The following is a 95,308-nucleotide window of genomic DNA, read 5'->3' as shown; positions in this document are numbered from 1 at the left end:
TACCGGCAACCCCGCGGCGACTACCGTCGCCGCGTCAGTTCCGAGCCTCCACTGAACCCGGGGCGGGACACCTGGAGAATGAGCGACTGTGTGCAAGGGCATCGCAGTGACTGCGGGGAGCACTTCAGCTCGACACGGCCTCGCCGGCGGTACTGGAGAACCACTCCCAGCGCCAGGCTGTCGACCAGTGTCGCAGCCCATGTCCGAGGGGGGTGAGACAGCCGACCACTGGACCCGTCCGACACCGACACTGCAGTCGACGCCGCCGCGCCTTTTGATGGGGGTAAAGCGGGAGGTCCTGCAGCATCCCGCAGATCTACAGTCCGATGACCTGGGCTTTTGCTCCCCCGATTGGACTCGAACCAATAACCCTGCGATTAACAGTCGCATGCTCTGCCAATTGAGCTACGGGGGATCGGCGGGCCTGGTGTCCCGCGCGCTCGTCGAGACTACCTCACCGCCGCGGGGGACCCGGGAGGGGGCCCTTCGACGGGTCCCGGCGCGTCACCGCCGGTAGCGTTCTCCCGTCCGCCCGATCATGGAGGTGCCCTCGTGGCCAAGCTGTCCTTCCTCGCCGGCTTCAGCGCCGGTTACGTCCTGGGTGCCCGGGCCGGGCGGGAGCGGTACGAACAGATTCGCCGCATGTACCACCACGCCAAGGAGGACCCGCGGTTGCAGAGCGCGGCGGGGATCGCCCAGGCCCGCGCCGACGCGGCGGTCGGCACGGTCAAGGCGAAGCTGACGCATCAGCAGCCCACCGCCGGCGGCTCGCAGTCCACCGTGGGCGGCTCGCAGCCCACGGACCGTGGCCAGGGGCCCACCGCCCACTGAGGACGGTTCAGCGGCTCGGGTCGTCCGCGGCGACCGCGGCTGCCAGTCGCTCCCGCGCCACCCCGCGCGCCACCGGGTCGTTCCGGTCGGCCGCGTCGTCGAAGACGACGCTCCACTCCCGCACCGACTGACCCGGCACCCGCCGGGCGACCAGCAGCACCGACCCACCACCGGGCAGCGGGTGCCGCTGGCTGGTGACCACGGTCCGGTCGACCCGGTTGCGCAGCACCGCGGGCAGCTCCCCCGCGTCCCGGAGCACGTGCCGGACCGCGCGCTCCCGCGCCTGCACGCCCGGCTCCACCTCGGTCAGCGCGGCGATCGAGAACGTGCCGCCGCCCGCGGCGTCGGCGGCCCAGCGGGCGGTGGCGACCTGGTGCCACGGCAGCAGGGGGTCGGCGTCGGCGGCACCGGGGACGACGGTGCACAGGCCCCGCGAGGTGGCCACCAGCCACCCGCCGTCGGCCCGCTCCCCCCAGGCCAGCACCCGCTCGTCCGGGTCCCCCGTGCCGGCCACCGCGGTGCGGACCGGCTCCGGCGGTCCCGCGAAGCGCCGCCGGACCAGCCGGACGGCGGTGCCCAGCACGCTCACGGGGTGAGCCCGCCCGCGGCCCGCTTCCGCAGTGAGATGGCCAGCTGCTCGAGGTCCATCAGCTGCTTGAACAGCTTCATGTACTCGTCGCCCTGCTCGACCGGGTTCATCCGCTGCAGCCGGCCCTTGATCCCGGCGACCCGCCGCACGGTGACCAGCTCCTGCAGCCGGGCCATCAGCGCGTTGACGTAGGTGGCGTCGTTCTCCCCCACCGACCGCAGCGGCTCGACCGCCAGCGCGGTGAGCATCGCCCGCGCCGTCTCCCGGTCGCAGTGTTCACCGACCTGCTCGATCCACGCGGCGCCGGAGACGGTGGCGCCCGCCGCTCCGCCGGCGGCGGCGATGGCCGCGGCCACGGCGCCGTAGTCCGGGTGCGTGTAGTCGGTCGCGGCGACGTCGTCGAACGCCGGCCCGGCCATCTCGGGCACCTGAAGGGCCGCCTTCACCGCCTCCCGCTCCACCTCGATCGCGACGTCGTCGGGGCTCTTCCGCGGCGTTCGGAACCGTGGCCGCTCCGCGGTCTGCCCGCCGTCGGTCAGCCGGCGCACCCGCTGCACGACCTCGGTCTCGTCGGGCAGGCCGAGCAGGCCGGCCAACCGCCGGGCGTAGGCGGGTCGCAGGGCGTGGTCCTTGATCTGCGCGATCAGCGGCGCGGTCTTCTCCAGGGCGGCGACCCGGCCCTCCACGGTGTCGAGGTCGTACTCCCGCAGGATCGTCTGCAGCACGAACTCGATCAGCGGGGTGCGCCGGGCGATGAGGTCGCGGACGGCGGCGTCGCCGTGCGCCTGGCGCAGCTCGCACGGGTCGCGGCCCTCGGGCTCGACGGCGACGAAGGTCTGCGCGACGAAGCGCTGGTCCTCCTTGAACGACTTCATGGCCGCGGCCTGGCCCGCCGCGTCGCCGTCGAAGGTGTAGACGACCTCGCCGCGGAACTCGTCCTGGTCCATCAGCAGCCGGCGCAGCACGTTGATGTGCTCCGCCCCGAACGCCGTTCCGCACGAGGCCACCGCCGTGGTGACGCCGGCGACGTGGCAGGCCATGACGTCGGTGTAGCCCTCGACGACGACCGCCTGGTGGTTGCGGGCGATGTCCCGCTTGGCGCGCTCGACGCCGTAGAGCACCGAACTCTTCTTGTACAGCGGGGTCTCGGGGGTGTTGAGGTACTTCGGGCCGGGGTCGTCGTCCATCAGCTTGCGCGCGCCGAACCCGATGACGTCGTTGGTGAGGTCGCGGATCGGCCAGACCAGCCGGCGGTGGAACCGGTCGATGAGCGTGCCGCGGGAGGACTCCTTGGCCAGCCCGCCGGTGACCAGCTCGGCCTGCGTGTACCCCAGCCCCCGCAGGTGCCGGGTGAGCGCGTCCCAACCGCTCGGGGCGTAGCCGCAGCCGAAGTCCAGGGCGACCTGCCGGTCGAAGCCCCGCTCGGCCAGGAACTGCCGGGCCGGCGCGGCCTCCGGCGTCATCAGCTGGTCGGCGTAGAACTGCGCCGCCGCGGCGTTGGCCGCGACCAGGCGCGCCCGCTGGCCGGCGCCGGCCCGGTCGGGGCCGCCGGTGGGGCGGCCGCCGTCGTCCTCGTACTGCAGCTGCACGCCGGCCCGCCCGGCGAGCAGCTCGACCGCCTCGGAGAACGACAGGTGGTCGATCTCCTGGATGAAGCGGATGACGTCCCCGCCGACCCCGCAACCGAAGCAGTTCCCGGTGAGGATGTTGTCCTCGAGCGTGAATGCATGGGTCCCCGGGACCTCGGCGCAGAAGACCTCCTCGACCCGGTCGCTCCACTCGACAGACTGCACGACCCAGTTCTTGCGCTCGAACTTCTTGTCGTTGGCGAGGTACCGCGCACGGTGCTGCTGCAGGAGGAAGAAGGACTCCGGCAGTCCCTTGGTCATGAAGCGGACGTTGTAGATGTCGCTGGGCACGCCGTCGATGCCCACGCGGGTCTGCTTCGCGATACCGAAGGTGCCGATGCCGAGCCGGGTGCACAAGGTGCGGACGTACTCGAGATCCGTCGGATCGGCCGAGTTCAGGACTGCATCACCGTCGTCCGCCACGCACCCGTCGGCGGCGAAGTACCCAGCGAGCCATCCGAGGAGGTAGGAGACATCCTCGTCGAGCGCCGGACGCTCCTCCTTGGAGTACGCGGGCAGCCCGTAGAAGCGCGTTCCCCGTTCGTCGGACCAAGAACGGCACCCCTCGAAGAACCGGGCGAGCTCGGCGTCCTTCTCGCCGTACAGCACGGCGATGGAGCCGGCCCCGGCCCGCGTGCCGTCGCCGTAGACAAGGCCTCGCGCGATGCCGAACGGCGAAGGACGGGTGGCCGGGTTCAGCACCCGGCTCACGGGGAACGAGTGCGACAGCCGGTCGCCGGGGCGGAGGTCCTTGGTCAGCTTTTCGCGCCGCTGCTGACGCAGTGCGCCCGAGGGGACGAACCAGCGGTGCTCGTCGGTCGCGTGCAGCACCTTCGTGCGCCCGTTGCGGCTCACCGTCACGCGCATCAGCCGCTGCACGCCGTAGCTCTTGAACGGGGCCTCGACCCAGCCGCCGTCGCCGTTGAGCACGCGCACCGTCCTGCCGGCGAGCTCGCGGATGGGGACGGTGCCGTCCTCGGTGAGGACGCCGGTCTCCCCCGCCAGGCAGTGGTAGAGCCCGCGCGAGGGCGTCACCTGGAACGACGGCGACTTCTCGTCGTGGAAGGGGCACAGGCCCTTGAGGCTGCCGCCGCCTGCCCGCTTGAGCTGCAGGTGCTCGCCGATGATGTCGTCGATCTTCGACCGCTCGCGGACCAGTGCGATGTCCGCGGCGCGAATGCGTCCTCGCCCGGCCATCAGGCCGCCGCCGCTGCAGCCGACCGCCGGCCGAGCACCCGCTCGATCCACAGCAGGAACACCGCGTGGTCCAGCGGCAGCTGGGGAGCGGGGGTGAGCGCGGGTCGCATCGCCCGGCCGCCGGTCGTGCTGCTCTCGGCGACCAGTTGCCCGGCGGCCGAGTACCGGCGGGTGCCCTTCCACCAGGAGGCGGTCACCACCTCCACCAGGATTCCCTCCAGGTCGACGGTCCAGCTCCCCTTCCAGAAGGACTCCTGACAGGCGCGCAGTCGCACGCTGTCCTCCGGGTCGGCCTCCCAGCGGGCGGTCAGCTCCCGGGACTGCTTCCCGAACACCCAGGTGCGGTCCCCGACGACCGCCGTGGCGGACTCCTTCCAGTTGGAGGCGCGCAGCGTCGCCACCACGGCACCCCCGGACAGCACGGGGATGACGCCCTTCTCGACGCCGGAGCTCCCGGCCTTGCCCAGCTCGAGCACGGTTCCGTCCATCAGCCGATCCCCGGGGCGCCGGCGATGCTCTCGCCGGTCCCGCGGTAGAGCAGGTACGCGGCGGTCTCGCGGAGGATGTACCGGAACTGGGTGGCGCGGGTCTGCACCGCGGGGCCCTGCCGGGTGGGCGAGCTGGTGGCAGCCAGCCCGGCGTCCTCGGCCATCCGCTCGGCCCGCATCGCGTGCCACGGGTCGGTGACCAGCACGGCGGACGACCAGCCGCGGTCGGTGAGCTCCGTCGCGACCGCGCGCATGCTCTCCAGCGTGTCGACTCCCTCAGGGACGGCGAGCAGCCCGTCGGCCGGGACGCCGGCCTGCGCCAGGTAGTCCCGGCCGGCCTCCGCCTCGGTGAACGCGTCGCCGGCGGCCTTGCCACCAACCGTGACCACCACCGGTGCCACACCGTCCTCGTAGAGCCGCAGGGCGTGCTCGAGCCGCGCCTCGAAGATCGAGGACGGCACGCCGTTGTACTGCGCCGACCCGAGCACCACGATCGCGTCGGACTCCGGGCGGGCGTCCTGCCGGGCGGTCCACCAGATGGCCAGCCCGGTGGAGGCGACCAGCAGGACGGCGGCGGTCAGCACCGCCCCCACCACTCGTCCGACCCAGGCCACGCGTCATGGGTACCACGCCGGGCTGACGGCAGTGCGCCCCTGGGGAGGGCGTGCCGCGCCGGCCGGTCAGCCCGCCGAGGTGACCGCCGCCCGGCCGGCCTCCAGCCGGGCCACCGGCACCCGGAAGGGCGAGCAGGAGACCTCGTCCAGGCCGATCCGGGCGAAGAAGTGCACGGACTCCGGATCGCCGCCGTGTTCACCGCAGACGCACAGGTGCAGGTCCGGCCGGGCAGCCCGGCCCTCGGTGACGGCGAGCTCCACCAGCCGCCCGACGCCCGCCCGGTCCAGCGTCTGGAACGGCGACACGTCGAACACGCCGGCCTCCAGGTAGGCGGGGAAGAACGCGGCCTCCACGTCGTCCCGGCTGAAGCCCCAGGTCATCTGGGTGAGGTCGTTCGTGCCGAAGGAGAAGAAGTCGGCGCACGCGGCGATCTCCCCGGCGGTCAGCGCGGCCCGCGGCACCTCGATCATCGTGCCGATCGGCACCGGCAGCTCCAGCCCGTGCTCCTCGCACACGTCGGCGATCACGGCCTCGGCCTCCGCGCGGACCAGGTGCAGCTCCTGCAGGGCCCCGACCAGCGGCACCATCAGCTCCGGGCGCGGGTCCCCGCCGGCCTTCAGCCGCGCGCACGCCGCCTCCATCACCGCCCGCACCTGCATCGCGTAGAGCCCGGGCACGACCACGCCCAGGCGCACGCCGCGCAGCCCGAGCATCGGGTTCTGCTCGTGCATCCGGCGGACGGCGGTCAGCAGCCGCAGGTCGGCCTCGTCCGGCTCGCCCTGGTCCTCCGCCCGGACCACCCGCACCGACAGCTCGGTGAGGTCGGGCAGGAACTCGTGCAGCGGCGGGTCCAGCAGCCGGATCGTCACCGGCAGCCCGTCCATCGCCTCCAGCACCTCCAGGAAGTCCTGGCGTTGCAGCGGCAGCAGCGCGTCGAGCGCCGCCGTCCGCTGCGCGTCGTCGACGGCGAGCACCAGCTGCTCGACCAGCTCCCGCCGCTCCCCCAGGAACATGTGCTCGGTGCGGCACAGCCCGATGCCGACCGCGCCGAACCGCCGTGCGCGGGCGGCGTCCGCCGGGGTGTCTGCGTTGGCGCGCACGCCCAGCCGGCGGCGGGTGTCGGCGTGCCCGAGCAGCCGGTGCACGGCGCGGACGACGTCGTCGGCGTCGTCCGACGCGGGGTCGAGCTCGCCCTCGACGTACCGGACCACGGTCGACGCCTCCACCGGCACCTCCCCGAGCCACACCCGCCCGGTAGAGCCGTCGACGGAGATCGTGTCGCCCTCGCGCACCACCGTGCCGCCGGGGGCGGTGAACCGTCGGGCCCGCGGGGCCACGTCGAGCTCCTCGGCACCGCAGACGCAGGTGCGGCCCATGCCGCGGGCCACGACGGCGGCGTGGCTGGTGCGCCCGCCACGGCTGGTGAGCACGCCACGCGCGGCGATCATCCCGGCCAGGTCGTCGGGGGTCGTCTCCCGCCGCACCAGGACGACGTCCTCCCCGCGCTCGGCCCACTCGACCGCCGTCTCCGAGGAGAACACCGCCCTGCCGACCGCCGCGCCGGGGCTGGCGTTCATCCCGGTCGTCAGCAGGACGGCGTCCGCCCGCTCGACGAACCGCGGGAACATCAGCTGGGCCAGCTGCTCGCCGCTCACCCGGCGCAGCGCCTCGTCGAGGTCGATGAGGCCCTCGTCGACCAGCTGGGCGGCGATGACGAACGCCGCCGCCGCGGTGCGCTTGCCCACCCGGGTCTGCAGCATCCACAGCTTGCCGCGCTCGATGGTGAACTCGATGTCGCACAGGTCCCGGTAGTGCTGCTCCAGCCGGCGCATCACCTCCCGCAGCTCGGCGAACGAGCGCGGGTCCAGCTCAGCCAGCTGGGCCAGCGGCACGGTGTTGCGGATGCCGGCGACGACGTCCTCGCCCTGCGCGTCGGCCAGGTAGTCGCCGTAGATCCCGGGTGCGCCGGTGGCCGGGTCCCGGGTGAACGCGACTCCGGTGCCGGAGTCCTCCCCCAGGTTGCCGAACACCATCGCGACGACGCTGACCGCCGTTCCGCCGTCCCCGGGGATCCGCTCCTGGCGGCGGTAGAGGACAGCCCGGTCGGCGTTCCACGAGTCGAAGACGGCGGTGATCGCCAGCTCCAGCTGCTCGCGCGGGTCGGCCGGGAAGTCGCGGCCGGTCTCCTCGCGGACGATCGACCGGTAGGCGCCGACCAGGTCCCGCAGGTGGGCGGCGTCCAGGTCGACGTCCCGGGACACCCCCTGGGCGGCCTTCGCCTTCTCCAGCGCGTCGTCGAAGTGCTCGTCGTCGATCCCCAGCACGGTGTGCCCGAACATCTGCACCAGCCGCCGGTAGGAGTCCCAGGCGAACCGCTCGCTCCCCGACTGGCGGGCCAGCCCCTGCACCGACGCATCGGTCAGCCCGACGTTGAGGACGGTCTCCATCATCCCGGGCATCGAGTGCGCCGCACCGGACCGCACGGAGACCAGCAGCGGATCGTCCGGGTCCCCGAGCCGCCGGCCGAGGGTCCGTTCCAGCGCGGCGAGGTGCTCCTCGACCTGGGCGGCCAGCGCCGGGGGCGGGGCACCGTGGGTGAGGTACCAGCGGCAGGCTTCGGTGGTGATCGTGAAGCCCGGCGGCACCGGCAGGCCCAGCCGGGTCATCTCGGCGAGGTTCGCGCCCTTGCCGCCGAGGAGGTCCTTCTGGTCCATCGAGCCCTGGCTGAAGTCCTGCACCCAGGTCCTGCCGTTGCCGACGTTCGACATCGCCCCTCCCGGGGCCACCGCGGACCGGCGCGGACGGCGACCGTCCGCGACGGCGGGCACCACGGTGGGCCCCGGTGGCGTGCCTCCAGGGTGGCCCGCCGCGCCCCGGCACACCAGGGGCGGCGGGCTCAGTTGACGAGCTGGGTCCCGCAGACCTTCGTGCCGCCCTCCGGGACGACGGTGAGCTCGGTCTCCACGACGCTGCCGCCGTCGTCCCACCGGACCGTGACGTACTGCACCGGCGAGCCGTCGAGCTGGTCACCCCGCGACCCGGTGACCTCTGGGGTGCCCGGCTGCAGGAACTCCTCGGCCAGCGAGGCGGGGGGCACGGACGCGCGCACGTCGTCGCAGACGAGGGTGTAGGCGGTCTCGACGTCGCCCTGGGACAGCGCGGCGGTGAACACCGTCGCGACCTCCTTGGCCTGGTCCTGCGCGGAGCCCTTGAACACGCCCATCAGGCCGACCATGACGACGGCGACGGCCACGGTGCCGGCCAGCATGGCGATGAGCAGCCCCGTGCGCCGGCGCCCCTCGCCGGTGTGCAGCGGCTCGGGCCGGTCGTCGTACAGGAACGGGCCGGTCATCCGCCGCTCACAGGCAGCTCGGCGCCCGCCGGAGGGCGCGGGTCGTCACGGTCGTCGAGCCAGCCCTGGGGCAGCGCGACCGGCCGGGGCGGGCTGGTGCGGCCGCGCGGAGCGCCGAGCACCGCCTCGGGATAGGGCTGGTCGGGGATGCGGTCCAGCAGCCCGGCGAGCTCGTCCAGGCCGGAGACCATGGCCAGCGCGCGCCGGACGTCGGAGCCCACGGAGAAGCCCTTGAGGTACCAGGCGACGTGCTTGCGGAAGTCGGTGCAGCCGTGCAGCTCCCCCTGCTCCGCCGACAGCAGCGTGGCGTGCCGGTGCATGATCACGGCCACCTCGCGCAGCGTCGGCAGCACCCGGCGGGTGTCGCCGGCGAACGCCGCGGCCAGGTCCCCGAACAGCCAGGGCCGGCCCAGGCACCCGCGGCCGACGACCACACCGGCGCAACCCGTCTCGGCGACCATGCGCAGCGCGTCGTCGGCCTCCCACAAGTCGCCGTTGCCCAGCACCGGGATGTCGACGTGCTCGACCAGCCGGGCGATGTGCGACCAGTCGGCGGTCCCGCTGTAGAGCTGGTCGGCGGTGCGCCCGTGCAGGGTGATCCCGGCGGCGCCCTCGTCCTGCGCGATCGCGCCGGCCTCCAGGTACGTGACGTGCTCGGCGTCGATGCCGATCCGGGTCTTCACGGTCACCGGGACGTCGCGGGCGGCGGCGACGGCCGCGCGGACGATGTCCCGGAACAGCACCCGCCGCCACGGCAGCGCCGAGCCGCCGCCCTTGCGGGTCACCTTGGGCACCGGGCAGCCGAAGTTCAGGTCGATGTGCGCCGGGCGGGTGCCGGCGACCTGCTCGTCGACCAGCATCTCCACGGCCCGGCCCACGGTCGCCGGGGCGACGCCGTAGAGCTGCACCGAGAAGGCGTCCGCCTCGCCAGGCGTGGCCCGCACCATCTGCAGCGTCTTCTCGTTGCGCTCCACCAGCGCCCGGGTGGTGATCATCTCGCAGACGTACAGGCCCGCCCCGAACTCCCGGCACAGCGTGCGGAAGGCCGGGTTGGTGATGCCCGCCATCGGCGCCAGCACCACCGCGGGGTCGACGGTCAGCGAGCCGAGCTGCAACGCCGGCAGCGCCGTCGCGCGCTCGAGGGTCCCGCTGGTCACGTCGTCCAGAGTAGGTGCCGACGTTGAGTGCCCGTGATCACGTACGCCCGTCCTGTCGGCGGGGACCCCTATCGTCCGCCCATGGAGACGACCCTCACCGCCCCCATCGACTGGACGGGCCAGCTCGCCGAGCAGCTCGAGTGGCACTGGCGCGAGCAGCTGCGGCCGCGGCTGGACGGGCTCACCGACGAGGAGTACCGCTGGGAGCCGGTGGCCGGCTGCTGGAACGTGCGACCGCGCGGCACCAGCAGCGCGCCGATGGCCGTCGGCGCCGGCGACTTCACGATCGACTTCGCCTTCCCGGAGCCCGAGCCCGCGCCGGTGAGGACGATCGCGTGGCTGATCGGGCACCTCGTCGTCGGCGTGCTGGGCGCCCGCGCGGCCAGCCACTTCGGCGGGCCGCCGTTCGACTACGCCACCCACGAGTACCCGGGGGACGCCGCCACGGCGCTGGACCAGCTCGACGCCACCTACGCCGCCTGGACGACGGGCGTGCGCGGGCTGAACCCGGACGACCTGCGCCGGGCGGTCGGTCCGGCCGAGGGCCCGTGGGCCGACCACCCGATGGCCGAGCTGGTGCTGCACATCAACCGCGAGGTGCTGCACCACGGCGCGGAGATCGCGCTGCTGCGCGACCTGTACCGCTGGCGAGACGCCGCGGAATGAGCGGCGGCGTCCCGTTCCTCAGCAGCCGGGGAGGCGGGCACCCAGGTAGGAGACGACCTGGTCGAGGCCCACCCGCTCCTGGGTCATCGTGTCGCGCTCCCGCACGGTCACCGCGTCATCCTCGAGCGTGTCGAAGTCGACGGTGAGGCAGAACGGGGTGCCGATCTCGTCCTGCCGCCGGTAGCGACGGCCGATGGCGCCGGCGTCGTCGAAGTCGACGTTCCAGCTCTTCCGCAGCTCCGCGGCGAGGTCTCGGGCCTTGGGCGACAGGTCGGCGTTGCGCGACAGCGGCAGGACGGCGGCCTTGACCGGCGACAGCCGCGGGTCGAGCCGGAGCACCGTGCGGGTGTCGACGCCGCCCTTGGCGTTGGGGGCCTCGTCCTCGGAGTAGGCCTCGACCAGGAACGCCATCAGCGACCGGGTCAGGCCGGCCGCGGGCTCGATGACGTAGGGCGTCCACCGCTCACCGCTGGCCTGGTCGAAGTACGACAGGTCGGCGCCGGAGTGGTCGCTGTGCGTCTTGAGGTCGAAGTCGGTGCGGTTGGCGACGCCCTCGAGCTCGCCCCACTCCGAGCCGGGGAAGCCGAACCGGTACTCGATGTCGACGGTGCGCGTCGAGTAGTGGGACAGCTTCTCCTTGGGGTGCTCGTAGTGCCGCAGGTTGTCCCGGGAGATGCCCAGGTCGACGTACCAGCGGGTGCGCTCGTCGATCCAGTACTGGTGCCACTCCTCGTCCGTGCCGGGCTGGACGAAGTACTCCATCTCCATCTGCTCGAACTCACGGGTCCGGAAGATGAAGTTCCCGGGGGTGATCTCGTTGCGGAAGGACTTGCCGATCTGGCCGATGCCGAACGGCGGCTTCTTCCGGGCCGCGCCCATCACGTTGGCGAAGCTGACGAAGATGCCCTGCGCCGTCTCCGGGCGCAGGTAGTGCAGGCCGGACTCGTCCTCGACCGGGCCGAGATAGGTCTTCAGCATCATGTTGAAGTCGCGCGGCTCGGTCCACTGGCCCTTGACGCCGCAGTTCGGGCAGGAGATGTCGGCCAGGCCGTTCTCCGGCGCCCGGCCCTTCTTCTCCTCGAACTCCTCCTCGAGGTGGTCGGCGCGGAACCGCTTGTGGCAGTTCGTGCACTCGGTCAGCGGGTCCGTGAAGACACCGACGTGACCGGAGGCGACCCACACCTGGCGGGGCAGGATCACCGAGGAGTCCAGGCCGACGACGTCGTCCCGGCCCTGGACGACGGTGCGCCACCACTGCTTCTTGATGTTGTCCTTCAGCTCCACGCCCAGCGGCCCGTAGTCCCAGGCCGAGCGCGTGCCGCCGTAGATCTCACCGGACGGGAAGACGAACCCCCGGCGCTTGCAGAGGTTCACCACCTTGTCCAGCCGGGCGGGGTCGGCGGTGCGGGGGGCGGTCGGGGTGTCGCTGGGCACGAGGGCTCCATCCGGCTGGCGGTCGGCGGCGGCTCCCCTGCGGGGAGGTCCTTCCAGACGTTAGTCGCCGCCCGTCGCGGCCCCGCCGCCGCACCGGCGGCTCAGCCGCCGGCGAGCGCGGTCACCACGGTGGCCAGCCCGGTCACCATGACCAGGCACAGGGTCATCACCCGGAACGGGCCCCGGGGCACCCGGCCGGCCCAGGTGTTCCCGAGGGCGTTGCCCAGCACGGCGCCGGGCAGCCAGCACAGCAGGAGCAGCCCGACCCGGCCCAGGTCCAGCTCGCCGGCCAGCCCGATCAGGGCCAGGGCCAGGGCGTTGCAGACGATGAAGTACACCGCCAGGTCGGCCACGAACTGCCGCGGCGCGACGTTCTGCCGGGAGAGCAGGACGACCGGTGGCGGGCCGTTGAGCGACGTGGTGATGCCCAGGAAGCCGCCCAGCATCCCCGCGCCACCCGTGGCCAGCGGCGGGACCCGGCTGCCGTCGCCCGCCGACCGGGCTCCGGCCGGGCCGAGCAGGAGGAAGGCGGCCACCACGACCGCCACGCCCCCGGCCGTCACCTTCAGCGCATCCCCGCTGACCACGTCCCGGACGAGATGGCCGAGCAACAGTCCGGGCAGGGAACCGGCGACCAGGTACGCGGCCCGGCGACGGTGCACCGACCGGTGCAGCCGGGCGACCGTCGCCAGCCGGGTGAGCAGGCCGATCGTGAGGTTGACGACGACGACGTCGGTCAGCCCCATCCCCAGGAGCAACAGCAACGGCGCGCAGACGAGGGAGAACCCGAACCCGGTGACGCCGCCGAGCAGGCTGGCGCCGACGACCACCGCCGCGCCGGAGAGGACCAGCGTCAGGTCCACGCCTCGTCCGTCAGGTAGGCGCCCGGCTCGTCGACGGCATGGACCCACACCGGGGCGCCGGCGATCTTGGCCTCGGGGGCGGACAGCGCACGGCGGTAGGCACCCACGCCGTCCCACGTCGTCCAGAGGGCGCACAGCGAGTCGTCGTCGGCGGCGCGGCCGACGGCGCCGTCCCGGAACCCGGGGCGGGTGCGGAGCACGGCCAGCAGCTCGCCCGCTGCGGCCAGCAGGGCCGGGACGTCGTCGGCCGGGACGCGCAACCGGGTGACGGCGAACACCGGACCCCCTTCAGTTGACAACGATTCTCACGTGCGCCGACGATGATGTCATGTCCGCGGCCCTCACCACCCCGAGCCGGACGATCCCCGCCGACGTGCTGGCGGCCAGTGAGCTGCTGACCGCGCTGGCCTTCCCGCTCCGGCTGTCGATCGTGGCCCTGCTCGCCGAGCACGGCTCCCGCTGCGTGCACCAGCTCGTCGACGCGCTCGGCGTGCCGCAGCCGCTGGTCTCCCAGCACCTGCGGGTGCTGCGGTCGGCGGGGCTGGTCGCCGGCGTGCGACAGCACCGGCAGGTGGAGTACCGGCTGGTCGACGCGCACGTCGCGCACATCGTGCGGGACGCCATCGAGCACGCCGGTCACGGACGCGCGGACGACGCCTCCCGCGGCACGGCGATCGTCTGATGGCTCGGACCACCCGCCAGCGCGCCGCCGTCGCCGCCGTCTTCGACCAGCTCGAGGGCTTCCACAGCGCCCAGGAGGTGCACGCCCGGCTGCGCAGCGCCGGCGACGGCGTGGGGCTGTCCACCGTCTACCGCGCCGTCCAGGCGCTCGCCGACGACGGCGAGCTGGACTCGATCCGCACCGACTCCGGCGAGGCGCTGTACCGGCGCTGCAGTACCCAGCACCACCACCACCTCGTGTGCCGCTCGTGCGGGCGCACGGTGGAGGTCGCCGGGCCCGCCGTGGAGCAGTGGGCCGACCGGGTGGCCGGTGAGCACGGGTTCGCCGACGTCAGCCACACGATGGAGATCGTCGGCACCTGCGCCGGCTGCCGCGCGCGGGACTGAGCGGTAGAAGGACCCCCTGCCCCCCACCGCTCGCAAGCTCGCGGCGGGGCCCTGCAGGGGGCCTAAGCGCTGCCGAAGCGGCGCTGGCGGCTCGCGTACTCCTCGCAGGCCTGCCACAGGTGGCGGCGGTCGAAGTCGGGCCACAGCGTGTCGAGGAAGACGAACTCCGCGTAGGCCGACTGCCAGAGCAGGAAGTTGCTGGTCCGGTTCTCCCCGGAGCTGCGCACGAACAGGTCGACGTCGGGCATGTCCGGCTCGTCGAGGAACCGGGCGACGGTCGCCTCGTCGACCTTGTCCGGCTTGAGCCGCCCGGCGGCGACCTCCCGGGCGATCGCGGCCGCGGCGTCGGCGATCTCGGCCCGCCCGCCGTAGTTGACGCACATCGTGAGGGTGAGGACGTCGTTGTCCTTGGTGAGCTCCTCGGCGATCTCGAGCTCCTTGATGACGCTGCTCCACAGCCGCGGACGGCGACCGGCCCAGCGCACCCGCACCCCGAGCTCGTGCATCTCGTCCCGGCGACGGCGGATCACGTCCCGGTTGAAGCCCATCAGGAAGCGGACCTCCTCCGGGCTGCGCCGCCAGTTCTCGGTGGAGAAGGCGTACGCGCTGATCGCCGTGACGCCGAGCTCGATCGCGCCCTCGACGCAGTCGAACAGCGAGGACTCCCCCGCCTCGTGTCCGGCGGTGCGCGGCAGGCCGCGCTGCTTGGCCCAGCGGCCGTTGCCGTCCATGACGATCGCCACGTGCCCGGGCACCCGGTCCGCCGGCAGCTGCGGCGGACGGGCCCCGGACGGATGCGGGTTGGGCGCCTTCACCTCCCGCTGCACGACATCACCCGTTCGCTCCCGCGGCGCGCTCCGGTCCCCGCTCGTTCCTCGCTGCGATGCTCACGCGCCCGTCCGCTCATGAGCGGTCCACCAGCGGCAGCGAGCGCAGCCCACGCTCCAGGTGCCACTGCAGCATCGCCGCGACCAGGCCGCTGCCCTCCCGCCGGCTCATCGCCTGGCTGGCCTCGGCCCGGACCCAGTCGCCGCTCAACAACGCCTCCAGCAGGTCGATCGTCACCAGGTTCGGCATCGCCGAGCCGGCGGGACGGCAGGCCGGGCACACGGTGCCCCCGGCCGGGACGGAGAAGTGCCGGTGCGGGCCCTCCTCGCCGCAGCGGGCGCAGTCACCGAGCGCGGGCTCCCACCCGGCCACCGACATCGCCCGCAGCAGGAACGCGTCGAGCACCAGCCCCGGCGGGCGACTGGCGTCGGCCAGCGTGCGCAGCGCACCGATGACCAGGAGGAACATCCGCAGCTGCGGTTCCCTCTCCTCCGCCGTCAGCCGGTCGGCGGTCTCCAGCACGGCGGTGCCGGCGGTGTAGGCGCGGTAGTCGCGGACCACCGCGGGACCGTAGGCGTGGATCGACTCGGCCTGGCTGACGATGTCCAGGTTCCGGCCGGTGTACAGCTGCAGGTCGACGTGGCTGAACGGCTCCAGCCGCGCGCCGAACTTGCTCTTGGTGCGGCGCACCCCCTTGGCCACGGCGCGCACCTTGCCGGTGCGCCGGGTCAGCACCGTGACGATGCGGTCGGCCTCGCCCAGCTTCTGGGTGCGGAGGACGACGCCCTCGTCGCGGTACAGCGCCTGCGGTGTGGTGCTCACTGGCCCGTCGCCTCAGTAGCCGAGCCGGTTGAGCTTCTTCGGGTCGTCCTGCCACTCGCCGAGCACGGTGACGTGCAGGTCCAGGTGCACCCGGCCGCCGAGCAGCACCTCCAGCCCGACCCGGGCCTCGCTGCCGATGGCCTTGATCGTCGCGCCGCCCTTGCCCAGCAGCATCGGCTTCTGGCTGGGGCGCTCGACGTGCAGCAGCGCGTGGATCTCGGTGAAGACGGCGTCGCGGTCCCGTGGGTCGGGCTTGCGGTTGATCTCCTCCACCGTGACGGCGAGCGAGTGCGGCACCTCCTGGCGGACCTTCTCCAGCGCCGCCTCGCGCACCAGCTCGGCGATCTGCCGCTCGACGTCCTCGTCGGTGGTCTGCTCCTCCGGGTACATCGGCGGCCCCTCGGGCAGCAACCCGATCAGCAGGTCCTCCAGCAGCTCCACCTGCTCGCCGGCGACGGCACTGACCGGCACGATCTCGCGGGCCTCGACCAGCTTGCTGGCCGCCACGAGCTGCTCGGTGATCGCCTTCTTGCCGGCCACGTCGGTCTTGGTGACGACCACGACGATCGGCGTGGTCACCTCCTTGAGCTGCCGGGCGATGAACGCGTCACCGGACCCGACCGGCTGGTCAGCCGGGATGCAGAAGACGATCACGTCGACCTCGGACAGCGTGTCCCGGACCACGTCGTTCAGCCGCTGGCCCAGCAGGCTCTTCGGCTTATGCAGCCCCGGCGTGTCGACGAGCACCAGCTGGCCCTCCGGGCGGTGCACCACCCCGCGGATCGCGTGCCGCGTGGTCTGCGGCCGGTTGCTGACGATGCCGACCTTCTCCCCCACCAGGGCGTTCGTCAGCGTGGTCTTGCCGGCGTTGGGCCGGCCGACCAGGCAGGCGAAGCCGCTGCGGTAGGGCGGCTGATCGGTCTCGGTCACGCCGTCCAGTCTCCCACTGACCGCCGACACCCCGGCGGCGGCTGGGATCATGGTCGTCATGCCTCCCCGGTCCCGACGTGAGCACGGTGATCCCCTGGTGGTCCGGGCCGCCCGCGACCGGGAGCGGCACGTCAGCCAGGTGACCAGCTACGGCTACCTGGCCGGCCGCGGCCCGAAGCGGCACGTCACGGTCACCCCCGCCCCGCTGCGCTACTGGCAGTACCAGCTGGCGTCCCTGCGGGTGATCGCGCTGACCGTGCTCGCCGTCGTGGCGTGGCTGTCCTTCCTGGGCTGGCGGGAGGGGCGGGCGGCGGTGGTCGACGAGCTGCCGCTGGCCCTCGGCCTCGGGCTGCTGGTGCTCGCCGGCTCCACCGGCCGGCTCACCGTCTCCGACACCGGCCTGTCCACCGACATCGCGGGCCTGCGGCAGGTCTCGACGTTCGGCATCGTGCCGCTGGTGCTGGTGCGGCAGGTCGTCGCCGGCCCCGGGCCGGAAGGCTGGCCGAAGGCCAGGCGGCGGGGCGGCTGGTGGCCGGGCCGGCAGCGGGTCGGCGTGCGCCACCTGGGCATGGACGGCGAGACCGAGCAGGCGCTCACCGTCTGGGTGCGCGACCCCGATGCCTTCGCCGACGCCCTCGGCTGCCCCCTCCGTACTTGAGCCCGAAAAAGCCCCCGGGCTTGAGCCCGATAAAGCCCCCGGGGGTCAGGCGGTCGCGCGGACGGTGCCGTCGGGGCCGGCGAGCAGCACCGGCGCGGACGGCGTGAGGTCCCGGACGGCGGTGAGCCCGGCCTCCTCGACCGTCTCCGCGGCGCTGACCACCGCCGCCGCTTCAAGCCCCTCGACCCCGCTGGACACCGCCGCCGCCACCGCGGCCTGCAGCGCCGACAGCCGCAGCGACGGCAGGGCCACCGTCGCGGCGAGGTAGGTCCGGCCGTCGGTGTCCCGCACCGCGGCCCCCTCGGCGGCTCCCGTGCGCCCCCGCGCGGAGCGGGCCAGGGTGATCAGCTTGGCGTCCTCGGGGTCCAGCTCAGCGGCGCTCACGAGGCGTCAGGATTCCACGACGGCCGGCTCGGGCTCCCGGGTGGGCTGGTCGGCCGGCTCGTCGGCGGCGCGGTCCTCGTCGCCCCCACCGGGCTCGGGCACCCGGCTGACCAGGATGGTGTCGATCTGGTTGCGCCGCCCGCCGGTGCTCTCGGCGACCAGCCGCAGGCCGCCGACCTCCGCCGCCGAGCCCTCGATCGGCACCATGCCGATCTCCCGCGCGAGCAGGCCGCCGACGGTCTCGACGCCGTCGTCGTCGGGCAGCTCGACCTTGAACAGGTCGGCGAGGTCCTCGACCGGCAGCCGCGCGGTGATCCGCACCGAGCCGTCGGACAGCTCCTCGATAGGCGGGCGCTGCACCGCGTCGTGCTCGTCGGCGATCTCCCCGACGATCTCCTCGAGGATGTCCTCGATCGTCACCAGGCCGGCGAAACCGCCGTACTCGTCGACGACGACGGCCATGTGTGTCCGCGAGGCCTGCATCTCCCGCAGCAGCTCGTCGACCGGCTTGGACTCCGGGACGAACACCGCCGGGCGCATCAGCTCCTCCACCTTCGGCCCCGGCGCGCCGCCGACCGAGGCGCCCTGGGACCGGCGGACGAGGTCCTTCATGAAGACGATGCCGATGATGTCGTCGACGTTGTCCCCGACGACCGGGATGCGGCTGAAGCCGCTGCGCAGGCACAGCGCCAGGGCCTGCCGCAGGGTCTTGCCGCGCTCGATCCAGACGACGTCCGGCCGCGGCACCATGACCTCGCGGGCGATGGTGTCGCCGAGCTCGAAGACGCCGTGGATCATGTTCCGCTCGCCGGACTCCACGACGCCGCGCTCCTCGGCCATGTCGACCAGCTCGCGGAGCTCGACCTCGCTGCTGAACGGGCCGTCGCGGTAACCCCGCCCGGGGGTGATCGCGTTGCCGATGAGGATCAGCAGCGTGGCGATGGGGCCGAGCAGCCGGCCGAGCAGCCGGATCAGGCCGGCGGCGCCCATCGCGATGCCGTAGGCGTGCTGGCGGCCGAGGGTGCGCGGGCCGACGCCGACCAGCACGTAGCTGACCACGGTCATCACCGCGATCGCGGCGACGACGCCGGCGGCCAACCCGTCCAGGACGACGTAGAAGACCAGTGTGACCAGCACCGTGGCGGCGGTCTCGCAGACGATGCGCAGCAGCAGGAGCAGCGCGATGTGCCGGGAGCGCTCGGCCATCACCTCGGCGAGCGCGTCGGCGCGCTTGACCCCGTCGCGGCGCAGCTCGTCGACGCGTGCCTTGGACAGCCGCTGCAGCGCCGCGTCGAGCGCGCCGAAGAGGCCGGCCAGCGGGACCAGGCAGACGGCGATCACCAGCAGGACGATCGCGGTCGGGCTCATCGTGCCCTCGGATCCGGCTTCTCGACGGTGACCGGCTCGCCGGTCACGAGCTCGCGCGGGGTGGAGCGCCAGCCCTCGAGCAGCTTCTGCTGCAGGGCGAACATCTCCTTCTCCTCGTCGGGCTCCATGTGGTCGTAGCCGAGCAGGTGCAGCACGCCGTGGGTGGCGAGCAGGAGCAGCTCGTCGGCCATCGCGTGGCCGGCCGCCCGGGCCTGCCGGACGGCGACCGCGGGACACAGCACGACGTCACCGAGCAGCGCCGGCCCCGGGTCGGGGTCGTCGGGCCGGGCGGTGTCCAGCTCGTCCATGGGGAAGGCCAGCACGTCGGTGGGGCCCTTCTCGCCCATCCACCGCTCGTGCAGGCTCGCCATGTAGTCGACGTCGACGCACAGCACCGACAGCTCGGCCAGCGGGCTGACCTCCAGCGCGTCGAGCACGTAGCGGCAGATGCCGGCCAGCGCCTGCTCGTCGACGGCGATCTCGGACTCGTTGGCGACCTCGACGGGCACGCCGCTCAACTCCCCTGCTGCCGGGCGGCCGGCCGGCTGGGACGGCCCGGCCGGGCGGGGGTCTGCGGACCGGACTGGCGGGCGGTGTCCCACCGCTCGTAGGCGTCGACGATGTCCCCGACCAGCCGGTGGCGGACGACGTCGGTGCTGGTGAGCAGGGCGAAGTGCACGTCGTCGATGCCCTGCAGGATGTCGCGCACGATCCGCAGGCCGCTCGGCGCGCCGCCGGGCAGGTCGACCTGGGTGATGTCGCCGGTGACGACCATCTTCGAGCCGAACCCGAGCCGGGTGAGGAACATCTTCATCTGCTCGGCGGTGGTGTTCTGCGCCTCGTCGAGGATCACGAACGCGTCGTTGAGCGTCCGGCCGCGCATGTAGGCCAGCGGCGCGACCTCGATCGTGCCTGACTGCATCAGCCGCGGGATCGACTCCGGGTCGACCATGTCGTGCAGCGCGTCGTACAGCGGCCGCAGGTACGGGTCGATTTTCTCCGACAGCGTGCCGGGCAGGTAGCCCAGCCGCTCGCCGGCCTCGACCGCGGGGCGGGTGAGGATGATCCGGTTGACCTGCTTGGTCTGCAGGGCCTGCACGGCCTTGGCCATGGCCAGGTAGGTCTTGCCGGTGCCGGCCGGGCCGATCCCGAACACCACGGTGTTCTCGTCGATCGCGTCGACGTAGTGCTTCTGGTTCAGCGTCTTGGGCCGGATCGTGCGGCCGCGGCGGCTGATGATGTCCAGGCTGAGCACCTCGGCGGGGCGCTCGCTGCCGCCGGCCCGGAGCATGGCCATGACGCGGCGCACGGAGTCCGGCCGGAGCTGCTGGCCGGTCGCCAGCAGCGCGATCAGCTCGTCGAAGACACGGACGGCGAAGGCGTTGTCGGCCGGCTGCCCGGTGATGGCGATCTCGTTGCCCCGGACGTGGACGTCGGCGGCGAGCTCGCTCTCGAGCAGGCGCAGCAACTCGTCCCCGGAGCCCAGCAGGGCGACCATCGAGACGGTGTCGGGAACGGTGATCGCGGTGCGGACGGCGGCCGGTGTGACCGGCGCCTCGGCGGCGTCGCTGTCGGCTGCCGCCGCGCGGGCGGAGAGCTCACGCGCGCTGACGGTGCCGGTGGGGACGGCGTCCGGTGAGGTGTCGGGCAAGAACGCTCGACCCTGCCTTCCTGCTACGGGGCTGTGACCCGACCGAGTCTACCCGCGCACGGCACCTCCGAATCGGGCTCGACCCGACGGGGTGACCGGACGTCCGGGCTGCTCAGCCGGGCGGCCAGGTCATCCCGCGGCCGCCCAGCACGTGCAGGTGCACGTGGTGCACGCTCTGCCCGGCCTGCGGCCCGCTGTTGGTGACCAGCCGCCAGCCCGGCTCCGGGGAGTCCGCCGTCCCCAGGCCTTCCTGCTCGGCGACCGCCTGCGCGGCGCTGAGGAGCTCCACGGCGAGCTGGGGATCGGCGGCCGCGACGGCGCCGACGGTGACGTGGTGCTCCTTGGGGATCACCAGCACGTGGGTGGGCGCCTGGGGGTTGACGTCCCGGAACGCGAGGGTGCGGTCGGTCTCCCGGACGACGTCGGGCGCGATCTCGCCGGAGACCATGCGGCAGAACAGGCAGTCGCTCACCCGGCCGACCCTAGGCCAGCGGGCGGCCGCGGCGCCGACCACGATGGGCCCGCCCTTCCCGACGTCCCAGAAGATCCCCGTGCCCGTCCCCCAGCATCCCGCGAGGACGTGGTGAGCACGGCGCACCGCGGCGGTCGACCTGGTCAGCGCGCGCCCGCGCGGCGCTGCGCTGACCGTCAGAGGTCGGCTACCAGCGGGTGCGGACGCTGAGCGCGGCCAGCGCGGCCGCGCCGGCGGTGGAGGTCCGGAGCACCTCACCGCCGAGCCGCACCGAGCGGGCGCCGGCGGCGCGGAAGGCCACGACCTCCCCGTCGGTGAGCCCGCCCTCGGGCCCGACGATCACCGCGATCGTGCCGGTCGTGGGCACCTCGACCCGGGTGAACGGGTCGCGGGCCTGCTCGTGCAGGACCAGGGCCAGGTCGACGTCGGCGAGCATCCCGCACACCTGGCGGGTGCTCATCGGTTCGGTCACCTCGGGCACCCGGGGCCGCCGGGCCTGCTTGCTCGCGGCCCGCGCGGCGGCGCGCCACTTGGCGAGGCCCTTGTCGACGCGGTCCTCGCGCCAGCGGGTGACGCAGCGGGCCGCCGTCCACGGCACGACCCGGTCGACGCCGAGCTCGGTGGCGAGGTCGACGGCGAGCGGGCCGCGGTCGCCCTTGGGCAGCGCCTGCACGAGCACGAACTCCGGGTCTGGTGCGGGCACCCGGTGCCGGGCGAGCACGTGCACCTGCAGCTCGCCCGCCGCGGCAGCCGCGACTGTGCCCTCGAGCAGCAGCCCGCGGCCGTCGCCGACCCGGACCCGCTCGCCGACCGTCAGCCGCAGCACGTCGGCCGCGTGCCGCCCCTCCGCGCCGCCGACGGTGACCACGTCCCCGTCGGGCAGCTCGTCGAGCAGGAACAGCGGGGCGCCGTCCAGCTCGGGGGCGGAGGCTCCGCGCTCGGTCACTTGAACGCGTCGCGGACCCGGGAGAAGAGCCCGCCCTGCGGCGCGCCGCTGCCGACCGGGAGCTCCTCCCCCCGCAGGCTCGCCAGCTCGCTGAGCAGCTCCCGCTGGCGCTCGTCGAGCCGGGTGGGGGTCTGGACGTCGATGTGCACCAGCAGGTTGCCGCGGCCGGTCGCGCGCAGCCGGGGAGCGCCGTGCGCGCGGAGGGTGAGCACGCTGCCGGACTGGGTGCCGGGCTTGATGTCGAGGTCCTCGTTGCCGTCGAGCGTCTCGAGCTTGAGCGTGGTGCCCAGCGCGGCCGCGGTCATCGGCAGCATCACCCGGCAGTGCAGGTCCTCGCCGTCCCGGGTGAACACCGGGTGCGGCCGCTCGTGCACCTCGACGTACAGGTCGCCGGCCGGGCCACCGCCCGGGCCGACCTCGCCGTGGCCGGCCAGCCGGATCCGCATGCCGTCCTCGACGCCGGCCGGGATCTTCACCGGGATGGTGCGCCGGGAGCGCACCCGGCCCTCGCCGGCGCACTTCGGGCACGGGTCGGGGATGACCTGGCCGGTGCCCGCGCAGGTCGGGCAGGGCCGGCTGGCGATCACCTGACCGAGGAACGAGCGCTGCACGCTCTGCACCTCGCCGCGCCCGTTGCAGGTGGTGCAGGTCTTCGGGTGGGTGCCCCTCGCCGTCCCGGCCCCGGCGCAGGAGTCGCAGAGGACGGCGGTGTCGACGGTGATGTCCGTCGTCGTCCCGAAGACCGTCTCGGCGAGGTCCAGCTCGACCCGGATGAGCGCGTCGCCGCCCTCCCGGACGCGGCTGCGCGGCCCGCGGGCCGTCGCACCGCCGAAGAAGGCGTCCATGATGTCGCCGAGACCGCCGAAGCCGGCCCCGGCGCCGAACGGGCTGCTGCCCGCGCGGGCGCCGGTGTCGTAGGGGTCGCCGCCGAGGTCGACGATGCGGCGCTTGTCCGGGTCGGTCAGCGCCTCGTAGGCGCGGCTGACCTGCTGGAACCGCTCCTTGGCCCCGGGGTCGGGGTTGACGTCCGGGTGCAGGTCACGCGCCAGCCGGCGGTAGGCCTTCTTGATCTCGGAGTCGGTGGCACCCGGGGCCAGGCCCAGCACGCCGTAGTAGTCGGTCGCCATGCGGTCTTCGTCCTCAGCTCTCGGCCAGCAGATGGCCGACGTAGCGGGCCACGGCTCGTACCGCGGCCATGTTGCCTGCGTAGTCCATGCGCGTGGGCCCCACGACGCCCAGGCCGCCCAGCGCCTGGTCGCCGGAGCCGTACCCGACGGTCACCACCGACGCACTGGAGAGCGCCTCGTGCTCGTTCTCCCCGCCGATGTGCACCGTCACGTGGCTCGGCCCCACCTCCGCCATCAACCGCAGGACGACCACCTGTTCTTCCAGGGCCTCCAGCAGCGGGCGGACCGTCCCGGGGAAGTCGAGGGCGCCGGAGCGGGTGAGGTTCGCCGTCCCTCCGATGACCAGCCGGTCCTCGGAGGGCTCGACCAGGGTCTCCAGCAGCGTCGCGCTCACCGCGGCGACCAGGTGCCGCAGGTGCGGCGGCGCCTGCTCGACCAGGTCACCGGCCTCGACGCTGGCCTCGGCGAGCTTCTTGCCGGTGAACGCGGCGTTGAGCAGGGTGCGCAGCTCGGCGACCGTCTCCACCTCCACCTCGCCGGAGGTCTCGACGACCCGCTGCTCGACCCGGCCGGTGTCGGTGATCAGCACGACCAGCAGCCGGCTGGGCGTCAGCGGCACCAGCTCCAGGTGCCGGACGGCGCTGCGCGACAGCGTCGGGTACTGGACGACGGCGACCTGCCGGGTCAGCTGCGCGAGCAGCCGGACCGTGCGGCCCAGGACGTCGTGCAGGTCGACGGCGCCGTCGAGGAACTTCTCGATCGCCTTGCGCTCGGCCGCCGACAGCGGCTTGACCGTGGACAGGCGGTCGACGAAGAAGCGGTAGCCCTTGTCGGTGGGCACCCGGCCGGCGCTGGTGTGCGGCTGGGTGATGTACCCCTCCTCCTCCAGCACCGCCATGTCGTTGCGGATGGTCGCCGGTGAGACCCCCAGGTCGTACCGGGCCGCCAGCGTCTTGCTCCCCACCGGGTCGTTGGTGGAGACGTAGTCCTGGACGATCGCCCTCAGCACCCGCAGGCGCCGGTCGTCGTGTGCCACGGCTTACACCTCCCGTACCGGTCGACGTGCCGCACGCGGTCGGCCAGGACACCGTCCTGGCACTCGCGCGGACAGAGTGCCAGCATACGACCGGCGGTACCCGCCGTCTTCGGGCTCGCCCCGTCGGCGGCGGCGGGGGACCCACTAGGGTGGGGAACGGTCGGCGGACCCCGACGGCGGGGGTCCCGGGGGAACGGAGGGCCAGCCCTGATCTTCAAGGCGGTGCGGGACGGCAAGCCGTATCCCGACCACGGGTTCTCCACCCGCGACTGGGCGGTGATCCCGCCCCGGCAGATCCGGCTCGACACGCTGGTCACGACCAAGCGCGAGCTGGCCCTCGACATGTTGCTCGCCGACGACTCCACCTTCTACGGGGACCTGTTCCCCCACGCGGTGCAGTGGCAGGGCGAGATGTACCTGGAGGACGGCCTGCACCGCGCCCTGCGCGCGGCCCTGCAGCAGCGCAACGTCATCCACGTGCGGGTGCTCGACCTCGACGCCCTCCTCTCGGCGTCCGGGCGGGACGGCGCGCCGGGGGCGACCCCGCCCCCCGACGAGCTGGCCGACGTCGCGGCCCCCTGGGGCACCGGGCCCTGGAACGCCGCCCGCGGGGCGGCGCTGAACCTGGACGACCCTCGCTAGTAGCTAGAGCCAGCCCTTCTCCTCCGCCACCCGGGCGGCCTCCACCCGGGTGCGGGCGCCGGTCTTGCCGATCGCCGAGGACAGGTAGTTCCGCACCGTCCCCTCCGACAGGAACAGCCGCCCGGCGATGTCGGCGACCGTCGCGCCGTCCGCGGCGGCCCGCAGCACGTCGGCCTCCCGCGCCGACAACGGCGTCGCGCCCTGCGCCAGCGCCGCCGCGGCCAGGTCCCGGTCGATCACCCGCTCCCCCGCCATGACCGCGCGGATCGCCCGGGCCAGCTCGGCCACCGGGGAGTCCTTGACCAGGAAGCCCGCGGCGCCGACCTCCATGGCCCGCCGCAGGAAACCCGGCCGGCCGAAGGTGGTCAGCACGACGGCGCGCACCGAGGGCACGGCCTCGGCCAGGTCGCGGGCCGCCTCGATGCCGTCCTGGCCGGGCATCTCTATGTCCAGCAGCGCGACGTCGGGCCGGTGCTCGCGGGCGGCCGCGACGACGAGGTCCCGCGGCCCACCTCCGCGACGACCTCGATGTCGTCCTCGAGGTCCAGCAGCGCCCGCAGCGCCCCGCGCACCAGGGTCTGGTCCTCGGCCAGCAGCACCCTGATCACCGGGCCACCGCCACCGCCGGCTGCAGCGGCACCCGCGCCTGCAGCCGGTAGCCACCACGGTCCTGCGGGCCGGCGTGCAGCTCACCGCCCAGCGCGGTCAGCCGCTCCCGCAGCCCCGCCAGGCCGGACCCGGAGCCCAGCACGGTCACCCGCTGCCCGGTCCCGGGGCCGTCGTCGGTCACGGTGAGGACCGCCTGCACGCCGTCCTCGGTCAGCTCGACGGTGACGGACCCGGCGCCGCTGTGCCGCAGCACGTTGGTCGTGGCCTCCCGCACCACCCAGCCCAGCGCCGCGTCGACGGTGCCCGGCAGCGACGGCACCCGGTCGGGCAGCCGCACGGTGACCCCCGCCCCACCGAGCGCGGACCGCGCCTCGGCCAGCGCCTGCGCGCAGCTCACCTGGCGGTAGCCGCTGACCGCGTCGCGCACCTCGGCCAGTGCCCGGCGGGCGGCGTCCTCCACGTCGGCCATCTCCGCGGCGGCGCGGGCCGGGTCCCGCTCGACCAGCCGGCGGGCCAGCTCGCTCTTCAGGGCGATCAGCGACAGCGAGTGCCCGAGCAGGTCGTGCAGGTCGCGGGCGAACCGCAGCCGCTCCTCGGCGACAGCGTTGCTCGCCAGCTCCTCGCGCGCCTCCTGCAGCTCCCGGTTCACGGTGATCAGGTAGCGGGTGCCGCGCAGGGCGAAGGCGGTGAGCGGGCAGAGCACCGGGAGCACGAACATGCCCCACTCCCCGGCCGCCGCCAGCACCCCGGCGGCGACGGCGGTGGCGGCCAGCACGGTGGGCCACACCCAGCGGCCGGGCAGCACGCTGGCGGCGGCACCGGAGAGGTAGATCATCAGGCCGGTCCAGCTCGGGCCGAAGCCGACCGTCAGGGCCATCCCCAGGACGACGAGGCCGACGACGTCCCAGGGCGGCGTCGTGCGGACCGTGAAGTCGGACATCACCCGCAGGTAGACGGCGGTGAAGACCACCAGCCCGGCCGCGCCCAGCAGCCGCAGCCACACCGGCCGGTCGACCTCCACCAGGTCGAGCACCGGGAAGGCCTGGAACAGCAGCCACGGCAGGGCCGCGAGCATGCTCTGCCGCAGGTGCCCCGAGGTGTCCACGTCCGCGACGCTATCGCTCGGTGACATCGATCCGGATCAGCCGGCCACCGCGTGCAGCGGGCGCCGCCGGCCGACCGCGAGCGCCAGGACGGCGAAGGCGAGCCCGTACCCGGCCACGGCGACCAGCGAGGTCGCCGCGGGTGCGCCGCCGGCGACGAGGTCCCGGCCCAGCTGCGCGTACTGGTAGCTGGGCATGGCCCGGGCGACGGCCGCGAGCCCGTCGGGGAAGACCGCGACGGGCACCCACAGGCCGCCGAGCGCGGCCAGCACCGTGCTGAGGATGCCGATGGCCCCGCCGGCGGCCTGCTCGTCGAGCGCCAGCCCCAGCGCCAGGCCGAGCGCCACGAACGCCGCCGCCCCGATCCACAGCACACCGACCAGCGCGATCCAGGTGCCCAACCCCAGCTGCACGTCGTTGACGAACCGGCCGACCAGGGCGACGACCACCAGGCTGGGCAGCACGAGCAGCGCGCCCACCAGCACGTCGACGGCGAGCACCGCCCCGGGCGGGAAGGGGGTGACCCGCAGCTGCCGCAGCCAGCCGGACCGCCGGTCGAAGGCCAACCGGATCGTCGCGCCGAGCGCGGCACCCAGCGCCCCGTACGCCATCATCGAGACCAGGTAGCCGCGGGCCCACTCCTGGTACTGGGCCGAGCTCCCGGCCTGCGCGCCGAAGACCCTCGTGAAGAAGATCGTGAACAGCGCTGGCAGCAGCACGGTGAAGAACAGGTACTGCTTGTTGCGCCCCACGCGGCGCAGCTGGAAGAGCAGCAGGTCGGTCACCGCAGGGCTCCGGCCCCGGGGCGGGTGTCCAGCAGCTGCAGGAAGGCCTGCTCGAGGGTGGCGCCGCGGACCTCGAGGTCCGGCAGCAGGTCGCGGGTGGCGAGCAAGGCGCGGAGGGTGGCCTCGGCGTCGGCGGTGGCCAGCTCGACCAGGTCGCCGAGGGCGGTCACCCCGGTGACGCCGGGCAGCGCGGCCAGCCCGGCGCGGAGGCCGGGGCAGGTGAACCGGATGGTGCGCCCGCCGATGCGCCGTTTGATCTCCGCCGCGGAGCCGTCCGCGACGATCCGCCCGCCGGCGACGACGACCACCCGGTCGGCGACGGCGTCGGCCTCGTCGAGGTGGTGGGTGGCGAAGACGACGGTGTGCCCGCGGTCGGCCAGGCCGCGCATCGTCGCCCAGAAGGCGTGCCGCCCCTCGACGTCCATCGCGGAGGTCGGCTCGTCGAGCAGGAGCAGCGGCGGCGCCCCGGCGAGGGCCACGGCGAGCAGCACCGCTGGCGCTGGCCGCCGGAGAGCGCGTCGACCCGCCGGTCGAGCAGCCCGTCGATGCCGGTGGTGGACGCGAGGTCCGCCAGCGGCCATTGCACCGCGTACCGGCGGCCGACCAGCCGCAACACCTCCCCCACCCGCGTCTCGCTGGGCAGCCCGCCGTGCTGCAGCATCGCGCCGACCCCGCCGTACCGGATGGCCGCGGCGGGTTCCCGGCCGAGGACCTCGACCCGGCCGGCGGCCGGGCGGAACAGGCCGAGCGCGGCGTTGACCGTCGAGGACTTTCCGGCGCCGTTGGGGCCGAGCAGGGCGACGGTCTGGCCACGGGGGATGTGCAGGTCGATCCCGTCGACGGCCACGGCGGAGCCGTACCGGACGGTCAGGCCCTCGATGTCGAGGGCGGGGGCGTCGGGCATGTGATCACCCTGGCCGCCGGGTGATCATCGGCGGCAGTGCGGCACGTCGTCAGCCTGGCCTGACGGATGTCATCTCCGTCAGTCGGTCAGGTCGCGGACGACCGCGTCGGCGAGCAGCCGGCCCCGATCGGTGAGGACGGCGAGCCCGGCGGCGTGCGGCCCCGGCTCCAGCAGCCCGCGGACGACGGACTCCGCGGCCCGCAGGCGGCCGGCCTCGCTCAGCGCCTCCAGCCGGAGCCCGTCCCGCAGCCGGAGGCCCAGCATGACCCGCTCGAGCGCCTGGTCGGCGACGGTCAGCTGCTCGGTGTCGGACGCCGGGTGCAGCCCCGCGGCCAGCCGGTCGGCGTAGGCGGCGGGGTGCTTGACGTTCCACCAGCGCACGCCGCCGACGTGCGAGTGCGCGCCCGGGCCGATCCCCCACCAGTTGGCGTTGGCCCAGTACAGCTCGTTGTGGCGGCACCGGGCGGCGCGGTCGCGGGCCCAGTTGGAGACTTCGTACCAGCCCAGCCCGGCGGCGCGCAGCGCCCGGTCGGCCTGCTCGTAGCGGTCGGCCAGGACGTCGTCGTCGGGCATCGGCAGCTCGCCGCGGGCGACCCGGCGAGCCATCCGGGTGCCGTGCTCCACGATGAGTGCGTAGGCGCTGACGTGGTCCACGGGCGCGGCGAGGACGGCGTCGAGCGAGCGGGCCCAGTCGGCCTCGGTCTCCCCGGGCGCGCCGTAGATCAGGTCGAGGTTGAGGTGCTCGAACCCGGCGGCGCGGGCTTCGAGCGCGGCCTGCACCGCCCGGCCGGGGGTGTGCCGGCGGTCGAGGACGGCGAGCACGTGCTCCGCAGCGGACTGCATGCCCAGGCTGATCCGGGTGAAGCCGCCCGCCCGCAGCGTGTCCAGCGACTGCGGCGTGACCGACTCGGGGTTGGCCTCGGTGGTCACCTCGACGTCGTCGGCCACGGGGAACAGCTCGCGGACGGCGTCCATCACCGCGACGAGGTCGCTCGCCGGGAGCAGGGTCGGGGTGCCGCCGCCGACGAACACCGTCTGCACCGTCGGCAGGGCGGGCCCGAGCACCTCGGCGGCCAGCCGCAGCTCCGCCACCGCGGTGCCTGCGTACTCGCTGCGGTTGGCACCGGGACCCAGCTCGTCGGAGGTGTAGGTGTTGAAGTCGCAGTAGCCGCACCGGGTGGCGCAGAAGGGCACGTGCACGTACAGCCCGAACGGCGTCGTCGTCAGGCCGGCACGGGCGGTTGCGGGGAGCATCGACCGGTCGGCCGGGAGCAACGGGTCGCCGGCCCGGGCGCCGCCGATCAGGGGCAGGGTGGTGGTCATCTGCCCTCCAGTGTGCTCCCTGGGCGGCCGGCGGCAGGATGCCCAGGTGTGACGTCCACTGCGAACGAGGACCGCGTGCTGCGCGTCGAGGCCGCACGAGGCATCGCCCGGTTGACCCTCGACTCCCCCACCAACCGCAACGCGCTGTCCCGGGCCATGCGCAGCCAGTTGCGCGCGGCACTCACCGACGCGCTGGCCGACGACGCCGTCCGGGTCGTCGTGCTCGACCACACCGGGCGGGTCTTCTGCTCCGGGATGGACCTCGCCGAGGCCACCGGCGGGTCGGCCGCCGAGCAGGGGGTCAACGAGTTCCCGGAGCTGCTGCAGCTGGTGTGGTCCGCACCCAAGCCGGTGCTCGCGGTCGTCCGGGGGCCGGCCCGGGCGGGCGGCGTGGGGCTGGCCGCCGCCTGCGACGTGGTGGTGGCCGGCGACTCGGCCACCTTCGCGTTCACCGAGGTGCGGATCGGCGTCGTCCCCGCCGTCATCTCCGCGGTGTGCCGGCCGCGGATGCTGCCGCACGCGGCCCACCGGCTGATGCTCACCGGCGAGGTGTTCGACGCCGCGACGGCGGCGGCCGGCGGGCTGGTCGACCTGGCCGTGCCGGACGACGAGGTGGACGCCACCGTGCAGGCCCAGGTGCGGGCACTGGCCGCGGGCGCGCCGGCAGCGCTGGCCGAGACCAAGCGGCTGCTGCGCGCGGGCACCGACCTGGCCGGGCAGTTCCCGTCGCTGCTGGAGGTCTCGGCCCGGTTCTTCGCCTCGGCGGAGGGCCAGGAGGGGATCGCCGCCTTCCGCGAGAAACGCCCGGCCCGCTGGGTCCCCGCCGAGTGAGGACGTTCCGGCATTCCTGTGCTCTGCATGCCGTGCGCATGCAGAGCACAGGGATGCTCGCGGACGCTTGCCGACGCCCGGCGGCGGACCGATGATCACGCCATGACGACGCCACCGGACGACCCGCGGGCCCGGTTCCGCGAGCTGCCCGAGCCGGTCCGGCCGGACGAGCTGGTCGAGACCTCCGCCGCCGGCCGCCCGGTCGTCGTCGAGACGCAGCTGGAGACCGACTGGCGGCTGGCCCTGCTGGGCCCCGGTACCCCCTGACCGTCAGCGCAGCCGGCGGGTGTTGTCGGGCAGGCGCACGGTCACCCCGCGGGCGTCGAGCCACTCGGCCAGCGGAACGGCGACCCGCCGGCTGGTGTCCCAGGCCTGCCGCGCCTGGCTGACCGTGAACGGCTGCGGCAGCCCGGCCAGCCGCCGGCGCGCCTCCTCGGCCACCCCGGGCGCCAGGTAGACGCCGTCGGCGATCCGCACCAGCTGCTCCTCGCGCACCGCCGCCGCGAGCTCCCGCGGGCCGAGCCCGGCCGCCGCGAGGTCACCGGCCTCCGGAGCCGCGAACGGCGCGTCGGCCAGCCGTGATCGGATGCCGTCGACCGCCCGCTGCACCGCGGGCGGCAGCCCGGCCGCGCCGGCCACGACCCGGCCGTCGCGCAGCGCGAGCGGCGGCCGGACGACGACCGCGAGCAGCTCGGGATCGGGCAGGTCCAGCTCGCGCCGCACCACCTCCGACGGCGGCCCGGGCTCCAACGGGTGCGCCGCCCGGTGCGCGGCCACGACGCCGGGCACCCGACGCGCCGCCTCGGTCAGCACCCCCGGCGCGACCAGCCAGCGGCCGACGGCGGGCACGTCCGCCGGCACCGGCCAGCCCATCGCCACCCAGTCGGCGCGGCGGACGAACCGGCGGCGCACCAGCTCGGCCCGGGCACCGGCCTCCCCCGGCGGCTGCTCGACCAGTTCCGCGCCTCGGGTGCGGGCGGCGCCGCGGCGGCGCAGTTCGGGCGGGTCGACGTCCCGCACGTCCGCGCCGTACACCCGCCGCGCGCCCGGGTCACGCAGCAGCAGCCGGTCTCCCACCCGCAGCGGCAGCGGCGCGGCCAGCCGCAGGCGCAGCGCCGCCCCGTCCAGCGGGCGCACCCGGGCGGCGACCGTCGCCGAGCCGACGTGCACGACCAGCTCGGCGGGCAACCGGTCGTCGGTCTCCGCGGCGAGGATGACGTCGACGTCGGTGGCCTGCCGGAAGGCGTCCGGGGTGAGCAGCGCGTCGCCGCGGGAGATCTCCTCCACGGCCGTGCCACGCAGGTTCAGCGCCACCCGCGCCGTCGCGGAGGCGGCGTCCACGGGCGCGCCCAGTGACTGCAGCCCGCGCACGGTCACCTCGCGGCCGCCCAGGGCGAACCGGTCGCCGGGGCGCACCGTGCCGGCGGCGAGGGTCCCGGTGACGACGGTGCCGGCGCCGCGGATGGTGAAGGCCCGGTCCACCCAGAGCCGCACGGCAGCCGTCGGGTCGGGGGCGGGCAACCCGGCGAGCACCCCCTCCAGCGCGGCCGCCAGCTCGGCCATCCCCTCGCCCGTGCGGGCGCTCACCGCCACGGCGGGGAGCCGGCCCAGCGAGGTGCCGGCCAGCCGCTCGGTCGCGTCCGCGAGCACCGGCGCGGGATCGGCCAGGTCGGCCTTGGTCACCGCGAGCAGACCGTGTCGCACGCCGAGGGCGTCCAGGACGGCGACGTGCTCGGCGGTCTGCGCCGACCAACCGTCGTCGGCGGCCACCACGACCAGCGCCGCGGGCACCGAGCCGACCCCGGCGAGCATGTTGCCGACGAACCGCTCGTGCCCGGGCACGTCGACGACGGCCAGGCGGCGGCCCCAGGGCAGCGTCGTCCAGGCGAAGCCGAGGTCGATGGTCAGCCCGCGCCGGCGCTCCTCCTCCCAGCGGTCCGGCTCCATCCCGGTCAGTGCCTTGACCAGCGTGGACTTGCCGTGGTCGACGTGCCCGGCGGTGGCGATCACGTCCACCGGCGGGCCACCTCCAGCACCGCGTCGATCAGCCGCACGTCGTCCGCGGGCGGCAGGCTGCGCAGGTCCAGCAACGTCCGGTCGTCGGCCACGTACCCGACCACGGGCACGGGGCCCCGCCGGAGCGGATCGGCGAAGGCCGCGGGGAGCGCCACGGCCACGCTCGGCAGCTCGAGGTCCGGCGCTCCCCCGCCACCGACCCGCGCCGTGGCGTCGACGACCAGGGCGTCCAACCCGGCGGCGAGCAACGTCCTGGCGACCAGCTGGGCCCGGGTCCGCAGCTCGGCCAGGTCGGCCTCGAGCATCGCCCGCACCGGCGGCACCGGGCCGCGGAGCGTGGCCTCCAGCCCCGCCAGCGTGGTCTTGTCCACCCGCAGCGCGCGGTACAGCGGATGGCGGCGCAGCCGCTGGACGAGGTCGGCGCGGCCCAGCACGATCCCCGCCTGGGGGCCGCCCAGCAGCTTGTCGCCGCTGGCGAGCACAAGGTCCGCGCCAGCGGTCAGCGTGCTCTGCAGATCCGGCTCGTCGGCCAGCAGCGGGTGCGGCGCGAGGAGTCCGCTGCCCACGTCGGCGACCAGCGGCACCCCGGTCCCGGTCAGCGCGGCCGCGAGCTCTGCGACCTCGACCGCCCGTGCGAAGCCGCGGACGACGAAGTTCGACGGGTGCACCTTGAGCACGGCGCCGGTGCCCGGGCCGAGGGCGTCGGTGTAGTCCACGAGGGCGACCCGGTTCGTCGTCCCCACCTCGCGCAGCCGCGCCCCCGTGGCGACCAGCAGGTCGGGGATCCGGAAGCCGTCCCCGATCTCCACCAGCTCACCGCGGGCGAGGACCAGCTCCCGGCCCTGCCCGAGCGCGGTGGCCACCAGGGCCAGCGCGGCGGCGCAGTTGTTCACCACCAGGGCGGCCTCGGCCGCGGGCACGGCGGCCAGCAGCGCGGCCAGCGCCCCCTCGCCGCGGGTCCCGCGCCGCCCGGTGTCGAGGTCCAGCTCCACGTCGGTGGTGCCGCTGGCGGCGACGACGGCATCGACCGCGGCCGGCGACAGCGGCGCCCGCCCGAGGTTGGTGTGCACGAGGACGCCGGTCGCGTTGAGCACCGGCCGCAGGCTGCCGGCGGTGGCGGGCAGGCCGGCGAGCACCGCGGGGACGACGGCCTCCGGGGTGAGGTCGCCGTCCCGAACCTGCTGCTGCGCGGCCTGCACGAGGGCCTTCACCAGGTCCCGGCCCAGCCGCTCGACGGCGGCGGCCACCTGCGGCTCGGCCAGCACGGCGTCGGTCCGCGGGACCAGGCGGCGGGGGTCTCCGATCATGACCGGACCAGCCTAGGACGCCCGCGCGGAGCCGGCCGGGGGCCGGCTCCGCGGCGGCTGGCGGAGACGGACGGGAATCGAACCCGCCTGACCGAGCTGCTCGGCCACGTCGGCTTTAGAGGCCGCGGGGGCCACCAGGCACCCTGACGTCTCCGCCGCCGAGCCTACGCAGCCGTCGTCACAGGTTCGGCTCGACGTCCCGGGTGTAGATCGTCTCCAGGGTCGTCTTGAGCGCGTCGAGCTCGGCCTGCACGTCCGCCTGCGAGGTGAGGATGTTCGCGCAGGTCTTGGCCATCTCCTGGTCCGCGCCCGGCAGGAACACCCGGGCGTAGTCCTGCGTCCGTGTCACCTCGAGCTGGTCGAGCGCCACCTGCACCTGCGGCGCCGCGGCGACGATCGCCGCGGTGTCGGCCGACTTCCGCACCGGCATGTACCCGGTCGCCTGCGAGAAGGTGACCGTGTTCTCCGGCGAGGTCAGGAACTTGACGAACGTGGCGGCGGCCAGCTGGTTCTCCGGGGCGATGTCCTTGGGGATGCCGACCCCGGCGCCACCGGTCGGGCAGACCGGCGAGGTCTCCTCGGGGCCACCGGGCAGCGGGCCGGCGCCGACCTCGAACGTGGCGGCCTTGAGGATGCCGACCAGGCTGCCGGTCGAGGCGATGGTCGCGCTGGCCGCGCCCGCGGTGAGGTCGTTGACCGAGTCGCTGCTGGCCACACCCGCCCACGCGTCCTTGTAGACGGAGTCCTGCAGGAACTGGATGGCCGCCACCGACTCCGGCGAGTTGCAGGTGATGTCGAAGGACTCCTGCGCCGACCAGCCACCACCCCAGCCCCACAGCACGTTCTGGAAGCTCCAGCCCGCGTAGCCGGCCAGCGCCGGGTGCTGGAAGGCGCGCTGCGTGCCCAGCCCGGCCGCCTGCAGCCTGGGCGCCCACTCGGTGAACTCCGCCCACGTCTCCGGGGCGCGGTCGGGCAGGCCGGCGGCCGCCCAGTGAGCCTTGTTCCAGTAGAACAGCGGCGTGGAGCGCGCCCACGGGATCGCCCACTGGGCGTCGTCGTAGGTGTAGTCGGCCCACAGGCCCTCGCGGTAGTCGTCCTTCTCGATGCCGACCGCCTCGACCAGCCCGTCCAGCGGGATGATCGAGTCGAGCATCTTGTACCGGAACCACCAGACGTCGGAGAAGACGATGACGTCCGGCAGGTCACCGCCGGCCTGGGCGGCCTGGAACTTCTGCGCGATCTCCTCGTAGTTCGCCCCGGCGGTGACCAGGGTGACCTTGATGTCGGACTGCGCGGCGTGGAACGCGTCGATCAGCTGCTGGGTCACCGCCTGGGAGGAGCCGGGGTTGCTCGACCAGAAGGTGATCTCCTTGGCCGGGGTGATCGTCGACCAGTCGGTCTCGTCGGTCGGGGCCTCCGCGCCACCCCCGCCGGAGGTGCTGGGGCCGCCGCAGGCGGCCAGGGCGGCGGCGGTGCCCAGGGCACCGGCCAGGCCGAGGAACCGCCGCCGGTCGAGCGCGGCCAGGGTGAGTGCGTTCGGGATGCGATCGGGCATGACGGGCCTCCAGGGAGAGGGGGTGCACGGGGACCGGTGGAGCACGAGCTGAGGCGTCAGTCCTTGACCGCGCCTTGGGTCAGCCCGGAGACGATGTAGCGCTGGAAGGCCGTGAAGACGACGAGCACCGGGACGATGACCAGCACCGTGCCGGCCATCACCAGGCCGTAGCCGTCGGCGCCGCTCTCGCTGTTCTGCAGCAGGGTCAGGCCGACGGGGAGGGTCATCATGTTCGGGTCCGAGACGATGACCAGCGGCCACAGGTACTCGTTCCACTCGAAGACGATGTTGACCAGCGCGACGGTCGCGATCGCCGGTGTCGAGATGGGCACGACGATCCGGGTGAGCCGCTTCCAGTGGCTGGCCCCGTCGATCTCCGCGGCCTCCAGGATCGAGGCCGGCAGGGTGAGGAACTGCTGGCGCAGCAGGAAGGTCCCGAACCCGGTGGCCAGGCCCGGCAGGATGATCCCCCAGTAGGTGTCGGCCCCGCCCAGGCCCGTGATCAGCACGTAGTTGGGCAGCAGCGACACCTGCGGCGGCACCATCAGGGTGGCCAGCACCAGCGCGAAGATGACCTTCTTGCCGGGGAACCGCACGAAGACCAGCGCGTAGGCGGTGAGGACGGCGAGCGCCACCTTGATCCCGGCACCGATCGCGGTGACCAGGACCGAGTTGAGGAACAGCCGCCCGAAGGGCACCTTCTGCGCGGCCTCGGCGTAGTTGGACGGCGCGAAGGAGTCCGGCAGCACGCTCGGGGTCTGGGTGAGCAGCTCCCCCGGGCTCTTGAACGACGCCAGGACCATCCACAGCAGCGGCAGGACGACGACCAGCGTCGCGAGCACGATCGGCACGTACCCGGTGACGATCGTGCCGACCAGGTTCTGCCGGGACAGCGGTCCGTTGCGGCGCGGCTGCACCGGCGCCCGCTCGGCGACGGCGGTCACCGGTAGTGCACCCGCCGCTCGAGGACGACCAGCTGGAAGACCGTCAGCAGCACCAGCAGCCCGAAGAGCACGGTGGAGACGGTCGCCGAGTAGCCGGCCCGGTTGGAGCCACCGAAGGCCTGCAGGTACGCCTCGTAGATCAGCGTCGTCGTCCCGCGGCCCAGCGGGTTCATGATCCGCAGGATGTCGAAGGCCTGCAGCGAGTTCAGGATGCTGGTGACCAGCAGGAAGAACGTCGTCGGCGAGAGCAGCGGCAGCACGATCGAGAAGAAGGTGCGCCGCGCGTTCGCGCCGTCGATCGAGGCGGCCTCCAGCAGGTCCCGGTCGATCGACTGCAGCCCGGCCAGGTAGATCACCGCGGCGTAGCCGAGGTTCTTCCAGATGAAGACGATGATGACCATGACCAGGCTGAGCGTCGGGTCGTTGAACCACTGCGGGCTCGACGCGCCCACCAGCCGCAGCAGGTAACCCAGCACGCCGACCACCGGGTCGAAGATGAACAGCCAGACCAGGCCCACGCCGACGCCGGAGAGCACGAACGGCGAGAAGACCGACGCCCGGGCGAACCCGACCCCCTGCACCCGCTTGTTCAGCGCGAGCGCCACCAGCAGGCCGAGGACCATCGACCCGCCGACCGTGGCCACGGTGAACACCGCCGTGGTCACCAGCACGCCCTGGGTCCGGGGCGAGGTGAAGAACTCGACGTAGTTGCCCAGCCCGACCGGCGTGGCCACCGGTGCGCCGAGGGTCCAGTTCAGCGTCGAGTAGTAGATGTTCGAGAACAGCGGCCGGTACGTGAACAGGGCGATCAGCAGCAGGTTGGGCGCCGCGAAGGCCAGGAAGACCAGGTAGTCGCGCCGGTTGCGCCGGGAGGCCCAGCGGCGACGGCGGGTCGCGGTCACACGGGTGGGGGACGTCGGCGGGAGCGCCCGGGGGGCTTCCGTCGTCGTCACCGGCACCACCACCGCGGGACGGACACGTCCACCGAACTCCCTTCGAGGCGCCGCCCCGAACCGGTCGGCCGCCGTGCAGACTGCGGGCCCATTGCTTCCTGTGGGCCACGGCGAGGTGACGCGGAGCGTAACGTCCCGCAACCGTCTCCGTTCACCGGTCCGCAACACGGTTTCGCAACGACGACCAGGCAGGACGCCGCTGCGGCCGGTTGCGAGCGGTTCTAACCTCGGCCTCGTGACCACCGCTCCCGCGACCGTCCGGCTCACCCAGTACGCCCACGGCGGCGGCTGCGCCTGCAAGATCCCGCCCGGCGAGCTCGAGGCCGTCGTGGCCGGCCTGACCGGTGCCGGGCCGGCCGACCCAGTCACCCGGCTCGTGGTCGGACTGGACGACGGGGACGACGCCGCCGTCGTCGAGCTGCCCGGCGGCCAGGGGCTGGTGCTCACGACCGACTTCTTCACCCCGGTCGTCGACGACGCCTACGACTTCGGCCGGATCGCCGCCGCGAACGCGCTGTCCGACGTGTACGCGATGGGCGGCACCCCGGTGGTCGCGGTGAACCTGCTCGGCTGGCCGCGCGACGTGCTCCCCGCGGAGCTCGCCGCCGAGGTGCTGCGGGGCGGCCTCGAGGTCGCCCAGCAGGCCGGCTGCCACGTCGGCGGCGGGCACTCGATCGACGACCCCGAACCCAAGTACGGCATGGCGGTCACCGGGCTGGTCGACCTGGCCCGGCTCATCCGCAACGACGCCGCGGTGGCCGGCACCCCGCTGTCGTTGACCAAGCCGCTGGGCGTGGGGGTGCTCAACAACCGGATGAAGAGCACCGGCGAGGTGTCCGCGGAGGCGCTCGCGTCGATGACCGCGCTCAACGCGGAGGCGTCCCGGGCGGCGCTGGCCGCTGGGATCCGGGCCGGCACCGACGTCACCGGGTTCGGACTGCTCGGCCACCTGTACAAGATGGCCCGGGCCAGTGGCGTGACCGCGGTGGTGGACGCCGCCGCCGTCCCCTACCTGGCCGGGGCGCGGGAGGCGCTGGCCGCCGGGTTCGTCTCCGGTGGCACCCGGCGGAACCTCGACTGGGTGCGGCCGCACGCCGACCTGTCGGCCGTCGACGAGCACGAGGGACTGCTGCTGGCCGACGCGCAGACCTCCGGCGGGCTGCTGCTCGGCGGGGAGGTGCCCGGGGCGCCGGTGATCGGTGAGTTCGTGCCGCGGCAGGAGCACGTCGTCGTCGTCCGCTGACCGGGCAGAAGTGGCCATTTCTGCCCTCGCTGTTAGCTTGCCTGCATGCTCGCTGCTTTCGTCTCGACGCCCGCCCCGGACGACCCGCTGTCGGTGCTGGAGGTCGGTGACCGCCCCGGGCCCGAGGTGCCCGAGGGCTGGACGACGGTGCAGGTCCGGGCCGCCTCGCTGAACCAGCACGACGTCTTCAGCCTGCGCGGGGTCGGGCTGCCGGCCGAGCGGATGCCGATGGTGCTGGGGACCGACGCGGCCGGCGTGGACGAGGAGGGCAACGAGGTCGTCGTCCACGGGGTGGTGGCCAGCCCCGGCTGGACCGGCGACGAGACCCTGGACCCGAAGCGGACGCTGTTCTCCGAGCTGCACCAGGGCACCTTCGCCGAGCGGGTCGCGGTGCCGCGGCGCAACCTGCTGCCCAAGCCCGCCGAGCTGTCCTTCGCCGAGGCCGCCTGCCTGCCCACCGCGTGGCTGACCGCCTACCGGATGCTGTTCGTGAAGTCCGGTCTGCGCCCGGGTTCGACCATCCTGGTGCAGGGCGCCAGCGGCGGCGTCGCGACCGCGCTGATCCGGCTGGGCAGCACCGCCGGCTACCGGGTGTGGGTGACCGGCCGCAGCGAGGAGAAGCGGGCGGCGGCCCTGGCGCTCGGTGCCGACCAGGCGTTCGAGCCCGGTGCGCGGCTGCCCGAGCGGGTGGACGGCGTGATGGAGAGCGTCGGCAAGGTGACCTGGTCGCACAGCATCAAGTCGCTGCGCCCGGGCGGGGTCGTGGTGACCTGCGGCGCCACCACCGGCTACGACCCCGGCGCGGAGCTCAACCGGGTCTTCTTCACCCAGCTGTCGGTGATCGGCTCGACGATGGGCACCCGCGGGGAGCTCGAGGACCTGATCGAGATGTGCCGGGTGACCGGCGTGCGTCCCCAGATCGACGTGGAGCTGCCGCTGGCGCAGGCGCGGGAGGGCTTCGAGCGGATGCTCGAGGGCCGGACGGCCGGGAAGATCGTCTTCACGTTGTGAGCGGACAGGGGCGTGAGCATCGCAACGAGGAACGAGCGAGGAGCGGAGCGCCCCCGGGAGCGAACCGGACAGCGTTGTGAGCGGACAGGGTCGTGAGCATCGCAGCGAGGAACGAGCGAGGAGCGGAGCGCCCCGCGGGAGCGAACCGGACAGCGCTGTGAGCGGTGAACCGGTGAGTGCGGTCGGGCGGGTGGTCGCGGCGCTGCGCGCCGGGGGCGTCGACGCCGAGGTGCGCCGGTTCGACGAGCCGGTGCCCACGGCGGCCGCGGCCGCTCGGGTCCTGGGCTGCGAGGTCGGCGCGATCGCCAACAGCCTGGTGTTCGACGCCGACGGCGTTCCCCTGCTCGTGCTGGCCAGCGGCGCGCACCGCGTCGACACCGGCAAGGTGGCCGCGCTCGTCGGCGCCGCGCGCGTCCGGCGGGCGACACCGGAGTTCGTGCTCGCGGCCACCGGCCAGGAGGTCGGCGGGGTCGCGCCCGTCGGCCACCCGTCCCGGCTGCGCACCGTCGTCGACGTCGACCTGTCCGCACACCCGCTGCTGTGGGCCGGCGGCGGCGACCACCACACGATGATCTCGGTGACCTACACCGACCTGGTGCGGGTCACCGGCGGCCTGGAGGCCGCAGTCTCCTGAACGGAGGACCGCTGTGATCGGCCGGATCTGGCGCGGATGGGTCCGCACCGCGGACCGCGACGCCTACGTCGACTACATCGAGGCGACCGGGATGGCGGAGTACCGCCGGACGCCCGGCAACCAGGGTGCCTGGATGCTCACCCGCGACCTCGACGACGGGCGGACGGAGGTCGTCACCTTCAGCCTGTGGGAGTCGTTCGAGGCGATCCGGGCGTTCGCCGGCGACCACGTCGAGCAGGCCGTGTTCTACCCGGAGGACGAGCGGTACCTCGTCGACCGGGAGACCACGGTGAGCCACTACAAGGTGGCGTCCGGCGCGGCCGTCACACCCTGACGGCGGCGCCGGGGATGACCAGCCCGCGCGGCTCGAACTCCTGCTTCGCCGGCTGCGCGGCGGGTTGCCCGTCCGCCAGCTCGGCGAGCGCGGGAGCGACGACCTCGGCGTCGTACCGGTCGCAGTGCTCCTTCGACTCCCAGATCTCGAGGACCTGGAAGCCGTCGTCGGTGGCCCGGCCGAGGTGGAGCAGCAGGCCGTCGTCCCGGCCCTCGCTCCGGCGCCCGATCTCCGCGTGCAGGGCGTCGTAGAGCTCGATCGGCGCCGGCACGTCCATGACGAACCCGTAGGTCATGGCGGACTCCGCTCAGGCTGGATCCCCGGTCCGGCGGTCCCGCCGGACCGGGGGTTCACGCTAGTCGGTCTCCCGGGTCCAGCGGCCCAGCGTCAGGACGCCGTCCGGGTCGTAGGCCGCCACGATCTCGGCGAGACGCCGCCGGGTCGCCTCGCCGTAGGCCCGCCGGGCCGACCGCGCGTCGTGCACCGGGCCGAAGTTGGGCCACACGGTGCCGGTGTCCCAGTCGGCGAGGGCGCTGAAGACCGCCTCGGCGTGCCCCGGGGCCGCCGGGTCGGGTGCCATGCCGACGACGAGCACGCTGTAGCGGGCGGCGCGGTGGTCGAAGGCGTTGGGGTGCTCGGCCTCGCGGGCGTACGCCCCGCCCAGCTGGCGCACCTCGACCAGCACCTGCGGCGACCCCGAGCCGGGTCCGGCGACGGCGAGCAGCAGCTCGGCCGCCTCGGCCGGGAAGTCGCGCAGCAGGATCGCGGGGTCGATCACCGGCATCGGGTCGACCGGGTCGGCGTGCACCGAGTCGACGGCGGTGTACGGCTTCAGCGCGGCGTCGTCCAGGACCACCGGGGCGACCGCGCGCAGCTGGTCGAGCAGCCGCGCGCCCTCCGCCGGGTCGCCGGTCCACAGGAACCGGACGCCGAGGGTCATCCGCCCGGCCAGCGGCGGCGGCACGAACTCCAGCGGCGGCAGCTGGAAGATGACGAAGGACGTCGTCCCCTCCTCCGGCAGGGTCGCCGACCAGTGCCGCCACGCCTCGACCACCCGGGCGGTGTCCGCGCCGTCGAAGTAGATGGCGCCGCCGTAGAAGGTGGACATGCGCAGCAGGTCGAACTCGACGGCGGTGACGATGCCGGTCGTGCCCTTGCCGCCGCGCAGCGCCCAGAACAGGTCGGGGTGCTCGGTGGGGGTCACCCGGCGCAGCACGCCGTCGCCGGTGACGACGTCGAACGCGCGAACCCGGTCGGCGGCCAGGCCGTGCGTCCGCGTCATCGGGCCCACGCCGCCGCCGGTGGTGTAGCCGACGACACCGACGTCGCTGGAGGACCCGTTGAGCGGGGCGAGCCCGAGCGGGGCCGCGGCCTCGATGACCCGGAGCCACTTCACGCCGGCGCCCACCCGGGCCCAGCCCTCCGGGTGCACGGTGAGCTCGTCCAGGCCCTTGGTGGAGATCAGCAGGTCCCCGGTGATGCCGGGTACGGCGCCGTGGCCGGTGGCCTGGACGCCGACGCGCAACCCGAAGGCGCCAGCGAAGCGCACCGCCGTGGCGACGTCCTGCGCCGTCCGCGCGTCGACCACGGCGGCCGGCTGCACGGGCACGGCGAGGTTCCACGGCGAGACCAGCGGGCCGTAGCCGGGGTCGTCGGGCGTGTGCACCGAGCCGGTCAGGACGGCGTCGAGCACGTCGAACGGGGCGTCGACGGCGGTGGTCTCGTCGACGGCGGTGTCGAGGAGTGAGGTCACGGGATCCTCCAGGTCCGGGGCGACGTCCGGATGACGTCTGGAGGGACGGTGCCGCCGCGGTCTTGCCGGGCTCTTGAGCCGTCCTTGGCGGCGGGGCTCAAGCCAGGGCGTGCGGCGCGACGAACAGCCCGCGGGGGTCCACGCTGTGCCGGATCGCCGACAGCCGGGCGTGCACCCCGGGCGGGAAGACCTTCCGGGTGTCGACCGGCTCGTCGAGCATCGGCAGGTAGTGCCGGCCGGTCGCCCACGGCTCCAGCGCGGAGAGAAAGCGGGCCGCGGCGGCCCGCTGCTGCGGCCAGTCCTCCGGCCCGCCCTCGAGGCCCAGACCGAGGGCGAGGAAGGCCCCGTCGAGGAAGGACAGCGCGCCGCCGTCCGGGTCCGGCCGGGACAGCACGCCACCGAGCTGGCGCAGCTCGGCGGCGGCCAGCCGGGTGCCCGAGCCGGGGCCCACGGCGTCGATGACTGCGCCGATCGCGGCGTCGGGCAGGCCGGCGACGAGCGTGCTGCTGGCGTAGGCCGGCGTCGGCCCCTCGGGGTCCAGGTGCAGCCGGGCGAGCGACGCGGCGGCCACCCGGGCGACGGTGTCGAGCTCCGGGGCGAGCGCCCGCAGCGGGGCGAGGACGTCGGCGGCGGACCCGTCGTCCCCCAGGACGGCGCCGTCCACCATCGCCAGCCGCCGCCCGCGCAGGTGCGCGGGGAACTCCTCCGCCGACGGGACCTCCAGCAGCCGGAAGGCGGTGGTCGCCTCCTCCGGCGCGTCGGCGCACCACGCCACCCAGGCCGGCAGCACCCGGTCGACGGCGGTCCAGTCCCAGGCCAGGAAGCCCGCGACGACGGTGTCGAGCGGGAACAGGTCGAACTCCAGCGCGGTCACGACGCCCAGCGGGGCCGCCCCGCCGCGCAGCGCCCAGAACAGGTCGGCGTCGTCGTCGGCGGTGGCCCGGACGAAGGTGCCGTCGGCGAGCACCAGCTCGACCGCGGTGACCGCGTTGCACTGCAGCCCGAGCCGGCGCGCGTACCAGCCGATGCCGCCGCCGAGTGAGTACCCGACGACGCCGACGTCCGGGGACGACGGGTGCCGGGCGGCCAGCCCGACCCGTCCGGCGGCGTCGGTGAGGTCCCCCCACAGCACGCCCGCGCCGACCCGCGCGCTGCGCCGGCCGACGTCCACCACGAGCTCGCTCATCGCCGAGGTGCGCAGCAGCACGGCCTCGGTCAGGTGGCCGTGCAGGGGCGGCGCGCCGTGCCCGGTCCCCTGCGGCGCCACCGACAGCCCGGCCGCGCAGGCCGTGCGCAGGACGTCGGCCACCTCGTCCGGGAACGCCGGGTAGACCACCGCGGCCGGGTGGTCGGACAGCTGCAGGTTCCACGGCGAGCGGGCCATGTCGTAGGCCGGGTCACCGGGCAGGTGCACCGATCCCCCGCACAGCCCACGCAGGCCCTCCGCCCGGATGCGGGCGGGGATCGGCCTCTGCTGCTGCGTCACGGTCACCTCGTCTCAGCGCGGTGGACAGCGTCGGTCGGCGGACTTGAGAGGAACTTGAGGCGGTCGCCGTCCGCGGCCTGCAGCACCGAGTTGACCGTGCCCGGCGCGAGGTACAGCCGCTCGGCGACCTCGCGGACGTCGAGGCCGGCCGCGGTCAGGTCGAGGATGCGGCGCTCGGTCGTGGACAGGTGCTCGGCGGCGGGCCGGGGCTCGTCGGCCAGCCCACGCGCCTCGAGCGCCGCGCAGGCCTCCGCGAGGACCCCCGCCGCGCCCCGCTGGTGCGCGGTCTCGCTCGCGGCGCGCAGCAACGGCTCCGCCTCCTCGTCGGGCACGTCCGGACGGCGGCCCAGCGCGCAGCCCGCCCGGCCCAGCTCGACCGCGGCCGAGGTGGGCGTCAGCACCTCCACCGCCTCGCGCAGGTCGGCCAGCCCCGCCGGGCCGCGCAGCTCACCGAGCAGGCGCAGCGCGGCGCCGAGATGGCTGGGCGCACCCCACCGCCGCAGCAGCCGGACCTCCTCCTCCGCCAGCTCCACCGCCTCGTCGGTGCGGCCGAGGCCGGCCAGCGCCAGCGCGCCGGTGCCCCGCCAGGGGTGCCACACCGGGTTCGGGATCGGCACGGGCGCGGGGATGCGCACGACGGTGCCAAGGGCCTCCTCGTACCTGCCCTCCGCGACGAGCAGCCGGGCGACACCGTGCTGGAGCAGCCGGCCTCCTTCCCCGGGGTGCGGCCCGGCCAGCCCGGCGTCCGCGGCCCGGCGGGCGGCGGGGAGGTCCCCGCGGTCGAGGTGGCAGGCGATCTCGAAGGCCCGGGTGTACGAGTCGCCGAGCTCGGTGCCGCCCCACATCTGGGACTGGTCGAGGGCATCCCGCAGGCAGGTGAGCGCCTCGTCCAGCTCACCCCGCCGCCAGTGCCAGAACCCCTGCCAGAGGTTGGTCGAGTGCACGGCGAACAGCGACCCCTGCGCGTGGGCCGCCGCCCGGGCCCGGTGCCAGAAGTCCCCGAGGTCGTCGTCGGCGAGCACCCGGACGACGGCGGCCACGATCCAAAACAGCCCGCTGTCGACGGTCCACAGCCGGTCCCCGGCGAGGGCGGCGCGGGCCAGCTCGACGGCGCGGGCCCGGTCCTGCCCGGCCAGGGTGGTCTCGAACGCCAGCGAGGCGGCGAGCATCCGGGCCCCGTCGCCGTCCCCCTCCGGCTCCGGGGGCGTCGGCGTCCGCCACACGGCGGGGTCCAGGCCATGCATGTAGCCGCTGGTCCGTTCCAGCGCGACCAGCGCCTGCCGGTGGTCGGTCAGCTCGGCCGGCAGCACCGCACCGGCCTCCCGGGCGAAGGCGGTGGCGGTGCCCGGCGGGCTGGCGAAGACGTGGGTACGGGCGATCACGATCGCCAGGTCCGCACGGGTCCGCGCGTCGTCGACCAGCGCGTAGGCCCGCAGCAGGTGGCCGGTGCTGGAGGCGCCGTCGACCAGCGCCTCGACCGTCCCCAGCTCGATCAGCACGTCGGGCAGCGACCGCAGCGACGGCGGCTCGGTGAGCGCCCGCCGCAGGTAGGTCACGGCGCTGTCGGAGGCGCCCCGGTCGGCCGCGGTCCGCGCCGCCCGGCGTAGCACCTCGGTGGTGCCCTCGTCGGCGCGCGGCGGGGCGAGCAGCAGGTGGGCCGCGACCTGCTCGTCGCTGGCGCCGGCCGCGCGCAGCAGCCGGGCCGCCTCCTCGTGCCGCAGCCCGCGCTCGGCGGCCGGCAGGTCGCGGTACACGGCGTCGCGGACCAGCGGGTGGACGAAGGCCAGCGGCTGCTCGTCCTTGACGATCTCGACCCGGGCCAGGACGGCGAGGGCCGCCGCCGTCTGCTGCTCGGGCAGCCCGGCCAGCGCGGCGACGACCGGGAGCGGTGCGCCGTCCCCGAGCACGGCCGCCGCCCGGGCCACCGCGGGGACGTCGGGCGGGACCCGGCGGAGCCGGACCAGCACCATGCTGGACACCGCCCGGGAGCCGACGGCGACGACGGTGTCCGCATGCGCGGCGTCGGGCCGCACCCGGTCGGCCTCCAACCCGCGCAGCAGCTGCCGCAGCAGCAGCGGGTTGCCCGAGGTGGTCCGGTGGCAGGCGCGGGCGAACAGCGGCGACACCGGCTCCCCCAGCCGGCGGCCGACGATGCGGGTCGTCGCCTCCGGCGACAGCGGAGCGGGACGGACGACGACCGCCGTGGGCTCCAGCGCCAGCTCGGCGAGCAGCTCCTCGTCCTCGTGCTGTTCCCCGGTCCGGACCGTGCCCACGACCAGCACCGGGACGTCGTCCAGCCGGCGGACCAGGTAGGCCAGGCAGCGCAGCGACGCGCTGTCGCACCACTGCAGGTCGTCGACGGACAGCAGCAGCGGGCCGGCGACGGTGAGCTTGACCGCCAGCCAGTACAGCCCGTGCAGCGCGGCGAAGGAGCCCTCCTGGGCCTCGCCCGGGGTCAGGTCGAAGACCGCGCGGGCCGGGGCTGCGGCACCGCTGAGCAGCTCCTCGCGCCGGTCGGCCGCCGTGAGCTCGGGCTCGAACAGCTGCCGGACGGCGCCGAAGCCGAACGCCTTCTCCAGCGGGCTGCCGCGGGCGGTGAGCACCCGCACGGAGCGCTCGGCCGCCAGTCGGCGGGCCTCGGCCAGCAGCCGCGTCTTGCCGATGCCGGCCGGTCCCTCGACCAGCAGCAGCCCGGGGCGGCCCTCGGCGAGCCCGTCCAGGGCCTCTCCGACCGCGGCGAGCTCACGGTCGCGGTCGGCCAGGTCGTCGGGCACCGCCCGGGCGGCCGGCGGGCGCGGTGCCGGCCCGGGCGCGCGCCGCGGCGGCCCCCGCAGCGCGGGCGACTGGGCCAGGACGGCGTCCTCCAGCTCGCGCAGCGCCGGGCCGGGGTCGACGCCGAGCTCGTCGGCCAGCGTGGCGCGCGCCCGGCGGAGCGCGGCGAGGGCGTCGGCCTGCCGGTCGGACCGGTAGAGGGCGAGGGCGAGCAGTCGCCAGCGCTCCTCCCGCAGGGGTTCCTCGGCGACCATGGCCTCCAGGTCGGGGATGAGCAGCGCGGCCTCGCCGAGGTCCAGGCGGGCGGCGAGCAGCTTTTCCCGCGCGGCGGCGCGCAGCTCGGTGAGCCGTCCGATCTCGGCCTCGGCCCAGGGCGCGTCGGTGTAGTCGGCGAGGGCCGGCCCCCGCCACAGCCCGAGCGCCTCGGCCAGCAGCTCCACGGCCTGCGCGGGAGGCGCACTCGCCGCCTGGAGCACCAGGGTCTCGAACCGCCATGCGTCCACGGCGTCGCCGGGCAGCCGGACGGCGTAGCCGGGCCCCTGCCGCACGATCACGGCCGAGCGGGTGCGCGCGGCGGTGCCCGGTTCGAGCCGGCGGCGCAGGTGGGAGATGTAGGCCTGCAGCGCGCCGCTGGTGTCGGCCGGCGGGTGGTCGCCCCAGACGGACTCGGCGAGGCGGTCGGCGGGCACGATCTCGCCACGGGCGAGCAGCAGGACGGCCAGGACGGCGCGCTGCCGTGGACCGCCCAGGTCGAGAGGCGCCCCGGCGCACGTCGCCGTGAGCTCACCCAGCAGGTTGACCCGCAGTTCGGTCGTGCCGACCACCCACCCTTCGCTGCCCGCCCGAAAGGTAGACGAGGGAGCGCGTGCAGGGCAGGGGCCGCGGCACCGCCGCGGACGGCGGCGGGGAGTGCGGCCCGGCGCCGTCACGCGCGGGCGACCGGCGCGGCCCGGCGCCGTCAGGCGCGGGCGACCAGCGCGACCCGGCGCCGTCAGGCGCGGGCGGCCAGCAGCCGGTCGATCTTCGCGGCGACCTTCGGCTGGTCCTTGACCGGCAGGTGGGCCAGCGCGGGGGCGATCTCGGCGATCCGGTGCTTCTGGGTCGTGGTGGCGCGGAACAGCAGGCCGGTGGTGACGCCGTGGTCGGGGCGGGCCACCACCTCGACCCCGTCCCCGGCACCCACCTCGCCGGTCTGCAGCACCCGCAGGTAGGCGCCGCTGGCCCCCTGCGCGGTGAACCGCTTGACCAGCCGGGGCACGTCCCAGAACCGCTCGAAGTTGGCGCACGGGATGCGGCAGGCGGTCACCTCGAACAGCGCCGTGCCCACCGCCCAGCGCTCCCCCAGGACGGCGTTGGTCAGGTCGAAGCCGCTGGTGCGCAGGTTCTCACCGAACCGGCCCGGGGGGAGGTCGCGGCCGAGCTCAGCGGCCCACCAGTCGGCGTCCTCCTGGGCGTAGGCGTAGACCGCCTGCCCCTCGCCGCCGTGGTACTTCCGGTTGACCTGGACGTCGCCGTCCAGACCCAGCTCGCCGACGGCGACCCGGCCGTCGACCGGCCGCTTGTCGATGCCGCTGCGGCCGGGCCGGCGGCCGGGCAGCGGCAGCAGGTCCGTGCCGGAGACGCAGACGGCGAGGACCCGGCCGCTCACGCCACCGGCTCGCTGGCGCTCGCCGGAGGCGTGCCGCCCACTGCTCTGCTCATCGGTGAGCTGGCAAGCTCGCTCACTTCTTCGAGGCGGTCGACTCGTTGGTGGAGAGCGCGGCCACGAAGGCCTCCTGGGGGACCTCGACGCGGCCGACCATCTTCATCCGCTTCTTCCCCTCCTTCTGCTTCTCCAGCAGCTTGCGCTTGCGGGTGATGTCACCCCCGTAGCACTTGGCCAGCACGTCCTTGCGGATGGCGCGGACGGTCTCGCGGGCAATCACCCGCGACCCGACGGCGGCCTGGATCGGCACCTCGAACTGCTGCCGCGGGATCAGCTCGCGCAGCTTGCCGGCCATCATCACGCCGTAGCTGTACGCCTTGTCCTTGTGCACGATGGCGCTGAACGCGTCGACCGCCTCGCCCTGCAGCAGGATGTCCACCTTCACCAGCTGCGCCTCCTGCTCACCGGCCTCGGCGTAGTCGAGCGAGGCGTAGCCGCGGGTGCGCGACTTCAGCGCGTCGAAAAAGTCGAAGATGATCTCGCCGAGCGGCAGGACGTAGCGCAGCTCGACCCGGGACTCGCTGAGGTAGTCCATGCCCTTGAGCGCACCGCGGCGGCTCTGGCACAGCTCCATGATCGTGCCGGTGTAGTCGCTGGGGGCGATGATCGTGGCGTTGACGATCGGCTCGTAGACCGTGTCGATCTTGCCGGCCGGCCAGTCGCTGGGATTGGTGACCACGACCTCCGAGCGGTCCTCCATCACCACCCGGTAGACGACGTTGGGCGCGGTGGAGATCAGGCTCAGCCCGCTCTCCCGCTCCAGCCGCTCGCGGACGATCTCCAAGTGCAGCAGGCCGAGGAAACCCACCCGGAAGCCGAAGCCCAGGGCCGCCGACGTCTCCGGTTCGTAGAGCAGCGCCGCGTCGTTGAGCAGCAGCTTGTCCAGCGACTCGCGCAGCAGCTGGTACTCGCTGCCGTCGATCGGGTAGAGCCCGGAGTAGACCATCGGCTTCGGGTCGCTGTAACCGCCGATCGGCTCGCTGGCCGGCTTGTGCTGCAGGGTGACGGTGTCACCGACGCGGGACTGGCGGACGTCCTTCACGCCGGTGATGAAGTAGCCGACCTCGCCGACCCCGAGCCCGTCGACCGGCTTGGGCTCCGGGGAGATGACGCCGATCTCCAGCAGCTCGTGGACGGCGCCGGTGGACATCATCTTGATCCGCTCGCGGCTGCTGATCCGGCCGTCGACGACGCGGACGTAGGTGATGACGCCGCGGTAGATGTCGTAGACCGAGTCGAAGATCATCGCCCGGGCCGGAGCCGCGGCGTCCCCGACCGGAGCCGGGATCTTCTCCACGATGGCGTCGAGCAGGTCGGCGACGCCCTCGCCGGTCTTGCCGCTCACCCGCAGCACGTCGTCGGGGTCGCAGCCGATGATGTGCGCGATCTCGCCGGCGTACTTCTCCGGCTGCGCGGCCGGCAGGTCGATCTTGTTGAGCACCGGGATGATCGTCAGGTCGTTCTCGATGGCCAGGTACAGGTTCGCCAGCGTCTGGGCCTCGATCCCCTGCGCGGCGTCGACCAGCAGCACGGCGCCCTCGCAGGCGGCCAGCGAGCGGGACACCTCGTAGGTGAAGTCGACGTGCCCGGGGGTGTCGATCATGTCCAGCACGTACTCGGTGCTGCTGTCCGCGCCGGAGCGCGGGGTCCACGGCAGGCGCACGTTCTGCGCCTTGATGGTGATGCCGCGTTCCCGCTCGATGTCCATCCGGTCGAGGTACTGGGCGCGCATGTTGCGCCCCTCGACGATCCCGGTCACCTCGAGCATCCGGTCGGCCAGCGTCGACTTGCCGTGGTCGATGTGGGCGATGATGCAGAAGTTCCGGATCCGGGCAGGATCGGTGGAGGCAGGAGTCGTCACAGTGCTGCCCATCGTCCCACGCTCTCCCCCGCCGTCGAGCCGAAGCCCGGCAGGACGCGCTCGCGCCGCCGGCCCCCGGCCTCCGGGTTGGGGCTGTTCCGGTGTGCTGGTATCTTGTGAGGCCGGTCCGCAGGCGCTTCTCCGTGCCGTGGACGCACTGTCAGAAGTACCCCTTCCTGCGAGACATCCGAGGCTCACGCGTGGCGAACATCAAGTCCCAGATCAAGCGGATCAAGACGAACGAGCGGGCGCGTCAGCGCAACGTCGCGGTCAAGTCCGCCCTGAAGACGTCGGTCCGGCGTTTCCGCTCGGCCGCCGACGCCGGGGACCGGGAGGCCGCGGTCACCGCTCTGCGGACCGCCAGCAAGGCGCTGGACAAGGCCGCCAGCAAGGGCATCATCCACAAGAACCAGGCCGCCAACCGCAAGTCGGCGCTGGCCAAGCGGGCTGCCGCTCTCTGATCCACCGGGGCGGCCCCGCCGCCCCGTTCACGAGCCCCTCTCCCGGCGGAAGAGGGGCTCGTCGCGTTCCGGGCTGCTGGCGTGAGCCTCTTCCGGCGCGACCCTCAGCGGCCGCGGGGGCGGTTTCCCGAGGTGGCCCGGATCTCGACGATCCGCCGGACGGCGCGCTCGAGCGCGTAGTCGGCGCTGGCCGCCGCGCCCTTCACGTCCGCGTTCAGCTCCGCCGTGACACCGATCGCCTGCTGCAGCGCGTCGATGGTCCAGCCCCGCGCCTGGCTCTGCGCCTTCTTCACCTTCCACGGCGGGAGCTTGAGCTGCCGCGCCAGGTCGCCGATGTTGGAGGTGTTCAGCGAGGCCACCCGCGCGGCGGTGCGTACCCCGTCGGCGAGCGCGTCGGCGATGAGCACGTGGGCCACCCCGCGCTCGAGCGCCCAGCGGAGCATCTCCACCGACCCGGCGGTGTCCCCGACAAGCACCCGCTCGGCGACGGTGAACCCGGAGACCTCCGCCTGCCCGCGGTGGAACCGGGCGACGGCGTCGGCGTCGATGGTGCCGCCGAAGTCGGAGACGAGCTGGCTGGCCGCCGAGGACAGCTGCCGCAGGTCGTTGCCCACCGCGTCCAGCAACGCGACGGTCGCGTCCGGGGTGATCTTGCCGCCCGCGGCGCGGACCTCGTTGCGCAGGAACGCGATCCGGTCCCCCGGTGAGCTGATCTTGGGGCAGTCGTCGACCGCGGCACCCGCGGCCTTGAACGTCTTGAGCAGCGCCTCGTTCCGCTTTCCGCCGGCGTGCACCAGGACGAGCGTGAGATCGGGGTCCGGGTCCTTGGTGTAGCTGGTCAGCGCCTCGGCCAGGGCGGCCGCGGCCTCGTGGACGCCGGTCACCACCACCAGCCGGTGCCCACCGAACAGCGACGGGGCGAGCACGTCGGCCAGCTGACCCACCGGGAGCCCGGCCGCGGCGAGCTCGTGCTCCTCGCTGTCGGGGTGGCGCTCGCGCACCGCGGCCCGGACGGCGGTCACCGCCCGCGCGCGGAGCAGCTCCTCCTCGCCCACCACCAGCCGCAGCCGGGACGTCGGAGCGGGGGGTGCGGCTGCCACGCGGCCATGCTCCCACGCGGGACCGACCGGACCGCGCCGCGACCGGTGCCGGCAACGGTGACTCCGGACCCGTCGCGCCGGCCCGCAGCACGGCGTCGGGACCGCGCACGGCGACGCCCCACTCCCCCTCCCGGCCGACCACCGCCACGTCCCCGTCCCGGTCGGTCCGGTAGGTGCGCATCCCCTCGGCGGCCAGCCGGTCGAGCAGCCGGTCGGCGGGGTGCCCGTAGGAGTTGTCCGCGCCGACCGACACCAGGGCCACCCGGGCGCGACTGGCCGCCAGGAACCCCGCGTCGGCGTCGGCGCTGCCGTGGTGCGGCACCTTCAGCACGTCGGCGGTGAGGTCGGTCCCCGCGGCCACCAGGCGAGCCTCCGCCTCGGCCCCGAGATCGCCGGTGAGCAGCACCTGCAGTCCGCGGTGGCTGGCGCGCACCACCAGCGAGAGGTCGTTGGCCTCGGCGGCGGGAGTCGCAGCGGCGGGATCAGGCGCGAGCACCTCGAAGGTCGCGCCGCCCACGGTGCGCCGGTCGCCGGGGACCAGCACGACGTGCCGGGCACCGACCCGGTCCATCACCTCGGTGACCGCGGGCAGGCGGTCTTCGGTCGGCGTGAGCGCGCCGGTGGCCACCTCGCCGACCCGGCGGCCGGTGAGCGCGCCCGCCAGCCCGGCCACGTGGTCGGCGTCGAGGTGCGACAGGAGCACCAGGGGGAGCTCGTCGACGCCCAGCCGGGTCAGGCAGGCGTCGACCGCGGGCCCGTCGGGACCGGCGTCGACCAGCACCCCGGTCCCCGCGCCGGTCGGCAGCACGAGCGCGTCACCCTGCCCGACGTCGCACGCGACCACCACCGAGCCGGACACCGGCCACCCGCGGGTGGCCTGCCGCACCGGCCAGCCCAGGACCACGACGCCCACGAGCACCGCCAGCGCGAGCGCCCGGGACCGGGGCCAGCGCCACAGCGCCCAGCCCCCGACGGCCAGCAGCACCGCGAGCAGGACGGCTCCCGCCGCGCCGGCCGGCCAGCCGGCGGCCCCGTCGGGGACCGCGGCCGCGTGCTCGGCGACGCCGACCAGCCAGCGCACCGGCCAGCCGGCAAGCCACGTGGCCCCGTCGGCCAGCTCCGGCGCGACCGGGCAGAGCAGCGTCGCGACCAGTCCGAACACGGTCGCCGGGACGACCGCGGGCGCGGCGAGCAGGTTGGCCGGCAGGGAGACCAGGCTGACCACCCCGGAGAGGGCGGCCACGAGCGGGGCGGTCGCGAGACCGGCGGCGGCGCTGACCGCCAGCGCGTCGGCCAGCAGGCGGGGCGCACCGCGCCGTCGCAGGCCCCGCGACCACGGCCGCGCCAGCAGCACGATGGCCGCGGTGGCCACCACCGACAGGGCGAAACCACCGTCGCGGGCCAGCCCGGGCTCGGCGAGGAGCAGCACGACGACCGCCGCCGCGAGCGCGGGGACCGCCGTCCGGGAACGCCCGGAGGCGAGCGCGACGAGACCGACCCCGCCCATCGCCGCCGCGCGCAGCACGCTCGCCCCCGGCCGGGCCAGCACGACGAACAGCGCGATCCCGAGGACCCCGACCACCGCCTGGACCCGCCGGTCGGTGCCGCGCGCCCGCAGCGGCCACAGCACGAGCGCGACGACGATCGCCACGTTGGCCCCCGACACGGCGGTCAGGTGTGAGAGCCCGGCCCGCCGGAACTCGTCGGTCAGCACCTCGTCCATCGCCCGGGTGTCGCCGACCACCAGCCCGGGCAGCAGGCCGGCCGGGCGGGGCGGCAACGTGCGCGCCGACGACTCGGCGAGGCCGGCCCGCAGGGTCCCGGCGGCCTGCTGCAGGGCTCCCGGCCCACCGGTGGGCACCGGCGGCGCCCGGGCGGACAGGACGGCGACGACCTCGTCCCCCGGCGCCGCGGGTCGGACGGCCGCGCGCACCCGGACCACCTGCCCGGGGAGCAGCTCGGCCCAGGCGTCCGCCGGCCCGAACAGCAGCACCCGCGCCTCGCGGATCGGCGCGCCGTCGACCTCCTGCACCGTCGCGGCCACCAGCACCCGTGGCGCGCCGGCGCCCGACAGCGGCCGGGGGTCGTCGTCCACCCGCAGCACGACCGGCACCACCGCGTCACGCGCGGCCAGGGGACGTAACGGCGAGGACCCGTCGAGCTGGGCGCGGACGCCGCCCAGCACGGCGGACACGGTGAGGGCCGCCAGGCAGCCGGCCAGCAGCGCGACCCGACCGCCGCTGGTGCGCCGGCTCAGCAGGACGGCGGCCGCGACCGCCGCACCGCCGCCCACCGCTATGCTCAGCGCGGGCGCGAGGCGCGGCGTGAGCAGCGTGACCACCCAGACGGTCCCCGCCGCCGGCAGCAGGCGCAGGTCGACCCAGGCCCAGCGCGCGTCGGTGCGTACCCGCCGCACCTGCGGGGGGCGGCGGGATCCCGGCGGCCAGGTCACCGGACCGTCACCCGGTCCTGCAGGTCGGCGTAGATCGCCGGACCGATGCCGTCCACGTCGTCGAGCTGCTCGACGCTGGTGAACGGGCCCTGGGCGGTGCGGTGGTCGACGATCCGCTGCGCCAGCACCGGGCCGATCCCCGGCAGCGCGTCCAGGTCGGCGACCGTGGCCGTGTTCAGGTCGAGCGGTCCCCCCGCGGCCGGCCCGGCGCCCCCGGTCACCGGCACCGCCCCCGGCCGGGCGACCACGACCTGCTCGCCGTCGATGAGCACCGCGGCGGCGTTGACCGAGGCCGGGTCCGCGTCGGGCAGCAGCCCGCCGGCCGCGGCGAGTGCATCGGCGACCCGCGCTCCGGGCGGGAGGGTGACGAGTCCGGGTGCGGCGACCGCACCGACGACGGACACGACGACCGGGTTGGACGCCGACGGGGTCGGGGGCGCGGACGACGTCGCTGACGGCGCACCGGTCGCCACGGCGCCGGCACCGGTCACCCGCTCCACGGCGGGCCGGTCGGTCCAGGTCCATCCGGCGACCAGGAGCGCGGCCAGCACCGCAACGGCCCACAGCGACCAGGCGCCGCGCCGCCCCGGGTCCAGCCGGGCGGCCGGGCCCGGCAGCCGGTGGCGCCCGAGCCCCGCGGGGGTCGGCAGCTCCGGAGCCGCCTCGAGGGAAACGGGCACGGTCTCCGCCGGGTCGTCCGGCCAAGCTCCGGCCTCCGCGGGCTCGTCCTCGTCATCCGGGACCCATCCGGAGGGAGGGCGTCGGCCCTCGGCCAGCAACGCCCGCAGCCGGGCGCGGATGACGTCGTCGTCGTCGCGGCGGCGGGCGGAGGAACGCACCTGCCGGACGCTAGGGACGCCCGGCCGGCCAGCGCCACGGCCGGCGCGAGGTTGTGGACGACCGCCGTGGCTGTGGACGACGGGACGCACCGGCGCTCCAGGACCGGACAGCTGGTCGGCCTCCACGGGGGGAAAGGACGCGCCCGCGCCCGGCCGGTCAGCCCGTCGCCGCATCCGAGAAGGCGGCCGCGTGCTCGGCGACGCCGACCAGCCAGCTCACCGGCCAGCCGGCGAGTCACGTGGCTCGGTCGGCCAGCTCCGGCGCGACCGGGCAGAGCAGCGTCGTGACCAGCTCGAACACGGTCGCCGGGGCGACCGCGGGCGCGGCGAGCAGGTTGGCCAGCAGGGAGACCAGGCTGACCACCCGCGCTTGCGGTTCCAGGCGTACCCACGGTCGCGGACCTCGGCGGTCAGCCAGCGGGCGCCGTAGACCCGGCGGTGCTCGGCACATGCGTCGCGGGCGGCCTCGCTCGCAGAGGCCGCTTCCAGCTCGGTCGTGGTCGCGCCGCCGGCCCGCTTGGCCCAGTCGTAGAAGGTGTTCGGGCTGATGCCGAACACCCGGCAGAGACGGCGCACGCCGTAGCTGGTCTCCGCGGCGATGAACTCGCAGACCAGGCGGCGGCTCACCGCCCCGTCTCCCGGGCGAAGAAGATTGCGGCCCTTTTCAAGACCTCCCGCTCGAGCTCCAGCTCGGCGACCTTGCGCCGCAACCGAACCAGCTCCAGCCGCTCATCGGCGCTGAGCGCCGCAGGCCCGTCGGCTCGCTGGCGGCGCTCGACGGCCACCCAGTTTGCAGCGTCTCGTGATCGACCCCAAGCTCGCCGGCCACGTCACGGACGCTGCGGCGGCTGTCGAGCACCTGCTGCACAGCCCGCTGCCGGAACTCCTCGGGTTACTTGCTCCGTCGACCCAACCGGCCCTCCCTCCTTGGCTTGCGCCAAGTCTGGGTGTTCGGCCGACGGGGGTCACTTCACCCTGCAGCGATACACACAAGTGTCGATCCAGTACTAAGACGGGATTTGACGGCCTGCCCGACTGCGCGGCGATGCGAGCAGGATGGCCTGGCGGCGCAGCACGATGGGCGACTTCGCGCCAGACAACGTCGGCTGGATATAGAAGTCCAGCCGCCTCCAACCTTGCGGGCGACAGGCGAACGTCAGCGTGCTCCTCGGCAGAGACGGATTGGCCGCGTGGACGACGTGCGCGAAGGATCGCAGGGGCCGTCGCGCGGGGGCTCGTGTGATGCCTATGTCCCTCGCCGCGCCCCCGCAGCCGTGGGAGAAGCCAGGTCCTGGGGGTATCAGCCGGGCCACCGTTCTGGGCTGAGGTCCGGGCCGACGTATCCCCCACCGGGATGCCCGTGGGCCTCGTCGTGGAGGAAGTGGGCCGAGTACCAGAGCACCACGTCTCGGTCGGTAACCGGCTCGGCGGGGATCGCGAAGCTGTCGATGCGGGCCCGGGAGAGATTGGGGTCGGTGGTGAACGGCTGCCCGTCGTCGATCTCGTTTCCTCGATACTGCAGCACCCAGAGATCACCGACGCCGTACCCGGTGGCGTTGCCGTCGGCGGATCCGGGCACGATGAGGTACGACGCACCCGTCTGGGGGTTGCTGACCCGCCAATGACGCTGGCGTCCTGGATCACGAGCCCGCCGAATCTCGAACGACTTCACGTGCCAGTTGCCGGTGCCGACGATCGGTGGGTTATTGAACTCCTCCACACGATTGGGAGAGATGCCGTCGACATCTAGGTCCAGCCGCCAGTAAACGTGGTGGTGATGACCCAGACAGGTGCAGGTATTGGCCGCGGCGGCGAATCCAAAGCGCGGTCGAATGGTGCCGTCGGCCGCGAGGCGCCACTGGCTGATGTAGCGGTACCAGCCGGCGGCCAGCTCGCTGACGATGACCACCTCGGTGCCCTCAACGTAGATGGCCGCTCCCCGGAAATTTCCTACGTCTGATCCGGACTCGATGATGGTCCGTGCCGGTGTCGGACACACCCGGATGCCTGGTACCGGATCCGAGCCGTCGGGAGCGTCGAAGCACGTCTCCTGGTTCTGCCAATCCCGGTAGGTCGGACCACAGCCGGCCTGCTGGCCCTCCGCGAAGTACTCGACATTGAGGATCGGCACGTGCGCCCGGTAGAGCACCCGGTGGTCGCGGTAGTCGACGAAGCGCAGCTCCACCCCGGATCCATTGGTCCCCGACGACGCCGCAGGACGCACAAGCAGGAACCGCCAGATCCTGGTCGCACCGACAAAGACCGAAACCCACACCTGCCCCGTCGTCCCTGTGAACGGGCAGCCGAAGAACGGCGGGCTGGGCTCACACGCCCGGTCCTCGAGCCGCGGCACCCCCGGCAGATCCGCCACAATCAGCCGGTCGCGCAGGCGCACCCCGACAAACTGTCGCGTAATACCGCGTTGGTCGACCAGGCCGACGGGCAGGACCCGCTCGCTACGCCCATCCTGCAGGTCCGGCCCCGCCACGGGCGGCATCGGCGCGTAGGGCTGCAACCCCTCCGCTTCGATCAGCGGACGGAGCTGGTCGTCGTTGCGCACCGCCTCGAACGCGAGGTCCAACTCCTCCTGGGATGGAGCGGGCTGATATGCCCAGCCCTCGACCCGAAAGGACTCGAGGTCCCCTGCCTCCAGGGCGCGTACCGGCCCCTGGACACGGACGGCGTTCTCGGTCGTGTAGTCGTACGCCTCGGCGACCAGCATCCCGCTTGCCTGTCCGCGGCCGTCCTTGTCCTCCGGATCATCGACCCGCACGCGCAATAGGCGGACGTCGTCGCCGGCCGTCACCGCGTTCCGTCGCAGAACCTCGGTCACCGCCTCGGCCCACGCTGATCCATGGTCCTCGACCGGCTCGATCTCCAGCCGAAGGTCCTCACTCACCGCGACCTCCCAAGCGCTGGGCCGTCTAACCCCGATTCACCCGAGCTGCCCACGGCTGTCGGTGCGCACATGACCGGGGGCCGCCGGAGTCGTCCGTGCGCGCAGGCCGCCGTACTCGCGCGTGCTGACCGGGAGCCTGGGTTTCGGCGGCAACCGGGAGCGATGCACTCACGCCAGTACCTCCTGAGCGACAACCAGGCTTCGGTAGACCTGCCCGAGCAGCGTTCCTTGCCGACCGTCACGAATACGTCACTGCGCCGTCACGACGATGAGGGTTTTCACGGCGACCATGAGCACGCCGACAGCGTCCACGGCTCGCGAGGGCGACGGCGAGTGCGACCTCTACGCGGTCGCCGAGCAGGCCGCGGACACCTCCTCGTGGCGCTGCGGCAGGCGATCGACCGGCTGCCCCAGCCGCCGAATCTCGCCGAGCCAGCCGAGGCCCATCAGCCGGCCGACCTGGTCGCGGCCCTACGGGTGCCCGGCGCGGCGGACGGCGTGCCAGAGCTTGCGTATGCCGCCGAGGCCGCCGTGGTCCGGCGAGGTCCACCAGGGTGTTGGCGGCGTAGGCTTCGCCGAGCTCCGCGGCGCTGACCCGCCCGTAGGAGGTGCTGGGGCGATCTCGAGCCCGTGCTCGGTGAGCACGCGGAAGATCGGCTCGCCCTCGAAGCGGTCCTTGTCCGCGTCGATGTAGTCGACGACTACTTGAGTCGGCGGTCGAGCTCCGCCTGAGCGACATCGCCGAGGCGGTCGTGAGGATCTCATTCGCCCGGCGCAGCTGCGCCACCTCCCGGCGCAGCGCCTTGAACTGGTCGGATGTCTCGCTGCTCACGCCGGGAACGGACACCGGTGTCGACCTCTTCCCGCTCCACCCAGTTGCGCAGCGTGGCCGGGTTGATGTCCAGCACCGCTCCACCGCACGGCGTGCGGTCAGCTTCGACTCACCAGATCGCGAATGCGCTCCTCGTACATCTGCACGGCTCGGGCGGGCGTCTCCTCGCCGTACTTGCGTGGTGCTGGCACGGTCTCAGTCTCCCCTGCGGGATCAGAGCCTCAGATCTAGGACGGTTCATGATTTCCCGCCACGGAGCTTCCGCTGACGCGGGCTGCCCTCAACATGCCCACCACCGACCGGGCGCGGCAACAACTCGATGAGAAGCTAGAACGGCTGTTCACGACGACTTCTTGGAGGAGGTCCTCCAAGGGCCGCCGCCGAGACGAACCCCGCGTCCACGTAGGACGACGTATCGCGGTCCGGGCGGACATATGGAGCGCCTCGTTGCGCTTTGCAGCCGCCCGGACGGCTCGGGTATCCGCGACACTGCCCCGACTGAGGTGCCTCGACGCCGCCCCAGTCCCCACGGTCGATGTGACAGAGCAGTGACGCTCTTGTGACGCCCACCCAACTATCTTGGGCTCCATCAACGGGCCAAATCGAGCGTTTGATGCCCGAACTACAGGAGGAGCGTGTCATGGCTGATCCGATCATCAAACTGGGTTCGACGGGCGAAGCGGTGAAGAAGGCGCAGAGGCAACTCATATTCCGGTACTACCTCCCTCCCGGCACCGACGACGGAATCTTCGGTCCTGTGACCAGAAACAGAGTTATCAGGTACCAATTGGATCGGGGGGTCGGGGAGTTCTACGCGTTCTCGTTCCCTTTGACTGTCGACGGCATCGTAGGCCCGCAGACTTGGTTCAGACTAGCGCCTGAAACGGTGCGGAGTGGCTCGCATGGCAACGGGGTGAGGCTCCTGCAAGACATACTCAAGAGTTTCGGATACCCCCCGTACGATCCCGGTCCGGTGGACGGTGATTTCGGCCCGCTCACTGAAGCTGCGGTCAGAGCCTTCCAGGGAGACTTTGTCGACTTCGACGGCAATCCGTTAGTCGTTGACGGAATCGTCGGTCCCAAGACTTGGACTGCACTCTGGAGCTGACACCCGCCAGGTGGCCGGCTACCGCGAAACGTCACGGCGCCTCAGCGCGTAGAGCGACCGGGGTGGCGCGCGTGCTAGCCGAGCTGATTTGACTGGACCGGTCCCATCATCGTCCGGTGACCGGGGACTCCGACGCGGCAGAGCCCGTCAAGGTGCTCATGCGCACCCACCAGTCGGTCGGTGATCTGGTCCCGACAGCGGCAGACGCTGTTCGACCCTCTCGGGCTGGCCGCCGGGATGCGGCTGATCGTGCGGAGAAACGCCGCACCCGGCTCAAAGCTGCGGATCACCGACGTTGAAGACATGCGCATCACCGCCTTCGTCACCAACGCCACCCGCGGCCAGCTGGTCGACCTTGAGCTGCGGCACCGCCGCCGGGCCCGCGCCGAGGACCGCACCCGCGCCGCGAAGGACACCGGCCTGGCCACCCTGCCGCAGCACATCCTCCAGCCCGCAGGATCATCGCCCGCCGAGCTGGGGACGCCCGGCCGGCCGGCGCGAGGTTGTGGACGACCGCCGTAGCTGTGGACGACGGGACGCACCGGCGCTCCCGGACCGGCCACGGTGGACGGGTGACTCCGGCTCCGCGTTCAGGCCTGCTGCGTCTCCTCGCCGTGCTCCCGCCCGGTGGGGTCGACCACCAGGCCCACGGCGCCCGGCCCCACGTGCGCACCGACCGCGGCGCCCAGCTCGCTCACGTGCAGCTCGACCAGCTGAGGCAGTCGCGCACGGAGCTGCTCGGCGAGCCGGGCGGCCCGCTCGGGCGCGGCGAGGTGGTGCACCGCCACCGCCACGGGCCGGTCCCCGGCCACCTCGGCGGCCCGCTGGACCAGCCGGTGCAACGCCCGGCTCGACGTGCGGACCTTCTCCAGCGCGACGACCCGCCCGTCCGCGACGTGCAGCAGCGGCTTCACCGACAGCGCGCTGCCCAGCAGCGCGGCGGCCGAGCCGATCCGCCCGCCGCGGCGCAGGTGCTCGAGGGTGTCGACGACGAAAAATGTGCGGGTCGCCGCCGCGGTGGTCCGCGCGACCGCCGCCACCGCCTCGGCCGGCTGCCCGGCGGCCGCCGCGCGGGCCGCGGCGAGCACGGCGAAGCCGTTGCCCATCGCCGCCGAGCGGGAGTCCAGGACGGTCACCAGGTGCTCGCCGACCTGCGCCGCGGCCAGCCTCGCCGCGTCGTGGGTGCCGGACAGCTCGGCGGACAGGTGGATGGAGACGATTCGGTCGGCCCCGGAGCCGAGCAGCCGCCGGTACGCGGCGACGAAGTCACCGGGCGTCGGCCGGGAGGTGGAGACGTGGCCGCCGCGCGTGCTCAGCGCCCGGGCCACCTCGTCGGGGGTGACGTCGGTGCCCTCGCGGCCCGACCGGCCGGCGAGCCCCACGTACAGCGGCACCACCTCGATGCCCAGCCCCTCGACCAGGTCAGGGGGCAGATAGGCCGTGGAGTCGGTGACCACGGCGACGGACATGGCCGGAGGCTAACCCGCTGGCCGGGTGGCCCGGAGGGCGCCCCGCGCCGCTGGGTACGGGGGCGCGGCGGGGTCAGACGGCGTCGGCGTCCTGTGCGGGAGCCGGCGCTCCCTCCTCCGGGCTCGCCCCGGCGCGGGCGACGTCCGGGACGTCGGTGCCCGAGCGGCCGTGGTCCCGCAGTCCCTCGACCCGTCCCGGTGCCGGCACCGCGAGGTTGTGCCGCATCAGCCGCCAGCCCGACGAGTGGAACGCCAGCTCGCTCCAGTGGCAGTTGCCCAGCGGGCCGAAGACCCGCCGGTGCTCCGGGCCCAGACCGAGCAGCGCCTCGAGCAGCCGCCCGGCCGTGCCGCCGTGGGTCACCAGGACCGCCGTGGCCACCGGCGGCAGGTCCGCCACCGCGGCCAGGGCGCGCGCCGCGACGTCGGCCTGCGCCTCTCCCCCGCGACCGGGCACCGGCCGTCCGGCCTGCCAGTCGGCGAACTGGTCGGGGAGCCGCTCGGCCACCTCGTCCCGGGTCAGCCCCTCCCAGCAGCCCAGCCCGTGCTCCCGCAGGCGCTCGTCCACCCTCAGCTCGACGTCCAGCAGCGGAGCGAGCGTCGCCGCCGTGTCCACGGCGCGCTGCAGGTCGCTGGAGACCAGCACCGCCTCCGTGCCGTGCAGGGCTGCGGCGAGGTGCGGAGCGGTCCGTGCCGCCTGGGCGCGTCCCTCGGCGTCCAGCGGCGGGTCCAGCTGGCCCTGGAACCGTCCCGTCGCGTTCCACTCGGTGCGGCCGTGCCGCCAGACGAGCAGGCGACGCACCGGCGGGGCGGACAGCGGGTCGGTCACCGGTGGGTCTCGTCGGTCTCCGCGTCGGGCTGCTGGCCAGCTGCGGCCGGGGAGGTGTCCCCCGCCGGCGCGGGACCGTCGGCGGGACCGGCCGCCTCCGGCGCGCCGTCCCCACCGGCCGTGCCGGCCGCTCCGCCGGGCAGCGAGCGGTCGACGAACGGGATCACCGGGCAGTCCTTCCACAGCCGCTCGAGGGCGTAGTAGGCGCGCTCCTCCGCGTGCTGCACGTGGACGACGATGTCGACGAAGTCCAGCAGCACCCAGCGGGACTCGGCGACGCCCTCCCGGCGCACCGGCTTGGCGCCGTGCTCGCGCAGCCGCTCCTCGACCTCGTCGACGATGGACTGCACCTGGCGCTCGTTGGGTGCGGACGCGAGCACGAAGGCATCGGTGATCGCCAGTCGCTCGCTGACGTCCACGATCATGACGTCGGTGGCCAGCTTGTCCGCGGCGGCCTGCGCGGCGATCAGCGCGGTCTCTCGGGCCTCGGCCGAGGCGGTCATCGGGGCATCTCCTGCAGATCGGGGGACGTCGTGTCCCCGGGGGCTGGGTGGTCGGGCAGCGTCGGCTTGTCCGGCTGCCCGTCCGTGGGTGGTCCCGCCTCGGGGCGGGAGCCGTCGGGCCGGGGGGGGTGGTGACCCTCGCGGGTGCGTACCACCGTACGGTCGCCGCGGTAGAGGCCGCGCTTCTCGATGTACTGCACGACCCCGTCGGGGACGAGGTACCAGACCGGCATCCCGCGGTGCACGCGCTCACGGCAGTCCGTGGAGCTGATGGCCAGCGCCGGCACCTCGACCAGGCTCACGGCACCCTCGGGCAGGTCGGCGTCGGCCAGGTGGTAGCCCGGGCGGGTCACCCCCACGAAGTGGGCGAGCTGGAACAGCTGGTCGGTGTCCCGCCAGCTCATGATCTGGGCCAGCGCGTCGGCGCCGGTGATGAAGAACAGCTCCGCGTCCGGGTGCTCGCGGTGCAGGTCGCTGAGGGTGTCGATGGTGTACGTCGGGCCGCGCCGGTCGACGTCCACCCGGCTCACCGAGAACCGCGGGTTGGAGGCGGTCGCGATGACCGTCATCAGATAGCGGTCCTCGGCCGGGCTCACCCCGCGGTCGGACTTCTGCCACGGCTGGCCGGTCGGGACGAACACGACCTCGTCGAGGCCGAAGAGCCCGGCGACCTCGCTGGCGGCCACGAGGTGCCCGTGGTGGACGGGGTCGAACGTCCCGCCCATCACTCCCAGTCGACGTGCTGCCACCGATCGAGCCTAGCCCGGTGCCGGTGCCGGCCGCCGAGGCGACCGCCGGTCGCAGACCGGGACGGCGCTCCCGGCGGGGAGTCCGCCCGGCCGTCAGAGCGTGGTGACGAAGTCCGCCAGCTGCGCCGCGGTGCGGGCCTCGACCACCGGGACGACCTCCCGGTAGCGGTCCGCCGCCGAGTCACCGGTCCCCCACCCTGGGTGCGTCGGCGTGCGCGACATCAGCGGGTGTGCCCGGTCCCGGTGACGACGTACGTGGTGGAGGTGAGCTCGGGCAGCCCCAGCGGGCCGCGGGCGTGCAGCTTCTGGGTGGAGATGCCGATCTCCGCGCCGAACCCGAACTCGCCGCCGTCGGTGAACCGGGTGGAGGCGTTGACCAGGACGGCGGCCGCGTCCACCCCGGCGGTGAAGTCGGCGATCGCACGCGCGGAGTCGGCGACGATCGCCTCGGAGTGCCCACTCCCCCACCGCGCGATGTGGTCCAGTGCGGCCGGCAGGTCGGCGACCACCCGCACCGCCATGTCCAGCGACAGGTACTCGGTCGCCCAGTCCTCGTCGGTGGCGGGCACCACGGCGTCGTGCGCCGCGCGGGCCGCGTCGTCCCCGTGCAGGGTCACCCCGGCGTTGGTCAGCGCCGCCAGCAGCCGCGGCAGGAAGGGCACGTCGCGGTGCACGAGCAGCGTCTCCGCGGAGTTGCAGACGCTCACCCGGTGGGTCTTGGAGTTGAGCACGATCGCCTCGGCCATCGCCGGGTCGGCCGAGGCGTCGACGTACACATGGCAGTTGCCCACGCCGGTCTCGATCACCGGCACCGTCGACTCGCGGACCACGCGCTGGATCAGCGAGGCGCCCCCGCGCGGGATGACGACGTCCACCAGGCCGCGCGCGTTCAGCAACTCCCCCACCGACGCCCGGTCGGCGGGCAGCAGGGCGACCGACCCGGACGGCAGGCCGGCCTTCTCCGCGGCCTCGGTGAGGACGGCGACCAGCGCGGCGTTGGTGCGGTGCGCCGACGCGGACCCGCGCAGCAGCGCCGCGTTGCCGCTCTTCAGGCACAGCCCGGCGGCGTCGACGGTCACGTTCGGGCGGGCCTCGTAGACGATGCCCACCACGCCGAGCGGCACGCGCACCTGCCGCAGCTGCAGGCCGTTGGGCAGCCGGGACCCGCGGACGACGTCGCCCACCGGGTCCGGCAGAGCGATCAGCTGGCGCAGCGCGTCGGCCACCGAGGCCAGCCGGGTGCGGTCGAGGCGGAGCCGGTCCAGCAGCGAGGACGGCGTCCCGGCCGCGGCCGCGGCCTCGACGTCGGCGGTGTTGGCCGCGAGCACCTCGTCGGCCCGCTCCAGCAGCGCGTCGGCCATCGCGGCGAGCGCGGCGTCCTTGGTCGCGGTGGGCAGGGTGCGGAGCACGCGGGCGGCCTCACGGGCGCGGTGGGCGGCGGCCCCGATCAGCGGGAAGTCGGCCTCGGACACGCGTCGAGGTTACGCGGCGCCCCGGTCAGGAGACGGCGTGCCGGGCGAGGCGGTGGCGCAGGCCGTTGCGCACGGCGGGCCACTCGGTGTCGAGGACCGAGAAGACCACGGTGTCCCGCAGCGAGCCGTCCGGCTGACGCCGGTGGTTGCGCAGCACGCCGTCCTGCTTGGCGCCGAGCCGGGCGATCGCCGTCCGGGACTGCAGGTTGTGCCAGTGCGTGCGGAACTCCACCGCGATGCAGCCGAGCACCTCGAAGGCGTGGGTGAGCAGCAGCAGCTTGCTCTCCGCGTTGACCCCGCTGCGCTGCGCCGAGGCGGCGGTCCAGGTGTAGCCGATCTCCAGCCGCGGCACCTCGGGCTCGACGTTGCAGTAGGTGGTCACGCCGACCGCCGTCCCGTCGGCGGTGCGGCGGACGAGGAACGGCAGCATCGTCCCGGCGTCCCGGGCGGCGAGCTTGGCGGCGACGTCGGCCGCCATCCCCTCCGGCGTCGGCACGGAGGTGTACCAGAGCTCCCACAGCCGGCCGTCCGACGCCGCACCGACCAGCTCGTCGACCGAGTCGGCGGACAGCGGCTCGAGGACGACGAGCGAACCGGCCAGGGTCACCGGCTCGAGGCCCCGGTGCAGGGGCCCGCGGCGAGCGTGCGAGTCGTGGGGGGCACCGGGGTCCTTCATCAGCTGCGCAGCGCCCGGAGCACCCGCTTGCGGGCGTCCCCGGTCAGCCGGTCGACGAACAGCTTGCCGTCGAGGTGGTCGACCTCGTGCTGCAGGCAGCGGGCCAGCAGCCCGGCGCCCTCCAGGCGCAGCGGCGCCCCGTGCGCGTCGAAGCCCTCGGCCACGCAGTGCATCGCCCGGACGGTGGGCGCGTAGAGGCCGGGGATGGACAGGCACCCCTCGTCGTCGTCCTGCGTCTCCTCGGAGCGCTCGGTGATCACCGGGTTGACCAGGTGCCCGATCACGCCGTCGACGTTGTAGGAGAACACCCGCAGGCCCACGCCGATCTGGGGCGCGGCGAGCCCGGCCCGGCCGGGGTGGTCGACCGTCTCCTCCAGGTCGCGCACCAGCGCGGCCAGGTCCTTGTCGAAGGCGCGCACCGGGTCGGCGGGCGTGCGGAGGACGGGATCACCGATCTCGCGGATGGGGCGAACGCTCACCGGTGCAGTCTCTCAGCCCACCATGACACGGGTCGTCCTCCACCCCCGGTCCGCTCCCCGCTCGCTGGCGCTCGCTGCGATGCTCCCGGCGGTGTCAACCGACGACTCGGCGGCTCACCAGCACCATCTCGTCCCGGTGCACCACCTCGCGGCGGTGCTCCGGGGCCAGCTCGCCGGTCTTGCGGCCCAGCAGGTCCGGCATCTCCCGGGCGTCGTACGCGACCAGGCCGCGGGCGACGACGACGCCGTCCGGGCCGACCAGCTCCACCGGGTCGTCGGCCAGGAAGTCCCCGCTGACCCCGGTGATGCCCGCGGCCAGCAGCGAGGCGTGCCGCTCGCGCACGGCGCGGACCGCCCCCTCGTCGAGCAGCACCCGGCCCCGGGGCCGGCTGGCGTACCGGAGCCAGAACTGCCGCGCCGAGGGACGGCGGCCCGACGCCGCGAACAGCGTCCCGACCCGCTCCCCCGCGAGCGCGGCGGCGGCCTGCGGCGTCGAGGTGACGACGACTGGCACCCCGGCCGCGGAGGCGATGAACGCAGCCTCGACCTTGGTGGCCATCCCGCCGGTGCCCACGCCGTTGCGGCTGGCCGTGCCGAGGGCGACGCTCGCCAGGTCCGCGCGGCCGCGCACGGTCTCCACCAGCCGCGCGGGGCCCGAGCGCGGGTCCCCGTCGTAGACGCCGTCGACGTCGGAGAGCAGCACCAGCGCGTCGGCGACCGCCAGGTGCGCCACCAGCGCGGCGAGCCGGTCGTTGTCGCCGAAGCGGATCTCCTCGGTGGCGACCGTGTCGTTCTCGTTCACGATCGGCAGCACCCCGAGGGCCAGCAGCCGCTCGACGGTCTGCCGGGCGTTGCGGTAGTGGCCGCGCCGGGTCAGGTCGTCGGCGGTGAGCAGCACCTGGCCGACGGTGATGCCGTGTGTGGCGAACGCGTCGGCGTAGGTCTGCACCAGCCGCAACTGCCCGACGCTGGCCGCCGCCTGCGCGGTCGCCAGGTCCCGCGGCCGGGCCTCGATGCCCAGCGGCGCGAGGCCCGCCGCGATGGCCCCGGACGAGACCAGGACGACCTCGCGGCCGGCGATCCGCAGCGCCGCGAGGACGTCGACGAGGGAGCGCAGCCGCTCGCCGTCCAGCCCGCCGGGCAGCGTGGTCAGTGACGAGGAGCCGACCTTGACGACGACCCGCTGCGCCCCGGCGATCTCCGGCCGGGTGCTCACCGGTCCTCGTCGGGATCGCCGAGCAGGTCCTGGTCGATGGAGCCGTCGTCCTCGGCGAGCTCGTAGGGCACCCGCCGCGCCCGCTTGGCCGCGAGCCGCTCGTCGGCCCTGGCCCGGGTGTTGGTCTCCAGGCGCAGGTCGGTGCCGCGCCCGCCCAGCCCGGCCACCTCCTCGACGCTGAGCGTGCCGGCCGGCAGGGTCGGCTCCCAGTCGAAGGTGACCTCGCCGATGGTGACCGCGTCGCCGGGGACGGCGCCGGCCTTGGCCAGCTCCTCCTCCACGCCGAGCCGGTTGAGCCGGTCGGCGAGGAAGCCCACGGCCTCGTCGTTGGTGAAGTCGGTCTGCACGACCCACCGCTCGGGCTTGCGGCCACGCACCACCCAGCCGTCGGTGCGCGGGTCGGGCTCGACGGTGAACCCGCTGTCGTCCACCGCGCGCGGGGTGACGGTGACCCGCGCGGGCTCCGGCGGGGGCAGGGTGGCCCGGAAGGCCTCCACCTCGCGGGCGAGCGCGTAGCTGAGCGCCGGCAGGCCCTCGCCGGTGGCGACGCTGACCGGGAAGACCTGCAGGCCGCGCTCCTCCAGCGAGGTGCGGACCAGGTCGACGAGCTCACGGGCGTCCGGGACGTCGATCTTGTTGAGGACGGCGACGCGCAGCCGGCCCACCAGGTCGAGCTCCTCGCCGCCGTACTGGCGCAGTTCGTGCTCCAGCGCCTCGATGTCGCTCTCCGGGTCACGGCCGGGCTCGATGGTGGCCATGTCGACCATGTGCACCAGCACGGCGCAGCGCTCGACGTGCCGGAGGAACTGCAGGCCCAGGCCCTTGCCGGTCGCGGCCCCGGGGATCAGGCCGGGGACGTCGGCGATCGTGTAGGTGACGTCGCCGGCCCGAACCACACCCAGCTGCGGGACCAGCGTGGTGAACGGGTAGTCGGCGATCTTGGGCCGGGCCGCGGACATCGCGGCGACCAGGGAGGACTTCCCGGCCGACGGGTACCCGACCAGGCCGACGTCGGCGATGCTCTTGAGCTCGAGCACGGCGTCGAAGGACTCACCGGGCTCACCGAGCAGGGCGAAGCCGGGGGCCTTGCGACGGGCGTTCGCCAGCGCCGCGTTCCCCAGACCGCCCTTGCCGCCCCGGGCCAGCACGACCCGGGTGCCGACGCCGACGAGGTCCACGACGACCTCGCCGTCGACGCTCACGACGGTCCCGTCCGGGACGCGCAGCACCTTCTCCTCGCCCCGGGCACCGCTGCGGTTGCTGCCGGCCCCCGGCTTGCCGTTGCCGGCCCGCTGGTGCGGTGAGTGGTGGAAGTCGAGGAGGGTGTGCACCCCCGGGTCGACCTCGAGGACGATGTCCCCGCCGTCGCCGCCGTTGCCCCCGTCGGGACCGCCGAGCGGCTTGAACTTCTCGCGGTGGACGGAGCTGACCCCGTGCCCGCCGTTGCCCGCGGCCACGTGGACCGTCACACGGTCGACGAAAGCGGCCATGGTCGCCGCCTCTCTGCGTTACTGCCTGTGGATGTGGCGATCTCTGGACAAGTGCAAGGGGTGGCGGCGCCGGATCGGCGCCGCCACCCCCATGGTGCTCAGGTGGTGCTGGGTCTTCAGACCGAGGCGGTCTCGACGGCCTCGATGGAGACGACCCGACGGCCACGGCGCTGACCGAAGGTCACCGCACCCGGCGCGAGGGCGAACAGCGTGTCGTCCTTGCCCCGGCCGACGCCCAGACCCGGGTGGAAGTGGGTGCCGCGCTGGCGCACGATGATCTCGCCGGCCTTGACGACCTGCCCACCGAAGCGCTTGACGCCCAGGCGCTGCGCGTTGGAGTCGCGGCCGTTGCGGGAGGACGAGGCGCCCTTCTTGTGTGCCATGTCGTCGTCAGCCCTTCGTGATGTCGCGGACCACGACGCTGGTCAGGGGCTGACGGTGCCCCTGCCGCTTGTGGTAGCCGGTCTTGTTCTTGTACTTGTGGATCTTGATCTTCGGGCCCTTGCCGTGCTCGACGATCTCGCCGGTCACCGTGACACCGGCCAGCGCCTGCGCGTCGGTGGTGACGGTGTCGCCGTCGACCAGCAGGAGGGCCGGCAGGGTGATCGTGTCACCGGCCTCACCGGCGAGGCGGTTGACGGTGAGAGTGTCACCGACACCCACCTTGTGCTGCGTTCCACCGGCCTTGACGACTGCGTACACCACTGACTCCTCGATCGAATACCTGTGTCCTGCGCGCACGACCGGCACGGGGCCGAGTGCTGGACGGGCCGCCCGCGCCTCCCAGGCGGCACCGGTTGGTGCACTGCCCGTGGCGCAGCGACCCGACCAGCGTACCCGAGCCTGCGCATGCAGGTCGAACGCGGTCTTGCGGCCCCCTCCAGGGGCCCGCCCCGACCGTGCGAGGGGCGGGGAGGAGGGGTCCTTCTTGCTGGGTCACCGGTGTGAACCCGAAGCGGGGGCCCGCGTCCTGCTACGCCGGCGGACCCGCCGGGCGGGTCGCTGCCCGGCGCCGCCGCGGCCGGGCCACCGCGGGCCCGTCCCCGGTGACCGGCTCGGCCACCGGCTGGGGAGCGACGGTTACCGGCGGCTCCGCGGCCGGCTCGACCGCCACCGGAGCCGCGCTGGTCCCCGTCGCGGCCGCCTCGGCGAGCCGCGCGGCCAGCAGGCCGTCCGGAGTCGGTGCCTCGGTGACCGGCTCGGCCTCCGCGAGGACGGCCACCGGCTCGACGGCGGCCACGACCGGCTCGGCCGCGACCTCCTCGGGCGCGGCCTCCTCGGGCGCGGCCTCCTCGGGCACGGTGTCCTCGGGCACGGTGTCCTCGGGCACGGTCTCCTCGGGCACGGTCTCCTCGGGCACGGTGTCCTCCGCCGGGACGGCGTCGTCCACCGGTTCCGCGTCCGCCACGACCTCGGCGAGCGCGGCGGCGTCCTCGGCCGCGCGGGCCTCACCCGACTGACCACGGCCACGCCGGCCGCGGTTGCGCCGGCTGCGCCCCTCGCCCGTCGGCTCGCCGGGCTGCTCCGGGGACGCGACGGCCTCGGCGGCCGGCTCGACGACCACGACCGGCTCGACGGCCCGACCCGAGTCAGCGGGCCTGCCCGCGTCGCGCCCGTCACGGCCCTGGTCGCGGCTGCGGCCGTTGCCGCCGCCGTTCCCGCCTCCGGAGCTGCGGCGCTTCTCGTCGACCGGATCGGTGTGCACCAGCACCCCGCGACCGCGGCAGTGCTCGCAGGGCTCGGAGAAGACCTCCAGCAGGCCCTGGCCCACCCGCTTGCGGGTCATCTGCACCAGCCCGAGGGAGGTGACCTCGGCGACCTGGTGCTTGGTGCGGTCCCGGCCGAGGCACTCGGTCAGCCGCCGCAGCACGAGGTCCCGGTTGCTCTCCAGGACCATGTCGATGAAGTCGATGACGATGATCCCGCCGATGTCTCGGAGCCGGAGCTGCCGGACGATCTCCTCGGCGGCCTCGATGTTGTTCCGGGTGACGGTCTGCTCGAGGTTGCCGCCGGAGCCGGTGAACTTCCCGGTGTTGACGTCGACGACCGTCATCGCCTCGGTGCGGTCGATGACCAGCGAGCCGCCCGAGGGCAGCCACACCTTGCGGTCCAGCGCCTTGGCCAGCTGCTCGTCGATCCGCAGGTCGCGGAAGACGTCGCCGGTACCGGTGTAGCGCTGCAGCCGCTCGGACAGCTCCGGGGACACGTGGGCGACGTAGGCCTCGACGGTGTCCCAGGCGTCGTCACCCTGCACGACCAGCCGCTTGAAGTCCTCGTTGAAGACGTCGCGGATGACCCGGATCGCGAGGTCCGGCTCGCCGTAGAGCAGCGTCGGGGCGTTGCTGGTCGAGGCGGCCCTGGTCTGGATGACCTCCCACTGCGCCTGCAGCCGGGCCACGTCGCGGGTGAGCTCCTCCTCCGAGGCGCCCTCCGCGGCGGTCCGGATGATCACGCCGGCGTCGTCGGGGACGATCTTCTTGAGGACGTCCTTGAGCCGGGTGCGCTCCTTGTCCGGGAGCTTGCGGCTGATGCCGGTCATCGAGCCGCCGGGCACGTAGACGAGGAACCGGCCGGGCAGGTTGATCTGCTGGGTGAGCCGGGCGCCCTTGTGGCCGATCGGGTCCTTGGTGACCTGCACCAGGACCTTGTCGCCGCTCTTGAGCGCCTGCTCGATGGAGCGCTGCTTGCCGGTCAGGCCGGCGGCGTCCCAGTTGACCTCGCCGGCGTAGAGGACGGCGTTGCGGCCCTTGCCGATGTCGACGAACGCCGCCTCCATGCTGGGCAGCACGTTCTGCACCCGGCCCAGGTACACGTTGCCGGCGAACGAGGTGGCCTGCGCCTGGGTCACGTAGTGCTCGACCAGCACGTCATCCTCGAGGACGGCGATCTGGGTGCGCTCGCCCTGCTGGCGGATCACCATCGCCCGGTCGACGGCCTCCCGGCGGGCGAGGAACTCCGACTCGCTGAGGATCGGGGCGCGGCGACGGCCGCCGTCCCGGCCCTCCCGGCGGCGCTGCCGCTTGGCCTCCAGCCGGGTGGACCCGGCGACGCCGCGGACGTCGTCGTCGCTGCTGACGCGGCCGTTCCGGCCGGCCCGCTCGGGCCGGTCGTCGGCGTCCTCGACGGGCTCGTCGACCGCGCCCTCGACGCTGGTCCCCCGGCGCCGCCGGCGGCGGCGGCGGCGGGTGGTCGAGCCGGCGCCGGCCTCGGCGTCGTCGCCCTCCTCGGCGTCCTCGGTGTCCGCGGTGTCCGCGGGCTCCTCGTCCTCGGCGCCCTCGACCGGGACGGCGTCCGAAGCGTCCTCGTCGCCCTCGGCGCCGTCGTCGCCGGACCGGCCGCGGCCGCGACCCCGGCGGCCGCGGCGGCGACGGCGGCTGCCGGCACCCCCGCCGTCCTCGGTGTCGCGGTCCTCGAGGTCCTGCTCGTCGACGTCGGTGTCGACGTCCACGTCGTCGAGGTCGACGGCGGCCACCACGGCGCCGGTGTCCTCGGCCGTGGCCACGCCGTCCTCGGCCTCCACGGCCTCGACGGCCTCGCGGCGGCGGTTGCGCGAGCGGCGGGGCGGCGGGGCGGCGGTGTCCCGCTCCTCGGTCGCGGAGGCGGGCGCGTCGGCCTCGGTGGGCGACTCCGCCTGCGGGCGGCGGCTGCGCCGGCGCGGCGCGGCGACCTCCGGCTCGGGCGCGACGAAGGTGACGAACGCGGGCACCACCGGCGGCGGGACGGCGGCCGGCGGGGCGACGGACTCGGGGTCCGCGGACAGCGCCGGGCGGGTGGCCCGGCGGCGCGGCCGCGCGGTCACGGTGGTGGGCTCGGGCGAGCTGAACTGGGCGCCGAACCGCGGGCCCTCGGGCTCGGGGTCGGGCGTGGGTTCAGCGGCGGGCTCGGCAGCCGGCTCGGGCTCGGCGGCCGGCTCGGGCTCGGCGACGGCCTCGGCCGGCTCCTCTGCGTCCGCCTCGTCGGCGGCGGCCGGGTCGATGCCGGCGACGTCGTCGGGCGTCTCGTCCTCGGCCGGCGGCGGGGGCGTCTCGGCCGGCGGCTGGGGCGTCTCGGCCGGCGGCTCGGGCGTCTCCTCCGGCGGGGCGCTGAGGTCCGGCGCGCCCGGCTCCTTGGTTCCGTGGGGCGACGGGTCGGCTGCCGTCGGCTCGGTCGTGCTGTCGTTCTCGTCGATGCGGTCGGCCACGAAGGGCTCGCCTCCTGTGCGCTCCCGGGCGCCGATCGTCTCCGACTGGCGGCCGCGCAGGAACGCGGGTTGGGCGGGGCGGCGGCCGCAGCGGTTGCGGCGGCCCGGCCCCGCGAAGTCTGGTCGCGCCCCGGCCGGTGCGGCTGGAGCCCGGTGGTGCAGCGTGCTGGTGGTGCGGGGTGGTGCTGGTGGTGCGGAGATCAGGGGATGCGCCACGGCTGGCAGACGTGGTGCCGGCGACGACGCCCAGCCCCCGGCTCCGCCGGTCAGACCTGCGCGCGCCCCTCCTGGCAGCAGGAGCGCACCGCACGGTCGGGCCCGAGCGGATCGGCGACGTCACCGCTGTCGTCGAGCCGGCCCTGCGCCTCTCGCACGGCCCGTGGGGGCGTCGGCGGGCGCAGGTCGGCGACGGCAGCCAGAGCGGCCATCACGTCGTCCGGCCGCACGGTCGGCGTGAGCTGCCGTACGACCATGTGCAGTATGGCACAACCTGCCTCTCCGGAGACCCGGGCGCGGACGACGGCGGCGCGGGCGTCGACGTCCTTGGTGCCGTTCTTGGTGCGCTTGGCGACGAGCACCGCCTCCTGGGCGAGGAACGCCTCCACGGCCGCGACCAGCGCCTCCGGCTCGATGCCGGCCAGGTCGACGCGCCAGCGGGTGGCCTCCATGCGATCGGCGAGCGAGCCGCTGCCCTCGACCGCCTCCACGCACTCGACGACGTCGATCCCCGGCGGCAGCGACACGTCGAGCGCGGCGCGCACCGCCTCGGGGTCCCGGCGCTCCGCCAGGCCGATCTCGACGTACTCGGCCTCCGACGCCGCCCCGGTCGGCGCCGCCCCGATGTAGCTGATCTTGGGGTGCGGGCTGAAGCCCGCGGAGTAGGCCATCGGCACCTGCGCCCGGCGCAGCGCCCGTTCGAGCGCCCGGGCCAGGTCCCGGTGGGAGGCGAAGCGGAGCGGACCGCGCTTGGTGTAGCGCAGCCGGAGCCGCTGGACGGTGGGCGGCGGGGGCGGGCCGTCGGGCTGGCGGGCCACTAGCGCCCGACCACGGTCAGCGGCAGCAGGCTTCGGCCGGTGGGACCGATCTGGATCTCGGTGCCCATGGTCGGGCAGACCCCGCAGTCGTAGCAGCCGGTCCAGCGGCAGTCGCCGACCTCCTCCTCGGAGATCGCCTCCTGCCAGTCCTCCCAGAGCCACTCCTTGTCCAGCCCGGAGTCCAGGTGGTCCCAGGGCAGGACCTCGTCCTCGGTGCGCTCACGGGTGGTGAACCAGTCGAGGTCGACGCCGAAGGGAGCCAGCTCCTCGGCCGCGGCCGTCGTCCACCGGTCGAAGGAGAAGTGCTCGCTCCAGCCGTCGAAGTGGCCGCCGTCCCGCCAGACGCGCTCGATGACGCGACCCACGCGGCGGTCGCCGCGGGAGAGCAGGCCCTCGATCACGCCGGGCTTCCCGTCGTGGTAGCGCAGGCCGATGGAGCGGCCGATGCGCCGGTCGCTGTTGATCGCCTCCCGGAGGAGCTTGAGCCGGGAGTCGATGGTGTCGGCACTGGCCTGCCCGGCCCACTGGAACGGGGTGTGCGGCTTGGGCACGAAGCCACCGATGGAGACGGTGCATCGGATGTCCTTGCGACCGCTGGCCTCGCGGCCGGCCCGGATCACCTCGACCGCCAGGTCGGCGATCTCCAGCACGTCCTCGTCGGTCTCGGTGGGCAGACCGCACATGAAGTACAGCTTCACCTGGGTCCAGCCGTTGGCGTAGGCCGTGGTGACCGTGCGGACCAGGTCCTCCTTGGACACCGTCTTGTTGATCACCCGGCGGATCCGCTCGCTGCCGCCCTCGGGGGCGAAGGTCAGCCCGCTGCGCCGGCCGTTGCGGGAGAGCTCGTTGGCCAGGGTGACGTTGAAGGCGTCGACCCGGGTGCTGGGCAGGGAGAGCCCGGTGTTGGTGCCCTCGTACCGGTCGGCCAGCTCTTTGGCGATCTGGCCTATCTCCGAGTGGTCGGCGCTCGAGAGGGAGAGCAGGCCGACCTCCTCGTAGCCGGTGGCCTTGAGGCCCTGCTCGACCATCGAGCCGATCCCGGTGATCGTGCGCTCGCGCACGGGGCGGGTGATCATCCCGGCCTGGCAGAACCGGCAGCCCCGGGTGCAGCCGCGGAAGATCTCCACGCTCATCCGCTCGTGCACGCTCTCGGCCAGCGGCACCAGCGGCTGCTTCGGGTACGGCCACTCGTCGAGGTCCATGACCGTGCGCTTGCCGACCCGGGCGGGGACGTCGTCGCGGGTGCGCAGCACCTCGGCGATCGCACCGTCGCCGGTGTAGGTGACCGCGTAGAAACGCGGCACGTAGACCCCGTCGACGCGGGTCAGCCGGGCCAGCAGCTCGACCCGCCCACCGGGACGGCCCTGCTGCTTCCAGGCGGCGACGACGTCGGTGATGTCGCCGACCACCTGCTCGCCGTCCCCGAGGACGGCGCAGTCGACGAAGTCGGCGACCGGCTCGGGGTTGAAGGCGGCGTGGCCGCCGGCGACGACGACCGGGTGGCTCTCGTCGCGGTCGACCGAGTGCAGCGGGACCCCGGCGAGGTCGAGCGCCTCGAGCAGGTTCGTGTAGCCCAGCTCGGTGGCGAAGCTGACCCCGAGCAGGTCGAAGTCGCGCACGGCCCGGTGCGCGTCGACGGTGAACTGCCCGACGCCGTGCTCGCGCATGAGGGCGGCGAGGTCCGGCCACACCGCGTAGGTGCGCTCGGCGAGGGCGTCGGGGCGCTCGTTGAGCACCTCGTAGAGGATCATGAGGCCCTGGTTGGGCAGCCCCACCTCGTAGGCGTCGGGGTACATCAGCGCCCAGTGGACGGCGACGTCGTCCCAGGGCTTCACCTGGGCGTTGAGCTCACCGCCGACGTACTGGATCGGCTTCTGGACCTGGGCCAGCAACGGCTCGAGGCGGGGGTACAGGGACTCACCAGTCATGACCTGTCCAGGGTAGACGCACCCCTTCCCCGCACCCGAGGGGCAGAAGTGGCCACTTCTGCCCCTCGGGGGCTCAGGCGATCCCGGGGAAGAAGAGCGCGATCTCCCGGGCCGCGGACTCCGGGGAGTCCGAGCCGTGCACGATGTTGGACTGCACCTCGAGGGCGAAGTCGCCGCGGATGGTGCCGGGTTCGGCCTTCACCGGGTCGGTCGCGCCGGCGAGGGCGCGGAACGCCTCGATGGCGCGCGGTCCCTCGACGACCAGGGCCACCAGCGGTGCGCTGGTGATGAACTCCACGAGCGAGCCGAAGAACGGCCGCTCGCGGTGCTCGGCGTAGTGGGTCTCGGCGACCTCGGCGGTCAGGGTGCGCAGCTCGGCGGCGACCAGGCGCAGGCCCTTGGCCTCCAGCCGGGCGATCACCTGACCGACGAGGCCGCGGGCGACGCCGTCGGGCTTGACGAGGACGAGCGTGCGTTCAGCGTTGGGTGCGGACACGGTGCGGCAGCGTACGGGAAGTCCCATGTCAACTGCGGTTGACAAGAAGGGGAACGTCAACCAATGTTGACGTCATGGCCGGACCCACCACCGACGTGACCACCGCGGCCGCCGCCGACGACCCAGCGGTCGGGCTGCGCGCCATCCGTGCCCTCCGCGAGCTCGCCGACCGCCTGGAGGTCCTCCAGGTCGGCAACGCCCGGGGACGCGGCTGGTCGTGGCAGCAGATCGCCGAGGCACTCGGCGTCACCCGGCAGGCCGTCCACAAGAAGCACGCCCGCAGCAGGAAGGACGACTGAGGTGTTCGAACGCTTCACACAAGAGGCCCGGCGCGTGGTCGTCGGCGCCCAGGGCGAGGCCCGCGAGCTGCGCGCCGAGAAGATCGAGCCGGTGCACCTCCTCCTGGCACTCACCGAGGACGACGGTCGGGGCGGTGCCGCGCTGCGCGCGTGCGGCGTCGACCACGAGTCGGCCCGGTCCGCCGTCGCCCGGGCCGGGAGCCCGCTGGACGCCGACGCCCTGGCCGCGTTCGGGATCGACCTGGAGCAGGTTCGCGCCGCGGCCGAGGCGGCGTTCGGGCCGGGTGCGCTCGAGCAGAGCCGGCCCGAGCCCGGCGGGCACATCCCCTTCGCCGACGGGAGCAAGCGCGCCCTGGAGGAGTCGCTGCGCGCCGTCCTGCGCCGCGGCCGCCGCCGGGGCGGGGCGATCGACAGCGGGCACGTGCTGCTCGGCGTCCTCGCGGTGGCCGACCCGCTGGTGCAGCGGGTGCTGGCCGACCTCGGGGTGGCCCCCGGGTCGCTCGAGGGACAGCTCGGCGACTCGTCCGCCGCCTGATCCCGGCGCCTGAGGTCAGCCCGCCGCCGGCGGATCGGCCGGCGGCGGGCCGAACGGGCTGCCGACCAGCTCCTTGCGGATCTGCAGGAGGTACAGCCAGATCAGCACGAACACCCCGCCGACCAGCCACATCACCGGGCCGAGCAGGCCGGTCAGCAGCAGCGGTACCTGCAGCGCCGTGCCGACGACCAGGCCCTCCGGACGCCGCTGCACCCCGCTGGCCAGCACCAGCAGCGCTGCGAGCGTGATGAGGAGGACCAACCGGGTGGTCGTCAGCCCCTCGCCGGTCTGGGCGATGCCGCGCGGCACGAACAGGACGGCGATGCCCTCCAGCAGCAGGACCGCCGCGGCGCCCCCGCCGAGGGCGCGGGCGGCCCGGGGCTTGTCCGGCGAGGTCACGAGCGCCGGCCGGCCAGCAGCGTGCGGGCCTCCCCCGCGGTGATGACGCTGCCGGTGACCAGCACGCCGGATCCGCCCAGGGCGTCGTCCGGGCCGGCCTCGGCCAGCTCGATCGCCGACTCCAGGGCCTCGGGCAGCAGCGGGTGCACGCTGACCCGGTCCGCGCCGAACACGTCGACCGCCAGGGCGCCCAGCTCGTCGGCGGGCAGGGCGCGGGTGGAGCTGTTCTGCGTCACGACGAGCTCGGCGCACAGCGGCTCCAGTGCCTCGAGGATGCCGCTCACGTCCTTGCCGCGGACGCAGCCGACGACGCCGACCAGCCGGGTGAAGTCGAAGGACTCCCGGACCGCCTCGACGGTCGCGGCCATCCCCGCCGGGTTGTGCGCGGCGTCCACCAGCACGGCCGGGGAGCTGCGCACACGCTCCAGGCGGCCGGGCGAGCGGACGGCGGCCAACGCGTCCCGGACGACGTCCTGGGCGACCGGCCCGCTGGCCGCCCCGGCACCGAGGAACGCCTCCACCGCGGCGAGCGAGACCGCGGCGTTCTGCGCCTGGTGCGCCCCGAACAGCGGCAGGTAGACCTCGTCGTACTCGCCGCCGAGCCCCTGCAGGCGCACCTGCTGACCGCCGACGGCGACCCGCCGCTCCAGCACGCCGAACTCGGTGCCCTCCCGGGCGACGGTGGCCTCGACCTCGATCGCCCGGCGCACCAGGGCCTCTAGGGCGCCGGCCGGCTGGTGGGCGAGCACCGCGATCGACTCGGGCTTGATGATCCCGGCCTTCTCGCCGGCGATCGTGGCGACGTCGGGGCCGAGGTACTCGGCGTGGTCCAGCGCCACCGGGGTGACGACGGCGACCTTCGCGTCCACCACGTTCGTGGCGTCCCAGGTGCCGCCCATGCCCACCTCGACCACGGCGACGTCCACCGGGGTCTCGGCGAACGCGGCGTAGGCCAGCGCGACCATGACCTCGAAGAACGACATCGGGACATCGCTGCCGGCGTCGACCATCTGCACGTAGGGCGCGACGTCGTCGTGCACCTCGACGAAGCGCTCGGCGCTGATCGGCTCCCCGTCGATCACGATCCGCTCGCGGATCGACTCCAGGTGCGGGCTGGTGAACCGGCCGACCCGAAGCCCGAAGCCGCGCAGCAGCTCGTCGATCATCCGGGCCGTCGTCGTCTTCCCGTTCGTGCCGGTGACCTGGACGACGGGGAACGCGCGGTGCGGCGAGCCCAGCAGGTCGACCAGCGCGGTGATGCGGGCGAGCGAGGGCTGCAGCCGGCTCTCGGGCCAGCGCGCGAGGAGCGCCTGCTCGACCCTGGCCAGCTCGGGGCCCCCGGCTGCCTGCCCTGGGGAAGTGGAGGTGCTCATCGCTCCTAGGATGCCAGTCATGGTCACCGACACCCGCGCCCCGGACAGCACCGCCCCGGGACCGACGGGCGCCGTACCCGACAAGCCCTCCCTGGACGGCCTCGAGGACAAGTGGGTCGCCCGCTGGGCCACCGAGGACACCTACGGTTTCGACCGGGCGGCCGCGCTGGCGGCCCCCCGCGGGGACACCTTCGCCATCGACACCCCGCCGCCGACGGCCAGCGGGTCACTGCACGTCGGGCACGTGTTCAGCTACACGCACACCGACCTCGTGGCCCGCTACCAGCGGATGCGTGGGCGGCACGTCTTCTACCCGATGGGCTGGGACGACAACGGGCTGCCGACCGAGCGCCGGGTGCAGAACTACTACGGCGTCCGCTGCGACCCCTCGCTCCCCTACGACCCGGGGTTCCAGCCGCCGGCCAAGCCCGGCAAGGACCAGCAGCCGATCTCCCGGCGCAACTTCGTCGAGCTGTGCGAGCGCCTCACCGCCGTCGACGAGGCCGCCTTCGAGGAGCTGTGGCGTCGGGTCGCGCTGTCGGTGGACTGGAACAACGTCTACCGGACCATCTCCGGGACCTCCCGGGCCACCGCCCAGCGGATGTTCCTGCACAACCTGGCGCGCGGCGAGGCCTACGCCCAGGAGGCCCCGACCCTCTGGGACGTCACCTTCCGCACCGCGGTGGCCCAGGCCGAGCTCGAGGACCGGGAGCGCCCCGGCGCCTACCACCGGATCTCGTTCCACTCCGCGAACGGCCCGGTGTTCATCGAGACCACCCGCCCCGAGCTGCTGCCGGCGTGCGTCGCGCTGGTCGCCCACCCTGACGACGAGCGCTACCAGCCGTTGTTCGGGCAGACCGTGCGGACGCCGCTGTTCGAGGTCGAGGTGCCCGTGGTGGCGCACCGGCTGGCCGAGCCGGACAAGGGCTCGGGCATCGCGATGATCTGCACCTTCGGCGACCTCAACGACGTCACCTGGTGGCGGGAGCTGCAACTGCCCACCCGCCCGGTGGTGGGCTGGGACGGCCGGCTGGTTGCCGAGCCGCCGGCCGGGGTGCCCGACCAGCCGTACGCCGAGCTGGCCGGCAAGACCGTGTTCAGCGCGCAGCAGCGGATCGTGGAGCTGCTGCGCGAGTCCGGCGACCTGCAGGGTGACCCGACGCCAATCACCCACCCGGTGAAGTTCTTCGAGAAGGGCGAGCGCCCGCTGGAGATCGTCACTACGCGGCAGTGGTACATCCGCAACGGCGGCCGGGACGCCGACCTCCGGGAGGTGCTGGTCGCCCGCGGCCGGGAGATCCAGTGGATCCCCGATCACATGCGGCACCGGTACGAGAACTGGGTCGAGGGCCTCAACGGCGACTGGCTGATCAGCCGCCAGCGGTTCTTCGGCGTCCCCTTCCCGGTCTGGTACCGGCTCGACGCCGAGGGCGAGCCTTCGTACGACGACCCGATCCTGGCGCCCGAGTCGGCCCTGCCGGTCGACCCGTCCTCGGACGTGCCGGAGGGTTTCACCGAGGCCGACCGCGGCGTGCCCGGGGGCTTCATGGCCGACCCGGACGTCATGGACACCTGGGCCACCTCGTCGCTGTCCCCGCAGGTCGCCTCCGGCTGGGACACCGACCCGGAGCTGTTCGCGCACGTGTTCCCGATGGACCTGCGCCCGCAGGCGCACGACATCATCCGGACCTGGCTGTTCTCCACCGTCGTCCGGTCGCACTACGAGTTCGGCACCGTGCCGTGGTCGCACGCGGCGATCTCCGGGTTCGTGGTCGACCCCGACCGCAAGAAGATGTCCAAGTCCAAGGGCAACGCGACCACGCCGCTGGACGTGCTGGATCGCTACGGCTCCGACGCGGTGCGCTGGCGGGCCGCCGGTGCCCGGCCGGGGGCGGACTCGCCGTTCGACGAGGCGCAGATGAAGGTCGGCCGCCGGCTGGCCATCAAGATCCTCAACGTCGGGAAGTTCGTGCTCGGGCTCGGCGCCTCGGCAGGGCTGTCGGCCGAGCAGGTCACCGAGCCGATCGACCGGGGACTGCTGGCCACGCTGGCGTCGGTGGTCGAGGAGGCCACCGCGGCGATGGAGGCCTACAACTACACCCGGGCCCTGGAGGTCAGCGAGGCGTTCTTCTGGTCGTTCTGCGACGACTACGTGGAGCTGGTGAAGTCCCGCGCCTATTCGACCGGGGACGCCGCCCGCTCGGCCCAGGCGACGCTGGCGCTGGCGCTGTCGGTGCAGCTGCGGCTGTTCGCGCCGGTGCTGCCCTTCGTCACCGAGGAGGTCTGGTCGTGGTGGCAGAGCGGCTCGGTGCACCGCGCGCTGTGGCCCACGGCTGCTGAGCTGCCGGCCGGCGGGGACCCCGCGGTGCCCGCGGTGGCCGCCGAGGCGCTGGCCGCGGTGCGCAAGGCCAAGTCGGAGGCCAAGCAGTCGATGCGGGCCGACGTCGCCACGGCCACGGTGACCGCCCCGGAGGCGCAGGTGGCGCTGGTCGAGGCGGCCCGGGTCGACCTCACCTCCGCCGGGCGGATCGCCTCGCTGAGCGTGGTCGCCGGCGAGGGGCCGCTGACCGTCGACGTCGTCCTCGCGGAGCCCTCGGAGGCCTGACCCCCCGGTCTCACGGAGTGCGCTGAGGCCGGGTTCCCCGCCGACGAACCCGGCCTCAGCGCGCTCCGAACAGCTGCTGCCGGGCTCGGTGGGCGGCAACGACGTCACGGCGGCACGCCTCCGGCTCCCCGGTCAGGCGCGCGTAGCTGAACCGGAGCGTCTGCCAGCCCACGGTGGCGAGCAACGCATCCCGGCGGATGTCCTGCTCGCGTTGCCGACGGGACCCGTGCCAGGCGGCGCCGTCCAGCTCGACGGCCTGGAGGACCTCCTCGTACGCGGCGTCCAGGTCGAACCGCTCCCCCGCCACCACCACGCGGCACTGCTGCACGAACCGGGGCATCCCCGGGGTCCGCAGCACGTGCAGGCATCCCCAGACCTCCAGCTCGCTGCGACACCCGGCGGCGAGCAGATCCACCAGCCCGGCGAGCTCCGCACGGGCACGCAGTCGCGGTCGCCGGGCCAGCTCGGCCGCGAGGTCGGCCGGCCAGCAGAGCCGTCGACGGACGGCGTCGATCGCTGCGGCCCGCACCGCGGCGCGCGGCAACCCACCGGTCAGTGCCCAGGAGTCGACCACGGCGCGCTCGGCGCACGTCACCGGGATGCCGTCGACCCGCCGCATGACGTCCCGCACGTCGGGAGCCCGGTGCAGCACCACTCCGGCTGAGCCGCGCGCACTGCGCCCGGGCTCGACGGTCAGGTGGACCGGGTCGGTCGGCGGCGGCACGAGCTCCCACAGCGCCAGCGCCGTCCGGTGGCTGACCACGCCGTCCCGGGTGCGCGCGATCGCCGCCACCCTCGTCCGCCACCGACCGGCCGCGGCCGGCGTCGCGTAGAGCGCGGGCTGCAGCCGGACCAGCCGGCCGGTGGCCACCCAGGCGTCCACCGTCCCGCGGTCCACCCGGCGGACCAGCTCCGCACGGGTGGCCCAGCCAGCCGGCCCCACCACTGCATCGAGGTCCCGGGCCACCGGAAGATCTTGCGACCACACAGCAACGGAGGTCGGGGCCGCGTGGATCTGTGGACAGCGCCGCAGCGTGTGCGCTCAGGCCGGGTTCTGCGTGCAGAACCCCGGCCTCAGCGCACGCCGTAGCGGCAGCTGGCGGTCAGCCGGCGGCGCCGGGGGCGGGCTCGAACGTCACCGTGACGTCCTCCACCCCGAGCGAACCGGCCAGGGTGGTGAGCATCGTCCGGGTGTTGTCCTCCGCGCGGTCCTGCAGGTCACTTTCCGCGGCCGCAGCGGCCAGCCGCTGCTCGGCCTCGGCGTAGAGCGCGCTGTCGTCGACCGGGTCGTCCTCAATCGCGTCGCCCACCCGCTCCAGGAGCCCGCGGTCACGGTCGAGCACCCGGCTCTCGGTCGGATCCACCCGCGGCTCCGCCAGCCGCGGCGCCGGCAGCACGATCGTCGCCGACCCACCGTCCGCCGACAGCGTCACGCGGTCCGCGCCCAGGTCCTCCAGGTCGACGTAGGCGTCGACGGTCCCGGTGGCCAGCAGGGTCGTCCGCTCGCCGCTGATCACCGAGGGGACGTGGGGGGTGTCGCGCTCCTGGTCGATCACGACCTGGAAGGTGCCGGTCGCGGCGTGGTACTCGTGCAGGTCGTCGAGGGCCAGCAGCAACGGGGTCGTGCTGCGGTCGACGACCTCCTGCCCGAGCGGGTCCCATCCGGTGAACCGGTCGACCGCGAGCCCGGCGAGCGGAACAGCGAGAGCCACGCCGACCCCCGCCGCGAGGAGACGCCGACCGCGCGGCCGGCGCCGCCGGGTCGCGACCTCGCCCTGGACGTCTCGGTCCTGCAGCAGCATCGGCATCACGCGTTCTCCTGCTCGCTCGGGGGTCTCCCGTTACAGCAGAGTGTGCGCCACCTGTGTTCCCACGCCAGCGGCGTTTCGCACCGGACCCCAGGAACGCGAACGGCCCGCTCCCCTGGTGGGGACCGGGCCGTTCGACGGGGTCAGCGGGAGTTCAGGCCGACTTCTCCCGCGGGGCGCGGGCCGGCTTGCGGGGCACGATCGTCGGGTTGACGTGCTCCAGGACGACGTCCTTGGTGATGACGACGGTGGCGACGTCGTCCCGGCTGGGGACGTCGTACATCACCGACTGGAGCACCTCCTCCATGATCGCCCGCAGGCCTCGGGCGCCGGTGCCGCGGAGGATCGCCTGGTCCGCGATGGCCTCGAGCGCGTCGTCGGTGAACTCCAGCTCCACCCCGTCCAGCTCGAACAGCCGCCGGTACTGGCGCACCAGGGCATTCTTCGGCTCGGTGAGGATGTTGATCAGCGCCTCGCGGTCCAGCTTCTGCACGCTGGTGATCACCGGCAGCCGGCCGATGAACTCGGGGATCATCCCGAACTTCAGCAGGTCCTCGGGCATGACCTCGGCGAAGGCGTTGGCCTCCTCGATCTCGGCCTTGCCGCGGACCTCGGCGCCGAAGCCGATGCCCTGCTTGCCGGTCCGCTGCTCGATGACCTTGTCCAGGCCGGCGAACGCGCCACCGACGATGAACAGCACGTTGGTGGTGTCGATCTGGATGAACTCCTGGTGCGGGTGCTTGCGGCCGCCCTGCGGGGGCACGGACGCCGTCGTCCCCTCGAGGATTTTCAGCAGCGCCTGCTGCACGCCCTCCCCGGACACGTCGCGGGTGATCGACGGGTTCTCGCTCTTGCGGGCGATCTTGTCGACCTCGTCGATGTAGATGATCCCGGTCTCGGCGCGCTTCACGTCGTAGTCAGCGGCCTGAATGAGCTTGAGCAGGATGTTCTCGACGTCCTCACCGACGTAGCCGGCCTCGGTCAGCGCGGTGGCGTCGGCGATCGCGAAGGGCACGTTCAGCATCCGGGCCAGCGTCTGCGCGAGGTGGGTCTTGCCGCACCCGGTGGGGCCCATCAGCAGGATGTTGGACTTGGCCAGCTCGACGCCCTCGTCGCGGGTACGCTCGCCGCCGGCCTGGATCCGCTTGTAGTGGTTGTAGACGGCGACGGCGAGGGTGCGCTTGGCCTTGTCCTGGCCGATCACGTACTGCTCGAGGAAGGCGTGGATCTCCTTCGGCTTCGGCAGCTCGTCGAACTTGAGGTCCGACGACTCCGAGAGCTCCTCCTCGATGATCTCGTTGCAGAGGTCGATGCACTCGTCGCAGATGTAGACCCCGGGGCCAGCGATGAGCTTCTTGACCTGCTTCTGGCTCTTTCCGCAGAAAGAGCACTTGAGCAGGTCGCCGCTCTCACCGATACGTGCCACCTGGCTGACCTCCAGATCGGGTGGGGACGACGCCGTCGTCCCCTGTACGTGCTTGCGTGGTGCCCTGTCGACGCCCTGTTCCAGGCATCCCATCGTCCCTGCGGTGACAACCCTGCGGTAGTGACCGGGGAATCGGGCGTTCGCCGAACCTACCCGGCGGGACCGACCTTCTCGGGGATGAACTCACCCCGGTCGTCCGGCCCGTAACACCCGCCCCGGCTCTCCCGTGGCACTGCCGGCCGCAGCGCCGCGGTTGGGTGAACGGTACGGGCCGAGGACGCGACACGCGCGGCCTCGGCCCGTCCCGGTCGCTTCCTCAGGCCGGGAGCGCGTTGAGCTTCCGGCTCGCGATGACCTCGTCGACGATCCCGTAGTCCTTCGCCTGCTGGGCGGTGAGGATCTTGTCGCGGTCGATGTCCTTGCGGACCTGCTCCTGGCTCTGGCCGGTGTGCCGGGCCAGGATCTGCTCCATCTGGGTGCGCACCCGCTCGATCTCCGCGGCGTGGATCTCCAGGTCGGTGACCTGGCCGCCGGCCTCGCCCGAGGGCTGGTGGATGAGCACGCGCGAGTACGGCAGCGCCAGCCGCTTGCCCGGCGTCCCCGCCGCGAGCAGGACGGCGGCCGCGGAGGCGGCCTGGCCCATGCAGACGGTCTGGATGTCGGGGCGGACGAACATCATCGTGTCGTAGATCGCGGTGAGCGCCGTGAACGAGCCACCGGGCGAGTTGATGTAGATCGTGATGTCGCGGTCGGGGTCGTTGGACTCCAGCGTGATCAGCTGGGCCATCACGTCGTTGGCGGAGGCGTCGTCGATCTGCACCCCGAGGAAGATGATCCGCTCCTCGAAGAGCTTGTTGTACGGGTTGCTCTCCTTCATGCCGTAGCTCGTGCGCTCCACGAAGGAGGGCAGGATGTACCGGCTGGAAGGCATCTGGAAGTCGCTCATCGTCACTTCTCCGGTCCGTCGGTGACCGGGTTGTCGGTCTCGGTCATGGTCTCGGCGCGGGTCACCACGTGGTCGACGAACCCGTACTCGAGGGCCTCCTTCGCGGTGAACCAGCGGTCGCGGTCGGAGTCCTCGGCGATGCGCTCGACCGGCTGACCGGTGTGCAGCGCCTGCAGCTCGTTGAGCTCGAGCTTGGTGCGCCGGAACAGGTCGGCCTGGATGGCGATGTCGGCCGCGGTGCCGCCGACGCCGGCGGAGGGCTGGTGCATCATGATCCGCGCGTGCGGCAGGGCGTAGCGCTTGCCCTTGGTGCCCGCGGTGAGCAGGAACTGGCCCATCGAGGCGGCCAGGCCCATCCCGTAGGTGGCGACGTCGCAGTCGATGAACTGCATCGTGTCGTAGATGGCCATGCCGGCGCTGACCGAGCCGCCGGGCGAGTTGATGTACAGGTGGATGTCGCGCTTGGGGTCCTCGGCGGACAGCAGCAACATCTGGGCGCACAGTTGGTTGGCGATCGGGTCGTCGACCTGGCTACCCAGGAAGATGATCCGCTCGCGGAGCAGGCGCTCGTAGACCGAGTCGTTGAGGTTCATCCCCCCGGCGGACGCACGCAGCAGCGGCGTGCTCGCCAGGTACGGGTCAGTGGTGCTCACGGGTTCGGTGACCTCCGTAGGACTGCGCGGCAGTCTGTGTCGTGGAACGGGTGGGTCGGGGACTCGGGTGCGCTCGACGTCCTCGCCGACGAGGCGGGCGCCGGGGGCGTCCGGACTCGGGTGCGGTGATGGCGTCGGTGTCACGTCGACCCTAACGCGCACCCCCGACCCATCTTCCCGGTCGGGGCCGGTGTTCGCCGTGGGCGCATCCGGGTCGCGCGTCGTGCGGCCGGGAACGACGACGCCGCCCGCACCCGGGGAGGGTGCGGGCGGCGTCGAGGGGGTGGGTCAGGCCTTGTCGGCGACCGGGGCGGCGTCCTCGTCGGTGTCGGCGACGGCCGCGTCGGTGGCCTCGACCTCGGTGGCCTCGGCGGCCGTCGGGTCCTCGCCCTCGTCGTCCTCGGCCTCGTCTGCCTCGGCGTCGTCGCCTGCCGACACGGTCTTCGGGCGCAGTGCCTCCAGGTCGACGACGTTGCCCGAGGCGTCGGTGATCGTCGCCTCCTCGAGCAGCTGGGCCAGCGCCTTGGTGCGGCGGACGTCGGCGACGAAGTCGGCGATGTTGCCGCCCTGCTGCAGCTGCTGGGCGTACTGCTCCGGGCTCATCCGGTTGCGCTGGGCCTGAGCCATGATCTGCGCCGAGAGATCCTCGTTGTCGACGGTGACCTCGCGGGCGTCGGCGATCGCGTCGAGCAGGAACTGGGTCTTGACCGCGCGCTCGACGTTCTCCCGGGTCTCGGCGTCGTAGGCCTCACGGCTCTCGATGCCGGCGGCGGAGAAGTAGGCGTCCCAGTCCATGCCGGCCTGCTCGAGCTCGCGCTCCATGGCCTGGCTGCGCCACGAGAGCTCCTGCTCGACGAGCTTCTCCGGCACCGGGATCTCGGTGGCCTCGAGCAGCTGCTCGACCAGCTTGTCGCGGGCCTGGGCGCCCTGCTGCAGGACCTTGGTGCGGGCGAGCCGGGTGCGGACGTCGTCGCGCAGCTCGTCGAGGGTGTCGAACTCGCTGGCCATGGTGGCGAACTCGTCGTCCAGCTCGGGCAGCTCCTTGGCCTTCACCGACCGGACGGTCACGGTGACCTCGGCCTCCTCGCCGGCGTTCGGGCCGGAGAGCAGCGGGGTGGTGAAGGTGGCGGTGCCGTCGGCGGACAGCCCGCGGACGGCGTCGTCCAGGCCAGCCATCAGGTTGCCGGAGCCGACCTCGTAGGACATGCCGGTGGTGCTGCCGTCCTCGAGGACCTCGCCGTCGAGCGTGGCCTCGAGGTCGATGGAGACATAGTCGCCGTCCCCGGCCGCGCGCTCGACGCCGGAGAGGGTGGCGAAGCGCTCGCGCATGACGGAGACCTGCTGGTCGATCTCCTCGTCGGTGACCTCGACGTCCTCGACGGTCACGGCCAGGGAGTCGAGCACGGGCAGCTCGAGCTGCGGGGCGACGTCGACCTCGGCGGTGAAGGTCAGGGACTCGCCGTCCTCGAGGCGGGTGACCTCGACCTCGGGCTGGCTGATGACGCGGACCTGGTTCTCCCGCACGGCCTCGGAGTAGACCTCCGGAACGGCGTGCTGGACGACCTGCTCGAGGACGGCGGGACGGCCGACGCGCTGGTCGAGGACCCGGTTCGGGACCTTGCCGGGGCGGAAGCCCGGGACGCGCACCTGGTTGCGGAGCTCCTTGTAGACCTCACCGAAGGCGTGGTCGAGGTCGCTCCACGGCACCTCGATCGCGAGCCGGACCCGGGTCGGGCCCAGGTTCTCGATGGTGCTCTTCACAGCGCGGCGCTCCTCATGACGGGTACAGACGGTGGGAGGCGACACCCGACGGGTGCCGCAGCTCCTCACGAGTCTAGATACGTCTCTCGACGGTCGGGGTGGCGGGATTTGAACCCACGGCCCCCCGCTCCCAAAGCGGGTGCGCTACCAAGCTGCGCCACACCCCGTGGCGGGCTGAGTGTAGGCACCAGGTCGTGCCGGTACCCTGTCCAGGCACCCTCGGGTGCACGCGGGTGTAGCTCAATGGCAGAGCCCCAGCCTTCCAAGCTGGCCATGCCGGTTCGATCCCGGTCACCCGCTCCACGCGTTTTCGCAGGTCAAAGGCCTATTAGCCGAGCTGGAGAAGGTCTGAAGGACCCTCCGGACGGCCCGCTTGAACCCATTCAGGACCGCTGTTTTCCGCTGCGTGGGTCATGAATGGGTCACGCCGGGCGGCTGGACACGCCAGCTGAAAGCCTTGATCGTTCCTCCGGAGCGCCTCACCGTGATCACGACTGGTCACGCGGCGACCTGGAGGCCCTACCGAGCGGCGATTCGCCCAACGGTCTCCTCCACCGGCACCTTGAGGCGCTCGGCTGCGGCGCGGCTGTAGTTGACGACGGCAAGGACGTCATTCCGCAACGGGGTCTTCCACCGGCCGACGTCACTGGCAAGATCCGGCTGCAGGCCGCCATGTATGCAGACGGCGGCGTAGAGCGCGTACTGGCTGTTGCGCTGCTCGACCCCGCCGCGGAACGTCAGCTCCGGCAGCAACTCCCAGCGTCTGGCCGCGGCTGGCTACGTCCCCGGGTCCGGCGGCAGTCTCCGCGAGGCGACGCTTGCTCACGATCCCAGCTACGAGGAGTGCGGCCGGCTCACCCTCGACGGCCAGGAGTGCCGGGTCATCGGCAAGGGCATCGGCATGCGCAGGCACCGCGCTGACGACGAGCAGCACCAGCCGGACGTGAGCTGATCGAGACTTCACTTTCCCCGGCCCGCGGGGTCACCCATTCACTCGACAGCAGTGGCTCAATCGACGCCGCAAGTGCTGCTCGCCGTCGAGGAGGACGTCGACGGCCTGCGCGATGCGGGAGGCGCTGCCCAGCCACCCGGCGATGCAGAGCAAGCGCACCGATGACCAGCTGCAGTACATCGAGCGGGTGCACCAGTACGTCGACAAGGTCACTCTGCCACTGGTCCCCGGGATCGAGCAGAACGCCCTCTAGGTACACGCCTTGTTTGCTGCCAGCGCGCGCCCCGCTCGAGCCTCCCCCATTACGTGAGTGCTGGCCAGTTCCCTCGCCAGCTCCCTGACGGTCACCATCGCCGAGACCGCTCTGCGGCGGCGGGTCACCCCGCGCGTCGGCCGTCTGAACCTCGATTGCCGGCCGTCCGCGCGTGGCGACGGACAACGAGGGCAAACTACGGCGGTGACGCGGCGCAGGGCCGCGTGTGAAGGAGCTCGCGACGCACTCCCGCCGATAGGCTCAGCCTTCGGCTCGTCTATCGGCAAGCTGTTAACACTGGACGCTCTGGAGGTTGTGATCAACAGGGCGGCTGCAACGCGCGTGGGAGCCATCTTCCTCAGTGCGATCGCCTTCAACCTGCTGTCCGACCAGTTCGAGGTCTCCGCTCCCCTGGTGATGCTTCTCGCCTTCGTCGCTTTGCTGTTGCTCCTCGTTGTTGAGTCGCAGCCAAGATCGTCGAATGGCGCATCGGACCTGAGTCGCCACCTTCTATCGGAAACCAGCAAGAACTTGTTGGTCTTCAGCCTGTCATCGATGCTGCTCGGCGCGGTCGTGGGAGGCGTATGGGTGCTCCCTATTTGGAAGTCTCGGGAAATCAATCCGCCGCTGGTCGAGGGCTTCTTTCACAACTACGAACTGGGGGCCACTCTTTTTATAGCGGCCCTTGGCTGTCTGGCCGCCGTGCGGGGGCGCCCGCCAGCCGACTGGCTGGTCTTCTTGACGGCTGCTATAACGGGGATGACCCTCGCCATCGTTTCTTTGAAGCCAGTCAATGACTTCCTGTCAACGTTTCTCGGGTGGTGGACCGTAGCCGCTCTAGCAACTCTGACCGTGGCCTTCTTTCCGGAGATCTTTCGACTGTTCCGCGCCTTCTGGGGCGCCCGAAGCGAGCAAGGACGTTCTTTGTTTCTTTCCCCGGAGGAGTCAGAGTCGGTCCCTCCGGCAGTCGGCACGACCGTCGAACGGGAGACGGACGACCCCGCTAACATCTCACAGGGTGGAGGTAACCTCATAAAACGGTCGGAGCCTGGCCGTCCGTGAGTGGGGTCGAGCCGGACGGGTCCACAAATCCAAGCCCAGGACATCCGCGAGCGGCTCAAACCCCCGACAACGCCTTCAGCGCCCTGCTCGCCCTGGCCGTGCCCAAGCACGTCCACGAGGTGGAGCAGCGGACGGCCAAGGACACCCGGCGTCGACGCCCTCGGTAGCCGTACGCTGGCGTTCCGCTACCTACCGAACGAGGTGCTGTGCTCGACATACCGAAGGGCCAAGCCCTCCGAGACCCTGCCGAGCTGAAGAGGCTGGTCGAGGCGGTGGTGGCCGCCGGCGAGCACGACGAGAGCCGCAGCGTCGAGTGGAAGAGCAGCCTCGACCTCAACAGCAAGGAAGCGGCCTTCTCGATCGCTCGCACCATCCTGGGCATGGCCAACCGTCACGTCGCCCAAGCAGCGGCGGAGTTCGGTGGCGTCGGTTACATGGTCGTCGGCGCCGAGCCGGGCAACCTGGTAGGGATCGAGACCATCGACGGCGTCGACCTCGCCAACAAGCTGAGCCCCTACCTGGGTGTGCGCCACCCGCAGTGGTCGCCGCAGTACATCACCGTGGAAGGCAAGCAAGTCCTGGTCATCGCGATCGAGCCACCTCAGTGGGGCGACGACATCTGGCAGCTTCGTCAGGCATACCACGGCAAGAGGATCACTCCGGCCGGGACGATCTTCGTCCGTGGTCCCGCCAACACGGCTCCTCATACCGCCGCGGATCTCGACATGCTGCAGGAGCGCCTTGCCCGGCGACCTGCGGAGGTCGCTCAACTAAACCTCGCTGTGTCGCATAGGGGAAGTCCAGCGCTGCGCCTCCAGTTCGCTCCCGACGCCGAGGACAAGTGGATCCACCGGCGAGGCGAGATCATGAGCATGCAAGACAGGTCACGTGAGGCTCTGCGAGCTATCGCCGACCACCTCTCTGAGACGCGGAAGCGACTGCTCCAGGTGTACATGACGCGTGTGGCGAACCAAAGCACATCACTCGTCGTGGAGGTAAGGAACCCAGATGTTCGCAACCTCCCCCGCGTTCAGATGGTGCTGCGCACCACCGATCCGGCAGTAGCTTGGGCCATACACGGAGGCGAAGGTTTCCACACCACGCTCCCCCGAGAGCCAGATCGACCGGGCAGGATATTCCCTTTCGTGCCACCTCTTACAGATTTCGACATTGACCCCATCGACACGGGGTCCCGCTGGGTCCAGGTCGACATGTCGCAACCGGGGCCGCCGGTTATTCGCTTGCTCATCGATGACCTGCGCCCATTGGGGCACGAGAAGTCGTCCGCTTTCCACATCTTTGTGACTCCCGATGCTGGAGACACGATCTCCTTCGACTACGAAATAACATCGACGGGCGTCGATGCAGTGCAGACGGGGAAACTCACCATCCCCGTGGCACCCAAGGTCATGAGGCTCTTGGACGTCCTGCCTGTCGACGAGGGTTTGCAGCAGTGGGCGTAGAGTGATCTTGTGGGCTATCCGAGCACCTTCTTTCTTTTCGGAGAAGGGCACCCTGCGATGTGGCCTCGCCGCACGACGGTCAAGTATCGGCGTCAAATTTGGCGATCCTACGGACGCCAAGACGGTCGACGATGGCAACGAGGAACGCATCGGTACCGCCAGAGCGAAGGTCGGCGGACTGCTCAACCAGCTCCTCCATGCGGGCGCAGTCCTCGGTGGTTAGATCGGCCAGGAGCAATGCCCCCGACTCGCAGTCGTGCAGGACGGACGCCCTAGCGACTGGTCCTCCCCACTCCTCAGCCGGTAGCAGACCTCGGGCACAACGGTTGGCAGGACGTTCACAGGACCCGGCAGAGTCTCGAGCAGTCGACTGCCGCACGCTGGTTGGTAGCTGCGGCTCAGGCAGCGGCTACCGGGAGGTTGATACCAGGATCACTCTCGGTCGAAGCCCCGCTCCAGGTTCTCATCTGTCCGTTCGGATAAGTGTGATGGACCGCCGTCCACGCAGCCGATGAAGCCGAGGCGGCATGAGGGGCTCCTTCGACGCCGGCTCATGCACGTCCCGCGTCTACTCGTCAGGTGTCTGCACGATGTGGAACCGGCTCCGTGTGACGAAGGCTGGGAGCCTTGCCGCTGGGCGCTGCCACGTATCCGGCCACCGTCACTGACGGCGCGCAACCCACCTCGGAGGCCATCGCCCTCATTGACAACGGCGTCTGACAGCATCCATGTGGGACAGCTGACGGCGAGTCCCATACGGACAGTTGCTCGGGGGGACGATCAGTGCGTCTTGTTGATCACTTAGAAGCCGCTACAGCCGCCCTGGCCAGCCGCCTCGATGAGCTTGAGCTGCAGGGATACGACGACGAGGACGTCGGGTCGGTCGCCCGCGACGGTGCTGCTCTTTGGGAGAGAAGCCTCAAGGCGAGCGAACAAACGTGGGCCACCAGCAGGGCCTCCCTACACCGCATGGCTGAAGACCTGCGTAATCGCGAATGGCACCGCACTGACGCGGTTCATGTCCTGCGAGAAGCCGCCAATGCCGACAAGCATGAGAGCGCGCCTTCTCACAATCTGAGAGCCATCCGCGATGCCCTCAGAGAGCTATCGGCGGCGGCTCAGCCGTTAGCGGCAATCCTGCCGGATATCGCCATGCCAACGCCCGAGCGACTTCGACAGAGACGCATAGTCTGCGCGATTTACGAACACTTCCACACTGGCGAGACGGAGTACTCGTTTCTAGCCGCTGGACCTAGGGACACATGGATGACTGTTCGGCAGATCGACACATTTCAAGTGAAGAACAGGCACAGTTGGGTCATCGAGAAGGAGCTTGCACGATTCGCCGACTGGGAAGCTAACCCACCGGGACTCGCGGAACTTAGGGCCTCCTTGCTGGAATCCGACAATGAGCTCTTCCGCATCGCCGAGTTCACCGCATCCTATACCGAGGTCCATGAACTCATGGCACCCTATCAGCACGACATGCCGATTCTCGGAGGCTTGCATCGCGAGGATTACACTCACAATCTTGTGGCGAGCGCCGTCGCAGCCTTCATAGGAGGCGCCAATGAAGCCATCGTGGTCGGCCGGCACGACAAGCGCACCCAACAGCTCAGCGCTCGCGTTGCGACACTGTTGACGCAAGTTTCTACTAGTGCAGGTCGCCTGCGTCTCGATCGCTGCGATCAAACGGTCTTCCAGGCAGCCTTGCCCAGCGCTCTTGTCGCGGATGCAGAACTCGGGTTATTGGTACAGCGCAATGCAGTCGTGCTGGTTCTAGCCTGAGACACATGACCCATACTCAAGGTGGGCTGCGAGTGAAATTTCTTCGTCAGCGAAGGTGGGTTTGCAAGGATGTTTGACGGCGGAGACTACGGACTGAGATGGCCCGTTGACCTGTTCCAAAGGGAGCTAGCCGAGCTAGTCAATGCCAAAGGAAAGCTCCGCGCCGACGACTGGAGTGACCGCTGCGTACTCTTGCTTGAGGATGCCTTCCTCGGCGGTGCGCCAAGCAACGACTTCACCAGTCGCGCTCGGTCCGGTTTCGGCCAAAATCCGCGTGGGGTTGACGAGCAGCGTGCTTTTCTCGTGAACCTCCTCCGACGAGCACCCCAGCTTCCCGAGGCGAGCACGCGCCCCCCTTACTGGTCGGAGCGACGCAAAGGTCGTGTCGCTGGCCGCCTGCCGATGGCGTCAGTTGTTAGAGAGTACGCGCGGTTGGTGAACGAGTTGGACAAGCGCGGATACTTCGAGATGGCCTTCGGCAAGGACTGTGTCGACGACCCCGCTGGAGATCCGTCGTATATCCTAGAGTCGGAGTTGGGAGTCACAAAGCTTTGGCCCTTACGGATTGAGCGACTTGTCGAAGACACCGACACCTTTTTCGACGTCATCGAAGTGCTGCATGACCAAGTCTCGCGACCGCGAATGCGGCAGTTGCACAGCTACGGCGGGTGCGGTTGGCACCACAGCGACTTCTCAATCGACTCTGGACGGCGTCTTTATGTTTGGCAAGTCAATCAACTCTTGGATCGCGGCGACTTAAGTCTAAGACTGGCGGAGGATGGCGAGGACAGCGGCCGCCTCATTGCAGCAACGGACGACGCTCGCGCCGAACTGAGCCACGTCATGGCCGCGCGCACTGATGAGTCGACCGGCGACCGCGTTAGGCACGCGATGGCCCTCTTCCGCGCCCGCGGCGCCACCGAACACGACAAGCGCTCCGCAGTTCTCGTCCTGGCGGGAGTACTAGAAGAGCGCAAGGCGGTCCTCAAAGCCGAACTACTGAGCAAGGACGAGGACGCGCTGTTTATGATCGCCAATCGATTTGCTATTCGTCACAACAGGGCCGATCAGCAGTCGAATTACGATCCGGTTTTCCTCGACTGGCTCTTCTGGTGGTACCTCGCAACGGTGGAGCTAACTGATCGCCTGCTTGCGCGCACTTCCTCCTGACCGTATCTTGATATATACATTCCTGCATCGGCTTAGTGGTCCACGCGGGTCGCTCGCGACCGTCTTGCCTAGGTCTCCACCCGAACCGTCAAGCGAGGAACCATACATCACAAGCGTCAAGAGTCCCGATCCATCAGACCGACGCTCAGCCGGCACGACAGGCGTCCCCCCACCTTGTTGATATCGACGGGCAAGCCAGAGCGGCCGATCCTGTACATCGGCATTGGACGGCTCCGGCGCGGTGAACTGACGGTCGACGAGGTCGTCATCCGCTAGGCGGCCTTGCGGTTTAGGCCCGCTACTCGGCGAGGACTGACCAGATCCGCTGCTGCGCGCACAGCCGGGCGACCCCATTAGTCCGGCCCGGGGACCTCGGAGCCTGTCCCTTGAGCCGCTTTGGGGGACACCTCGGTTCGCCGAACGACAAGCTCGCTAACCCACCCGAGCGTTCGCGCGACCGACTTCACGCACCCACCCAGGGCTCGCTGGCAGCACTGGAGACATGCAAGATCAAGAGCGACACACCTCCTCCATCTCGGCGACAGGGACGGCGGCGACGAAGGAGGTTCGCTTCCCCCGCAGGGCGCCAAGCCCTACCCCCACCGCCGCTGCCCCGATCTACTCGTCACAACGAGTCGCTGGCCCGACAGTGCATGAGGTGTATCGGTTGGCGATCTTGGATCGCCGCGCTTGGGGATGAGAATGCGGGGGCCGTCCGGCGACGT

90 protein-coding genes, 4 tRNA genes, 6 pseudogenes and 1 other annotated feature are annotated in these 95,308 nt (G+C 73.1%); of the genes and pseudogenes, 25 read left to right on the top strand and 75 right to left on the bottom strand.

What is annotated here, in order from left to right; genetic code table 11:
• Nucleotides 1-342: 342 nt before the first annotated feature.
• Nucleotides 343-415 (bottom strand) — tRNA-Asn (locus HK417_RS17160).
• Nucleotides 416-552: 137 nt separating this feature from the next.
• Between HK417_RS17160 and HK417_RS17155 the strand changes: the two genes are divergently transcribed.
• Complete coding sequence (locus HK417_RS17155) at nt 553-831, top strand: hypothetical protein (RefSeq protein WP_261327069.1); 279 nt, start codon at nt 553-555, stop codon at nt 829-831.
• 7 nt (nt 832-838) lie between these two features.
• Here HK417_RS17155 and HK417_RS17150 read toward each other — a convergent pair whose 3' ends face one another.
• The 7 genes from HK417_RS17150 to dusB form a co-directional block, all read right to left on the bottom strand.
• Nucleotides 839-1,420 carry a hypothetical protein gene (locus tag HK417_RS17150; protein WP_308123663.1) on the bottom strand — a complete coding sequence of 194 codons (582 nt, stop codon included), beginning with the start codon at nt 1,418-1,420 and terminating at the stop codon, nt 839-841.
• Nucleotides 1,417-4,245 carry a DNA primase gene (gene dnaG / locus HK417_RS17145; protein WP_222268641.1) on the bottom strand — a complete coding sequence of 943 codons (2,829 nt, stop codon included), beginning with the start codon at nt 4,243-4,245 and terminating at the stop codon, nt 1,417-1,419. The genes HK417_RS17150 and dnaG overlap by 4 nt, the downstream gene beginning before the upstream one ends.
• Complete coding sequence (locus HK417_RS17140; protein WP_261327068.1) at nt 4,245-4,733, bottom strand: hypothetical protein; 489 nt, start codon at nt 4,731-4,733, stop codon at nt 4,245-4,247. Before HK417_RS17140 ends, dnaG begins: the two co-directional genes overlap by 1 nt.
• A complete protein-coding gene (locus tag HK417_RS17135) occupies nt 4,733-5,347 on the bottom strand; it encodes a YdcF family protein (RefSeq protein WP_222268639.1) in 615 nt (204 codons plus the stop codon). Before HK417_RS17135 ends, HK417_RS17140 begins: the two co-directional genes overlap by 1 nt.
• 66 nt (nt 5,348-5,413) lie before the next feature.
• Entirely contained in the window at nt 5,414-8,116 is a 2,703-nt protein-coding gene (ppdK, locus tag HK417_RS17130; protein WP_222268637.1) for a pyruvate, phosphate dikinase, read from the bottom strand.
• A 128-nt stretch (nt 8,117-8,244) separates the two neighbouring features.
• Nucleotides 8,245-8,700: an Rv0361 family membrane protein gene (locus HK417_RS17125; protein ID WP_222268635.1), complete on the bottom strand. Its 456-nt coding sequence runs from the start codon at nt 8,698-8,700 to the stop codon at nt 8,245-8,247.
• Nucleotides 8,697-9,857, bottom strand: a complete 1,161-nt coding sequence (dusB, locus tag HK417_RS17120) for a tRNA dihydrouridine synthase DusB (protein WP_222268633.1) — start codon at nt 9,855-9,857, stop codon at nt 8,697-8,699. The genes HK417_RS17125 and dusB overlap by 4 nt, the downstream gene beginning before the upstream one ends.
• Before the next feature lie 81 nt (nt 9,858-9,938).
• Between dusB and HK417_RS17115 the strand changes: the two genes are divergently transcribed.
• Nucleotides 9,939-10,523 (top strand): DinB family protein, encoded by a 585-nt coding sequence (locus HK417_RS17115; RefSeq protein ID WP_222268631.1) that lies wholly within the window; start codon nt 9,939-9,941, stop codon nt 10,521-10,523.
• An 18-nt stretch (nt 10,524-10,541) separates the two neighbouring features.
• Here HK417_RS17115 and HK417_RS17110 read toward each other — a convergent pair whose 3' ends face one another.
• The 3 genes from HK417_RS17110 to HK417_RS17100 all read right to left on the bottom strand — a co-directional run bounded on the left by HK417_RS17110 (nt 10,542) and on the right by HK417_RS17100 (nt 13,098).
• The gene (locus tag HK417_RS17110; protein WP_308123662.1) at nt 10,542-11,957 is read right to left on the bottom strand and encodes a glycine--tRNA ligase; all 1,416 of its coding nucleotides are present in this window, start codon (nt 11,955-11,957) and stop codon (nt 10,542-10,544) included.
• 101 nt (nt 11,958-12,058) lie between these two features.
• Nucleotides 12,059-12,820: a sulfite exporter TauE/SafE family protein gene (locus tag HK417_RS17105; protein ID WP_222268629.1), complete on the bottom strand. Its 762-nt coding sequence runs from the start codon at nt 12,818-12,820 to the stop codon at nt 12,059-12,061.
• Complete coding sequence (locus tag HK417_RS17100) at nt 12,811-13,098, bottom strand: antibiotic biosynthesis monooxygenase (RefSeq protein ID WP_222268627.1); 288 nt, start codon at nt 13,096-13,098, stop codon at nt 12,811-12,813. The genes HK417_RS17105 and HK417_RS17100 overlap by 10 nt, the downstream gene beginning before the upstream one ends.
• 50 nt (nt 13,099-13,148) lie before the next feature.
• On the opposite strand from HK417_RS17100, the gene HK417_RS17095 reads away from it, so the two are divergent.
• Both HK417_RS17095 and HK417_RS17090 read left to right on the top strand, forming a co-directional pair.
• On the top strand, nt 13,149-13,502 hold the full coding sequence (locus HK417_RS17095) for an ArsR/SmtB family transcription factor (RefSeq protein WP_222268625.1): 354 nt from the start codon (nt 13,149-13,151) through the stop codon (nt 13,500-13,502).
• Nucleotides 13,502-13,888, top strand: a complete 387-nt coding sequence (locus HK417_RS17090) for a Fur family transcriptional regulator (protein ID WP_222268623.1) — start codon at nt 13,502-13,504, stop codon at nt 13,886-13,888. Before HK417_RS17095 ends, HK417_RS17090 begins: the two co-directional genes overlap by 1 nt.
• A 62-nt stretch (nt 13,889-13,950) precedes the next feature.
• Here the strand turns inward: HK417_RS17090 and HK417_RS17085 are convergent, their stop codons facing one another.
• From HK417_RS17085 to era, 3 genes are all read right to left on the bottom strand, one after another.
• The gene (locus HK417_RS17085) at nt 13,951-14,715 is read right to left on the bottom strand and encodes an isoprenyl transferase (protein ID WP_222268621.1); all 765 of its coding nucleotides are present in this window, start codon (nt 14,713-14,715) and stop codon (nt 13,951-13,953) included.
• 76 nt (nt 14,716-14,791) lie between these two features.
• The gene (recO, locus tag HK417_RS17080; RefSeq protein ID WP_222268619.1) at nt 14,792-15,538 is read right to left on the bottom strand and encodes a DNA repair protein RecO; all 747 of its coding nucleotides are present in this window, start codon (nt 15,536-15,538) and stop codon (nt 14,792-14,794) included.
• 12 nt (nt 15,539-15,550) lie between these two features.
• Nucleotides 15,551-16,528, bottom strand: a complete 978-nt coding sequence (gene era / locus HK417_RS17075; protein WP_261327067.1) for a GTPase Era — start codon at nt 16,526-16,528, stop codon at nt 15,551-15,553.
• Between era and HK417_RS17070 the strand changes: the two genes are divergently transcribed.
• Nucleotides 16,527-17,126, top strand: coding sequence for a hypothetical protein (locus HK417_RS17070; RefSeq protein WP_222268617.1), 600 nt, complete (start codon nt 16,527-16,529; stop codon nt 17,124-17,126). The genes era and HK417_RS17070 overlap by 2 nt on opposite strands.
• A gap of 45 nt (nt 17,127-17,171) precedes the next feature.
• On the opposite strand, the gene HK417_RS17065 is transcribed toward HK417_RS17070, so the two are convergent.
• The 8 genes from HK417_RS17065 to hrcA all read right to left on the bottom strand — a co-directional run bounded on the left by HK417_RS17065 (nt 17,172) and on the right by hrcA (nt 24,110).
• Nucleotides 17,172-17,510 (bottom strand): cytidine deaminase, encoded by a 339-nt coding sequence (locus HK417_RS17065; RefSeq protein WP_222268615.1) that lies wholly within the window; start codon nt 17,508-17,510, stop codon nt 17,172-17,174.
• A 6-nt stretch (nt 17,511-17,516) separates the two neighbouring features.
• Nucleotides 17,517-18,878, bottom strand: a complete 1,362-nt coding sequence (locus HK417_RS17060) for a hemolysin family protein (protein ID WP_222268613.1) — start codon at nt 18,876-18,878, stop codon at nt 17,517-17,519.
• Nucleotides 18,875-19,387: an rRNA maturation RNase YbeY gene (gene ybeY / locus HK417_RS17055; RefSeq protein ID WP_222268611.1), complete on the bottom strand. Its 513-nt coding sequence runs from the start codon at nt 19,385-19,387 to the stop codon at nt 18,875-18,877. Before ybeY ends, HK417_RS17060 begins: the two co-directional genes overlap by 4 nt.
• 5 nt (nt 19,388-19,392) lie before the next feature.
• Entirely contained in the window at nt 19,393-20,529 is a 1,137-nt protein-coding gene (locus tag HK417_RS17050; RefSeq protein WP_439957931.1) for a PhoH family protein, read from the bottom strand.
• A 112-nt stretch (nt 20,530-20,641) separates the two neighbouring features.
• Nucleotides 20,642-21,127, bottom strand: coding sequence for a histidine triad nucleotide-binding protein (locus HK417_RS17045; RefSeq protein WP_308123660.1), 486 nt, complete (start codon nt 21,125-21,127; stop codon nt 20,642-20,644).
• Between the two features lie 61 nt (nt 21,128-21,188).
• Nucleotides 21,189-21,947 carry a 16S rRNA (uracil(1498)-N(3))-methyltransferase gene (locus HK417_RS17040; protein ID WP_222268609.1) on the bottom strand — a complete coding sequence of 253 codons (759 nt, stop codon included), beginning with the start codon at nt 21,945-21,947 and terminating at the stop codon, nt 21,189-21,191.
• Nucleotides 21,944-23,074: a molecular chaperone DnaJ gene (dnaJ, locus tag HK417_RS17035; protein ID WP_222268607.1), complete on the bottom strand. Its 1,131-nt coding sequence runs from the start codon at nt 23,072-23,074 to the stop codon at nt 21,944-21,946. The genes HK417_RS17040 and dnaJ overlap by 4 nt, the downstream gene beginning before the upstream one ends.
• Nucleotides 23,075-23,087: 13 nt before the next feature.
• Complete coding sequence (gene hrcA / locus HK417_RS17030; RefSeq protein ID WP_222268606.1) at nt 23,088-24,110, bottom strand: heat-inducible transcriptional repressor HrcA; 1,023 nt, start codon at nt 24,108-24,110, stop codon at nt 23,088-23,090.
• Here hrcA and HK417_RS27305 point away from each other — a divergent pair.
• Nucleotides 24,102-24,752: a type II toxin-antitoxin system VapB family antitoxin gene (locus HK417_RS27305; RefSeq protein WP_439957930.1), complete on the top strand. Its 651-nt coding sequence runs from the start codon at nt 24,102-24,104 to the stop codon at nt 24,750-24,752. The genes hrcA and HK417_RS27305 overlap by 9 nt on opposite strands.
• 3 nt (nt 24,753-24,755) lie before the next feature.
• Here HK417_RS27305 and HK417_RS17020 read toward each other — a convergent pair whose 3' ends face one another.
• The 7 genes and pseudogenes from HK417_RS17020 to hemW all read right to left on the bottom strand — a co-directional run bounded on the left by HK417_RS17020 (nt 24,756) and on the right by hemW (nt 29,476).
• Nucleotides 24,756-25,193 (bottom strand): response regulator transcription factor, encoded by a 438-nt coding sequence (locus tag HK417_RS17020; protein ID WP_261327065.1) that lies wholly within the window; start codon nt 25,191-25,193, stop codon nt 24,756-24,758.
• A gap of 2 nt (nt 25,194-25,195) precedes the next feature.
• A complete protein-coding gene (locus HK417_RS27300; RefSeq protein WP_261327063.1) occupies nt 25,196-25,360 on the bottom strand; it encodes a hypothetical protein in 165 nt (54 codons plus the stop codon).
• Nucleotides 25,357-26,466: a sensor histidine kinase gene (locus HK417_RS17015; protein WP_308123659.1), complete on the bottom strand. Its 1,110-nt coding sequence runs from the start codon at nt 26,464-26,466 to the stop codon at nt 25,357-25,359. The genes HK417_RS27300 and HK417_RS17015 overlap by 4 nt, the downstream gene beginning before the upstream one ends.
• Nucleotides 26,467-26,502: 36 nt before the next feature.
• Entirely contained in the window at nt 26,503-27,249 is a 747-nt protein-coding gene (locus HK417_RS17010) for an ABC transporter permease (protein ID WP_222268604.1), read from the bottom strand.
• On the bottom strand, nt 27,246-27,740 hold the full coding sequence (locus HK417_RS25600) for a hypothetical protein (protein ID WP_261327110.1): 495 nt from the start codon (nt 27,738-27,740) through the stop codon (nt 27,246-27,248). The genes HK417_RS17010 and HK417_RS25600 overlap by 4 nt, the downstream gene beginning before the upstream one ends.
• A gap of 53 nt (nt 27,741-27,793) precedes the next feature.
• A pseudogene (locus HK417_RS25595) lies at nt 27,794-28,153 on the bottom strand (ATP-binding cassette domain-containing protein); the annotation flags it as partial.
• Nucleotides 28,154-28,231: 78 nt separating this feature from the next.
• Nucleotides 28,232-29,476, bottom strand: coding sequence for a radical SAM family heme chaperone HemW (gene hemW, locus HK417_RS17000; protein WP_222268602.1), 1,245 nt, complete (start codon nt 29,474-29,476; stop codon nt 28,232-28,234).
• Nucleotides 29,477-29,524: 48 nt separating this feature from the next.
• On the opposite strand from hemW, the gene HK417_RS16995 reads away from it, so the two are divergent.
• Both HK417_RS16995 and HK417_RS16990 read left to right on the top strand, forming a co-directional pair.
• Nucleotides 29,525-30,307: an enoyl-CoA hydratase-related protein gene (locus tag HK417_RS16995; protein ID WP_222268600.1), complete on the top strand. Its 783-nt coding sequence runs from the start codon at nt 29,525-29,527 to the stop codon at nt 30,305-30,307.
• A 102-nt stretch (nt 30,308-30,409) separates the two neighbouring features.
• Nucleotides 30,410-30,574 carry a hypothetical protein gene (locus HK417_RS16990; RefSeq protein WP_222268598.1) on the top strand — a complete coding sequence of 55 codons (165 nt, stop codon included), beginning with the start codon at nt 30,410-30,412 and terminating at the stop codon, nt 30,572-30,574.
• Between the two features lie 3 nt (nt 30,575-30,577).
• Here HK417_RS16990 and selB read toward each other — a convergent pair whose 3' ends face one another.
• The 6 genes from selB to HK417_RS16960 form a co-directional block, all read right to left on the bottom strand.
• Nucleotides 30,578-32,323 carry a selenocysteine-specific translation elongation factor gene (selB, locus tag HK417_RS26545; protein WP_222268596.1) on the bottom strand — a complete coding sequence of 582 codons (1,746 nt, stop codon included), beginning with the start codon at nt 32,321-32,323 and terminating at the stop codon, nt 30,578-30,580.
• Complete coding sequence (gene selA / locus HK417_RS16980) at nt 32,314-33,630, bottom strand: L-seryl-tRNA(Sec) selenium transferase (RefSeq protein ID WP_222268594.1); 1,317 nt, start codon at nt 33,628-33,630, stop codon at nt 32,314-32,316. The genes selB and selA overlap by 10 nt, the downstream gene beginning before the upstream one ends.
• Before the next feature lie 58 nt (nt 33,631-33,688).
• Nucleotides 33,689-33,784: transfer RNA gene (locus tag HK417_RS16975), tRNA-OTHER, on the bottom strand.
• 24 nt (nt 33,785-33,808) lie between these two features.
• Nucleotides 33,809-35,185, bottom strand: a complete 1,377-nt coding sequence (locus tag HK417_RS16970; RefSeq protein WP_222268592.1) for an ABC transporter substrate-binding protein — start codon at nt 35,183-35,185, stop codon at nt 33,809-33,811.
• A 56-nt stretch (nt 35,186-35,241) separates the two neighbouring features.
• Nucleotides 35,242-36,129 (bottom strand): carbohydrate ABC transporter permease, encoded by an 888-nt coding sequence (locus tag HK417_RS16965; RefSeq protein WP_222268590.1) that lies wholly within the window; start codon nt 36,127-36,129, stop codon nt 35,242-35,244.
• Nucleotides 36,126-37,082 carry a carbohydrate ABC transporter permease gene (locus tag HK417_RS16960; protein ID WP_222268588.1) on the bottom strand — a complete coding sequence of 319 codons (957 nt, stop codon included), beginning with the start codon at nt 37,080-37,082 and terminating at the stop codon, nt 36,126-36,128. Before HK417_RS16960 ends, HK417_RS16965 begins: the two co-directional genes overlap by 4 nt.
• 235 nt (nt 37,083-37,317) lie before the next feature.
• Here HK417_RS16960 and selD point away from each other — a divergent pair, with 235 nt between their 5' ends.
• The 4 genes from selD to HK417_RS16940 all read left to right on the top strand — a co-directional run bounded on the left by selD (nt 37,318) and on the right by HK417_RS16940 (nt 40,304).
• A complete protein-coding gene (gene selD / locus HK417_RS16955) occupies nt 37,318-38,325 on the top strand; it encodes a selenide, water dikinase SelD (RefSeq protein ID WP_222268586.1) in 1,008 nt (335 codons plus the stop codon).
• 45 nt (nt 38,326-38,370) lie between these two features.
• Nucleotides 38,371-39,336: a zinc-binding dehydrogenase gene (locus HK417_RS16950; RefSeq protein ID WP_222268584.1), complete on the top strand. Its 966-nt coding sequence runs from the start codon at nt 38,371-38,373 to the stop codon at nt 39,334-39,336.
• 172 nt (nt 39,337-39,508) lie between these two features.
• Nucleotides 39,509-39,970, top strand: coding sequence for a YbaK/EbsC family protein (locus HK417_RS16945; protein ID WP_222268582.1), 462 nt, complete (start codon nt 39,509-39,511; stop codon nt 39,968-39,970).
• Nucleotides 39,971-39,983: 13 nt separating this feature from the next.
• Entirely contained in the window at nt 39,984-40,304 is a 321-nt protein-coding gene (locus HK417_RS16940; RefSeq protein ID WP_222268580.1) for a hypothetical protein, read from the top strand.
• Here the strand turns inward: HK417_RS16940 and HK417_RS16935 are convergent.
• From HK417_RS16935 to lepA, 6 genes are all read right to left on the bottom strand, one after another.
• Entirely contained in the window at nt 40,294-40,599 is a 306-nt protein-coding gene (locus tag HK417_RS16935; RefSeq protein WP_222268578.1) for a hypothetical protein, read from the bottom strand. The genes HK417_RS16940 and HK417_RS16935 overlap by 11 nt on opposite strands.
• A 60-nt stretch (nt 40,600-40,659) precedes the next feature.
• On the bottom strand, nt 40,660-42,057 hold the full coding sequence (locus tag HK417_RS16930; protein ID WP_308123657.1) for an FAD-binding oxidoreductase: 1,398 nt from the start codon (nt 42,055-42,057) through the stop codon (nt 40,660-40,662).
• A 97-nt stretch (nt 42,058-42,154) separates the two neighbouring features.
• On the bottom strand, nt 42,155-43,543 hold the full coding sequence (locus HK417_RS16925; RefSeq protein WP_222268576.1) for an FAD-binding oxidoreductase: 1,389 nt from the start codon (nt 43,541-43,543) through the stop codon (nt 42,155-42,157).
• Between the two features lie 2 nt (nt 43,544-43,545).
• Nucleotides 43,546-47,139, bottom strand: a complete 3,594-nt coding sequence (locus HK417_RS16920; protein ID WP_222268574.1) for a BTAD domain-containing putative transcriptional regulator — start codon at nt 47,137-47,139, stop codon at nt 43,546-43,548.
• A gap of 167 nt (nt 47,140-47,306) precedes the next feature.
• A complete protein-coding gene (locus tag HK417_RS16915; protein ID WP_222268572.1) occupies nt 47,307-47,963 on the bottom strand; it encodes an MOSC domain-containing protein in 657 nt (218 codons plus the stop codon).
• A gap of 73 nt (nt 47,964-48,036) precedes the next feature.
• Nucleotides 48,037-49,893 (bottom strand): translation elongation factor 4, encoded by a 1,857-nt coding sequence (lepA, locus tag HK417_RS16910; RefSeq protein ID WP_222268570.1) that lies wholly within the window; start codon nt 49,891-49,893, stop codon nt 48,037-48,039.
• Nucleotides 49,894-50,081: 188 nt separating this feature from the next.
• On the opposite strand from lepA, the gene rpsT reads away from it, so the two are divergent.
• On the top strand, nt 50,082-50,342 hold the full coding sequence (rpsT, locus tag HK417_RS16905; RefSeq protein WP_222268568.1) for a 30S ribosomal protein S20: 261 nt from the start codon (nt 50,082-50,084) through the stop codon (nt 50,340-50,342).
• A gap of 104 nt (nt 50,343-50,446) precedes the next feature.
• Here rpsT and holA read toward each other — a convergent pair whose 3' ends face one another.
• The 9 genes and pseudogenes from holA to HK417_RS25565 form a co-directional block, all read right to left on the bottom strand.
• Nucleotides 50,447-51,442, bottom strand: coding sequence for a DNA polymerase III subunit delta (gene holA, locus HK417_RS16900; RefSeq protein WP_222268566.1), 996 nt, complete (start codon nt 51,440-51,442; stop codon nt 50,447-50,449).
• A gap of 355 nt (nt 51,443-51,797) precedes the next feature.
• Nucleotides 51,798-53,165, bottom strand: a pseudogene (locus tag HK417_RS25580) (ComEC/Rec2 family competence protein); the annotation flags it as partial.
• A 725-nt stretch (nt 53,166-53,890) separates the two neighbouring features.
• Entirely contained in the window at nt 53,891-54,733 is an 843-nt protein-coding gene (locus tag HK417_RS16890) for a ComEA family DNA-binding protein (RefSeq protein ID WP_222268564.1), read from the bottom strand.
• A 235-nt stretch (nt 54,734-54,968) separates the two neighbouring features.
• The gene (locus HK417_RS25575) at nt 54,969-55,097 is read right to left on the bottom strand and encodes a hypothetical protein (protein ID WP_261327061.1); all 129 of its coding nucleotides are present in this window, start codon (nt 55,095-55,097) and stop codon (nt 54,969-54,971) included.
• 14 nt (nt 55,098-55,111) lie between these two features.
• Nucleotides 55,112-55,360, bottom strand: a pseudogene (locus HK417_RS26970) (transposase); the annotation flags it as partial.
• The gene (locus HK417_RS25570) at nt 55,357-55,518 is read right to left on the bottom strand and encodes a hypothetical protein (protein ID WP_261327060.1); all 162 of its coding nucleotides are present in this window, start codon (nt 55,516-55,518) and stop codon (nt 55,357-55,359) included. The gene HK417_RS25570 and the pseudogene HK417_RS26970, both read right to left, overlap by 4 nt.
• Nucleotides 55,519-55,535: 17 nt before the next feature.
• Nucleotides 55,536-55,613: pseudogene (locus tag HK417_RS26965) on the bottom strand (hypothetical protein); the annotation flags it as partial.
• Nucleotides 55,614-56,033: 420 nt separating this feature from the next.
• On the bottom strand, nt 56,034-57,632 hold the full coding sequence (locus HK417_RS16875; RefSeq protein WP_222268559.1) for a hypothetical protein: 1,599 nt from the start codon (nt 57,630-57,632) through the stop codon (nt 56,034-56,036).
• Between the two features lie 609 nt (nt 57,633-58,241).
• Nucleotides 58,242-58,525 (bottom strand): annotated as a pseudogene (locus HK417_RS25565) (IS3 family transposase); the annotation flags it as partial.
• Nucleotides 58,245-58,376, bottom strand: a sequence feature (AL1L pseudoknot). (Overlaps the previous pseudogene by 132 nt.)
• A 579-nt stretch (nt 58,526-59,104) precedes the next feature.
• Between HK417_RS25565 and HK417_RS16870 the strand changes: the two are divergent.
• Entirely contained in the window at nt 59,105-59,572 is a 468-nt protein-coding gene (locus HK417_RS16870) for a peptidoglycan-binding domain-containing protein (RefSeq protein ID WP_222268557.1), read from the top strand.
• 217 nt (nt 59,573-59,789) lie between these two features.
• Nucleotides 59,790-60,013, top strand: a pseudogene (locus tag HK417_RS16865) (IS1380 family transposase); the annotation flags it as partial.
• A 149-nt stretch (nt 60,014-60,162) separates the two neighbouring features.
• Here the strand turns inward: HK417_RS16865 and HK417_RS16860 are convergent.
• From HK417_RS16860 to ndk, 16 genes are all read right to left on the bottom strand, one after another.
• On the bottom strand, nt 60,163-61,041 hold the full coding sequence (locus tag HK417_RS16860) for a DegV family protein (protein ID WP_222268556.1): 879 nt from the start codon (nt 61,039-61,041) through the stop codon (nt 60,163-60,165).
• Between the two features lie 73 nt (nt 61,042-61,114).
• Nucleotides 61,115-61,867, bottom strand: coding sequence for a histidine phosphatase family protein (locus tag HK417_RS16855; RefSeq protein ID WP_222268554.1), 753 nt, complete (start codon nt 61,865-61,867; stop codon nt 61,115-61,117).
• Nucleotides 61,864-62,370 carry a ribosome silencing factor gene (gene rsfS / locus HK417_RS16850; protein ID WP_261327057.1) on the bottom strand — a complete coding sequence of 169 codons (507 nt, stop codon included), beginning with the start codon at nt 62,368-62,370 and terminating at the stop codon, nt 61,864-61,866. Before rsfS ends, HK417_RS16855 begins: the two co-directional genes overlap by 4 nt.
• Nucleotides 62,367-63,119 carry a nicotinate-nucleotide adenylyltransferase gene (gene nadD / locus HK417_RS16845; RefSeq protein ID WP_308123655.1) on the bottom strand — a complete coding sequence of 251 codons (753 nt, stop codon included), beginning with the start codon at nt 63,117-63,119 and terminating at the stop codon, nt 62,367-62,369. Before nadD ends, rsfS begins: the two co-directional genes overlap by 4 nt.
• A 93-nt stretch (nt 63,120-63,212) precedes the next feature.
• Entirely contained in the window at nt 63,213-63,341 is a 129-nt protein-coding gene (locus HK417_RS25560) for a hypothetical protein (protein ID WP_261327056.1), read from the bottom strand.
• Nucleotides 63,341-64,591 (bottom strand): glutamate-5-semialdehyde dehydrogenase, encoded by a 1,251-nt coding sequence (locus HK417_RS16840; RefSeq protein ID WP_222268552.1) that lies wholly within the window; start codon nt 64,589-64,591, stop codon nt 63,341-63,343. Before HK417_RS16840 ends, HK417_RS25560 begins: the two co-directional genes overlap by 1 nt.
• A 25-nt stretch (nt 64,592-64,616) precedes the next feature.
• On the bottom strand, nt 64,617-65,198 hold the full coding sequence (locus HK417_RS16835) for a GNAT family N-acetyltransferase (RefSeq protein ID WP_308123654.1): 582 nt from the start codon (nt 65,196-65,198) through the stop codon (nt 64,617-64,619).
• A gap of 68 nt (nt 65,199-65,266) precedes the next feature.
• Nucleotides 65,267-65,746 (bottom strand): peptide deformylase, encoded by a 480-nt coding sequence (def, locus tag HK417_RS16830; RefSeq protein ID WP_222268548.1) that lies wholly within the window; start codon nt 65,744-65,746, stop codon nt 65,267-65,269.
• A 94-nt stretch (nt 65,747-65,840) separates the two neighbouring features.
• Nucleotides 65,841-66,962 carry a glutamate 5-kinase gene (proB, locus tag HK417_RS16825; protein ID WP_222268546.1) on the bottom strand — a complete coding sequence of 374 codons (1,122 nt, stop codon included), beginning with the start codon at nt 66,960-66,962 and terminating at the stop codon, nt 65,841-65,843.
• Nucleotides 66,959-68,452, bottom strand: coding sequence for a GTPase ObgE (obgE, locus tag HK417_RS16820; protein WP_222268544.1), 1,494 nt, complete (start codon nt 68,450-68,452; stop codon nt 66,959-66,961). Before obgE ends, proB begins: the two co-directional genes overlap by 4 nt.
• 116 nt (nt 68,453-68,568) lie before the next feature.
• The gene (rpmA, locus tag HK417_RS16815; RefSeq protein ID WP_222268542.1) at nt 68,569-68,835 is read right to left on the bottom strand and encodes a 50S ribosomal protein L27; all 267 of its coding nucleotides are present in this window, start codon (nt 68,833-68,835) and stop codon (nt 68,569-68,571) included.
• A gap of 7 nt (nt 68,836-68,842) precedes the next feature.
• Entirely contained in the window at nt 68,843-69,154 is a 312-nt protein-coding gene (rplU, locus tag HK417_RS16810) for a 50S ribosomal protein L21 (RefSeq protein WP_222268539.1), read from the bottom strand.
• Nucleotides 69,155-69,425: 271 nt separating this feature from the next.
• A complete protein-coding gene (locus tag HK417_RS16805) occupies nt 69,426-72,848 on the bottom strand; it encodes an Rne/Rng family ribonuclease (protein ID WP_308123653.1) in 3,423 nt (1,140 codons plus the stop codon).
• Nucleotides 72,849-72,898: 50 nt separating this feature from the next.
• Nucleotides 72,899-73,666, bottom strand: coding sequence for a TIGR03936 family radical SAM-associated protein (locus tag HK417_RS16800; protein WP_222268538.1), 768 nt, complete (start codon nt 73,664-73,666; stop codon nt 72,899-72,901).
• Nucleotides 73,666-75,594, bottom strand: a complete 1,929-nt coding sequence (locus HK417_RS16795) for a TIGR03960 family B12-binding radical SAM protein (protein ID WP_222268536.1) — start codon at nt 75,592-75,594, stop codon at nt 73,666-73,668. Before HK417_RS16795 ends, HK417_RS16800 begins: the two co-directional genes overlap by 1 nt.
• A 73-nt stretch (nt 75,595-75,667) precedes the next feature.
• The gene (gene ndk / locus HK417_RS16790; protein WP_308123652.1) at nt 75,668-76,090 is read right to left on the bottom strand and encodes a nucleoside-diphosphate kinase; all 423 of its coding nucleotides are present in this window, start codon (nt 76,088-76,090) and stop codon (nt 75,668-75,670) included.
• A gap of 74 nt (nt 76,091-76,164) precedes the next feature.
• On the opposite strand from ndk, the gene HK417_RS16785 reads away from it, so the two are divergent.
• A complete protein-coding gene (locus HK417_RS16785) occupies nt 76,165-76,389 on the top strand; it encodes an RNA polymerase subunit sigma-70 (RefSeq protein ID WP_222268532.1) in 225 nt (74 codons plus the stop codon).
• Nucleotide 76,390: 1 nt separating this feature from the next.
• Entirely contained in the window at nt 76,391-76,924 is a 534-nt protein-coding gene (locus HK417_RS16780) for a Clp protease N-terminal domain-containing protein (RefSeq protein WP_222268530.1), read from the top strand.
• A 15-nt stretch (nt 76,925-76,939) separates the two neighbouring features.
• Here HK417_RS16780 and HK417_RS16775 read toward each other — a convergent pair whose 3' ends face one another.
• Nucleotides 76,940-77,323, bottom strand: coding sequence for a DUF4233 domain-containing protein (locus HK417_RS16775; protein WP_222268528.1), 384 nt, complete (start codon nt 77,321-77,323; stop codon nt 76,940-76,942).
• A complete protein-coding gene (locus HK417_RS16770; protein WP_222268526.1) occupies nt 77,320-78,696 on the bottom strand; it encodes a bifunctional folylpolyglutamate synthase/dihydrofolate synthase in 1,377 nt (458 codons plus the stop codon). The genes HK417_RS16775 and HK417_RS16770 overlap by 4 nt, the downstream gene beginning before the upstream one ends.
• A gap of 19 nt (nt 78,697-78,715) precedes the next feature.
• Between HK417_RS16770 and valS the strand changes: the two genes are divergently transcribed.
• Nucleotides 78,716-81,301 carry a valine--tRNA ligase gene (gene valS / locus HK417_RS16765; RefSeq protein ID WP_222268524.1) on the top strand — a complete coding sequence of 862 codons (2,586 nt, stop codon included), beginning with the start codon at nt 78,716-78,718 and terminating at the stop codon, nt 81,299-81,301.
• A gap of 55 nt (nt 81,302-81,356) precedes the next feature.
• On the opposite strand, the gene HK417_RS16760 is transcribed toward valS, so the two are convergent.
• From HK417_RS16760 to HK417_RS16730, 7 genes are all read right to left on the bottom strand, one after another.
• Nucleotides 81,357-82,268 (bottom strand): DUF559 domain-containing protein, encoded by a 912-nt coding sequence (locus HK417_RS16760; protein ID WP_222268523.1) that lies wholly within the window; start codon nt 82,266-82,268, stop codon nt 81,357-81,359.
• 136 nt (nt 82,269-82,404) lie between these two features.
• Complete coding sequence (locus HK417_RS16755) at nt 82,405-83,109, bottom strand: DUF4230 domain-containing protein (RefSeq protein WP_222268521.1); 705 nt, start codon at nt 83,107-83,109, stop codon at nt 82,405-82,407.
• A 154-nt stretch (nt 83,110-83,263) separates the two neighbouring features.
• Complete coding sequence (gene clpX, locus HK417_RS16750; protein WP_222268519.1) at nt 83,264-84,535, bottom strand: ATP-dependent Clp protease ATP-binding subunit ClpX; 1,272 nt, start codon at nt 84,533-84,535, stop codon at nt 83,264-83,266.
• A 316-nt stretch (nt 84,536-84,851) separates the two neighbouring features.
• Nucleotides 84,852-85,481 (bottom strand): ATP-dependent Clp protease proteolytic subunit, encoded by a 630-nt coding sequence (locus HK417_RS16745; protein WP_222268517.1) that lies wholly within the window; start codon nt 85,479-85,481, stop codon nt 84,852-84,854.
• A 2-nt stretch (nt 85,482-85,483) separates the two neighbouring features.
• Entirely contained in the window at nt 85,484-86,134 is a 651-nt protein-coding gene (locus HK417_RS16740) for an ATP-dependent Clp protease proteolytic subunit (protein ID WP_439957929.1), read from the bottom strand.
• A gap of 288 nt (nt 86,135-86,422) precedes the next feature.
• Nucleotides 86,423-87,895 (bottom strand): trigger factor, encoded by a 1,473-nt coding sequence (gene tig, locus HK417_RS16735; protein ID WP_222268515.1) that lies wholly within the window; start codon nt 87,893-87,895, stop codon nt 86,423-86,425.
• A gap of 93 nt (nt 87,896-87,988) precedes the next feature.
• Nucleotides 87,989-88,062, bottom strand: a tRNA-Pro gene (locus HK417_RS16730).
• Nucleotides 88,063-88,124: 62 nt separating this feature from the next.
• Here HK417_RS16730 and HK417_RS16725 point away from each other — a divergent pair.
• From HK417_RS16725 to HK417_RS16695, 7 genes are all read left to right on the top strand, one after another.
• Nucleotides 88,125-88,198: transfer RNA gene (locus HK417_RS16725), tRNA-Gly, on the top strand.
• A 406-nt stretch (nt 88,199-88,604) separates the two neighbouring features.
• A complete protein-coding gene (locus HK417_RS16720) occupies nt 88,605-88,847 on the top strand; it encodes a hypothetical protein (RefSeq protein ID WP_222268513.1) in 243 nt (80 codons plus the stop codon).
• Nucleotides 88,848-88,959: 112 nt separating this feature from the next.
• Nucleotides 88,960-89,100: a hypothetical protein gene (locus HK417_RS16715; protein WP_222268510.1), complete on the top strand. Its 141-nt coding sequence runs from the start codon at nt 88,960-88,962 to the stop codon at nt 89,098-89,100.
• A 57-nt stretch (nt 89,101-89,157) separates the two neighbouring features.
• Nucleotides 89,158-90,162 (top strand): hypothetical protein, encoded by a 1,005-nt coding sequence (locus HK417_RS16710; RefSeq protein ID WP_222268508.1) that lies wholly within the window; start codon nt 89,158-89,160, stop codon nt 90,160-90,162.
• A gap of 206 nt (nt 90,163-90,368) precedes the next feature.
• A complete protein-coding gene (locus HK417_RS16705) occupies nt 90,369-91,625 on the top strand; it encodes an AlbA family DNA-binding domain-containing protein (RefSeq protein WP_222268506.1) in 1,257 nt (418 codons plus the stop codon).
• Between the two features lie 969 nt (nt 91,626-92,594).
• A complete protein-coding gene (locus HK417_RS16700) occupies nt 92,595-93,413 on the top strand; it encodes a hypothetical protein (protein ID WP_222268504.1) in 819 nt (272 codons plus the stop codon).
• Nucleotides 93,414-93,848: 435 nt separating this feature from the next.
• The gene (locus HK417_RS16695) at nt 93,849-94,583 is read left to right on the top strand and encodes a hypothetical protein (RefSeq protein WP_222268502.1); all 735 of its coding nucleotides are present in this window, start codon (nt 93,849-93,851) and stop codon (nt 94,581-94,583) included.
• Nucleotides 94,584-95,308 lie beyond the last annotated feature (725 nt).

Source organism: Modestobacter marinus (assembly GCF_019799945.1).
In the GTDB taxonomy this organism is placed as follows: Bacteria; Actinomycetota; Actinomycetes; order Mycobacteriales; family Geodermatophilaceae; genus Modestobacter; species Modestobacter marinus_B.
The sequence above is the reverse complement of the archived record's forward strand: the minus strand, read 5'-3'. Positions and strand labels throughout refer to the sequence as shown.

Excerpts from the sequence above, each read along its gene's own strand:
- dnaG (WP_222268641.1), bottom strand. The coding sequence starts at position 4,245 with ATGGCCGGGCGAGGACGCATTCGCGCCGCGGACATCGCACTGGTCCGC.
- HK417_RS17140 (WP_261327068.1), bottom strand. The coding sequence starts at position 4,733 with ATGGACGGAACCGTGCTCGAGCTGGGCAAGGCCGGGAGCTCCGGCGTC.
- ppdK (WP_222268637.1), bottom strand. The coding sequence starts at position 8,116 with ATGTCGAACGTCGGCAACGGCAGGACCTGGGTGCAGGACTTCAGCCAG.
- HK417_RS17125 (WP_222268635.1), bottom strand. The coding sequence starts at position 8,700 with ATGACCGGCCCGTTCCTGTACGACGACCGGCCCGAGCCGCTGCACACC.
- HK417_RS17115 (WP_222268631.1), top strand. The coding sequence starts at position 9,939 with ATGGAGACGACCCTCACCGCCCCCATCGACTGGACGGGCCAGCTCGCC.
- HK417_RS17095 (WP_222268625.1), top strand. The coding sequence starts at position 13,149 with ATGTCCGCGGCCCTCACCACCCCGAGCCGGACGATCCCCGCCGACGTG.
- HK417_RS17090 (WP_222268623.1), top strand. The coding sequence starts at position 13,502 with ATGGCTCGGACCACCCGCCAGCGCGCCGCCGTCGCCGCCGTCTTCGAC.
- HK417_RS17070 (WP_222268617.1), top strand. The coding sequence starts at position 16,527 with ATGCCTCCCCGGTCCCGACGTGAGCACGGTGATCCCCTGGTGGTCCGG.
- era (WP_261327067.1), bottom strand. The coding sequence starts at position 16,528 with ATGACGACCATGATCCCAGCCGCCGCCGGGGTGTCGGCGGTCAGTGGG.
- HK417_RS17060 (WP_222268613.1), bottom strand. The coding sequence starts at position 18,878 with ATGAGCCCGACCGCGATCGTCCTGCTGGTGATCGCCGTCTGCCTGGTC.
- dnaJ (WP_222268607.1), bottom strand. The coding sequence starts at position 23,074 with ATGGCGACCGACTACTACGGCGTGCTGGGCCTGGCCCCGGGTGCCACC.
- HK417_RS17020 (WP_261327065.1), bottom strand. The coding sequence starts at position 25,193 with ATGCCCGGCCAGGACGGCATCGAGGCGGCCCGCGACCTGGCCGAGGCC.
- hemW (WP_222268602.1), bottom strand. The coding sequence starts at position 29,476 with ATGACCACCACCCTGCCCCTGATCGGCGGCGCCCGGGCCGGCGACCCG.
- HK417_RS16990 (WP_222268598.1), top strand. The coding sequence starts at position 30,410 with ATGACGACGCCACCGGACGACCCGCGGGCCCGGTTCCGCGAGCTGCCC.
- selA (WP_222268594.1), bottom strand. The coding sequence starts at position 33,630 with ATGATCGGAGACCCCCGCCGCCTGGTCCCGCGGACCGACGCCGTGCTG.
- HK417_RS16970 (WP_222268592.1), bottom strand. The coding sequence starts at position 35,185 with ATGCCCGATCGCATCCCGAACGCACTCACCCTGGCCGCGCTCGACCGG.
- HK417_RS16950 (WP_222268584.1), top strand. The coding sequence starts at position 38,371 with ATGCTCGCTGCTTTCGTCTCGACGCCCGCCCCGGACGACCCGCTGTCG.
- HK417_RS16935 (WP_222268578.1), bottom strand. The coding sequence starts at position 40,599 with ATGACCTACGGGTTCGTCATGGACGTGCCGGCGCCGATCGAGCTCTAC.
- lepA (WP_222268570.1), bottom strand. The coding sequence starts at position 49,893 with ATGGGCAGCACTGTGACGACTCCTGCCTCCACCGATCCTGCCCGGATC.
- HK417_RS16870 (WP_222268557.1), top strand. The coding sequence starts at position 59,105 with ATGGCTGATCCGATCATCAAACTGGGTTCGACGGGCGAAGCGGTGAAG.
- HK417_RS16860 (WP_222268556.1), bottom strand. The coding sequence starts at position 61,041 with ATGTCCGTCGCCGTGGTCACCGACTCCACGGCCTATCTGCCCCCTGAC.
- rsfS (WP_261327057.1), bottom strand. The coding sequence starts at position 62,370 with ATGACCGCCTCGGCCGAGGCCCGAGAGACCGCGCTGATCGCCGCGCAG.
- HK417_RS25560 (WP_261327056.1), bottom strand. The coding sequence starts at position 63,341 with ATGTCGCGCACGCCGACGCACCCAGGGTGGGGGACCGGTGACTCGGCG.
- obgE (WP_222268544.1), bottom strand. The coding sequence starts at position 68,452 with ATGGCCGCTTTCGTCGACCGTGTGACGGTCCACGTGGCCGCGGGCAAC.
- rpmA (WP_222268542.1), bottom strand. The coding sequence starts at position 68,835 with ATGGCACACAAGAAGGGCGCCTCGTCCTCCCGCAACGGCCGCGACTCC.
- HK417_RS16795 (WP_222268536.1), bottom strand. The coding sequence starts at position 75,594 with ATGACTGGTGAGTCCCTGTACCCCCGCCTCGAGCCGTTGCTGGCCCAG.
- HK417_RS16785 (WP_222268532.1), top strand. The coding sequence starts at position 76,165 with ATGGCCGGACCCACCACCGACGTGACCACCGCGGCCGCCGCCGACGAC.
- HK417_RS16770 (WP_222268526.1), bottom strand. The coding sequence starts at position 78,696 with ATGAGCACCTCCACTTCCCCAGGGCAGGCAGCCGGGGGCCCCGAGCTG.
- valS (WP_222268524.1), top strand. The coding sequence starts at position 78,716 with ATGGTCACCGACACCCGCGCCCCGGACAGCACCGCCCCGGGACCGACG.
- HK417_RS16755 (WP_222268521.1), bottom strand. The coding sequence starts at position 83,109 with ATGCCGATGCTGCTGCAGGACCGAGACGTCCAGGGCGAGGTCGCGACC.
- HK417_RS16745 (WP_222268517.1), bottom strand. The coding sequence starts at position 85,481 with ATGAGCGACTTCCAGATGCCTTCCAGCCGGTACATCCTGCCCTCCTTC.
- HK417_RS16715 (WP_222268510.1), top strand. The coding sequence starts at position 88,960 with ATGCGGGAGGCGCTGCCCAGCCACCCGGCGATGCAGAGCAAGCGCACC.
- HK417_RS16700 (WP_222268504.1), top strand. The coding sequence starts at position 92,595 with ATGGCTGAAGACCTGCGTAATCGCGAATGGCACCGCACTGACGCGGTT.